We start from the raw sequence: 112786 nt of genomic DNA, 5'->3' as shown, positions 1-112786 counted from the left end.
TTGTTGCTCCTGCGCTATTTGCCTGGGTGTTTGGCGAGCAGTGGCGCGTGGCTGGTGAATATGCACAAATCCTGACGCCCATGGCATTTTTGCAGTTCATAACCAGCCCCTTGAGTGCGATGTTTATGATTGCAGAAAAGCAAAAATTGGATTTACTCTGGCAAATATTTCTCCTGTCTTTAGTCATTGTTTCTTTTGTGCTTGGAAAGTTCCTCTCGGGCGCGGCAGATGCGTTGAAAATTTTCTCCTTTGCTTACTGTGTTGCCTACGGTGTCAATGGGGCAATGACTTACCATTTTGCAAAAAATAACGTCAGAACATGAAAGCAGTAAAAATACTGATGATAACTCAGGGCGTTTCCAGATTGGTGAGGCCATTATTCGAATCCAATCACCAAGTGGTTGGGGTGCTCGAATCCATGCCGCGAGATTATGATGGCTCAAGAAACAAATCCCTGTTGATTGAGTTTCTGAAAAAAACTTATAGTCTTGTAAAAAGACAAGATGTTTTTCTGCCGAATTTTTGTAAAAAAAGAAGTATTCCCTATAATTTCATATGGAAAAAAAATTCAAAAGAAATTGCCAATTGGATTCGGGAACTAAATCCGGAATTGATCGTTATTTTCAGCATGTCTCAACTCTTGAAGGATGACATTCTGAAAATACCGCGTCTTGGCGTAATTAATCTGCATCCTTCGTTTTTGCCAAGCTATCGCGGTGCCAATCCTGATTTTTGGCAATACCATGATATGGAAATGAATCCTGGGGTCACGGTGCACTATGTCAATGCAGGAGAGGATACGGGAGACATCATTTTTCAAGATCGGGTGCACATTCCTCTTGGGACGAAGTCGCCCGAGCGTCTGGATAAATTGATTGGTGAACTGGGAGTGTCTTTGATGCTCAAGGCCATCGATGCCATCGCCCAGAGCAATGCGCCACGCACACCGCAGCCTGCACAAAGTCCCACACCACGCGCCCGCATTCTGAAGCCTGAAGAACATGCAGAGATCATTGATTGGGAGCATTGGCCGATTGAGCGCGTATGGCATGTTTTGCGCGGGACGGAGTTGTGGCTGAATGCGATTGCCCAGCCTGCTGGCTTGCTGGCAGGGCAGCGCTGGTCAATCCGCGAATATGAAAAAATAGACATTGCACAAGGCACGCCCGGTAAAATTGGCAAGTACAAGAATAAAAAATGCGTATTTGCCAAGGATGGGGTGATTTATATTGATATTGATTTTGATATTAAAAATTCCATTTTGAAAATTCTCCAAAAATAAATGGCTGTGTCCTCTCGTTTGTCTCATCGCATGGATCAATACCACGTCCTCTGCGTCACAGAACCATCCATCCCCTTATTCAGCCAAGCCTGGTGGCTCGATGCCACGGTGGGTGAGGGAGGCTGGGATGTAGCCTTGGTAGAAAAAGGCGGCGCCATTGTCGCGGCCATGCCCTATGTGCCGCGCAAGCGCCACGGCTTTACCCTGCTCGGCCAGCCTGCGCTCACGCAAACCTTGGGGCCTTGGCTGCGCGAGGCAGCGGGTAAATCCTCCACGCGGCTGGCGCAGCAAAAAGATCTGTTGCAAGCGCTGATCGAGCAACTCCCGCCTTTTGACCATTTCACCCAGAACTGGCATTGGAGCCTGGGCAATTGGCTGCCGTTTTATTGGGCAGGCTTCCAGCAGACCACGCGCTATACCTACATCCTGAATGAACTCGGGGATGAGCAGATATTGTGGAAAGGGTTGCGAGAAAATATTCGCACAGACATAAAAAAAGCCAGCAATCGTTTCAAGTTGCGCGTCCGCACGGATTTGTCGGTAGGCGATTTTCTTCACCTCAACCGTATGACATTTGCCCGACAGGGCATGGCCTTGCCCTACACGGAAGCCTTTGTGCACACGCTCGACCAGGCCTGCGCCGCACGGCAGGCACGTAAAATCTTCATTGCCGAAGATGAACAAGGCCGTCGCCACGCCGGGGTTTACATCGTCTGGGATCAAAACAGCGCCTATTACCTGATGGGCGGCGGCAACCCTGAACTGCGCAACAGCGGCGCCACCAGTCTGTGCATGTGGGAGGCGATCAAGTTTTCCGCAACGGTTACCCGGCGCTTTGACTTTGAGGGTTCTATGATCGAACCGGTAGAGAAATTCTTTCGCGCATTCGGTGCCCAGCAAACACCGTATTTCACGGTCAGTAAAACCCCTTCCCGCATCCTTAAAACGGCCTTGTTCCTGCGTAGTTTGAAAGGGGGTCAGTAATGCCCGGCACGCTATGGCACAGTCCTGCCGCTCTGGCCTGGCTGCAAACCATCCTGCGAGAACGCTTTGGCCACGCCTTTGTCTTGCAAGCCCAGCCAGACGGCTCCGGCATGGCCTTGCGCCTGCCCGGCGATGCACGCTGCATCAGCCTGGCGCTCAATGGCGCCACCTTCGCCCGTGCCGATTCTGACCTGCCTTGCACCCTATGGAATGCCGCCGCCGAGGGCTGGCAACCCGCCTTGCCGGGCGCACTGCCCGCGCCCGGCGCGGCGCAATTGCCCGCGCCGCTGATCACCCCAGCCGACAATGGCTGGCATATCGGCTACGACATCCTCGGCCTGACTTACTGGATGCTCACCCGTCAGGAAGAAGTCGGCCGCACCGACCTGGACAATCATGGGCGCTTTCCGGCAGTTCATTCGCATGCCTACAAACATGGCTATCTGGAGCGCCCCGTCGTTGACGAATGGCTGCATGTGCTGGGGCAGGTCATCGCCCGCACCTGGCCGGGCATCGCGCTCAAGCAGCACCAGTTCAGCATGAAGGTCAGCCACGATGTGGACGCACCCAGTCGCTACGGCTTTGCCAGCGCCAAGGGCCTGCTGCGCGCCATGGCGGGCGACGTGCTCAAGCGTGGCGACATCAAGAATGCCCTGCGTGCGCCTTGGATCAGGCTGAACACCCGTGATGCGCTGCACCCCAGCGACCCATTCAATACCTTTGAATGGATCATGGATCTGTCTGACCAGCACGGCCTGACCAGCGCCTTCTATTTCATTTGCGGGCGCACCAGCGCCATGGACGCCGACTACGAGCCCGAGCATCCTGCCATCCGCGCGCTGATGCGCCGCATCCATGAACGCGGCCATGAAATTGGCCTGCACCCCAGCTACGGCACCTATCAAAAACCAGAGCTGATTGCGCAAGAGGCACAACGGTTAAGGACGGTTTTGGCTGAAGAAAACATACGGCAAGCCGAAATGGGCGGGCGTATGCACCTTTTACGCTGGGAACAGCCTACTACTTTGCGCGCTTGGGCTGATGCCGGTATGAATTATGACAGTACCTTGAGCTATGCCGATAGACCTGGATTCAGATGTGGTACCTGCTTTGAATATCCAGCGTTTGACTCTGTTTTGGGCCAAGCATTGAAACTGCGTGTGCGGCCACTCGTTGTTATGGAGTGCTCTGTTATCGCCACTCGATATCTTGGACTTGGTCTTGGCGAAGAGGCAAAGAGGAAAATTAATTTACTGAAAAATGCATGTATATGCGTAGGTGGGTGTTTTACATCATTGTGGCATAACTCCGAGTTGAAAATGATGGAGGAGCAAGAGCTCTATATGAATATGCTTCATAAACAATTCAAATGAAGATCAATGTCTTCAATTTAACTGCGAATATTAACTTTTTTTTAATATTCCCATTCTATATGATTGGGCAGATGCTTGTTCAGATGGGGTACTCTGCGCCATTTCTGGGGTCGGCTTTTGGTTTCTTTCTTTTGATATCGTTGCCTATTGCTGTTTTGGGATTATTTCGGGCGAGGAATTTTCGATCAATAATGAAGCTTTTTATAACAAAAGCTTTTTTCTTTTTCTTGATAATTTATACTTTGTTTGTGGTCATTCAATATATAAATGGGACTGAGTTTGAATTTATCTCCTATCATTTAAAATCAGTATTTCGCTTGGCTGCTTTCTATTTTGTAACATTGAATTTATATTTCGGAGGTGTTTTTAAGGATGTGCGATATTCTATCGTCGTCCTGTGTCTTGCGGCGTTTTTTGTATTATCTTCGATTTTCAATATTATAAAAATATTCCCTGCTGAGTTTGGCGGTGAATATTTTGAGCTTGATTATCAAATGTTGGCGTTTTTGGTCTTATTTTTCTTTATTGGGAATCTTGCAAATTCGCGTACTAAGAGTAATATCGTAATTATATGCGCCATGGTAGTTTTCCTATTTCATCTGGGCGCCAGAACTGAGTTCTATATTGCACTGGCACTCTTGGGCGCGGTTGAATTTTTGAAGGCGAAAAGAAGAATTGGTGTACTAATTCTCTTCTTCTTCGGCTCTGTTTTTTTTGCATTGATTGCACATATTTATTTGGATGTTAATTGGTTACGCGACGTTAGAATTTTTTCTGTGATTTTTTCTGATGCGGATCCATCAAAAATATCAAGATCCGAGCTTACATTTAATGCGCTTAAAACTATTGCAGAGCACCCATTTCTTGGTAATTTTGCAAGCCATGAATTAGGCGCCTATTCTCACAATTTACTTTCGGCATGGGTTGACTTCGGAGTTTTTGGATTCTTTTACGTTCTATTTCTCGTTGCAATTCCATTATTTATAATTTTGCTAAATATAAGAAATAACCTAAATCAGATTTATATCTTGGCTGTTTCTTCGTTGATGGCTTTGGTGATTGCGTATGCATTGGCGAAGACTTATAATTATTCCATGTTGGCGGTGGCGCTGGCGTATTATGGAATATGGGTATCTACGGAGAAAGGTAGATTAAATAATGAGAAAAAATAATACAATTAATGTTTTGTATATTGATGGGGATGGGCCGCTTGGCGGCGCTTCGCGCAGCTTGTATGAGCTTATTGGAGGGTTTGATCCTAATGCGGTGCATCCCTATTTTTTTACATCTAAGGGCACCGCTTCTATTTTTTATGAAAAAATTGCCGTTGATAATATTTCTGTGCGCGGAATGTCAAAATTTGATCATACGAGGTATGGGTATTACAGAGGGTGGCGTTGGCTAATTTTGCTCAGGGAGTTTTTTTATTTCCCATTTATGATTTTTGGTCTAATTAAGGCGGCGCATCAATGGAAACAAATAGATGTGATTCATCTCAATGAATTTGTTTATATATTACCCGCGATAATCGCAAAAAAAATATTTTCCGTGCCCCTGGTGGTGCACGTGCGAGCGTTGGCAAAGGGGAGGGAGGGAGGCATCAGGTCTTTTATTTTTAATTGGATATTGAAGCACTTTGCTGATGTTGTGGTGGCAATTGATGGGAATGTTAGAAAAACCTTGCCTGAGAATTTAAATGTGCTTGTTGTAAATAATTCCTTCTCTCCTGGGCAAGAGCGGGGTGATCGGCGAATAATTGACATCTTTCATGCAATACCTCAAGAAAAATTCAAAGCTGGATTTGTTGGTAATCTTCATAAATCAAAGGGTATACTGGAGATAGTTGAAGCTGCAAAAATAATACATCAGAAAAATTCCAATGTGCATTTTGTTATTGCTGGCGGAGAAACTGCAAGGGTGGAAAATTTAAAAGGATGGTTTCTGAAAAAATTTGGATTTTCTCAAAATTCGCAAAATGAAATGATCAATTTCATTGAGAAAAATAATTTGCAGAATTGTGTAAGTTTGACGGGATTTACTATGGCTATAGGCGATGTTTATAAAAATATTGACGTTCTATTGTTTCCATCTCATTTTGATGCGCCCGGAAGGCCTGTTTTTGAGGCTGGTTTTTATTCAAAACCAAGCATAATTGCCGCTAATAATCCAACATCAGATACATTTAGAGATGGTGTTACTGGTATTTTGGTGCCTGAAAAATCTCCCAACGTTTTGGCCGAGGCTGTGTTGTATTTGGCGAATAATCCAAAAATTTGTGCTGCTATGGGGGCTGAGGCAAAAAAATTAGCAGAAGAGAATTTCTGCCCCCAAAGGAATGCAAGGAAAATCCTTAATATTTATAGGCGATTGAAATCCGGTTCTGGGGAGATTTATGACTTATAAAATTTGCACTCATTGCATCATGGATACCTCTGATCCTCGAATCCAATTCGACGATCAAGGTGTCTGTGAATATTGCAACAACTTCAAAACCACCATTGCACCCAGTTGGGATACCGGTGTGCAGGGTGCGGCTGCTTTGGCGCGCATGGCCGAACAAATCAAGGCGGATACCCAAGGCAAGGATTTTGATGCCATCATCGGACTGAGTGGTGGGCTGGATAGCTCTTATGCGGCTTATGTGGCGGTGAAGAAAATGGGCTTGCGCCCCTTGCTGTTTCATGTGGATGCGGGATGGAATACCGATCAGGCGGTAGGCAATATAGAGAAACTGGTGGACGGCCTAGGGGTGGACTTGTACACCGAGGTGATCAACTGGGAGGAGATGAAAGACCTGCAGGTGGCGTTTTTGAAGTCTGGAATTCCAGATCAGGATATTCCGCAGGATACGGCTTTCTTCTCAGCGCTGTACCAGTTCGCGCGCAAGAACAAGATCAAGCATGTAATCACTGGTTCCAACTACTCCACGGAATGCTGCCGTGAGCCGGAAGAGTGGGGGGGCTACCCGGGCATTGATAAGATTTTGATTGATGACATTCATGGTCGTTTTGGAAATCGCCGGCTAACTACCTTTCCGATTAAGGATATTCTGGTATATAAAATTTACTATCAGAAAATCCTCGGAATGAAGGTTCACTACCCGCTGAACCATGTGCCTTATGTAAAGAAGGATGCCGAGGATGAGCTGGAGCGCCTGTTTGGTTGGCAGCGTTTTCAGCACAAGCACCATGAATCACGGTTTACCCGGTTTTATGAAGACTACTGGATGCCGCGCAAGTTTGGCTACCACAAGCGGCGTGCGCATTTTTCCAGTTTGATTATGACGGGGCAGATGACGCGGGAGGCGGCGCTGGAGCGGATCAGCCGTCCAGAGATGGATGAGCACTTTTTACAGCAGGAATTTGAATATGTGGCGCACAAACTGGATTTGACAATGCCCGAGCTGCAAGCCATTTTTGATGCACCCAACAAGACCTTCCACGACTACAAGAACAAGCGCTGGGTGATTGGCCTGGGGGCCAAGGTGTTGAGTGTGCTGGGCCTGGAGAAACGGCTCTTTCGATGATCGCCCTGATTGATTATGGCGTGGGCAACGTGCAGGCGTTTTTGAACATGTTCAAACGTCTGGGAATTGATGCCTGCCGCGCCAGCACGTCCGAGGCTTTGCAGCAGGCCAGCCATCTCATCCTGCCCGGTGTGGGGGCGTTTGACCATGCGATGACGCAGCTGCAGCAGTCTGGCCTGCGCCCTGCGCTGGATACCTTGGTGCTGGAACAAAAAATACCCGTGTTGGGTATTTGCGTGGGAATGCAGATGCTGGCCAGCGGTAGCGATGAGGGGCAGTTGCCGGGGCTGGGCTGGATACCGGGGCGCGTCAAGGCTTTTGCACAGCAACCTGATTCACACAAGTTGCCCATGCCACATATGGGGTGGAATGATGTGAAATTTCGTGCCGAGCACCCACTGTTTCGTGATTTTGAAGCCGAATCACGTTTTTATTTTCTGCACTCTTATTATTTTGATGCGGTGGACGAAGCCGATGTAGTGGCTACGGCAGAGTACGGCGTTGACTTTGACTGCGTCGTGTCACGGGGCAATGTGTATGGAATTCAATGCCATCCCGAGAAGAGCCATCGTTTCGGTGCGCAGTTTTTGAAAAACTTTGCGGAGCTTTGATCCATGCTGCGCCCTCGTATAATCCCCTGCCTGTTGATTCAACAAGGCGGGCTGGTAAAAACCAGAAAATTCAAAGAACCTAAATATGTGGGTGATCCGATCAACGCCGTCAAGATTTTCAACGAGAAAGAATCTGACGAGTTGATGGTGCTGGATATTGACGCCACAGTAGACCAAGCTGAACCCAACTACGCTCTCATTGCCAAGCTGGCGGCCGAGTGCCGGATGCCACTGTGCTATGGCGGTGGCATCACCACGCCCGAGCAGGCGGCGCACATCATTGGCCTGGGAGTGGAGAAGGTGTCAGTCAGCGCTGCGGCGCTGGCCAGGCCGGCTCTGCTCACAGAGATGGCAGCCGCCATCGGTCGGCAAAGTGTGGTTGCGGTGCTGGATGTGCGTAAAAAGACCGGACTTTTCAGCAAGGGCTATGAGGTGTGTACACACAATGCCAAGCAGGCGCACAAGATAGACCTTATTGAGTTGGTGCAACAGTTGCAAGCGGCAGGCGCGGGTGAGATTGTCATTAATTCGATTGACCGCGATGGCGAGATGCAGGGCTACGACCTTGATTTGGCCCGGCAGGTGCGAAGTGTGGTCAAGGTGCCGCTCACTGTCTTGGGTGGGGCGGGTTCCTTGGCACATATCGGTGAATTGTTGAAAACCTGCGGTGTGGTGGGGACGGCAGCGGGCAGCTTGTTTGTTTTCAAGGGCCCTTACCGCGCGGTGTTGATCAATTACCCCACTGCTGTACAAAAAGATGAACTGTGCCGTGCCGTTTTGGCGGGCACGTAAGCGATTGAAGAAAAATCATGTTCAAGAATAAAACTCTGCTTATTACCGGCGGCACCGGCTCCTTCGGCAACGCCGTCCTGAAACGTTTCCTCGATACCGATATTGCCGAGATCCGCATCTTCAGCCGCGACGAAAAAAAACAGGACGACATGCGCAAGCGCTACCACAGCGCCAAGCTCAAGTTCTACATTGGCGACGTGCGCGATGCGCGCAGCATCGAGCAGGCCATGCGCGGAGTGGATTACGTGTTTCACGCAGCGGCGCTCAAGCAGGTGCCGTCGTGTGAGTTTTATCCCATGCAGGCGGTGCGCACCAATGTGATGGGTACCGAGAACGTGCTGGAGGCGGCGATTGCCGCGGGCGTCAAGCGCGTGGTGTGCCTGAGCACCGACAAGGCGGTCTATCCCATCAATGCCATGGGCATCAGCAAGGCGATGATGGAAAAGGTGATGGTGGCCACCAGCCGCAACCTGGAGGGCACGAGTACGGTGATCTGCGGCACACGCTACGGCAACGTGATGGCCTCGCGCGGCTCGGTGATTCCGCTGTTTGTGCAGCAGGTGTATGCGAACCAGCCCATCACGATTACCGACCCGGCGATGACGCGCTTCATGATGACATTGGGCGATGCGGTGGACTTGGTGTTGTATGCGTTCGAACACGGCCGCAATGGCGATATTTTTGTGCAAAAGGCGCCAGCAGCCACGATTGAAACCCTAGCCCATGCGGTGACGGGGCTGATGGGCAAGCCCGATCATCCCGTGCAGGTGATCGGAACGCGCCATGGCGAGAAGCTGTACGAGGCACTGCTCAGCCGCGAAGAGATGGCCTGCGCCGAGGACATGGGCGATTATTTTCGCGTGCCGGCCGATGGCCGGGATTTGAACTACGGCAAGTTTGTCGACCAGGGTGCGCAGCGCCTGACGCAGTCAGCCCATGGCGAGGATTACAACAGCCACAACACCGATCGGTTGGACGAGACCGGGATGCGGCAGCTGCTGCTCAAGCTCGATGGGATGCAGCGCATTGCCAGGGGCGAGATGGTGGGGGATGTGGAGGAGCATTGAGGGAGCCGTAGGTCGGATAAGCGCAGCACATCCGGCAAGCGTCGCTAGCAGTGTCTATCAAATACAATAGATGATTCTAGTATTTTGTTGTATGAGCCATTCCTTCCAGCGCCCATTCGTCGAAAAGCTGTCTCAGCGTCTGCACGGCACATCGCCCCTGATTCAGGTGTTAGTGGGGCCGCGTCAGGTGGGCAAGACCACGGGGGTGCGGCAGTTGATGACGCAGGTTCATTGGCCCACGCATTACGCCAATGCCGACGATGTGCTGGTCAGCGACCGCAATTGGCTGCTGGAGCAGTGGCAGCAGGCCTTGCTGCTGGGCGATGACGCGCTGCTGGTGGTCGATGAGATCCAAAAAATCCCCAACTGGCCCGAGACAATCAAGGCGCTATGGGATGCACGGCCGGGGCGCTTGCGGGTGCTGCTGCTGGGCTCCAGCGCTTTGCAGATTCAAGCAGGGGTGACTGAAAGCCTGGCCGGGCGCTTTGAGCTGCTACGTGTGCACCACTGGCGTTTTGTCGAGCTGCATGCAGCCTTTGGCTACGACCTGGATCGCTACCTGGCCTTTGGCGGCTACCCCGGCGCCGTGGCGCTGGAGGGCGATGCTGACCGCTGGTATGCGTATATGAAGGACGCGATTGTCGAGGCGGTGATTGGCAAAGACATTTTGCAAAGCCGCAAGGTGGCCAATCCGGCGCTGTTTCGCCAGGCGTTTGAGATTTTGTGTGCCTACCCGGCGCAGGAGATCAGCTATACCAAGCTGCTGGGGCAGTTGCAGGGCAAGGGCAACACCGATTTGGTCAAGTACTACATTGAGCTGTATGGCGGCGCTTTTTTGCTGCACGCGCTGCAAAAGTATTCGCCCAAGGCGTGGCTGTCGCGCAACTCCAGCCCCAAGATGCTGCCCGCTTGCCCGGCTCTGTACAGCATGGCGACAGGTGTGGCTGTGGCGCGCAATGCCGAGCAGCGCGGGCGCGCGTTTGAGCTGGCTGTGGGCTGCGAGCTGTTGCAGCAGCCGGGCCAGGTGACTTACTGGCGCGAGCGCAATGATGAGGTGGATTTTGTCTATCAGTACCGTGATCGGCTTTATGCCATCGAGGTGAAATCGGGCCGCAAAAAATCAGCCAAGGGTTTGGAGGTGTTTTGTGCCAAGGCGCCCGGTGCATTGCGGGTCATCGTCACGCCGGAAAATTTTGCGCAGTTTTCCGCCAATCCCAGGGGGTTTTTGGAAGCGGTGGCGCTGTGATGGCGTGCATCCCATCGCATGTGATCAGTGCCGTAGGCCGGATAAGCGCAGCGCATCCGGCATGCACCTATTGCTCCGGCCTTGTGATGTTTGAACTCGTCATCCCGGCGAAGGCCGGGATCCAGTGCCTTTGAGAGGAAGTCATGGATTGCGGCCTTCGCCGCAATGACGAAAAATTGCTACTTCAAAGGGCCGAATCAACAGTGCAGCTATCCATGTCCTTGGGGTCTGGTCGATAGCCAGGTTTTAAATTGCCTATTTATCCGTTTTAAATGGATAAATAGGCATAGAATAGTCTGGTATGAACGATTTATTTCGCCCTGTCATCCGCCAAAAAATCCTGGACATGCAGGCTGCGCCTTTGCCTGTGCTGACGCCGCGTGATGTGTGGCTGCCGGCGGTGCCGGGCAAGGCGCTGGCCGTGATTGGCATGCGGCGTGCGGGCAAGACGAGTTTTTTGTGGCAGCAGCTGGCCCAGCGCCATGCCCAAGGTACGGCGCGCGAGGGGCTGCTGTACTTCAGCTTCGAGGACGAGCGCCTGGCCGGCTTGCAGGGCGGTGATCTGGATGTGCTGGTGGAAGAGTTCTATCGCTTGCACCCGGATTGGCGCGATCAGCGGCGCTGCACCTTTTTTCTGGATGAAATTCAGGTGGTGCCCGGCTGGGAGTTGTTTGCGCGTCGGCTGCTGGATACTGAAAACGTCGAGCTTTTCTTGTCTGGCTCATCGGCCAAGCTGCTCTCGCGCGAGGTGGCGACCAGCATGCGCGGAAGGGCGCTGGAGGCGGTGGTGGCTCCCTTCAGTTTGCGCGAGGCGCTGCGCCATGTGGGGCAGGAGCCGCAGCAAAGCCCTGACCGTCTGCCTAAAGCGGGGCAGTCGCAATTGGATGCCGCGCTGGAGCGTTATTTGGCCGAGGGCGGCTTTCCTGAGGCTCAGGGGCTGGATGCGCGCAGCCGCACGGAGTTGCTGCGCAGCTATGTGGATGTGGTGCTGCTGCGCGATGTACTGGAGCGCCACAACCTGAGCCAGCCCCAGGTGTTGCGTTGGCTGGTGCAGCAGTTGCTGGGCAATGCGGCCGGAGGCTTCAGCATCAACAAGTTCCATGCCGACCTGCGCTCGCGTGGCGTGCCCGTGGCCAAGGAGACCTTGCACCAGATGCTGGCGCATCTGGAGGATGCATTCTTGCTGCACAGCGTGGCGCTGGCCACCGACTCCATCCGTCGCCAGCAAGTCAACCCGCGCAAGGTGTACCCGGTGGATACAGGGCTGATGGCGCTGTTCGACAAATCGGGCAAGCCCAATAGTGGGCACGCGCTGGAGACAACGGTGCTGCACGCGCTGCTACGCCTTGGCGCGCAGGTGGGCTATGTGCTGACGCCAGGCGGTTTTGAGGTGGATTTTCACGCTGCGCTGCCTGATGGCGAGCAATGGCTGGTGCAGGTATGTCTGGACATTGGCGACACCGCCACCTTGCAGCGCGAGGTGCGCGCCTTGCAGGACGCGCAAGCCTTGTGGCCTGGCGTACGCTGCCTGCTGGTGGCGCAGTTCATGCCGCCGTTGGTTGATTTGCCGCCGGGCATTGAGCTGCACCGTGCCAGCCATTGGTTGCTGGGCACGGCAAACGAATGATGGATAAAAAACCGACGATGAAAAAAATCTTGATCACTGGCGCCAACGGTTTCGTTGGGCAAAACCTACAACTGCACCTGTCCGAGCGCAAGGATGTGCAGGTGCGCTGTTTTACTCGTGCGAATGCGCTGGCAGATTTGCCCGCGCTGCTCGATGGCGTGGACTTTGTCTTTCATCTGGCGGGGGTGAATCGCCCGCAAGACCCGGCGGAATTCAACACGGGCAACGCCGGGCTGACGCAGGTGCTGTGCGATGCGCTGGTACAGACGGCTTCCAGCACTGGGCGCAAAGTCCCGGTGGTTTTTGCCTCGTCCACCCAGGCGGCACAAGACAACCCCTATGGCCGCAGCAAGCGTGCAGCGGAGGAAGCATTGTTCGATTTGCAGCGTCAGCACGGCGTGCCGGTGCATGTGTTTCGCCTGCCCAATGTGTTTGGCAAGTGGGCGCGGCCCAACTACAACTCGGCCGTCGCCACGTTCTGCCACAACACGGCGCGCGGGCTGCCTATCACCGTCAACGACCCGGCAGCGCCTTTGACGCTGGTGTATGTGGATGACGTAATTGCGCGCTTTGTGCAGTTGCTCGATGGCGCCGATGCCGCCGTGGATGGCAGCGGTTTTGCCAGCGTGGCGCCGCAATACAGCACCACGGTGGGTACGCTGGCAGCGCAGATTCAGGCGTTTGCCGATAGCCGATCCAGCCTGATGACCGAACGCGTGGGCGCCGGGCTGGTGCGGGCGTTGTATTCCACTTACGTGAGCTACCTGCCGGTGGATGCTTTTGCCTACACCGTGCCCCAGCATGGCGATGCGCGCGGGGTGTTCGTCGAGATGCTGAAAACGCCTGATTGCGGTCAATTCAGCTACTTCACCGCGCACCCGGGCATCACGCGCGGTGGGCACTACCACCACAGCAAGACCGAGAAGTTCCTGGTCATCAAGGGCCAAGCGCGCTTCAAGTTCCGCCATATGCACACTGGCCAGGCCTATGAGCTGCTGACCAGCGGCGACAAGGCCGAGGTCGTCGAAACCGTGCCCGGCTGGACACACGACATCACCAATATCGGCAGTGACGAACTGGTGGTGATGCTGTGGGCCAATGAGATATTTGACCGGGACAAGCCGGATACTTTTGCCTGCCCGTTGTGAATGAGACTGACGATGAAAAAACTAAAAATCATGACCGTCGTGGGCACACGACCCGAAATCATTCGACTCTCACGCGTGCTGGCTCGGCTCGATGAGCATTGCGACCATGTGCTGGTACATACCGGGCAAAACTACGATTACGAGTTGAACCAGATTTTTTTTGACGATCTGGGTATTCGCAAGCCTGATTATTTCTTGAATGCTGCTGGCGGCAATGCTGCCGAAACCATAGGCAACATCATTGGCAAGATGGACGGCGTGTTGCTAGCCGAGCAGCCCGAGGCGCTGCTGGTGCTGGGCGACACAAATAGCTGCTTGTCGGTCATTCCGGCCAAGCGGCGCAAGATTCCTATCTTCCACATGGAGGCGGGCAACCGTTGCTTTGACCAGCGTGTGCCCGAGGAGACCAACCGCCGCATCGTTGACCACACGGCAGACATCAATCTGACTTACAGCAGCATCGCGCGCGAATATTTGCTGCGCGAGGGCCTGCCGCCCGACCAGGTCATTAAAACCGGCAGTCCCATGTGCGAGGTGCTGGCGCATTACCGCCCGAAGATCGACGCATCCGACGTATTGCGGCGCCTGGGCCTGGAGCCGGGGCAGTTCTTCGTCGTCAGTGCGCACCGCGAGGAAAACATCGACTCCGACAAAAGCTTTGCCAAGCTGGTGCAAGTGCTCAACGCCGTGGCCGAGGGTTATGGCCTGCCGGTCATCGTCAGCACCCATCCGCGTACGCAAAAGCGCGTGGATGCGCTGGGGGTGCAGTTTCATCCGCTGGTGCAGTTGCTCAAGCCGCTGGGGTTTTCTGATTACAACCGGCTGCAACTGGAAAGCCGTGCGGTGCTGTCGGACAGTGGCACGATCAATGAGGAGTCGTCCATCCTCAACTTTCCGGCACTGAACCTGCGCGAAGCGCACGAACGTCCTGAAGGTATGGAAGAAGCTGCCGTGATGATGGTCGGGCTGGAGGTGGGGCGCGTTCTGCAAGGCTTGGCCATTTTGCAAACCCAGCCACGCGGGTCAGAGCGCCTGCTGCGCCAGGTGGCGGATTACTCCATGTCCAATGTGTCGGACAAGGTGCTGCGCATTGTTCATAGCTATACCGATTATGTGAATCGGGTGGTGTGGAAGAAATATTGACGCATGGCCATACGTGTTTTGTTGCTCACGCAGTGGTTTGATCCGGAACCTACGTTCAAAGGTTTGCTTTTTGCACGTGAATTGGTGCAGCAGGGTTTTGAAGTGGAAGTTCTCACTGGATTTCCCAATTACCCTGGGGGTAAGATTTATCCAGGTTACAAAATAAAGTGGCTGCAACGGGAGGTGGTTGACGGCGTACACATAACTCGTGTGCCGCTTTATCCAAATCATGACCAGTCTGCAATCAAGCGGGTGATTAATTACGCTAGTTTTGCAGCGTCATCCTTGTTTTATGGGCTGTTCATGGCTAAGCGGGCGAACGTGATTTATGCCTATCACCCGCCGTTGACTGTGGGGGTTACGGCGGGCCTGATCCGGCTGCTGCGGCGTATCCCGGTGGTGTATGACATTCAGGACATGTGGCCCGACACGCTGCGCGCTACTGGTATGTTGAACAACGCCAAGGCTTTGAATGTGGTGGCGATGGTGTGCCGTTGGGTATATCGGCATATGGATCACATCGTGGTGCTCTCGCCAGGCTTTAAGCGCCTGCTGCTGGAGCGCGGTGTGCCCGAGCGCAAGCTGGAGGTGATCTACAACTGGGCGGATGAAGCAGCCTTGTCGACCCCCAGCAGCCAGGGTGATTTGCCGCTAGCCCTGGCCGACGCAACGCAGTTTCGTATTCTGTTTGCCGGCAATATGGGCAAAGCTCAGGCGCTGGATACCGTACTGGACGCCGCCCGCCTGCTGCAAGAGCGCAGCGCGCCCGTGCGCTGGGTGATGCTGGGCAGCGGCGTGGAGGTGCCACGCCTGAAACAGCGCGCGGCAGACATGGGGTTGCGTAATCTGGTGTTTTTGCCTGCTGTGCCCATGGCCGAGGTAGGGCGCTACCTGGAGGCCGCTGACGCGTTGCTGGTGCATTTGCGCAAAGATCCATTGTTTGAAATCACCATTCCATCTAAGACACAGGCCTATATGGCAGTGGGTAAACCGTTGTTGATGGCGGTTGATGGTGATGCGGCTGATTTGGTTCGCCAGTCGGGCGGCGGAGTAGTGGCTGAGTCGGAAAATGCCCAGGCCTTAGCTGCGGCAGCTGAAACTTTGTCGAAGGCACCGGCCGATGTTTTGGCAAAAATGGGCGGTAACGCAAAACAGTTCTACGCAGAGCATTTGGCCATTGAGGTTGGGGTGCAGAAATTTGGCAAAATTTTTCAGCGCTTGGCGTGTTGATTGTTTATGAAACGTCTCCTCGACTTCACCGTCGCCCTGCTGGGCCTGATCGCCCTGGCCCTGCCCTTGTGCATCCTCATCCTGCTCATCCGCCGCAAGCTCGGCAGCCCAGTGTTTTTCCGCCAAACCCGCCCCGGTCTGCATGGCAAGCCGTTCCAGATGGTCAAGTTCCGCACCATGACGGACGCGCGCGATGCGCAGGGCGCGCTGCTGCCCGACGCCGACCGCCTCACGCCCTTTGGCCGTTTTCTGCGCTCCACTAGCCTGGATGAGCTGCCGGAGCTGTGGAACGTGCTCAAGGGCGACATGAGCCTGGTCGGCCCACGCCCGCTGCTGATGGAATACCTGCCGCTGTACTCGCCCGAGCAGGCGCGCCGCCACGCCGTGCGTCCGGGCGTGACCGGCTGGGCGCAGGTCAACGGCCGCAACGCCATCAGCTGGGAAGAAAAGTTTGCGCTCGACGTGTGGTACGTCGATCACCAATCGCTGGCGCTGGATCTGCGTATTCTGTGGCTGACGGTCAAGAAGGTGCTGGTGCGCGAGGGCATCAGTGCTGCGGGCGAGGCGACGATGGGCAAGTTCACCGGCAACTCACCCCCAATGTGATGGCATATACTCCGGCATATGCCATTGATAAGGAGGTCACCATGCTTGCCGAACGCCATGTCCGTTTGTTCCGCAATGGCCGCAACCAGGCGGTGCGCATTCCGCGTGAATTTGAGTTCGATGCCGATGAAGTCCTGATGCGCCGCGAAGACGGGCGCTTGATTTTGGAACCGTTGCCCCAGCCTGGCCTGCTGGCGACGCTGGCGCGCTTGCAGCCGCTCGATGATGTGGTACTGGCGGATTGGGATGCAGGCCTGGCGCCGCTGGATGACGTGGTGCTATGAGCGCGCCGCAGTTCTTGCTCGATACCAACATCCTCTCCGACCTGGTGCGCCAACCCCAGGGCGTGGTGGCGCGGCGCATTGCGCAGGTGGGCGAAGACGCGGTGTGTACCTCCATCATCGTCGCCGCCGAGTTGCGCTTTGGCGCGGCCAAACGGGGCGCGCCGCGCTTGACGCAGCAGGTGGATGCCATTTTGGCCGCCCTGCCGGTGTTGCCGCTGGAGCTGCCAGCCGACGCTGGCTATGCCCAGATCCGCTGTGCGCTGGAGCAGGCCGGGCAGCCCATTGGCCCCAATGATTTGCTGATTGCCGCCCACGCGCTGGCACTGCAATGCACGCTGGTAACGGCCAACGAGCGCGAGTTTGCGCGCGTACCGGGGTTGGTGATTGTCAATTGGCTTGGGGCTGGATGATGCTGTGGGTACCGTGCCAGCGCCCCATGAAAATCGCCTCTCTCGTAGGAGCGGCGCCCTCGCCGCGAAGCCCCCCTCGCAGCGTAACGATTCAAGCAAAAACCGCCTGTAACGCTTGCGCAGCAAGCGCGAGCAGCTCTCTTTATCATAGTAAAAAGGACGCCTCCCCATGCCCGCCTCCCAAGACCTGTACGCCGTCTATGGCGCCAGCGGCTGTGGCCGTGGGGTGATGCCGCTGGCGCGCCAGCAGCTGCGCCAGGCCGGCGTGGTGCCGGAGCGCCTGGTGTTTGTCGATGACGGCGCGGGCCTGCCGCCGCTGCTCAACGGCCAGCGCGTGCTGAGCTACGCGCAGTTTCTGGCCGAGCCGGCGCGCCAACGCCATGCTGTGCTGGCGATTGCCGCCAGCACCATCCGCGAGCAATTGGCGCAGCGCTGCGCACAAGACGGCGTGCAGCCCTGGACGGTGCAGGCGGCCAACGTCGTCACCATGGACGCGGTGGAACTGGGCGCGGGCGCCATCCTGAGCCCCTTCGTCACGCTGACCAGCAATATCCGCATCGGCCGGCATTTCCACGCCAACCTGTATAGCTACGTTGAGCACGATTGCGTGATTGGCGACTTCGTCACCTTTGCCCCGGGCGTGATGTGCAACGGCAACATCGTGGTGGAAGACCACGCCTACATCGGCACCGGCGCCGTCATCAAGCAGGGGCAACCGGGTAAGCCGCTGGTGATCGGGCGCGGCGCGGTGGTCGGCATGGGCGCGGTGGTGACCAAGAGCGTGCCGGCCGGGGCGACGGTGGTGGGCAATCCGGCGCGGGTGCTGGTGAAGGGGTAGAGGTGTTGACGCCGTTCCAACAGCGGCGCGATATCGGTTGAAACTCTTGCCAACGGCGCTCGATGAGCGGAATGTTTTTGGATGGTCGTGCTCAACTTGTACAATATTGCGGTACAAAAGGAGTGGTAATGACCGTAGAAACAACCTATAGCCAGGCTCGAGGGCAACTCAAATCCCTGATGGACAGGGCCGTGGATGACCGTGAGGTCATCGTCGTGCGCCGACGCAGTGGCGGTGACGTGGCGTTGATTGCTGCCGATGAGCTGCAAAGCTTGGTGGAAACCGCGCATTTGCTGCGCTCTGGCAAAAATGCGCAGCGCTTGCTTGCTGCGCTGGCCAGGGCACGCGCAGGCGATTTGCCGGCAACGCCGCTGGCCGATTTGCAAAAACGGGTGGGCTTTGATGCGTGATGCCGACTTGCTGGCCGTATGCCATCCGGAGTTTCTGGAGGATTTGCAGCATTGGGTGGAAACGGATCGGCGTGTCGCCAAGCGTTTGCTGGAGTTGGTGCGGGCAATTGTGCGCAGCCCGTTTGATGGGATTGGCAAGCCTGAGCCGCTCAAATACTTGGGGCCGGATGTGTGGTCGCGCCGCATCACGCAGGAACACCGCTGTGTCTATCTGGTCAAGGCCGATCGGGTGGAGTTTCTCCAGGGGCGTTATCACTATTAAGGTGGCGGCCAATAACGTCTATGCCAGTGGTGCTGTGGCCTGCATGGTGAGACAAAAATGCCATGCAACCACTGTCGTTGAATTTGATTGAAAGTTATCTGCATGTTGAACACCCCTTTTTCCCCCTGGCCCAGCTTTAGCGCGCAAGAGGCCGACGCCGTGCGCGATGTGCTGTTGTCGAACAAGGTCAATTACTGGACAGGTACCGAGTGCCGTGCGTTTGAGAAGGAGTTTGCCGCCTGGGCTGGCACGCGCCACGCCGTGGCGCTGGCCAATGGAACGCTGGCGCTGGACGTGGCTTTGAAGGCACTGGGCATTGGCCCGGGCGACGAGGTGGTGGTGGCGCCGCGCACCTTCATCGCCAGTATTTCCTGCGTGGTCAACGCCGGCGCCACGCCCGTGTTTGCCGATGTGGAGGAAGACAGCGGCAACATCAGCGCCGCCACCATTGCCAAGGTGTTGACGCCCAAGACCCGTGCGGTGATTTGCGTCCATCTGGCCGGCTGGCCCTGCGACATGGACGCCATCATGGCCCTGGCCGAGCAGCATGGTTTGAAGGTGATCGAGGACTGCGCCCAGGCGCATGGCGCCAAGTACAAGGGGCGCAGCGTCGGCAGCATTGGCCACGTGGGCGCCTGGAGTTTTTGCCAGGACAAGATCATGACCACCGGCGGCGAGGGCGGCATGGTAACCACCAACGACGAGGCGCTGTGGCGCGCCATGTGGAGTTTCAAGGATCACGGCAAGAGCTATGCGGCGGTCTATGAGCGCGAGCACGCGCCGGGTTTCAGGTGGCTGCACGAGAGTTTTGGCACCAACTGGCGCATGCTGGAGATGCAGGCCGTGATTGGCCGCATTCAGTTGCAGCGCATGGCCGGTTGGACGGCCACGCGCACGCGCTATGCAGAGCAAATTTGGGCGGCTTGCCGTGCGTTGCCTGTGCTGCGTGTACCCAATCTGCCCACTGATTTAAAGCACGCCCATTACAAGTGCTATGTCTATGTGCGTCCCGAAAAGCTGGCGCCAGGCTGGAGTCGCGACCGCATCGTCGCCGAGATCAACGCTGCCGGTGTGCCCTGCTACCAGGGCAGCTGCTCCGAGGTGTATCTGGAAAAGGCGTTTGATGGCACCGGCTGGCGGCCTGCCCAGCCCTTGCCGGTTGCGCAGGCCCTGGGCCAGACGAGCGTGATGTTCCTGGTGCATCCGACGCTGACCCAGGCGGAGATCGACAAGACCTGCGCGGTGATTGCCCAAGTGGTGGGGCAGGCCTCTGGTCGGTAGATGGTGCGGCAATGACCCGGGGTGTAGGAGGCCAGCCCTCTGGCCGATGGTTTGGGTGTGCCAGCCATCGCGGCGAGGGCGCCGCTCCCACGGGGAACCGAAGCGAATTCAAGGGTTTTCATGCACGAACAGGGCAATAGCGCCATGACCGGCGCCTATCTGGTCACCGGCGGCGCCGGCTACATCGGCTCGCACACCACGCTGGCGCTGCTGCAGGCGGGGCACGAGGTGGTGGTGCTCGACAACCTGAGCAACAGCGCGCCCGAGGCGCTGGCGCGCGTGGCCCGCATTGCCGGGCGCGCGCTGCGCTTCGTGCAGGGCGACGTGCGCGATGCGGCGCTGCTGCGGCAGGTGTTTGAGCAGCACGACATTGCCGCGGTGCTGCATTTTGCCGGGCTCAAGGCCGTGGGCGAGAGCGTGCGCGAGCCGCTGCGCTATTACGACAACAACGTCGCCGGCAGCGTGGCGCTGTGCCAGGAGATGCAGGCGGCGGGGGTGTTCACGCTGGTGTTCAGTTCGTCGGCCACGGTGTATGGCGACGTGGCGCAGATGCCGATCAGCGAGGCGACGCCGACAGGGCGGCCGACCAACCCCTACGGCCGCTCCAAGCTCATGGTCGAAGAGCTGCTGGCCGACCTGGCCGAGTCCGACCCGCGCTGGCGCATTGGCGTGCTGCGCTATTTCAACCCGGTGGGCGCGCACGACAGCGGCCTGATTGGCGAGGATCCGAACGGCATTCCCAACAACCTGCTGCCCTACATCACCCAGGTGGCGGTGGGCCGGCTCAAGGAACTGGCGGTGTTTGGCGACGACTACCCCACACCCGACGGCACGGGCGTGCGCGACTACATCCACGTCGTTGACTTGGCCGATGGGCACTTGAAGGCGCTGCAGGCGCTGGAGCGGCGCAGCGGCTGGCAGGTGTGGAACCTGGGCACTGGCCAGGGCTACAGCGTGCTGCAGATGGTGAGGGCCTTCGAGGCGGCCGCCGGCACCCCGGTGGCCTACCGCATCGCCCCGCGCCGGGAGGGCGACATTGCCCAGTGCTGGGCCGACCCGGCCAAGGCGCAGCGGGAACTGGGCTGGTGCGCCCAACGTGGCCTGGCGCAGATGATGCAGGATGCCTGGCGCTGGCAGTCGGGCAACCCGGCGGGGTATGGGGCGGGATGAGCGGGGCAGGCCATCGCGGCGAGGGCGCCGCTCCTACGGGGGTGTGAGATTGTTGTAGGAGCCCAGCCCTCTGGCCGATGAACGTCTGGAAGGGACCGACGATGACACCAGAGCGCCCGCATGCCGCAGCGTTGCGGCGCGGCCGGGTTTCGCTGGCCGGGGCTGTGTATCTGATCACCACGGTGACCCGGCAGCGCCAGCCGCTGTTTGCCGATTGGCGGTGCGCGCGCGAGGTCGTTCGGGCCCTGATGGGCGAAGCCGCGCTGGGACGGGCCGATACGCTGGCCTATGTGGTGATGCCCGACCACGTGCATTGGCTGATGCAGCTGCGCGGTGAGGCGGCGCTGTCTGCCGTGGTGCGCAGCGTCAAGTCGGTGTCGGCGCACCGCTTGGGCGCGGCGGTGTGGCAGCCGGGGTTTCATGACCATGCGCTGCGCGCCGACGAGGACGTGGTGGCCGCAGCGCGCTATGTGGTGGCCAATCCGCTGCGCGCGGGGCTGGTGCACAGGCTGGCCGATTACCCGCATTGGGATGCGGTGTGGCTGGGGGAGGACGAGCGGGAGTTGTGGTGACGTGGGGCGATCGCGGCGAGGGCGCAGGGTTGTTTGTAGGAGGCCAGCCCTCTGGCCGATGGGGCCATCGCGGCGAGGGCGCCGCTCCTGCGAGGCAGGGTGATTTGGCCCGGATAATCCGGGGCGCCTGGCGTGGGCCGGGCGGGTTGAATTCCTAGGAGAAGCGATGTTGTTGAGCAAGGCCCTGGCGCCGCTCTTGGTGTGGCCGCGCCGGGCCAAGCAGCTGGTGGTGCTGCTGGTCGATGTGCTGGCGGCGCTGCTGGCGGTGTGGCTGGCGTTTTATCTGCGCATCGAGCAGTGGGGTGCGCCGGTGGCGCAACAGGCGTGGGTGTACGCGGCGGCGCTGCTGTTCGTGCCGATGTTCGTCCGCATGGGGCTGTACCGGGCGGTGTTTCGCTATGCGGGCATGGCCGCTCTGCTGACGACGGCGCTGGCCACGCTGGTCTATGGCGTGGTGTTTTTTGCCGTGCTGCTGTGGGCACGGTGGCAGGGCGTGCCGCGCAGTGTGGGGCTGATCCAGCCCATCTTGTTCTTGCTGCTGGCCGGCGGCTGGCGCGTGCTGGCGCGGTTTGCGCTGCTCAGCGCGTCGGCCGCGGGCAAGCAGGTAGCGCTCAAGGGGCGGCTGCTGATTTATGGCGCGGGCGAGGCGGGCGCGCAGACGGCGCTGGCGCTGGGCGTGGCGCGCGAGTACAAGGTTTGCGGCTTCGTCGACGACGACCCGGCCAAGGTGGGGCGCAGCATCAATGGCGCGCCCATCATTGCACCGGCGGACGTCGGCGCGTTCGTGCAGCGCCATGAGGTTGGCGACGTGCTGCTGGCCATTCCGTCGCTGTCGCGCGAGCGCCGGCGCGCCATCATCGCCTCGCTGCAGCAGCTGCAGGTGCACGTGCGCTCGCTGCCGGGGCTCAAGGATCTGGCCGAGGGCAAGGTGTCGGTATCGGACTTCCAGGAGCTCGACATCGAGGACTTGCTCGGCCGCGCGCCGGTGCCGCCCGACGAGGAGCTGCTGGCGCGCAACCTGCACGGCCGCGTGGTGCTGGTGACGGGCGCGGGCGGCAGCATCGGCAGTGAGCTGTGCCGCCAGATCGTGCTGCAGCACCCGCTGCAGCTGGTGCTGTTCGAGCACAACGAGTTCGGCCTGTACGCCATCCATCAAGAGCTGCAGGCGCTGTGCCGCAAGCACGGCCTGGACGTGGTGCTGGTGCCGCAGCTGGGCAGCATCCGCCATCTGCGCCGCGTGCGCGAGGTGTTTGCGCGCTTCAGCCCGCAGGTGGTCTACCACGCGGCGGCGTACAAGCACGTGCCCATGGTGCAGGCCAACCCGTCCGAGGGCATTTTGAACAACGTCTTCGGCACGCTGAACGTGGCGCGCACGGCGCTGGAGGCGGGCGTGGCGCACTGCGTGCTCATTTCCACCGACAAGGCGGTGCGCCCGACCAATGTGATGGGCGCGAGCAAGCGCGTGGCCGAGCTGGTGCTGCAGGCGCTGGCGGCGGCCCCGGCGGTCGACTTCAGCGCCATCGACGAAACCACGGGCCTGGCGCCCGTGGCCAACCGCACGCAGCTGGCCATGGTGCGTTTTGGCAACGTGCTGGGCAGCAGCGGCTCGGTGGTGCCGCTGTTTCGCCGCCAGCTGCGCGCCGGCGGGCCGCTGACGGTGACGCACGCCGAGGTGACGCGGTATTTCATGACGATTCCCGAGGCCGCGCAGCTGGTGCTGCAGGCCGGCGCGATGGGGCAGGGCGGCGAGGTGTTCGTGCTCGACATGGGCGAGCCGGTCAAGATCATCGACCTGGCGCGGCGCATGGTGGCGCTGTCGGGGCTGACGGTGCGCGACGACGCCCATCCCGACGGCGACGTAGCCATCCAGGTCGTCGGCCTGCGCCCGGGCGAGAAGCTGTACGAGGAGCTCTTGATCGGCGACAACCCCGAGCCCACCAGCCACCCGCGCATCCTGCAGGCGCGCGAGGCCTTCGTGCCATGGCCGCAGCTGTTGCCGGCGCTGGTGGCGTTGCGCGCCGCCGCCAAGGCGGGCGATGCGCGGGCCATCCATGCGCTGCTGGCGCGGCTGGTCAGCGGCTATCGCAAGGATGTGGTGTAGGGGCCATCGCGGCGAGGGCGCCGCTCCTACGGTGCGCATGGCCTGACTGGGGGTGTAGGAGGCCAGCCCTCTGGCCGATGGATCCATCGCGGCGAGGGCGCCGCTCCCAGGGGGATCGAGCGTTGCGGCACAATTTACGCCGTTTGTCTTCACTCACACCCCACCGACCATGACCGATCCGTCCTCCATCACCCCGCGCGACAAGGCCGAAATCCTGGCCCAGGCGCTGCCCTACATCCGCAAGTTCCACGGCAAGACCATGGTCATCAAGTACGGCGGCAACGCCATGACCGACCCGGCGCTGCAGCAGGACTTTGCCGAGGACGTGGTGCTTTTGAAGCTGGTCGGCATGAACCCGGTGGTGGTGCACGGCGGCGGGCCGCAGATCGAGGCGGCGCTCAAGCGCCTGGGCAAGCAGGGCCATTTCGTCCAGGGCATGCGCGTGACCGACGCCGAGACCATGGAGGTGGTCGAGTGGGTGCTGGCCGGCGAGGTGCAGCAGGACATCGTGGGTCTTATCAACCAGGCGGGCGGCAAGGCCGTGGGCCTGACCGGGCGCGACGGCGGCATGATCCGCGCCAGGAAGCTCAAGATGCTCGACCACAAGGATGCCAGCGTGGAGCACGACGTGGGCCAGGTGGGCGACATCGTCGCGATCGACCCGAGCGTGGTCAAGGCGCTGCAGGACGACGCCTTCATCCCAGTGGTCAGCCCCATCGGCTTTGGCGAGGACAACGAGAGCTACAACATCAACGCCGACGTGGTCGCCAGCCGGCTGGCCTCGGTGCTCCAGGCCGAGAAGCTGGTGATGCTGACCAACATCCCCGGTGTGCTCGACAAGCAGGGCCAGCTGATCACCGAGCTGACGCCGGCGCAGATCGACGCGCTGATTGCCGACGGGACGATCAGCGGCGGCATGCTGCCCAAGCTGGCCGGCGCCATCGACGCGGCCAAGGCGGGGGTGAATGCGGTGCACGTGGTCGACGGCCGCGTGCCGCATTCGATGCTGCTGGAGATACTGACCGACCAGGCCTATGGGACGATGATTCGCAGCGAGTGAATGCGGTGGCGATTGGCGTGTGCCGCTGCACAGCGGATACGATATGTGACAACTTCCGCTGCACACGCCATACGACATGTCGCATACCACGTCCGCTTCCGAGACAAACGCTGCTGCCGAACCGGTAACCTCTTCGCCGCGTCGCCGCCCCGCCCCTGGCCAGCGCCGCCTGCAGATATTGCAGACGCTGGCCCAGCTGCTGCAGGAGCCCGGCGCCGAGCGCGTGACGACGGCGGCGCTGGCGCGCCAGCTGCAGGTGAGCGAGGCGGCGCTGTACCGGCATTTCGCCAGCAAGGCGCAGATGTTCGAGGGGCTGATCGACTTCATCGAATTGAGCGTCTTCACACTGGTGCAGCAAATCCAGCAACAGCAGGGCGACGGCGAGCATGAGGGCGCGCGCAGCGCGGCGCGCATCGTGGCGGTGGTGGCGCAGTTTGCCGAGGCCAACCCGGGCCTGGCGCGCGTGATGGTGGGCGACGCACTGGTGCTGGAACACGTGCGCCTGAACGAGCGCATGGAGCGCTTCTTTGGCAAGGTCGAGGCGCAGCTGCGCCAGTGCCTGCGCCCCCAGGCGGACACGACCAGCGTGGTCGCTCCGGCGGCTGAGGCGCAGTTGCGCGCGGCGCTGCTGGTCGACCTGCTGCGCGGGCGATTGCAGCGCTGGGTGCGCAGCGGCCTGCATGAGCGGCCGACCCGGCAGTTGATGGAGGCGTTGGCGCTGGTGCTGTGATGCGCCGACGGGCGGCGGCGCTTGCTGCTGCCAATCCGGGGCGGGTGGGTTTGTGCCTCGGCTTTCTTTGCGGAGGTGGGGACTGGATTCCGGCCTGCGCCGGAATGACGACCTCCATTCCGTCATTCCGGCGCAGGCCGGAATCCAGTCCGCCCACGCCGCAGCTGTGCCAGTTGGGAACCACCGACCGGTCGTCATTCCGGCGAAAGCCGGAATCCAGTACCCTGCGCCCCATGAAGCAGCCCTGCGTCTACATCCTGGCAAGCGCCCGCAATGGAACGCTTTATACGGGTGTGACGTCCAGCCTGATCCAGCGGGTATGGCAGCACAAGAATGACTTGGTTGAAGGATTCACCCGCAAATACCGGATTCATACCCTGGTGTGGTTTGAGATGCATGAAACCATGGAGTCGGCGATCCGGCGCGAGAAGGCGATCAAGGAGTGGCGGAGGGCGTGGAAGATGGCGCTGATTGAAAAGGGTAATCCGGGTTGGGTTGATTTGTACCCGGGTCTTCTTGATTGAGGTGGGGACTGGATTGCGGCCTGCGCCGCAATGACGACCTCTACTCCGTTGGTCCAGCGCCTCTACCGTGCAGTCCGTCATTCCGGCGCAGGCCGCAATCCAGTCCCGCCCTTTGCCAATATGCCGCCCCGGACATGGTGTGGCGAACCGGTTGGGCGTTAGGTGTTTACCCTTGAATTCCCGCCCGTCCCTACGCGCGCACTGGCGTCGTGCGCAGGAGTGATGCAAAATAGCACGATCGTTCGTTTTATCGTCTGCTTCCCATGCCCCTCACCCGTCCCGCAGCCAAGTCCGCCCATGCCAGCACCCGCGAAAGCCGGGCGTTGCACAAGGGGCAGCAGACCAAGGCCGCCATCGTCGATGCAGCCTTGGGGCTGGCCGCGCATGCCGGGCTGGAGGGGCTGTCCATTGGCGCGCTGGCCGACGCGACGGGCATGAGCAAGTCGGGTGTGTTCGCCCACTTCGGCTCGCGCGAGGAGCTGCAGATCTCCGTGGTGCGTGAGTACCACCACCGTTTCGAGCAAGAGGTGTTCTACCCCGCCATGCAGCAGGAGCGCGGCCTGGCGCGCCTGCGGGCGTTGTTCGACAACTGGATGCAGCGCACCTCGACCGAACTGGACTCGGGCTGCATCTACATCGGCGGTGCGGTCGAGTTCGACGACCGCCCCGGCCCGGTGCGCGACGCGCTGGTCGATTCGGTGCGCATCTGGCTGGCGGCGGTGCGTCGCGCCATCGTGCAGTGTTGCGAAAGCGGGCAGCTGCGCGCGGGTACCAATGCCGACCAGATGCTGTTCGAGATCCACGGCTTGATCCTGGCGCTGCACTACGAGGCGCGGTTTCTGCGCACGCCCGGCTCGATCGCGCGTGCGCATACCGGTTTCGACAACATCCTGGCGCGCTACGGCGCGTAGTTTTCTTTTTTTCCATCGATCCCCCCCTCTCAATCCAAGGAGTCCGCACATGCCTACCTACACGCCGCCGCTGCGCGACATGCAATTCGTGCTGCACGAGGTCTTTCAGGTCACCGAGGCCTTCAAGGCCATGCCGCGCCACGCCGACGTGGACGCCGACACGATCAACGCCGTCCTCGAAGAAGCGGGCAAGTTCGCCGCCGAGGTGACGTTCCCGCTCAACATCAGCGGCGACACCGAGGGCTGCCAGCTCGACAACCAGACGCATGAGGTGACTACGCCCAAGGGCTTCAAGGAGGCCTATCAGCAATACGTGGAAGGCGGCTGGCCCGCGCTGTCGTGCGAGCCCGAGTACGGCGGCCAGGGCCTGCCCTTCGTCGTCAACCAGTGCCTGTACGAGATGCTCAACAGCGCCAACCAGGCGTGGACCATGTACCCCGGCCTGTCGCACGGCGCCTACGAGGCGCTGCACGCCCACGGCACCGACGAGCAGAAAAAGCTCTACCTGCCCAAACTGACCAGCGGCGAGTGGACCGGCACCATGTGCCTGACCGAGCCGCATTGCGGCACCGACCTGGGCCTGCTGCGCACCAAGGCCGAGCCCGTGGGCGATGGCACCTACAGGATCACCGGCAACAAGATCTTCATCAGCGCCGGCGAGCATGGCTTTACCAGCAACATCGTGCACCTGGTGCTGGCGCGCCTGCCGGACGCGCCCAAGGGCAGCAAGGGCATCAGCCTGTTCGTCGTGCCCAAGTTCAAGGTGGGCGCCGACGGCAGCATTGGCGAGCGCAACCCCATCTACTGCACCGCGCTGGAGCACAAGATGGGCATCCACGGCAACGCCACCTGCGCGCTCAGCCTGGACGGCGCCATTGGCACGCTGGTGGGCCAGCCCAACAAGGGCCTGGCCGCGATGTTCGTGATGATGAACGCCGCCCGCCTGGGCGTGGGCAACCAGTCGCTGGGACTGACCGAGGTTGCCTTCCAGAACGCGCTGGTCTACGCCAAGGACAGGTTGCAGATGCGCTCGCTGTCGGGCACCAAGGCCAAGGACAAGGAGGCCGACCCCATCATCGTCCACCCCGACGTGCGCAAGATGCTGATGACTGCCCGCGCCTACGCCGACGGTGCGCGCGCGCTGCAGGTGTACTGCTCGCTGCTGGTCGACCAGGAGCAGCACCACACCGATGAAAAAGTGCGCAAGGACAGCGCAGAGCTGGTCGCGCTGCTGACCCCCATCGTCAAGGCCTTCGTGACCGACAACGGCCACATCAGCACCAACGCCTGCATGCAGGTCTTCGGCGGCCATGGCTTCATCAAGGAATGGGGCATGGAGCAGTACGTGCGCGACAACCGCATCAACATGATCTACGAGGGCACGAACACCGTGCAGTCGCTGGATCTGCTGGGGCGCAAGGTGCTGGGCAACCAGGGCGCGACGCTCAAGAAATTCGGCAAGCTCATCGGGCAGCTGGTGGCCGAGGAGGGCGTGAACGAGGCGATGTCCGAGTTCATCACCCCGGTGGCATGGCTGGGCGAGCAGATGACGAAGTTCACCACCGAGATCGGTTTCAAGGGCTTCCAGAACCCCGACGAGGTGGGCGCAGCCGCCGTGGACTACCTGCGCGTGGCCGGCCACCTGGCGTTTGGCTACATGTTTGCGCGCATGGCGCAGGTGGCGCTGCGCAAGATCGCCGAGGGCAGCGAGGATCCGTTCTACACCGCCAAGCTGCAGACCGCGCGCTTCTACTTCGCCAAGCTGTTCCCCGAGGTGCATTCGCTGATGCGCACCGCGCGCGCGGGCAGCAAGGTGCTGATGGAGACCGACGCGGCGCTGGCCTGAGCGACTTTCTCCCTCCCCCTTTGGGGGAGGGCCGGGGTGGGGGCTGGCGACATCCACGCCCCGATATCGGCACACTGCCGGTGCTCTGGCCCCCATCCCCGCCTTCCCCCAAAGGGGGAAGGAGTAAATCCCTGCTATTTTTGCCCCCGGAGCCCTTATGAAACACCTGTTTGCAGCCCTTGCGCTGGCCACCCTGGCCGCACCCGCGCTGGCACAGATGACGCCCGTTGGCGTGTGGAACAGCATCGACGACAACACGGGCGAGGCCAAGGCCGAGATCCGCATCGTGGACAACGGCGGCGCGCTCAGCGGCCGCATCGAGAAGACGCTGCGCCCCGGCGCCAAGACCGAATGCACCGAGTGCACGGACGACCGCAAGGGCCAGCCCATCGCCGGGCTTGAGATCATCCGCGGCGGCAGGCAGGCCGACGGCAAGGAGGTCTGGGAGGGCGGCAAGATCCTCGACCCCGAGAACGGCAAGGAATACCGCGCCACCTTCACCCCCATCGAGGGCGGCAAGGAGCTGCAGGTGCGCGGCTTCATTGGCCCGTTCTTTCGCACGCAGGTGTGGAAGCGCGTGCAGTGAAGAGTGAATCTCCCTCCCCCTCTGGGGGAGGGCAGGGGTGGGGGTCAGCCACGCTGGCCGAGCGCGCAAGCCCCCATCCCAACCCTCCCCCAGAGGGGGAAGGGGTTTGAAAACCGAAAAAGGAACATCCATGTCCCGATTCAACGTAAAGAAAGTCGCCGTGCTCGGCGCGGGCGTGATGGGCGCGCAGATCGCGGCCCACCTCGTCAATGTGAAGGTGCCGGTCGTCCTGTTTGACCTGCCGGCCAAGGATGAACCCAAGAGCGCCATCGCGCTCAAGGCGATTGCCAACCTGAAGAAGCTCAAGCCCTCGCCCATTGGCGTCGCGGCAGATGCCGACCTGATCCAGCCCGCCAACTACGAAGAGCACATGGGCCTGCTGGCCGACTGCGACCTGGTGATCGAGGCGATTGCCGAGCGCATGGACTGGAAGCAGGATCTGTACCACAAGATCGCGCCGCACGTTCCCGCGCACGCGCTGCTGGCCAGCAACACCTCGGGGTTGTCGATCACCAGGCTGTCCGAGGCGCTGCCCGAGCAGCTGCGCCACCGCTTTTGCGGCATCCACTTCTTCAATCCGCCGCGCTACATGCCGCTGGTGGAGTTGATCGCCACGCCGACGACCGAGCCGCAGGTGCTCGACCACCTGGAGGCCTTCGTCACGAGCGGCCTGGGCAAGGGCGTGGTGCGTGCCAAGGACACGCCCAACTTCATCGCCAACCGCATCGGCATTGCCGGCATGCTCTCGACGATGCAGGAGGCCGACAAATACGGCCTGAGCTTCGACGTGGTCGACGACCTCACCGGCAAGAAGCTGGGCCGCGCCAGCAGCGGCACCTTCCGCACTGCCGACGTCGTGGGCCTGGACACCATGGCCCACGTCATCAAGACGCTGCAGGACAACCTGAGCCTGGACGCTGCCAAGGGGGCTGCGCAGTTCGACCCGTTCTATGGCAGCTTTGGCACGCCGGCGGTGCTGGCCAAGCTGATCGCGCTGGGCAACCTGGGCCAGAAGACCAAGGCGGGCTTCTACAAGAAGGCCGGGCGCGACATCCTGCGCTTCGAGCTCGACAGCGAAGACTACGTGCCCGCCGGCGCCAAGGCCGACGAGGTCTACGCCCGCATGCTGAAAAAGCCTGCGGCAGAGCGCCTCAGGCTGCTGCGCGACGCCAAGGGCGCCGAGGGCCAATTCCTGTGGGCCATTTTGCGCAACGGCTTTCACTACGCAGCGGTGCACCTGGCAACGATTGCCGAGACCGCGCGCGACGTGGACCAGGCGATGCGCTGGGGCTTCGGCATGAAGCAGGGCCCGTTCGAGCTGTGGCAGGAGGCCGGCTGGCTGGAGGTGGCGAAGATGGTTCAGGAGGACATCGACGCCGGCCGCGCGCTGTGCCGTGCGCCGCTGCCCGACTGGGTCTTCAATGGCCCGGTGGCCGAGGCCGGCGGCGTACACACCGCCCAGGGCTCGTGGAGTCCGGCGCAGGGCAGGTTTGTCGCGCGCCGCGAGCTGCCGGTCTACGCGCGCCAGCATTTCCCTGAAAAGCTGCTGGGAGAGGACAACCTGCCCGACTGGCGCACCGCAGGTACCACGCTGGCTGAGACCGACGCGCTGCGCGCCTGGACGCTGGACGGCAAGGTCTTGATCGCCTCGATCAAGAACAAGATGCACGCCATCAGCCCCGACGTGATGGAAGGCCTGGTCGAGGCGCTGGAGCTGGCCGAGCGCGAATACGAGGGCATGGTGATCTGGTCGGGCGACGCGCCGTTCTCGGTCGGCGCCGACCTGCAGGCGACGATGCCGGCCTTCGTGGTCGCAGGCATCGACGCGATCGACGGCATCGAGCACGAACTGCAGCAGCTCATGCTGCGCATCCGCTACGCCCAGGTGCCGGTCATCTCGGCCATTCACGGCATGGCGCTGGGCGGCGGCTGCGAGCTGGCCGTCTACAGCGCGCGCCGCGTGGCGCACATGGAAAGCTATCTGGGCCTGGTCGAAGTGGGCGTGGGCCTGGTGCCCGGCGCCGGCGGCCTGACCTACGTCGCCCGCCGCGCGGCCGAGGCGGCCGAGAAATCCACCGGCAAGGACTTGCTGCCCTTTCTGACCGAGGGCTTTACCGCCGCGGCCATGGCCAAGGTCGGCATGAGCGCGATCGAGTCGCGCCAACTGGGCTATCTGCTGGAGTCCGACATCATCGTGCCGCACAAGGACGAGCTGCTGTTCGTCGCGATCAACGAAGTCCGCGCCATGTTTGCGGGCGGCTGGCGCGCGCCGCTCAAGCGCCTGTTCCCGGTGGCGGGCCGAAGCGGCATTGCCACCATCCGCGGCCAGCTGGTCAACATGCGCGGCGGCGGCTTCATCAGCGACCACGACCAGCACATCGCCACGCAGATCGCCGAGATCGTCTGCGGCGGCGACGTGGACGCCGGCACGCTGGTGAGCGAGGACTACCTGATGGGCCTGGAGCGCAAGGCCTTCTGCGCGCTGATCCAGCACCCCAAGACGCAGGAGCGCATTCTGGGCATGCTCAATACGGGCAAGCCGGTGCGTAATTGACGATGGCCGGCGCCTGTGTGGTCTTGCTCCTTCCCCCTCTGGGGGAGGGCCGGGGTAGGGGCCAGCGCCGCTGGCTGAGGCGCGCCGTTGCTGTCGTCCCGGCCGCCCCCATCCCTGCCTTCCCCCAGAGGGGGAAGGAGAGGGCACGTGGTGCGGATTGCTGCGCCGCGCCGCTCCCTCCCCCCTTGGGGGAGGGCTGGGGTGGGGGTCAGCGATGCTGGCTGAGGCGCGCCGTTGCTGTCGCACCAACCGCCCCCGCCCCTGCCTTTCCCCAAAGGGGGAAGGAGTAAGCCATGCAATACCAAGCCAACTCTCGTGCGCGCAGCAATGCGGTGGTGTTGCGCCGTGCCATGACGGACTCGGAGCGCAAGCTCTGGAGTGGTCTACGCGGCGAGCAGCTCGGTGTGAAGTTCCGCCGCCAGCACCCGTTGGGCTCTTGCATCGCAGACTTTGCCTGCCTGGAGCCCCGGCTGGTCGTTGAACTGGATGGCTCGCAACACCAGGAGCAGGCTGAATACGACGCACGCCGTGATGCTTTTTTCCATGCCCAGGGGTTTGCCGTGCTGCGCTTTCCCGCCAACGCGCCTTTGCTGGAGCTCGAAGGGGTGCTGCAGGCCATCGCGCACCAATTGGCTGCCTTGCAGCACCAGCCGTCCCCATCCCAGCCTTCCCCCAGTGGGGGAAGGTGCCAGATACCCAAGGAGTGATTCCCATGAAACAAATCCAGGACGCCTACATCGTCGCCGCCACGCGCACGCCCATCGGGCGGTCGCACAAGGGCTTTTTCCGCAATTACCGGCCTGACGACCTGCTGGCCACCATCATTCGCGCGGCGCTGGCGCAGGTGCCCGGCCTCGACCCGAAGGCGGTGGAGGACGTGATCGCCGGTTGCGCCATTCCCGAGGCGCAGCAGGGCCTGAACGTCGCGCGCATCGGTGCGGTGCTGGCCGGCCTGCCGACCAGCGTCAGTGGCATCACCGTCAACCGCTTCTGCGCCTCGGGCCTGTCGGCGGTGCAGATGGCGGCCGATCGCATCCGCGTGGGCGAGGCCGACGTGATGATTGCCGCCGGCGTCGAGAGCATGAGCATGGTGCCGATGATGGGCAACAGCCCCAGCCTCTCGCCCAACATCTTCACGCGCAGCGAAGACGTGGGCATTGCCTACGGCATGGGCCTGACGGCCGAGAAGGTGGCGCAGCAGTGGAAGGTCTCGCGCGAGGCGCAGGACGCGTTTGCGCTGCAGTCGCACCAGCGCGCCATTGCCGCGCAGCAGGCGGGCGAGTTTGCCGACGAGATCACTCCGATCGAGGTCACCGACCGCGGCGTGGATCTGCAGGCAGGCGAGGCGGTGGCCAAAACGCGCACCGTCAGCCTGGACGAAGGCGCGCGCCCGGACACCACGCTCGAAGGCCTGGCCAGGCTGCGCACCGTGTTTGCCGCGCGCGGCACGGTGACGGCCGGCAACAGCAGCCAGACCAGCGACGGCGCCGGCGCGCTGATCCTGGCCAGCGAGGCGGCCGTCAAGCGCTTTGGCCTGACGCCGCTGGCGCGCTTCGTCAGCTTTGCCAGCAAGGGCGTGCCGCCCGAGATCATGGGCATCGGCCCGATCGAGGCGATTCCGGCCGCGCTGCGCTACGCCGGCCTCAAGCACGAGGACATGGGCTGGATCGAGCTCAACGAGGCCTTTGCCGCGCAGTCGCTGGCGGTGATCCGCACGCTGGGCCTGAACCCCGACGTGGTCAACCCGATGGGCGGCGCGATTGCGCTGGGCCACCCGCTGGGCGCCACCGGCGCCATCCGCTCGGCCACCGTGGTGCACGCGCTGCGCCGCAAGAACCTGAAGTACGGCATGGTCACGATGTGCGTGGGCATGGGGCAGGGCGCGGCGGGCATCTTCGAGCGTGTCTGAAGCCAGGCAGTTGGTGCAGGCCGGCGGCACGCAACTGGCGCTGCAGGTGCACGAAAGCACGGGGGATGCCCGCGCCAGCGTGGTGCTGGGCTGCGCCATCGGCGTGCCCCAGCGCTATTACCAGGACTTTGCAGCCTGGCTGGCGCGGCAGGGCTTTCGCGTCACGACGTTTGACTACCGTGGACACGGCGCGTCGCTGCAGGGGCCGGCGCGGCGCGTGCGCGCCAACCTGCTGGACTGGGCGCGCGACTACGAGGCCGTGGTGGCGCAGGCGCGTGCCCAGCTGCCCGGTCGGCCGCTGTTTCTGCTGGGCCACAGCCTGGGTGCGCAGCTGCCGGGGCTGTTCCAGCGGCCTGGCCAGGTCGATGGGCTTCTCGCCGTGGCCGCAGGCAGCGGCTACTGGCGCGAAATCGCGCCGCAGGCGCGGCGCCGGGCGCATCTGCTGTGGTACGGGGTGCTGCCCGCGTCCACGCTGGCCTGCGGCTACTTTCCGGGCCGGCGCCTGGGCGTGATCGGCGACCTGCCCGCGGGCGTCGCCTGGCAGTGGCGCCGCTGGTGCCTGAGTCCGCGCTACAGCGTCGGCGCCGAGGGCGAGGCGGTGGCGCGCAGCTATGCGGCAGTGCGCTATCCCATCCACGCGCTCAGCTTTGCCGACGACGAGATGATGACGCTGCGCGGCACGCAGTCGCTGCTGGCGCTGTACGCCGGCGCGCCGCGGCAGATCGAGCGCATCGACGCCCAGGCCGTGCAGGGCGCGCGCATTGGCCACATGGGATTTTTCCGCAGTGCGTTCGAGGCCAGCCTGTGGCCGCGTGCGGCGGCCGTGCTGCAACGCTGGTGCGCCGATGCATGACACGGCCGCGTGCATTCGGCGCGTTGCTGGCGCTCAGCCTAAAATGGCGGGTTTGCCGTTGTGCAATGACGATCGACAGGGGAAGAATATGTTGAAAAAAATGTGGGTTTCGGTGGCGCTGGCGTGCGCAGCAGTGGGGGCTTCTGCGGAAACCCTGGATTTCAATGACCTGGGAACGACGGGCTTCGTCACGGTGCCGCAGGACTACGCCGGCCTGACCTGGGACAACTTTTTTGCCGTCGGCAAGGACTCCTACTATGGCCCTTACGGCGATGGCGTGGTCTCGGGCTCGCATGCGATCAGCAATTCCAGCGGGGGCAGCGCCAGCTTTTCCAGCGCCACGGCCTTCACGCTCGACAGCCTGTACCTGACCAAGGTGTATTTCAGTGGCACGACGACCATCCAGGCGTACGACGGCGGCGTGCTGGTCGCAACCAAGGAGGTTGCCTTGAACGCCGGCACGCCCACGCTGGTGCAGTTCGACGACTGGGGGCCGCTGTTGGTGAACAAAATCGTGATCTCCGGCGGTGACAGCAGCGCGCAGGTCGTCATTGACGACATCAGCTTCGGCTCCGCCGCCGTCAGCCCCGTTCCGCTGCCGGCCTCGGGCCTGTTGCTGGGCGCCGGCCTGCTGGGCATGCTGGGCGTGCAGCGCCGCAAGCGGCGCGCCGCCTGATACGCCGGAACCTCGTCGTTGATTGCACGGGGAGCGAAGCGGCCGCGAGGCCGCTTTTTTTCGCCATGACCGTCTTGGCGGGCCTCAGTCACGAACACGACGCCCGCTGTCGACACGACGCGGCACACTTGCACGACCATGAACACGACCACCTTGACCCCCGAGCAGGCCGGCCAGGCCCTTCATCCGCTGGACGATGCGCTGGTGCTGGCGCCCACCGGCCGCGCCCACGAATTTTCCGGCCGCACCACGCCAGCCTACTGGAACATGGTGGGGCCGTATGGCGGCATCACCGCCGCCACGCTCTTGCAAGCCGTGCTGCAGCACCCGGACCGCATTGGCGAGCCGCTGTCGCTGACCGTCAACTTTGCCGCGGCCGTCGGTGAGGGTGCGTTCACAGTGCAGGCCACGCCGGTGCGCACCAACCGCTCCAGCCAGCACTGGAGCATCGTGCAGCTGCAGGCAGGCAGCGACGGCGTGGCGCAGGTGGTCAGCACGGCCACGGCCATTACCGCGGCGCGCCGCACCACCTGGGGCGTGGCCGACACGCCGGCGCCGGCCGTGCCCACGCCGCAGCAATGCACGGTGCTGGCGCGCGACCATTTCCCCGTCCAGTGGCTGCGCCAGTACGAGATGCGCCCGATCACCGGCAGCATCCCGACGCAATGGGACGGCTGCGGCGAGACCAGCCTGTCGCAGCTGTGGGTGCGCGACGCCCAGCCGCGCGCGCTGGACTTTGCCAGCCTGGCCGCGCTGGCCGACGTGTTCTTCCCGCGCGTATGGCTGCGCCGCGCGCGCCACGTGCCTGCGGGCACGGTGTCGATGACGGTGTACTTTCACGCGGGCGGCGCCGAGCTGGCCGCGACCGGAGCCGGCCATCTGCTGGCCCAGGCGCGCGCGCAGGACTTTCGCAATGGCTACTTCGACCAGAGCGCGCAGCTGTGGAACGAGGCCGGCCTGCTGCTGGCGACCAGCCACCAGATCGTCTACTACAAGGAATGAAAACCATGGACACGCAAGACATCCTGGTGCACACCGAGGCCGGTGTCACCACCCTCACCTTCAACCGCGCGGACAAGAAGAACTCGATCACCGAGGCCATGTATGCGGCCATGGCCGACGCGCTGCAGGCGGCGCGCGCGGATGGCGCGGTGCGCTGCGTCGTCTTCCAGGGCGACATGGCGGTCTTCAGCGCCGGCAACGACATTGCCGACTTCCTGCAGCAGGCGCAGGGCGCTGGCCGGGCACCGGCGGGCGAACGCCCGGTGTGGCGCTTTCTGCGTGAAATCTCCACCTTCCCCAAGCCGCTGCTCGCGGCGGTCTGCGGGCCGGCCGTGGGCATTGGCACCACGCTGCTGCTGCACTGCGACCTGGTCTACGCCGGCGACAACGCCGCGTTCGCGCTGCCCTTCGTCAACCTGGGCCTGTGCCCCGAGGCCGCCAGCAGCCTGCTGCTGCCGCAAATGCTGGGCTACCACCGCGCGGCCGAGGCGCTGCTGCTGGGCGAGCCCTTCCTGGCCGAGGCGGCGCTGGAGGTGGGCCTGGTCAACCGCGTGGTGCCGCCGGCCGAGTGCAACGCGCTGGCCCAGGCCCAGGCGCGCAAGCTCGCCGCCAAGCCGCTGGCCGCGCTGGTCGAGACCAAGCGCCTGATGAAGGCCGGCCAGGCCAGCCAGGTGGCCGCGCGCATGCAAGAGGAGGGCGAGAGCTTCGGCCGCCTGATGGCCGGCGCGGCAGCCAAGGAGGCCTTCACCGCCTTCATGGCCAAGAGAAAGCCGGACTTCAGCAACTGCTGAGCCAACTCCGCACGCGGCCCCGTCCCCGTCATTCCGGCGAAGGCCGGAATCCAGGACGTCCCGCCTGGCAGCCACGCCGCGCTGCGGCCCCGCGTCAATTCGCTCCGCTTGTCAGCGCCGTCCGCAGCTGCTCCCGTGCAATACCGCTACCGGGGTTGCAATCCGGTACCGGCGTCAGTGGGCGAACCTCTGGATTCCGGCCTTCGCCGGAATGACGATGGGAGGATGAGGCCGGCTGCTTCGTCCCCGCCCAACCCTGCAGGAGCGCGGCCCCGCAGCTTTGCCCCCGTCATTGCGGCGAAGGCCGGAATCCAGGACGTCCCGCCTGGCAGCCACGCCGCGCTGCGGCCCCGCGTCAATTCGTCCCGCTTGTCAGCGCCGCCCGCAGCTGCTCCCGTGCAATACCGCTACCGGGGTTGCAATCCGGTACCGGCGTCAGTGGGCGAACCTCTGGATTCCGGCCTTCGCCGGAATGACGATGGGAGCATGAGGCCGGCTGCTTCGCCCCCGCCCAACCCTGCAGGAGCGCGGCCCCGCAGCTTTGCCCCCGTCATTCCGGCGAAGGCCGGAATCCAGAAGCCTCACGGCCCAGTCCGACTATCAGGGCGCAATCCCCAACCGCGCCCGTCATTCCATTTCTATATCGATCGAGTACGCGAAGGTGAAGCGCAGACAGTGCTGTAGCACGACAAGCGAAGCCGACAAAGTAATCGGTTGATATGGAAATGGAATCACCCGTGCGCCGTCAACCCATTCGCCAGCAGGGCCTGTAGCTGCCCCCGCGCAATGCCGTGGCCCTGGGCTGCGGCCTGGGCCACCAAGGCCAGGGCTCTTGCCTGGGTTTGCTGCGGGTTGCCGCCAGCCTCGTCCAGGCCGGCGGCGGACAGCAGGCCCATCCAGTGCATGGCGTCGGCCTCGCCCTGGTCGGCGGCGCGGGCCAGAAAGTACAGCGCCACGCGGGCGTTGCGGGCGGCGTCCGCGCCGTTGTCCGCCACCAGCGCCGCGGTGGCAAAGCGCGCGCCCATGTCGGCCTGGGCCGCGGCGCCGCCCTGGTCGGCGTCCAGCAGGGTCTGCGTGTCCTCATCGCCCCATGCGGGCGGCAGCGCGTCCATCAGCGCCTGCAGCGGCACCAGGCCGCGGCCGCTCGCGTCGTCCAGGCGGGGCACCTGCCCGCCCTCGGCGCGCCGCTGCCAGGTGCGCAGGCTAAGCCCGGTCAGCGCGGCGGCGCAGGCCAGCGTGATGTGCGGGGAGGAAGGCGACGCGGTCATGGCGGGATTCTATTGAATCGCACCGGCAAGCCGTGGGCGCCATTCGGCGTAATGAAATGGTAGGCGGCCCGGCTGCTTGGCCGTTGTCGCCCCGACCGGGCGACGCGGCGCGCCGGTGTCGCGCCAAAACGGCGACAAGCCCCGCGCTGTCACCTTCGGGAGCGGCCAAGCCTTGTATTAAGGCGTGAAAACCTGTGACAAAAAGTTGGCACGCTGCTTGCGTGGAGGAAAGCGACTGGCCTTACTTGTTGGCCGGCGTTTTCAACCAAGGAGGTTTTTCATGAAACACCAGCTTCGCAAGACGGCCCAGCAGGGCTTTACCTTGATCGAACTGATGATCGTCGTGGCGATCATTGGTATTTTGGCGGCGGTGGCGCTGCCGCAGTATCGCACTTACACGGAAAAATCCGGTGAGGCGGCGTGCTTGGCCGAGGCCAAGAGTGCGATGGGAGGCTTGGTTGCAGCTCTTGCAAATGATGAAAAAGAATTGGTGCCATCGATTGCTTGGAGCCAGTGCGATGACACCACTGGTGCTGCAAATACTTGGAGTACATATCAGGGTGATCTGGCTGAGGTTCCCAGCGCAGTTGATGATAATTTGACATTTACTCCTAAAAAACGTCGCGGTACTAATGTTGTTGTATGTGAGGTCGGTAGCGGTAATTGCGAGGTTTCTGGTACGCCTTAATATGGTTCTATAAATAATAAGCAAAAGCGCCTATAGGCGCTTTTGCTTTATCAACTTTCGAGGCTCACGATGCAAAAAGAAAACCCCAATTACTATCTGCTCCTGGGCCTGTTTTCTTTTGTCCTGTCCATTGCCTGGCTGATTCCCAACCACAACCAACCCTGGACAACGTTTCATTCCGACTTCTGGGCGGCGCTGGTTCTGGGCTGTTGCGCCCTGATCTATGTGCTCATTGGCCGCAGCGCCACGCCGGTTCGGCTGGACGCACTGTCGCTGGCCACGTTGGGCTTGCTGGCCGTCTGCGTGCTGCAGTTTGCCGCGGGCAAGATCGGCAGTTTCGGCGTTTTCTGGGTCAGTGCGCTGTATCTGCTGGGGCTGTTGCTTGCCATCGTCGTTGGCCGGTGGTGGGGTGAGGCGCACCCGCGGCAGGTGCTGGGTTTTCTTTTTGGTGCTGCGGCGGTGGGCGCGCTGCTGTCGCTGCCGCTGCAGATTTACCAGCTGCTGGACCAGGAGTTTTTGACCATCTGGGCCAGGAGCGGCATGCAGTCGCGCTATCAGGCCAACCTGGGCCAGCCCAACCAGCTGGGCAGTCTGCTGCTGCTGGGCGTGGTGGGCCTGGGCTGGGCCTGGAGCCGCAAGCTGCTGCCGGCGGCCCTGGCCCTGCTGCTTGCCGCCGGCCTGTTGTTTGGGCTGGCGCTGACCGAGTCGCGCACCGGCTGGCTCAACGTGCTGCTCATCGGCTGTGCGGTGCTGTATTGGCGGCGAATTCCTGCAATCAAGAAGCTTGCGCTGGCTTTTGCGCTGCTGGTGGTTTTTTATGTGCTGTGCGTGCTGGCCGTTCCCCAGCTGAATGCCTGGGCGCATGGCGCCGACGGCGTGCGCGAAGTGCGCAGCCTGGCCGACAGCGGGCGGCTCAACATCTGGCATGTGCTCCTCAAGGCCTGCACGCTGCAGCCCTGGACGGGCTATGGCTGGGGGCAGCTGCGCCACGCCCAGTTTTCGTGGGACTTGATTCCCATCGACCTGGTCAAGGGGACGATAGGCCATGCGCACAATCTGGTGCTGGACTTGATGCTGTGGAACGGCATCCCCATCGGCCTGGCGTTCACCGCCGTTCTGGCCTGGTGGTGGTGGAAGGTGGCGGCCCGCGTCAAGACGGCCGACCAGTGGTTCATGCTGGCGTTTCTGGTGGTTTTGTTCACCCACGGCATGCTGGAGTTTCCGCTGCAATATGCGTATTTCTTATTGCCCGCCGGCATGATGATGGGGGCACTTTCGGCAAGCGTGGAGCTGCCGTTTCAAATCAAGCTGCCGAAATGGTCGATTTTCCCGGCGCTGCTGCTGGCCCTGGCCGCCGTCATGGTGACTGCGCGCGATTTCTTGATCATTGAAAATTCGCCCGTGCTGCTGATGGAGTTCAAGGAGCTGGAGGGCGACAAGCCCGATGTTTATGTGCCGGATATGTGGGTCTTGACCCATTTGCGCGACAACATCGTTCTGGCGCAGAAAAACCCCGTGAAATTCAATTCGCCCGCCGATATCGAGTGGGCCGAATATGTCGTGAGAACCACGTTTGGCGCCAACAGCATGTTTCAGCTGGCCGTCATGCATGCCTATGCGGGCGATGCCGATGCCGCGCATTTCTGGCAACACTTCGCCTGCCGCGCCACAGGAGATTCGGGGTGTGAAAAGTACCGCGAAAAGTGGGAAAAACTGGCGCCCAAATACCCGCCCATGGCCAAGGCCGGGTGGAAGCTGGCCGGGTAAGCGCCGCACGGGGCGCCGCGCCATGGCGCGTGCCCGCTTTTTGTCAGATCAATAGCGCTGGCCGCGGTAGCCGCCACGGTCGCCGCCGCCAAAGCTCTGGCGCGGCTCCATGGGGCGGGCAATGTTGACCGTCAGGTTGCGGCCTTCGACAGGCCTGCCGTTGGTGCCGTCAATGACTGCCTGGGCCTGGGCTGCGTTGTCCATCTCGACGAAGCCGAAGCCCTTGGAGCGGCCGGTGTCGCGGTCGGTCATGACCTTGGCGCTGGCGACGGTGCCGAATTGGGAGAAGAGCTCGTTCAGGGTGTCGCTGGTGACGGAGTAGGCCAGGTTGCCGACGTAGAGTTTGTTGTTCATGGTGTGCTTTCGGTGGTTTGGTGCCCGCGGGCAGGATGCGCGCGGGTGGGATGAGGAAAAAATGGGTGGTGTTCAGCGCCGGCGCGGTTGGCCGGGGCGGGGTGTACCCGAGCGCTGCTCGATGTGGCGGAAGGTGATACGCCCCTTGTTCAGGTCGTAGGGCGACATTTCCAGGGTCACGCGGTCGCCGGCCAGCACCTTGATGCGGTGCTTGCGCATTTTTCCGCCGGTGTAGGCAATGAGTTCATGGCCGTTTTCCAGCGTTACGCGGTAACGGGCGTCGGGCAGGATTTCGTTGACCTTCCCTTGCATTTCAATCAGTTCTTCCTTGGCCACGGTTCTCCTTTGTCGACGATGGTGGTGGGTAAATGGCTCATCCCAGCTGGTTGCACAGCACCAGGCTGCGGCCCTCGGCCATGGCGTATTGCACGGCCTGGCCGGCGCTGGCAAAGCGCGGGATGAAGCGAAAAATGCGGTCGTACATGCCGCGGCGGATGGAGACCGAGGCGATGAACAGGCCTTGTTCGGCGGATTGGGCCAGCGGCGTGACGGTGTAACCGCCCACGTGTTCGGCGTTTTGTTTCAAAAACATGGGTGCGGATGGTGCGCAAAGTGGCGCGGACCATCGGGAAAAAGGGGCAAAAACTCCAGCGGGTCAGACCGGTGGAGAGAGGGAGGAGTCCGGGGTTTGGGGTGCGGATCTCGGGAGGCGCGCCGGTATGCGGGCCGATGCACATGCGTGGTGTGCGGCGGCGTGCGTCAATGCGCAGGATGTACCGGTGATTGACGCGCAGGCACTGCAGTGGCAGGCAAAAAGCAGTGAACCGGCGGATTCTGCACTACTTTTGGTGAAATGCCAAGCGTTTTCGATCCGGCCCGGGGATGATGAATGCAAGCGCTGCAGGGCCGTATCGATCACGGATTACCCCCCATCCCGGTCGAAGCAGTCTTGCCCTCGCATCCCGCCGCAGGGCGGGCCTATACTCGCCGCTGCTCCGGGGTGCACGAAGGAAGTTTTTCCAGGCGTGCTGAGAAGAAAGGCCTTTTTCTTTCTACCCGCGAACTTGAACTGGCTAGTACCAGCGTAAGAAGAGCTGCAGCGGGATGCGTGCACCATGGGTGCGCGCCTGCATCCCGCCGATTGCGGAGCATTCCCTTTGTCTGTTTGAGGAATGCCCGCCATGAACGCTCCCGATTCGTTTTCCACCCTGCTGGCCCGCACGCGCGAGCCGTTTCCCGCTTCCACCAAGTCCTACATCATGGGCAGCCGCGCCGATGTGCGCGTGCCGGTGCGCGACATTGCGCTGACCAACGGCGAGGTGGTGAGCGTCTACGACACCTCCGGCCCCTATACCGACCAGGCGGTGCAAATTGACGTGCGCCGGGGTCTGCCCAGCGTGCGCGGCGCCTGGATCGAGGAGCGCGGCGACACCGAGGGCTATGCCGGACGCAAGCCGGTGGCGCTCGACGATGGGCAAAAGAGTGAGGACGCAGCGCGCCTGGCCGCCCTGCGCCAGCAGGCCGCCGCGCTGCAGCGCCAGCCGTTGCGCGCCAAGGCGGGCGCCAACGTCACGCAGATGCACTACGCAAGGCAGGGCATCGTCACGCCCGAGATGGAGTACGTGGCGCTGCGCGAGAACGGCCGTCGTGAATGGATGGCGCAGTACGTGGCGGACGCGGCGCGCGAAAAACGCCTGGCCGGCAATCCGATGGGCGCGATGATCCCCAAGATCATCACCCCCGAGTTCGTGCGCGATGAAGTCGCACGCGGACGGGCCATCATCCCGGCCAACATCAACCACCCCGAGGTGGAGCCGATGGCCATTGGCCGCAACTTCCTGGTCAAGATCAACGCCAACATCGGCAACTCGGCCGTCACGTCGAGCATCGACGAGGAGGTGGAAAAGCTGGTCTGGGCCATCCGCTGGGGCGCGGACAACGTGATGGACCTGTCCACGGGCAAGAACATCCACACCACGCGCGACTGGATCGTGCGCAACTCGCCCGTGCCGATTGGCACCGTGCCGATCTACCAGGCGCTGGAGAAGGTGGGCGGTATTGCCGAGGACCTGAGTTGGGAGATCTTCCGCGACACGCTGATCGAGCAGGCCGAGCAGGGCGTGGACTACTTCACCATCCACGCCGGGGTGCGGCTGGCCTTCATTCACCTGACTGCGGCGCGGCGCACCGGCATCGTCTCGCGCGGCGGCTCGATCATGGCCAAGTGGTGCATGGCGCATCACCGCGAGAGCTTTCTGTACGAGCACTTCGAGGACATCTGCGACATCATGAAGTCGTATGACGTCGCCTTCAGCCTGGGTGACGGCCTGCGCCCCGGCTGCGCCAGCGACGCCAACGATGAGGCGCAGTTTGCCGAACTGCACACGCTGGGCGAGCTGACCCAGGTCGCCTGGAAGCACGACGTGCAGACCATGATCGAAGGCCCGGGCCACGTGCCCATGCACATGATTGCCGCCAACATGACCGAGCAGCTCAAGACCTGCCACGAGGCGCCGTTCTACACGCTGGGGCCTTTGACCATCGACATCGCTCCGGGCTACGACCACATCGCCTCGGCAATAGGCGCCGCGATGATCGGCTGGATGGGCACGGCCATGCTGTGCTACGTGACGCCCAAGGAGCACCTGGGCCTGCCCGACCGCGACGACGTCAAGCAGGGAATCATCGCGTACAAGATCGCCGCGCATGCGGCCGACGTCGCCAAGGGCCACCCGGGCGCGCGGGCGCGTGACGACGCGCTGAGCCAGGCGCGCTTCGACTTTCGCTGGCAGGACCAGTTCAACCTGGGCCTGGACCCCGAGACCGCGCAGGAGTACCACGACGAGACGCTCCCGAAGGACGCGGCCAAGGTGGCGCATTTCTGCTCCATGTGCGGGCCGAAGTTCTGCTCGATGAAGATCACGCAGGAGGTGCGCGAATACGCCGCCGCCAAGGGCATGAGCGGCAGCGCGGCACTGGCCGACGGCATGGCGCGCAAGGCCGACGAGTTCAACCGCCAGGGCGGGTCGCTGTACGTGCCCATCAAGGTGGAGCCACGAGTCGGGTAAACACCTGATCAGCGACATGTCTCGGACACCTTCCCCCTTTGGGGGAAAGGCAGGGATGATGGCTGCTGGAGCGGCAGCAACGGCGTGCCTCGGCCAGCGTCGCCGGCCCCCACCCCAGCCCTCCCCCAGAGGGGGAGGGAGTAAGGCGCAGACGCTGGAAGCGTTGCCGCTGTTACGGCGAAAAACGCCTGATCAGCGGCGTGCCTCGGACTCCTTCCCCCTTTGGGGGAGGGCAGGGATGGGGGCTGCTGGAGCGGCAGCAACGGTGTGTCTCGGCCAGCGTCGCCGGCCCCCACCCCAGCCCTCCCCCAGAGGGGGAGGGAGTGAGGTGCAGACACGTCAGCGGCATGTCTTGGACTCCTTCCTCCTCTGGGGGAGGGCAGGGATGGGGGCTGCTGGAGCGGCAGCAACGGCGTGCCTCGGTCTGCGTCGCCGGCCCCCACCCCAGCCCTCCCCCAGAGGGGGAGGGAGTAAGGCGCAGACACACTGAGGCGCGCTGCATCGCCCCATTTTTCCAATGGATGAGCCGGAAAAGGCTTGGCCGCGACGCTCAATGCGCGCGCATCTTGGTGCGCAGCCGCGCGATGGCCTGGCTGTGCAGCTGGCACACGCGTGATTCGGTCACGCCGAGCACGGCGGCGATTTCCTTGAGGTTCATGTCCTGCTCGTAGTACATGCCCATGATGTACTGCTCGCGCTCGGGCAGCGACTCGATGGCTTGGACCAGCGAGCTGCGGATGCGCTGGTCGCGCAACAGCGCCACCGGGTCGGCGTCTTCGTCGGCCATGTGACGGTCGAGAAAGCTGCCCTCGTCGTCCTCGCCCGGGCGTATGTCCTCCAGGTAGACCAGCTGCGTGCCGCGCACCTTGCCCAGCAGCGACTGGTAATCCTGCAGGCTCATGTCCATCTCGGCGGCGATCTCCGACTCCAGCGGGCTGCGCCCGAGCTTTTGCTCGACGCGGCGCAGCGCCTGCTCGATGTCCTTCTGGCTCTTGCGCGAGCTGCGGCTCATCCAGTCGCCGCCGCGCAATTCGTCGAGCATGGCGCCGCGGATGCGCTGACTGGCAAAGGTCTCGAACTGCACGCCCTGCGAGGCCTCGAAGCGCGACAGCGCCTCGTTCAGCCCGATCATGCCGACCTGGATCAGGTCGTCGACCTCGACGTTGGGAGGCAGCTTGGCGATCATGTGGTGGGCGATGCGGCGCACCAGCGGCGCGTGCTGTTGCAGCAGCGCGTTGCGGTCAAGCTGTCCTTTGGCGGTATACATGGGTCAACCTGGATTCAATGGCTGTGGTCGATGCAGGGGTGATCGTAGTCGTTGTGGTGAGCGGTGGTGGTGTTCGCGCAGCCGCCTTCCAGCAGCTGCAGCGCCAGGCGACGCAGCTCGCGCGGCTGGTCGGCGCGGATCTGCGTGGTGTGCGGCGCCAGGCCCAGCATCTGGCTTGCGCTGCGCGCGAGCGCCTGCAGCGCCTCGCGGGTCTGCGCCGTCCTGCGGGCGTCTTCGGCGCCGGTCATGGCCGCGACGGTGCAGCGCAGGCCGGCGTGCAGCGCCATGTGCTTGAGCTGCAGATAGCAGGCCACCATGCCCTGGGCGCCCGCGCCGGTCAGCGCCAGCGGCGTGCAGGCGCTGCCTTGCAGCAGCGGCGCGGCCAGCGCCGGCGGCGCATACAGCAGCAGTGCGCCATAGGCGCGAAACGGGGTGACCAGCCGCCGCAGCGCCGCAGCGCCGCCGCCCTGCTGCGCCAGGCGGCGCAGGCCCAGCGCCGCGGGCAGCACCGGCAGCAGCGCGGCATCTGCGGCGCTGGCGTCCAGCGTGGCCTGCAGCGGCAGGCTGTGCGTCTGCAGCACCTGGGCCAGGCCGGGCGCGTGCGCGCCCTCGCGCGCGCTGGCGTCGAGCACCATGACTGCGTAGCCCAGCTGCTGCAGCTGGGCGCACAGCTGCCACAGTGTCTCCAGTTCCAGGTGCGAGTCGGGCGTGGCCAGCACGGGCAGCAGGCGCGGGCCCGCGCCGGTCTGCGCATTCAGGCGCTGCAGCCCTGCGCCCTGGTGGGTGGTGCCGGCGCGCTCAAGCCACATGGTCCATCTCCGTGGGCTGCAACGCCTCGGGCGCCTGCGAGAAGAAGAAGTTCAGCTCCAGCGCCTTGGGGTCGAAGGCCGAGCGCGCGTTGGCGCGCATCGACTGCGCGACCAGCGCCGGTGCGTTGGCCGCTTCCCAGTCCTCGGGCACGCGCTGGCCGCAGGTCACGCCGCGCAGCAGCGCCTGGTGGCGGATCAGCGCGTCGATGGCCGGCCCCAGCTTCACGGCCTCGTCCACCTTGGAGAGGATGGCCTGCTGCACGCCCGCGCTCTTGAAGCCGGTGAGCACCTCGTCGAAGGTGTCGCCATGGCTGCTGGCGTTGAGCACCTGCAGGCGCTCGATGCCGGGCAGCGCCAGCAGATCGAGCAGCTCGCGCTTGCGCGGGTCGCGCGGGGCGACGCCGGTGGTGTCGATCAGCACCATCTTCTTGGACGACAGCAGGCCCAGCAGATCCTGCAGCGCGGCCTGGTCGTGCGCCAGGTGGGCGACCACGCCCAACATGCGGCCGTAGGAGCGCAGCTGCTCGTGCGCGCCCATGCGGTAGGTGTCCAGCGTGATCAGCCCCACGCTGGCCGGCCCGTGCGCCTGGGCGCACAGCGCGGCCAGCTTGGCGGCCGTCGTGGTCTTGCCCACGCCGGTGGCGCCCACCAGCGCGAAGACGCCGCCCTGCTGGATCAGCGGCAGGTCGGCCGCGTCGGTGCGCAGATTGCGTTCGAGCACGCGCATCAGCCAGCGCACCGCGTCCTGCGCGCCCAGGTGCTCGGGCAGGTGTTCGAGCATGGCGCGCGAGAGCGCGGGCGAGTAGCCGGCGCGGATCAGCTTGAGCATCAGGTTGGACTGGATCGGGTCCTGGCGCGCCTGGCCCAGCCATGACAGCGTGTTGAAGCGCTCCTCGATCAGGTCTTTCATCGACTGCAGCTCCTTCATCAGGTCCTGCTGGCCGGCGGCTGCGGCCAGCGTGGGCGCTGTGGCGCCGGAACGCGCCGCGGTGTTGACCTGCGGGGCGTTGAGCGCCGCGTGCATGGTGCGCAGCGGATTGCGCGGCTGGGGCTGGGCCGGCGGGCTTTGCGGCGTGGCGGGCACCGGGGCCGCGGCGCGCACTGGCGCCTGCTCGAAGGCGCGCTCGCGCTCGCGCCCCTGCAGCACGGCCGGCGCCAGCGTGCCGTCCATGGCCTCCTGGCGGCGGCGCAGCATGCGCTCGCGCACATAGTCCTGGAACGACAGCGTGCTCATCGCCAGCTGTTCGGTGTCGCTGGCCACGGTCGATTGCGTCATCTCGCCCTGCAGCGCGGCGCGGCTCTTCTGCGTGCGCACCGGGCTGGCGGCCAGGTCGTCGGCGCGCTCCTGCAGGCGGGCCGGGGCGGGCTGGGGCGCGGGGCGCGGGGCCGCCGGGGCCTGCGCATGCAGCGCGGCGCGCGGCGAGGCGTCGTGCAGCGCGGCCAGCGCGTCCTCGGCCGTGGCCACCACCTCGACGCCGCCGTCCACCGGGCGGTTGGACAGGATCAGCGTGCCTTCACCAAAGGCCATGCGGGCCTTGGCCAGGGCTTCGCGGGCCGTGGGGGCGTGAAAGCGTTTGATGTTCATGGCGTAGCACCTTTAAGAATGGGGCCGATGCGGATGGTGTGCGTCTCGGGAATTTCGCTGTGCGCCAGCACCTGCAGGCGCGGGGCGACGCGGCGCACCAGGCGCGCAATCGCGCCGCGGATGGCGTCGGGCACCAGCAGGCAGGCGGGCAGGCCCATCTCCTCCTGCTGGTTGGCCACCTCGGCGGCGCGGTGGGTGAGCAGGTCGGCCACGCCCGGGTCCAGCGCAGGCCCGCCGCTGCCGGCGAGGGCCTGCACCAGCAGGCGCTCCAGGCCGGGCTCGATGGCGATCACGTCCAGTTCGCGCGTGGGGCCGTAGATCTGCTGCACGATGGCCGGCGCCAGCGCGATGCGCACGCGCCGCGCCAGCTCCTGCGGGTCTTGCGTGCTGGCGGCGTGCTCGGCCAGCGTCTCGACGATGGTGCGGATGTCGCGGATGTGCACCGACTCCTCCAGCAACAGCTGCAGCACCTTCTGGAACGTGGTGATGGACACCATCTTGGGCACGACTTCCTCGATCAGTTTGGGGGCCAGGCGGGTCACGTGTTCGACCAGCTGCTGGGTCTCGGTGCGGCTGAGCAGCTTGGCCGCCTGCACCTGCATCAAGTGTGACAAATGGGTGGCCATCACGGTTTCCGAATCAACCACGGTAAAGCCCGCCATTTGCGCCGCTTCGCGCTGGCCGGCGTCGATCCAGTGCGCCGGCAGGCCGAACGCGGGGTCGGTCGTGGGCGTTCCGATCAGCGGCGTGGAGATGCCGCCGGGGTTGATCGCCAGGAACATGCCGGGGTGGGCCTCGCCCTCGCCGACGACCACGCCGCGCAGTGCAATGCGGTAGCTGCTGGGCTTGAGCTCCAGGTTGTCGCGCACGTGCACCGCGGGCGGCAGAAAACCCACCTCCTGCGCAAACTTGCGGCGCACGCCCTTGATGCGCGTGAGCAGGTCGCCCTGGCGGTTTTTGTCGACCAGAGCGATCAGGCGGTAGCCCAGCTCCAGGCCGAGCAGGTCGACGGGCTGCAGGTCGTCCCAGCTGGCCTCGCCGTCGCTGACCGGCGCGGGCGCGGCCTCCTGCACGTTTGCCTGCTCCTGGCGCTGCTGCTCTTTTTGCTGGATCAGCCAGGCGGCCCAGCCCAGTGCCCCGCCCATGATGAGAAACACCGCGTGCGGCATGCCGGGAATGATGCCCAGCAGGATGAGAATGGCCGACGCCATGCCCAGCACGCGCGGCGACATGAACAGCTGCTGCACGATCTGGCGGCCCATGTCGGTGTCCTTGCCCACGCGCGAGACCACCATGGCCGCGGCCACCGAGATGAGCAGGCCCGGAATCTGCGCGACCAGCGCGTCGCCGACGGCCAGCAGGATGTAGCTGTTGGCCGCCTCATTGGCCGACAGCCCGTGCGAGAGCATGCCGATGGCAAAGCCGCCGACGATGTTGATGACCAGGATCAGGATGCCGGCGATGGCGTCGCCACGCACGAACTTGCTCGCGCCGTCCATCGAGCCGAAGAAGTTGGCTTCCTCCTGCACCTCGGCGCGGCGGCGCTTGGCCTCGTCCTCGTTGATCAGGCCGGCGTTCAGGTCGGCGTCCACGGCCATCTGCTTGCCGGGCATGGCGTCCAGCGTGAAGCGCGCCGACACCTCGGCAATGCGCTCGGCGCCCTTGGTGATGACGACGAAGTTGATGACGACCAGGATGGCGAACACGATCAGGCCGACCGCGAAGTTGCCGCCGATCAAGAAGTGTCCGAAGGCCTCGATCACCGCGCCGGCCGCGCCCGGCCCCGTGTGGCCGTCGAGCAGCACCACGCGGGTCGACGCGACGTTGAGCGACAGCCGCATCAGCGTGGTGAGCAGCAGCACCGACGGGAAGGCCGCGAAATCGAGCGGCCGGATCATGTAGGCGGCCACCATCATCACCATCAGCGCGACCGCGATGTTGAGCGTGAAGAAGGTGTCGAGCAGCCAGGCGGGAATGGGCAGCACCATCAGCGCCAGCACCGCGACGACCAGCACCGGCGCGGCCAGCCCCTGCAGCGCTGCGGCGTTGTTGCCGGCCCAGGCGCGGGCCGAGGAGATCGAGGGCGTCATGGCGGCTTACCTGCGGCGGCGTGGGCGCGGCTGCGCCTGGGGCGAATGCGGGTCGAGCTCGGGCGGGACGAGCGCGTCGGGCAGCGGCAGATCGCCCGGCTGCGGGCCGGTGCCGGCCAGCGCCGCCTTGAGCCGGTAGACATAGGCCAGCACCTGGGCGACGGCGGTGTACAGCTGCGCGGGGATGGGCTGCTCCAGCTCGGCGTGGGCGTACAGCGCGCGCGCCAGCATGGGCGACTGCAGCACCGGCACCTGGTGCGCCTGCGCCAGGTCGCGGATGTGCAGCGCCAGCAGGTCCGCACCCTTGGAGATGACCTGCGGCGCGCCCATGCTCGCCTCGTCGTAGCGCAGCGCCACCGCGTAGTGCGTGGGGTTCATCACGACGAAGTCGGCCTGGGGCACGTTGGCGGTGCTGGCGCGCTCGGCAATCTCGCGCTGCTTGCGCCGGATCGCGCCCTTGATCTCGGGGCTGCCCTCGGACTCCTTGTGCTCCTGCTTGACCTCCTGGTGGCTCATTTTCAGGCGCTGCTTGAACAGCACGGCCTGCAGCGGCACGTCGACCATGGCGAACAGGAACACGGCCAGCAGCAGCAGCGCCACGCCGCCCACCAGCCACTGGCCCACGTCGCGCAGCGCCAGCGTCGAGGGCTGCAGCACCAGCGGCGCCAGCCGCTCGACGCTGCCGTCCAGGTACTTCCAGGCGATGAACACCAGCACCGTGCTCATCAACAGCATCTTGGCGACGTTGACCAGCTGCTGCTTGGAGAACAGGTTGGCAAAGCCCTTGAGCGGGTTGAGCCGGTTGAACTGCGGCGTGATCGGCTTGAGGCTCAGGATCCAGCCGCCCGCGCCCAGCGCGCTGAGCACCGCCGCACCGGTAGTCAGCAGGCCGAACAGCACGCAGGCGGCCAGGCCCGGCAGCACCATGGTGCGCAGGCGCTCCAGCATGTGCGCCGGTGCCTTGACGGTGTTCGCGTCAAACACCAGCTGCTGGCCCATGGCCTGCTGCAGCAGCCCCAGGAAATGCGGCGCCAGCGTCCACAGCGCCACCGTCCCCATGCCCAGGATCGCCAGGTGCGACAGGTCGCGCGAGCGCGCGGTCTGGCCGTCGTCGCGCGCTTTTTGCAGCTTGCGTTCGGTGGCGGGCAGGTTTTTGTCTTGGCTGGAATCCATGGCTGTGTGTCGTTGTCGGGCGCCGGCATCGGCCGGCATGCGCCCGGGGGCCATTGTCGGAAAGCGCCGGCAAGGCTAAAGCCCGAATAAGCGGCTGCAAGCGGCGCTTATCCGCTGCGCACACTGCCCTACCATTGGCAACCATGCGCACGAACAACGAGGAGACAGCGATGAACATCGCCCATTTGCTTGCCCGCAGCGCCAGGCTGTACGCCGACCGCCCGGCGGTGCTCGGCGGTGTCCAAGTGCTGTACAGCTACGGCCGGCTGGGCGCGCGCGTTGCGGCGCTGGCCGGCCATCTGCGCGGCGCCTGCGGCGTGCAGCCGGGCGAGTGCGTGGCGCTTTTCAGCCCCAACCACCCGAACTACCTGGAGGCGCAGCAGGCCATCCACTGGTGCGGCGCGGTGGCCGTGCCGGTCAACTACAAGCTGCATCCGCGCGAGCTGGCGCACGTGCTGCAGGACAGCCGCGCGCGCGCCGTCTGCGTCTCACCCGACTCGCGCGCTCAGGCGCTGCAGGCCGGCGCCGATGAAAGCCGGCTGCTGGAGCTGGGCAGCGCCGCGTGGGAGCAGGCGGCCGGCGGCCCGGCGCTGGCAATGCACGACAGCGCGCCGCAGGACGTCGCCTGGTTGTTCTACACCTCGGGCACGACCGGTCGGCCCAAGGGCGTGATGCTCACCCACCGCAACCTGTTGGCCATGACCATGGCCTACTTCACCGACGTCGACGAGGTGCACCGCGAGGACGTGATCGCCTACGCCGCGCCGATGTCGCACGGTGCGGGGCTGTACCAGTACGCGTTTTTGCTGCGCGGCGCGCGCCACGTGGTGCCGGCCTCGGGCGGGTTCGACCCGGCCGAGCTGGCGCAGCTGGCCGCGCAGCTGGGCCGGTTGTGCCTGTTTGCCGCGCCGACCATGGTGCACCGGCTGGTCGCCCACCTGCAGGCCGCCGGGCGGGGCGGCGAGGGCTTCAAGACCATCGTCTACGGCGGCGGGCCGATGTACACCGACGACCTGCGCCGCGCGATTGCGGTGATGGGCCACAAATTCACGCAGATCTACGGCCAGGGCGAGTCGCCGATGACGATCACGGCGCTGTCTCGCGAGCAGTTGATGGACGAGCAGCACCCGCGCTGGGCCGAGCGCATGGCGTCGGTGGGCGTGGCGCACAGCTGCGTGCAGGTGCGCGTGGCCGGCGCCGATGACCGCGACCTGCCCGCCGGCGAGCTGGGCGAGGTGCTGGTGCGCGGCGAGACCGTGATGGCCGGCTACTGGAACAACCCCGAAGCGAGCAGCCAGACGCTGCGCGGCGGCTGGCTGCACACCGGCGACATGGGCAGCCTGGACGCCGACGGTTTTCTGACGCTGCAGGGCCGCAGCAAGGACGTGATCATCTCCGGCGGCTCCAACATCTACCCGCGCGAGGTCGAGGAGGTACTGCTGCTGCACCCAGGAATCAGCGAGGTGGCCGTGGTTGGCCAGCGCGACGCCGACTGGGGCGAGGTCGTCGTCGCCTTTCTCGTCGCAGGTGGCGCGCCGGTGGCCGACGCCGAGCTGGACGCGCTGTGCCTGCAGCACATCGCCCGCTTCAAGCGCCCCAAGCACTACCGCTGGGTGGATCAGCTGCCCAAGAACAGCTACGGCAAGGTGCTCAAGACCGCGCTGCGCGAGGTGCTGCAGGCGCCGCCAAAACCGTGACGATCCTGGCGCACTACCATCGCCCGTAACCACCACCCGCACCAGGACGAGCCATGACTGCCCCCGCCACGCTGCAAATCGATTTTGTCTCCGACGTCGTCTGCCCCTGGTGCGCCATCGGCCTGCACGCGCTGGAGCAGGCGGCGGCGCGCCTTGAGGGCCAGGTGGCGCTGCAGTGGCGCTTTCATCCCTTCGAGCTGAACCCGGCGATGGGCCAGGACGGCGAGGACTTGCTGCAGCACCTGGCCGGCAAATACGGCTCCAGCGCCGCGCAGATGCAGCAGATGCACGAGGCAATCGCCGCGCGCGGCGCGCAGCTGGGCTTTGTCTTCGACCAGCAGCGGCGCACGCGCATCGTCAACACCTTTGACGCCCACCGCCTGCTGCACTGGCAAAAGGAGCAGGGCGCCGAAGGCGGCCAGCGCGCGCTGGAGCATGCGCTGTTTACCGCCTACTTCACTCGCGGAGAAGACGTCAGCGACCACGCGGTGCTGCTGGCGCTGGTCGCGTCACTCGGGCTGGACGAGCAGCGCGCCGCGGCCATCCTGGCCGGCGACGAGTACGCTGGAGCGGTGCGCCAGCAAGAGGCGCAGTGGCAGGCGCGCGGCATCCATTCGGTGCCGGCCATCGTCATCAACGGCCGGCACCTGATCCAGGGCGGCCAGCCGGTCGAGGTGTTCGAGCAGGCGCTGCGCCGCATTGCGGCGCTGTAGCGGCCACTGCGCGGCCACGCGCTACGGGCCGACGGTATAGCTGATGCAGGCGTAGAACTTGCGCGCGTACACGGCGATCATCTCGGCGCAGTCCAGCCCGTTGACGATGCGCCGCGCGCTCTTCCAGTCTTCCTTGTTGCCGTCGAAGTAGTCGCTCAGCTTCTTGCCGGTGAACAGCCCCTGCTCCATGCCCTTGAGCAAAATGGTGGCCGCTACCTGCGGCTGCATCGCGCGGTCGGCTGCGGCCGGGCTGCTCGTCAGGTCCAGCCCCAGCAGCCGGCCGATGCGGTCGTAGTTGGTGCGCCAGGTCAGCTGCACATAGCCGCGCCCGTAGAACACCACGCCGTCGCCCGGGTGCGCGCCCATGCGCCGCGCCATGGCGGCGCGGTTGGGCTGCGGGCTTTGCGGGTCGTACATGCGGAAGAAGTAGTCACGCCCGCCGCGCTCGCGGATCGGCTGCATCGTGAACGCCGTCTCATGGAAGGCCGTACCCAGCGCGTAGGCCAGCCAGCGGTCGTCGGCCATGGCCCAGGACTGCTCCCAGGCGTCGAGCAGCGTATCCAGCCCGTCGACCTGCGCCTGGCGCAGCCGGCCGGTGAACAGCGTCTCGCGGCAGTGGTCAAAGAAGAACTTGCGGTTGATCATGGCCTGTCTCCTCATCGTCCGGATTGGCACCTGTGCAACGGCCGATGGACACCCCCGCGTGGCGCGCGACCCTGGCGCAAACACCGTTGCGGCGCAGACGCACAAATACCACGGCGCGGCTGGTTTGAGATATCCATGCGGCCGGGTGTGTTTCTGTTTGTTCTCCGGGCAAACCTGCTATCCCTGCAACACCACCACCGTCGGGAGTTGTCGCCATGGCCAGCCGCATCGTTGCTCCGTACTACCCCATCATCTATGTGCGCGGCTTTGCCGCGACGATGAGCGAGATCGAGGACACCACCGCAGACCCCTACATGGGCTTCAACCGCGGCGCCGCCGTGCTGCGCCAGGACTACGAGAAAAAGCCGATCCGCTTCATCTTCGAGTCGCCGCTGCTGCGCCTGATGAAGGATCACCAGTACTCCGACGCTTTCCACGACGGCGGCGACCACTACGACGCCGGCACCGCGCCGGTGCGCTCGATCTGGGTGTTTCGCTACTACGAGAGCGTCTCGCAGTCGCTGGGAACCGGCCAGCGCGTGTCCATCGAACAGTTTGCCGCCGACCTGCGCCGCTTCATCCTGCAGGTGCGCCAGGCCGTCTGCGGCGACGACGCGCAGCAGCGCGACGCCTTCAAGGTCTACCTGGTCGCGCACTCGATGGGCGGGCTGGTCTGCCGCACCTATCTGCAGAACACCTGCCGCTACGGCGCGCCCGACGCGGCGGACAACGCCGCGCTGGAGCTGACCGCCAAGGGCGCGAAGGCGCACTACGTCGACAAGGTCTACACCTACGGCACGCCGCACGGCGGCATCGACCTGATGGGCGTCAACACGCCCAACCTGGGATCGCTGGACGTGTTGCAGCTGGGCAACTTCAACCGCGACCGCATGCGCGAATACCTGCGCCTGTCCAAGGACGCGGCCGTGAACCAGCTCGACGGCGCGTTTGCGCCCGAGCGGCTGTTTTGCTTCGTCGGCTCCAACTACAAGGACTACGACGCCTTCGGCGGCCTGTCCAAATACGCCGCCGGCCCGATGAGCGACGGCCTGGTGCTGATGAGCAACGCCGTCGTGCAGGACGCGCCGCGCGCCGTCGGCTGGCGCAGCCACTCGGGCCCGCAGGGCATGGTCAACTCCGAGGCGGGCTACCAGAACCTGCGCCGCTTCCTGTTCGGCCAGTGGCGCGTCACCGCCACGCTGGAGGTAGACAGCCTGCCGCTGGCGCGCAACGTGCAGGACAAAAAGGACGCGGGCGCGGACGTCAAGGGCTCGTACTACTTCGACGTGTCCACCCAGGTGCGTGCCGGCGCCAACTACCGGCTCAACGAACGGCGCGTAAGCCAGGAGTCGGCGCTGCTGGAGACCTACGACGAACTGACCAAGCAGAACAAGCCGGTCTATCTGTTCACCGGCTACTTGCTGGAGCAGGCGCGCCTGGCCAACGACCAGGCGCTGATGTTCCAGATCGACCTGGGCATCCACGTGCCGGCCTTCCAGGTCGACCGCAAGTTCTGGTTCGACGAGTATTTCGACGGTTTTCTCTACCGCGAAACCATCACCTTCGCGGTGCGCGCCGGCACCATCCGCTACGGCCTGGCGTCGAAGAACGGCCTGGGCGAGGCGCCGGCCAAGGCCGACCTGGATCTGGGCAAGGACGGCGGCCGCAGCCTGCGCATACCGCTTGCCACGGCTGCGGGCGTGCTGCCGGGCTTTGCGGGTGCGCTGGTGCTGAGCGTCGACCCCTGGAACACCTGAGAACACGCTCCGAGCCCCACACCACAAGCCAGCCGGCCGCAGGGCGGGAATGGGACAATCGCGCCCATGACCACCCAGCCCAGCACCCTGACCCTGACCCGCCCCGACGACTGGCACCTGCACGTGCGCGACGGCGCGGCCCTGGCCACCGTCGTGCCGCACACCGCGGCGCAGTTTGCGCGCGCCATCATCATGCCCAACCTGCGTCCGCCGGTGACCACCACCGCGCAGGCGCTTGCATACAAGCAGCGCATCCTGGCCGCCGTGCCCGCCGGCATTCAGTTCGAGCCCCTGATGACGCTGTACCTGACCGACAACCTGGCGCCCGAGGAAATCGCCGCTGCCCGTGCTGCCGGCGTGGTGGCCGCCAAGCTCTACCCGGCCGGCGCCACCACCAACAGCGACGCCGGCGTCACCGACCTGCGCAAGATTTATCCGGTGCTCGAAGCGATGCAGCAAGCCGGCATGCTGCTGCTGGTGCATGGCGAGGTGACCAGCCCTGACATCGACCTGTTCGACCGCGAGGCGGTGTTCATCGAGCAGCAGCTCATCCCGCTGCGCCGCGACTTCCCTGCGCTCAAGATCGTGATGGAGCACATCACCACGCGCGAGGCGGCGCAGTACGTCGCCGAGGCCGACGCCCACCTGGCTGCGACGATCACCGCCCATCACCTGCTGTACAACCGCAACGCCATCTTCCTGGGCGGCATCCGCCCGCACTACTACTGCCTGCCCGTGCTCAAGCGCGAGGAGCACCGCCGGGCGCTGGTGCAGGCCGCAACCAGCGGCAGCCCCAAGTTCTTCCTGGGCACCGACAGCGCGCCACACCCCGCCCATCTGAAAGAGCACGCCACCGGCTGCGCCGGCTGCTACACCGCACACGCCGCGCTGGAGCTGTACGCCGAGGCCTTCGACGCCGCCGGTGCGCTGGACAAGCTGGAAGGCTTTGCCAGCTTTCACGGCGCCGACTTCTATGGCCTGCCACGCAACCGCGGCAGCGTCATGCTGCGCCGCGAAAGCTGGACGCCGCCCGGGAGCTACCCGTTTGGCGATGCCCAGCTCAAGCCCCTGGCAGGTGGCGAGGCGCTGGCGTGGAAGCTGGTGGGGTGAGCGAGGTGGCGACCGTTCTCGCTCGCGCCGGGTAGTGAAGGTGATAGCCATTCCCCCGTCATTCCGGCGAATGCCGGAATCCAGAGGCGAGGTCCCTGGAACACGGCGTTTTCCGGGGTGACGAGCCTTGAACACGTTCTTATTGATTCGGCCCTTTGAAGTAGCAATTTTTCGTCATTCCGGCGAAGGCCGGAATCCATGACTTCCTCCCAAAAGCACTGGATCCCGGCCTTCGCCGGGATGACGAGTTCAAACATCACAAGGCCGGAGCAATAGCTGGGCGCGCATGATGCACACCATCGACTGGCAAATGCCCTGGCTCGCACCCATTGCCGGGCTGGGGAAGGAAGTCGCGCACCAGGTGCAATCCGGCACCAGCGTGGCCGATGCACTCAACGCGCTGGTCGACACGGGCCAGGCTCCCGACCCCGGCGTGCGCTTCGTGCCGCAGGCCGGCCTGCCGCCGGGCATGGCCTATGAGCAGTTCATTTTCGAGCGCGCCCAGGTGCCCACGCGCGACAACCTGCACGACTTCTTCAACGGCCTGGTCTGGCTGCACCATCCGCAGGCCAAGCGGCGCATGAGCCAGATCCACGGCAGCGCGGTGGCTGCGCAGGGGGTGGGCGCCACGCGCGGGCCGCTGCGCGACGCGCTGACGCTGCTCGACGAGAACGGTGCGCTGCTGCTGGCGCCCGATGCGTTGTGGCAGGCGCTTGCCGCGCGCCAGTGGCAGCGGCTGTTTATCGACCTGCGCCCGCTGTGGCGCCAGGCGCGGCTGGTGCTGGTCGGCCATGCGCTGATGGAAAAGCTCGTCATGCCGCGCAAGCCCATGGTGACCCATGTCTACCGGCCGCCGCCGGCGCTGGCCGTACCACCCGATGCGCCGCTGGACGCCTGGCTGGCCGCCGCGCTGGATGCGGGCCACCTGCGCACCAAGCCTTTCGCGCCGCTGCCGGTTCTGGGCGTGCCCGGGTGGTGGCCCGACAACGAGAACTTTTTGTTCTATGCCGACTCTGCGGTGTTCCGGCCCGCGCGCCAGTACACCGGCACAAAGGTTTGAAAATACCGGGTCTGGCACCATTTGTGCCTTTCCAATCACAGCCTCCTTACCGAGACTCTCCATGAAACGCATTGCGCTTTTTGTCCTCACCAACATCGCCGTCGTCGCCGTGCTCGGCGTCGTCGCCAGCCTGCTGGGCGTCAACCGCTATCTGACGGCCAACGGGCTGGACCTGGGCAATCTGCTCGGCTTTGCCCTGGTGATCGGCTTTGGCGGTGCGCTCATCTCGCTGTTCATGAGCAAGACCATGGCCAAGATGAGCATGGGCGTCAAAGTCATCAACCAGCCGCAGAACCAGGACGAGGCCTGGATCGTGCAGACCGTGCAGCGCTTTGCGCAGCAGGCGGGCATCGGCATGCCCGAGGTCGGCATCTACGAGGGCGCGCCCAACGCCTTTGCCACCGGCGCGTTCAAGAATTCGGCGCTGGTCGCGGTCTCCACCGGCCTGCTGCAGGGCATGACGCGCGAGGAGGTCGAGGCCGTCATCGGCCACGAGATCGCGCACGTCGCCAACGGCGACATGGTGACGATGACGCTGATTCAGGGCGTGATGAACACCTTCGTCGTGTTCCTGTCGCGCGTCATCGGCTACGCGATCGACAGCTTCTTGCGCCGCAACGACGACCGCGACACCGGGCCGGGCATCGGCTATATGGTCACCACGCTGGTGCTCGATGTGCTGCTGGGCTTTGTCGCCGCCATCATCGTCGCCTGGTTCTCGCGCCAGCGCGAGTTCCGCGCCGACGCCGGCGCCGCGCGGCTGATGGGCGCGCGCCAACCGATGATCAACGCACTGCACCGCCTGGGCGGCATGCAGCCGGGCGCCATGCCGCAAAGCCTGCAGGCCATGGGCATTGCCGGCGGCATCGGCAAGCTGTTCTCCTCGCACCCGCCGATCGAGGAGCGCGTGGCGGCGTTGCAGAATATGCAGTCTCTGTAACCAACACGTCGCATCACCATGATCCAACGCCTGCTTGCCATCTTCGCCTTGGCCCTGCTGCTGACCGGCTGCGGCTACAACGACTTTCAAAAGCTCGACGAGCAGACCCAGTCGGCCTGGAGCGAGGTGCTCAACCAGTACCAGCGCCGCGCCGACCTGGTGCCCAACATCGTCGCCAGCGTCAAGGGCGAGGCCAACTTCGAGCAGGAAACACTGACCAAGGTTATCGAGGCGCGCGCCAAGGCCACGTCGATTCAGGTGACGCCCGAGACGCTCAACAACCCCCAGGCCTTCGAGCAGTTCCAGCAGGCGCAGGACGGGCTGACCGGCGCGCTGTCGCGCCTGATGGTGGTCTCCGAGCGCTACCCGCAGCTGCAGGCCAACCAGGCGTTTCGCGATCTGCGCGTGACGCTGGAGGGCACCGAGAACCGCATCACCGTGGCGCGGGGGCGCTACATCGAGGCGGTGCAGCAGTACAACGTGCTGGCGCGCAGCTTTCCCACCAACCTGACGGCCAAGGTTTTCGGCTACGCGGCCAAGCCCAATTTCTCGGTGGCCAACGAGGCGCAGATCAGCACGCCGCCGCAGGTGGACTTCTCCAAGTGAGCCAACTGCGCAGCGCTGGAGCCGAGCCATGAACACCCGCGCAGCCTGCATCGCCACTACGCCCGCCAGCGCACGGGCGCTGTTGGCCGCCGTGCTGATGGCCGCCACACTGCTGCTGGCCTGGGTGCTGCCCGCCAGCGCGCAGGCGCTGCGGCCGGTGCCGGTGCTCACCGGCCACGTCATCGACCAGACCGGCACGCTCAGCAACGACCAGCAGCAGGCGCTGGAGCGGCAGCTCGCCGCGCTGGAAGAAAAACTGGGCTCGCAGGTCGTCGTGCTGATGGTGCCGGTGACCGCGCCCGAGGACATTGCCGCCTACGCCAACCGCGTGGCCAACACCTGGAAGATCGGGCGGCGCGACGTGGGCGACGGCGTGCTGGTCATCGTCGCCAAGGACGAGCGCAGCATGCGCATCGAGGTAGCCAAGGCGCTCGAAGGCGCGATTCCCGACCTGGCAGCGGCGCGCATCATCGACGGCGCGATGGCGCCGCGCTTTCGCGAGGGCGACTTTGCCGGCGGCCTGCAGGCGGCGGTGCAGCAGATCCAGGCGCGCATTGCTGGCGAGGAACTGCCCGCGCCCGTGGCCGGCCAGCGCGGCCAGGGCAGCGGTGCGCCCGACATCGAGTCGCTGCTGGGCCTGCTGTTCATCGGCGCGGTGTTCGGCGGCGCCGTGCTGCGCGCGTTGCTGGGCCCGCGCCTGGGCAGCGTGGCCACCGGCGGGGCGCTGGGTGCCGTTGCCTGGCTGCTGACGGCCAGCGTGGCCACGGCGCTGGTGATCGCGGTGGTCGGCGCTCTGTTCGCCGCACTGTTCGTCGGCCGCAGCGGCCCCATCGTGACCGGTGGCGGACGCGGAGGGCGCGGCGGCTGGGGTGGTGGCGGTTTTGGCGGAGGAGGGGGCTTTGGAGGCGGCGGTTTCGGCAGCGGCGGTGGCGGCAACTTTGGCGGCGGCGGCGCCTCGGGGCGCTGGTAGATGAGCGGCACCGAACACCTTGCGCCGCGCCCAGGCATCGCCGCCCGCCTGCTGCGGCTGCTGCGCCACCGCTGGCTGGACGGCAGCGCCGCGCGGCGGCTGCCGGCCGATGCGCAAGAGCGCCTGGCCGAGCGCGTGGCAGCCAGCGAGCGGCTTCACAGCGGGCAGATCCGCATCTGCGTCGAGGCCGGGCTGCCGCTGTCCTACCTGTGGCGCGGGCTGGATGCCCGCGCGCGGGCGCTGGCGCTGTTCGGCCGGCTGCGCGTGTGGGACACCGAGCACAACAACGGCGTGCTCATCTACCTGCTGCTGGCCGACCACGCCATCGAGATCGTCGCCGACCGCGCGCTGGCGCGCGCTTGTCCCGCTGGCACCTGGCAGCAGCTGGCGCTCACGCTGGAGCAGCATCTGCGTGGCGAGTCGCTGGAAGATGGCCTGACCCAGGCGCTGGCCGAGGTGTCTGCGCTGCTGCAGGCGCACTTTGCCGCGCCGCCGGGTGCGGCGCCCGCGCCGGGGCTGCCCGACGCGCCGGTGCTGCTGTAGCACGACAAGGAGTCCTATGGCTGCGGCTGCGTTGCCGGCCGGCCGCTACCATCGCCCCATGGATGGCCCCGCACCCGCTTCTCCCTCTTTCCTCGCCCGCATTCCCGCCAATCCGCACGGGCGTGACTTTGCCGTGGGCGACATCCACGGCTGCTTCACCGCGCTGTGGCAGGCGCTGGAGCACATCGGCTTCGACCCGGCGCGAGACCGGCTGTTCTCCGTCGGCGACCTGGTCAATCGCGGGCCGGAATCGGCCCAGGTGCTGCACTGGCTGGCGCAGCCGTGGTTTCACGCCATCAGCGGCAACCACGACCTCATGGCCTGGCGCCATGCCCTGGGCCGGCCGCACCCGCAGGTTGACGTGCTGGCGCACGGCGGCGACTGGCTCACCAGCACCGCGCCGCAGCTGCTGGCCCGCATCGCCCGGCAATTGCAGGCCTTGCCCCTGGCCATGGAGGTGGCCACGCCCGGCGGCCCGGTCGGCCTGGTTCATGCCGACTGCCCCAGCGACGATTGGCAAGATCTGCGCGAGCACGCGCTCTCGCCCAGCGACCAGGACTGCTGTCTGTGGTCGCGCCAGCGTTACCAGCGCCGCTACGCCGCCCCGGTGCGCAACGTGCGCGCCGTCGTCCATGGGCACACCACCGTGCCCACCATGCAGACGCTGGGCAATGTGTTCTTCATCGACACCGGCGGCTGGCGCGGCGGCCAGGGCCATTTCACGCTGCTGGATCTGCACACGCTGATGCCGCTGCGCGGCCCCGGCCCGGCGGCAGCCGAGGCCGTTCGGCGCCGTTACCGGTAAGGACCTTGCCAAACTCCGGTGTTGCGGGGCGAGATCAATCGAACCAATCGTCCAGATCTTCCAGATCGTCTTGCAGCTCTTTTTGCCGGCGCCGTTCTGTCTTGATCCAGTACTTGAGGCCGTGCACGCTGGAGCGCAGCCCGGCGAGCTCCTGGCGCAGCATCGTGTTTTGGTATTGCGCCAGCTGCACCTGCCTGCCTAACTCGCGCAGCACCGTCGAGGGCTTGAAGCGTTGGTTGGGGTCGAGGTCGAACTCCATGCAAAACTGGCCTTGGACGGCGCTCACCTCCTGCTGCAGCTCGGCAAGCTGCTCGGCCAGTACGCGGTTGTAGTGCTTGAGACGGTCTTCGCTCAGGCCGGCGATGTGGGCCGGGTCGATCTGCTCGACTTCAAGCTGCAGCTGCAGCAGGTCGAGCAGCTTGTTGTCGTTGTAGGCCTGGTTGACGCGCTGCATCAGCGCTGTCTTGCGCGCCTGCTCGGCCGGGTCGGCCTCGCGGTCGGGGTGCAGGGCGCTGGCAAGCTTGCGGTAAATCTCGCGCACCGACTGCGTTGCCTGCGCCGCCTCCTCTTGCGCCTTGCGCTCGCGCGCATTGGGCTTGCGCGCCCGGGCCGCGTGGTGGGCCTGGCGCTGGGCTGCTCTTTCTTCCTGCTGGGCCTGCATCTGCTCGGCCAGGCGGCGCAGCAAGTCCTCGGGTGCGTCCATGTCGGCGTCCTGCAGGTCGAGGTCGACGCCGAACAGGTCATGCGCCATGGCCTCGGCCATCTCTCTGGCCATCTCGTTGCCCTCGGCTTCCTCGGCGTCGTAGTCGCTGCCGCTGTGGCGGTTGTAAACCTCCTTCAAGCTGGTGCGCAGCGCCTCGTCGGCGACGGCGTCGACGACGAACGCCAGCCGGTCGGTGATGGCCTCGCTGACGGTGTGGCGCTCGGACTTGGTCAGTTTTCTGTTGCTGCTCTCGGCGTCCAGGTGCTGCACCTGCTCGACGAGCAGCGCGATTTGCTCGCGCGCGAGCGGCTGGAGCTCGCGCGCATGGCGCTCGCGCCAGGCGGTGATGGCCTTCTCCCAGTCGGCGAGCAGCGCACGCTGCTGGTCGATGCGCTCGATGTGCCGGTTGAATTTTTTTTGCTGTGCGCTCAGCGGGGCGTCGCGCTGCGCGCTGGGAATGCGGACGGGGGTGTGATGTGTGGTCATGCTGGGGCAATTGTGCTGCCGGCGCGCAGCCCATCCAAAAAAAGCGGCCGCGCAAGGCGGCCGCTTTTGCCAGCGAGAGGGCTGCGTCGATCAGGCGGCGGGCAGAAAGCCCTCGACCGACAGGTAGCGCTCGCCCGTGTCGTAGTTCACGCCCAGCACGCGGCTGCCGGCGGGCAGACTGGGCAGCTTGTGGGCGATGGCGGCAAGCGCGGCGCCGGTGGAGATGCCCACCAGAATGCCTTCCTTGCTGGCGCACTGGCGCGCCCATTCGCGCGCGTCCTCGTCGTCGATGGTGATGACGCCGTCGATCACGCTGGTGTCCAGGTTCTTCGGGATGAAGCCCGCTCCCAGGCCCTGAATGCCGTGCGGGCCGGGCTGGCCGCCGCTGATCACGGCCGACTTGCTCGGCTCGACCGCGTAGACCTTGAGCTGCGGCCACTTGGGCTTGAGCACGCGCGCCAGCGCCGTGATGTGCCCGCCCGTGCCCACGCCCGAGATGATGGCGTCCAGCCCCTCGGGAAAGTCGGCCAGCACCTCCTGCGCCGTGGTGCGCGCGTGCGCATCGATGTTGGCGGGGTTCTCGAACTGGTTGAGCATGATCGCGCCGGGCGTCTGCTCGGTCAGCTCCTGCGCGCGGGCGACGGCGCCGCTCGTGCCCTTCTCCTTGGGCGTGAGCTCCAGGCGCGCGCCGTAGGACAGCATCAGGCGGCGGCGCTCCACGCTCATGCTCTCGGGCATCACGACGATCAGCTGGTAGCCCTTGACCGCTGCGACCATGGCCAGGCCGATGCCGGTGTTGCCGCTGGTCGGCTCGATGATGATGCCGCCGGGCTTGAGCTGGCCCGCCCGCTCTGCCGCCTCGACCATGCCCAGCGCAATGCGATCCTTGAGCGAGCCGCCCGGGTTGTTGCGCTCGCATTTGAGCCAGACGTTGGCGCCGCTGCCAAACAGGCGGTTGATGCGCACGTGCGGGGTGTTGCCAATGGTCTGCAGGATGTTGTCGGCTTTCATCGAAGACTCCGGAAAATTTCAAGGGAAATGAACGCGGCCATTGTGGCAAAGGCTTTGGACAGTTGCGCTATATCGATATGGCGTCCCGCCGGCCGACGCGGGCATCGGGTGTTGGCGCGCGTCAGCCGAGCGCCGCCTGCACCGCCAGCGCGGCAGACAGCAGCAGCGCGTCCTGGCCGCCCAGGCCCGCCAGACTCAGGCCCACCGGCGCGTCGCCCGGTTGGTGGATGGGCAGCGAGACGGCGCAGCCGTCCAGAAAATTGACCATCGACGGGTTGCGCAGAATCGCTGCGTTGGCGGCAAAGAAGGCCTCGTCGCTGGCCTCCAGGTCGGCAATGCGCGGTGCGACCACGGGCACCGTCGGCATTACCAGCAGGTCGTGCCCCTGCAACTGCCCGGCCATGGCCTGCTGCCACTGGCGGCGCAGGCGCAGCAGGTCGACATAGTCGGCCGCACCCATGCTGCGCCCGCGCAGAATGCGCGAGAGCACGCGCGGGTCGTAGTCGCGCTCGTGCTGCTGCAGGTGGGGGCGGTGCCAGGCCCAGGCCTCGGCGTTGGAAAAACTCCCCAGCGCGTTGATCTGCGCCAGGTCCTGCAGTGGCGCGACGCGCGCCTGGTGGATGCGCACGCCCGCCTGTGACAGCCGCGACAGCGCGCGCTCCCAGGCCACGGCCACCGCATCGTCCATGCCGTCGAGCACCACGTTGGTCGGCGCCAGCAGGCGCAGGCCGGCCAGCGGCGCGGCGGTCAGCGGCGTCAGCGGCGCGTCGGCCAGCACCGCGTCCAGCAGCGCGCAGCAGGCGACGCTTGCGGCCAGCGGGCCGACGCTGTCGAGCGTCGTCGACAGCGGCAGCGCGCCAGCCGTGGGCACGCGCCGCTGCGTGGGCTTGAAGCCGGTCAGCCCGCACAGCGCCGCCGGGATGCGCACCGAGCCGCCGGTGTCCGAGCCGATCGCCGCCAGCGCCATGGCGTCGGTCACGCTGACTGCCGCGCCCGAGGACGAGCCGCCCGGAATGCGCCCGCCGCCGCCTGCCTCGCGCCCCCAGGGGTTGCGCGGCGTGCCGTAGTGCGGATTGAGGCCGATGCCCGAGAACGCGAACTCGGTCATGTTGGTCGTGCCGACGATCACCGCGCCTGCGCGGCGCAGACGCTGCACGATGTGTGCGTCCTGGCGCGCGGGGGCGCTGCCCTGCAGCAGGCGCGAGCCCGCCAGCGTGGCGTGGCCGGCCACGTCGAACAAATCCTTGACCGAGATTGGCAGTCCCTCCAGCGGCGAGCGCGCCAGGCCGGCGGCGCGCAGCAGGTCGCTGGCGCGCGCCTCGGCCAGCGCGGTGGCGGCCAGCGTGCGGGTGAAGGTGCGCGGGCCTTCGCCTTGGGCGCAGCGTTCGAGTGCCTGCTCGGTCAGGGCGAGCGACGTGGCGGCGCCGCTATCGAGCCGCGCGGCGGTATCGGCAAGCGTGGGATAGGTGGACATGGCGTGGGTCAAACAGGGGACAGAAAAGCATGCGATGCGCCCGGGCCGGGTGCCGGCATGCACAACAATGGCAAGCATGGTAACGACCGCAGGGAGATGTGCATGAGCTTGTTCCAATCGACCATGCTGCTGCTGGCCGTCAGCTGCGCGCTGCTGCTGGTGGGCTTTTCGGCGCGCGACTACCGCTGGGGGCCGTGGCTGATGATGCTGGGCATCGTCGGTGCGATGGCGCTGATCGGCTGGAGCATCTACCAGATGCTGCCGCGCTGAGCGCCATTTCACGGCGATAATCGCCCCCGTGAAGCCCGCCAGACCGCCGCTGGTGCAAGCTGGGAAACCAGGCACTGGAGGAACGTCCGGACTGCACAGGGCAGCGTAGCAGCTAACGGCTGTCCACCGTGAGGTGAGGATCAGAGCAACAGAGACGAGTTCGAGCGTAGAAGTGCCCACCAGGGGTGTTCTGCGGTTCGCCGGCGCAAACCGGCGCGGCTGGCGCAAGCCAGACGGTGACGGGCGATGAGCCCGGCACGACGCAGCCACTTCGGGCGCTTCGCGCCCGAAGTGAAACGGGCAATCTCTACGCGCAGCAACACCAAGTAGGCCAGCGTTGACGTGGCTCCGCGGAGCTGGCGGGTAGGTGGCATCGAGCCGGCGGGGCGACCCCCGGCCCAGAGTAATGGCGGTCACATGCGGCTTGCCGCATGCACAGAATCCGGCTTATCGGCGGGCTTCACACTTTCTTCAAAACCGCTCCCACGGCTGCAAATAGCGCCACTGCCCTTCGGGCAGCCTGGCGAGCGGCACGCGGCCGATGCGGATGCGCCTGATGTCCACGACGGACAGGCCCACGGCCTCGCACATCGACGGGATCTGCCCCGGGCGTATGCCTTTGAGTGCAAAGCGCAGGTGGGTCTCGTTCTGCCAGCTGACCTTGATGGGCGGCAGCGGCCGGTCGTTGAACGTAAGGCCGTGGCACAGCCGCTGCAGGCCGTCCTCCTGAATCTGCCCAGCGACTTCGACGATGCATTCCTGCTCCAGCACCTCGATGTCTTCGCGCAGCTTGCGTGCTACGCGCCTGTCCTGGGTGTAGACGACCAGTCCGCTGGCCTCGGTGGGCAGCGGCGTGAAACACTCGAGCGCGCGAAAGTGGCGCAGCAGCACGCGCTGGCCGGCGGGGTCGTCCGCCAGGTGGGTGGCTGCGCTCAAGAGATCCAGCGCCTGCGGCGCGCCCTGGCTGCGGCTGGTGTGGGAGGTGTGGCCGGCCTCCAGGCCAAGCCCGGCCTCGTAACCCGCAGGCTTGTTCAGCACCAGGGTGACGGGGGTGAGTTCCATCGGGTTGGCGTCCTGCGCCAGCGCCACGGCTTGCTGCGGCGCCACCCGCGCGCCGGGCAGCTCGATGACCTGACCGTCGACCGACACCCAGCCGCCTTCGATGTACTGCTCTGCCATGGTGCGCGAGCAGGCGAACTGCCGCGCCACGCGCTTGGCCAGGCGGATCGCATCATCCATGCCGGTGCTCCAGAACGCCGGGCATCGCGCGCGCCCCAGGCCAGGGCGGCCGCGCAAGGGCCGCCCCGCCGCGCTGGCTGCGTCCCCCCTCCCGTGGCGCGTAGCGCGCAGAGAGAGGAGGGAAGATGCGAAGCGGCTCAGGGGGGTGCTCAATCATTCCCAGGTTCCAGCATGCGGATGCGCTCGACGTGGGCGATCAGCGAGCGCTGTGCCACCGGCCACAGGCGCGGGGGCACGTCGTCATAGGCCAGCTCCACCCATTGCTCCAGCGTGCCGTCGGGGCGTTTTTGCATGGCGGCGATGACCTTGGCCTCGCGTGCCAGGCGGTGGGCCTTCAGGTGTGCGATGGCGCCGCGCGCGTCGCCCAGCACGTGGCCGTGGGCGGGCAGGATGAACTCCACGCCCCACTGCTGGCACAGCGCGTCCAGGCGGTCGAGCGAGTCCAGGTAGTCGGCCATGTTGCCGTCGGGCGGGTCGATCACCGTGGTGCTGCCGTTCAGGATGTGGTCGCCGGAAAACAGCAGGCCGTCTTCCTGCAGCAGCAGGCACAGGTGGTTGGCCGCGTGGCCGGGGGTGTAGACGACTTGCAGCGTGTGGGTGACGCTGCCCCCCAGCCCCTGGCCGGTGAGTGTGAGCAGCTCGCCGTCGGCGACGGCCCGGTCGGGCGTGAACTGGCTGTGCGCGCGCGCCGTGGGAAGCGAGGGCAGGCCCAGGATGGGCGGCGCGGCGCGCCCGGCCTGCACGCACAGCTGCTGCAGCGGGGCGGCTCCGGGCGAATGGTCGGGGTGCGAGTGGGTGCAGACGATCGTGCGGATGTCGCCGCCGGCGGCGCGCCACAGGCGCTGCAGGTGCTCCATGTCGGCAGGGCCGGGGTCGATGGCGATGTAGCCGGTGGCTGGATCGCCCACCAGGTAGCTGTTGGTGCCGGGGCCGGTCATCACGCCGGGGTTGGGTGCGGTGAGGCGCTGCAGGTTGCGCCGCAGCTCCACCGGACGATCGCTTTGCCAGTCCAGCGGGTGCACCAGCTGGCCGTCGGGGCTGACCAGAGCCAATTCGCCGTAGGGCGGGTCGCTTTCCATGTAGCGCACCTCGCGCCCGGCCAGCAGGCCGGCGCGCGGGCAGCTGGTCCACAGCGGCGCCTCGCCGGCGCAGGCGGCCAGCACCGCGTCGACGCTGGCATGGCGCTGCAGGTACTCCAGAGTGCGGATGGTCGGGAAAATGATGAAGAAGTCACCGCCGGCGTGGCGCTGCAGCGCGTCCTGCGGGCGTATCCACAGCGGCTCGAACTGCTCGGCCTCGTCGGCCACCGGAGTCTGGCCCGGCGGCATGCGGGCGACGAGGAACGGCACGTCGAAGCGCCGCGGCAGGTCGCGGTCGGTGATCCAGCGCGCCAGCGTGAACACGCCGTCGGCGGCAAGCGTCAGGCCGCGCGCCTGGCACTGCGCGGCAAGCGGGGCGTGGCGGTCGATCTGCGCAATGTCGTGCTGCGTGGCCCAGCGCCCGTCGCCGTGGCGCGCAAGCAGCACGCCCAGCTCCTCGAAGCTCTCGCGGATGGCGGCGATCGCATCGGTCAGTTGCGCGTCGGCCTGCGTGGGGCGGCGCGCGGCCAGCGCGTGCGCCTGGGCGTCCTGCGCGTCGATGGCGCCGCCGGGAAAGACGAAGGCACCGGGCACGAAGCTGGCCTGCTGCGAGCGGCGCGTCATCAAGACCTCCAGGCCCGCCGCGCCGTCGCGCAGCAGCAGCACGGTGGCCGCAGCGCGCGGCGCCACGGGCATGTGCTGCGCGTGCAGGTATTGGCTGGTGCGCGGCGTCATTTGCCGGGCCTCGCCGTCATGGCCACGACGAGCGCGCCGACCAGGAACATGGCCTGCAGCTCCAGCTCCCAGCCGCCGCTCTTGTTGATCGAGAAAAAATGCCCCTGGTGCACCAGGAACAGCGCCACCAGCATGTTGATGGCGACGACCAGCGCGGCCGGCGCGACCCACACGCCCACCAGCATCAGCAGCGGCGCGACGACCTCGCCCAGGTAGACCGCGTAGGCCAGGTAGCCGGGCAGGCCGTGGCCTTGCAGCATGCCGGCAATCCAGCCGACGCCGCCGGTGATCTTGGCCCAGCCGTGCAGCAGGATGAGCAGCGCCAGCACGGTGCGCAGCAGCACGGCGCCGGCGTGGGGGTGGTGCAGGGCGTTGAAGAGTCGCATGGGAATTCCCTCGAAGGCAGCAATGTGCCGGTTGGCAGGGCCGCACGATAAACGATCTGTACCTTCCACGTTGCCCCAAGCGCCGATAATCCGGGCGCATTGTTTTTGTATTGACCGGCCTCCCGCCTTCTTTTGCCCGCCCTGCCATGACCGCTTCCGCCCTGCCCCCGATCACCGAAGACGACATTGCCGAATACCTGGCCAACAGCCCCGGCTTCTTCGAGCGCCACGCCGAGTTGCTGGCCAGCGTGGTCATCAACAGCCCGCATGGCCAGCGCGCGGTCAGCCTGCACGAGCGCCAGGCCGAGCTGCTGCGCGAGAAGATCAAGGTGCTGGAGCACCGCGTGATGGACATGGTGCGCTACGGCGGCGAGAACGCGGCGATCGCGCGCAAGATCCACGACTGGTCGCGCCAGCTGGCCGCGGCGCGCAACGCCGGCGAGCTGCCCGCCATGGTGCAGGCCAGCATTGCGCAGGACTTCGACGTGCCGCAGGTGGCGCTGCGCCTGTGGGGCGTGGCCGACGCCTACACGGGCGCGGCCTTCACCCAGGGCGTGAGCGAAGACCTGCGCAGCTTTGCCGCGTCGCTGACCATGCCGTTTTGCGGCCCCAACCTGGGCTTCGAGGCGACGGGCTGGCTGGCACAGGCGGCGCAGGCCCAGTCTCTGGCGCTGCTGCCGCTGCGCCGCGGCGCGATCGAGGACACCGACAGCCCCGCCTTCGGCCTGCTGGTGCTGGCCTCGCACGACGCCAAGCGCTTCGACGCGACCATGGGAACCGACTTTCTGACGCACATGGCCGAGCTGGCGGGCTCGGCGCTGTCGCGCTTGCTGTAAGAGCGTAAACACGCTCTAAGCTTGCCATGACGGAACAGGCGCCCAGCGCTGCGGCGCTCTCCGAGCCGGCGCAGAACTACCTGCAGGACCTGCGCGTGCACCGGCGCCTGGCCGCGCGCACGCTGGCGCTGTACACGCAGGATTTGCTGCGCCTGGAGGCGCTGGCGCGCGAGGCGGGCACGCCGCTGTTGCAGCTCACCAGCGCGCACATCCGCCGCGGCGTGGTGCAAATGCACGCCGGCGGGCGCAGCCCGCGCGGCATTGCGCTCATCCTGTCGGGCTGGCGCGGGTTCTTCCGCTGGGCGGTCAACCAGGGCCTGGCCGCGCACAACCCGGTGCTGGACGTGCGCGCGCCCAAGGCGCCCAAGCCGCTGCCCAAGGCCTTGCCGGTGGATCAGGCGGTGCGCCTGGCCGACTTTGCCGAGGCCGGGCAGGATCCCTGGATCGAGGCGCGTGACGCGGCCATCGTCGAGCTGCTGTACGGCTGCGGCCTGCGCGTGGGCGAGCTCGTCGGCCTGGACGTTGCCGCCAGCATGGCCGCACAGCAGCAGGGGCGCGGCTGGGTCGACCTGCAGGCGGGCGAGGCCCATGTGCTGGGCAAGGGCAGCAAGCGGCGCAGCGTGCCGGTGGGACGCGCCGCGCTGCAGGCGCTGCAGCAGTGGCTGGCGCTGCGCGCGCAGCCCTTTGGCGGGCGGCTGGAGGGCAGCGCGCTGTTCATCGGGCGGCGCGGCGCACGGTTGTCGGCGCAGTCGGTCTGGGCGCGGCTGCGCCAGCGCGGGCAACTGGCGGGGCTGGCGCAGCCGGTGCACCCGCACATGCTGCGCCACTCGTTTGCCAGCCACCTGCTGCAATCGAGCGGCGACCTGCGCGCGGTGCAGGAGCTGCTGGGCCACGCCAGCATCACGTCCACCCAGGTCTATACGCGGCTCGACTTCCAGCACCTGGCGCAGGTGTACGACAGGGCCCACCCGCGGGCGCACAAAAAACCTGGCGAATCCTGAATGCGGGTGCGGCTAGTACAGCAACCTGGAAGTAGAGGAACACAATGAAAGCAATGGATTGGCGCCCAGGGCAAGGCGCAAACCGCAGCGATAGCCGTAGCTATCGCGAGGATTTGCAACGCCGCCATGGGTGCGAAGACACGCTTTCATGTTTCGATATTTCCAGGTTGCTGTACTAGGAGCCGCCGCGCCATTGCCGGCACTGCCACTGCGGCCTTGGGCCTTGCTGCACAATCAGCGGCGTCTACAACAAACCCCACAGGAGCACCCCATGGCAGATACCTGGCTGACCTCGCTGATCACCGAAACGCCCCAGCAGGGCTTCGAGCTGGCCATCACGCTGAGCCGCCGCGGCGTCAGGTACACCCAGCCCGACACCGAGGTGCTGCACAAGCTGCGCCCCGAATATGCCAACAGCTCGCACGAGCTGACGGCCGCTTCGCAGGTCATTGCGCTGAACTTCCAGACCGTGGCCGCTGCCAACAACTACTGGCGCAAGTAAGCGCAGCCCTCACCAAGAAAGCCGCCCCTGCAGAAGACCTGCCAGGGCGGCTTTTTCGTGGGTGCGTGTCAGAGCTGGCGCAGGATCAATGCGCCAGTGCGGCGTCGGCGCTGGCCGGCATCTGGCCGAACTTGCCGGCGTTGAAGTCCTCGAACGCCTGCGTCAACTCGGCGCGCGTGTTCATCACGAACGGGCCGTAGCCGGCTACCGGCTCGGCGATGGGCTCGCCGCCCATCAACAGCAGCTCGGCATCGGTCAGCGCCTGCAGCGCCAGGCCGGTGCCGCTGCGCGAGAGTTGCAGCAGCTGGCCGGCGTGGGCCCGCTCGCCCTCCACGCGCACGCTGCCCTTGCGCATCAGCAGCATCAGCGTGTGGCCTTCGGGCAGGGTCAGATCGACCTTGCCGCCGCGCCGCAGACGCATGTCCCACAGGTTGATGGGCGTGTAGGTTTGGGCCGCACCCGCATGGCCGGCGTAGTCGCCGGCGATCACGCGCAGCACGCCGGCGCCGCCGGGCAGTGCCACCTCGGGAATGTCGGCGCGGGTCAGCGCCTGGTAGTGCGGCGCGTCCATCTTGTGGCGCGCGGGCAGGTTGACCCACAGTTGCACCATCTCCAGCGGCCCGCCACGGCGGGTGAAGGCCTCGGTGTGGAACTCGTCGTGCAGCAGGCCGCCCGCGGCGGTCATCCACTGCACCTCGTCCGGGCCGATGGTGCCGCCCGCGCCGCAGCTGTCGCGGTGCGCCACCTCGCCGGCGTAGACGATGGTCACGGTCTCGAAGCCGCGGTGCGGGTGCGCGCCGACGCCGCGGCGCTCGTTGCCGGGCGCAAACTCGGTCGGGCCAGCGTGGTCGAGCAGCAGAAATGGGCTGATGCGCGCGCCATGCTCCGCGTAGTTGAACAGGCTGCGCACCGGAAAGCCGTTGCCGACCCAGTGCGGCTCGGGCGGAGTGAAAAGGCTTTCAATGGTTTTGCGCATGGTGGAACTCCGGTCAATGCGATGCACGGCCCGATTGCCGTGCATTTGACTGTCTCACGTTGCGCCGGTGCGCGGTAGCCGGCAATCGAGGGTTTTAGTGTTCCATGGCGTGAACGATGGCACCGTTGACCCTGCGCGGCACGCTGGTGTGGCAGCTGGCGCGTGCCTTTCCAGGCGGTTTCGCTACAGTCGCTGCCTTGTACTTTGTGCGTCAGCCCCCATCTGACAGGTTTGCGTGCACGCCTGCCGCGGTTTTTCAAGGCTTTTCCCATGTCACTGATTCCCGTCACCATCCTCACCGGCTTTCTCGGCGCGGGCAAGACCACTTTGCTCAAGCGCGTGCTGACCGAGGCGCATGGCCAGAAGATCGCAGTGATCGAGAACGAGTTCGGCGAGGAGAACATCGACAGCGACATTCTGATCACCGACAGCGAGGAGCAGATCCTGCAGATGAGCAATGGCTGCATCTGCTGCACCATCCGCGAGGACTTGCGCGAGACGCTGCAGCTGCTGGCGGCCAAGCGGCGCAAGAAGCTGCTCGATTTCGAGCGCGTGGTCATCGAGACCACCGGCCTGGCCGACCCCGGCCCGGTGGTGCAGACCTTCTTCATGGACGACGAGATCGCCGAGAGCTACCTGGTCGACTCCATCATCACGCTGGTCGACGCCAAGCACGCCCAGCAGCAGCTCGACGACCGCCAGGAGGCGCGCCGCCAGGTGGGTTTTGCCGATCAGATCTTTCTGTCCAAGACCGACCTGATCAGCGAGGACGAGAAGAACGCGCTGATCCACCGCTTGAAGCACATGAACCCGCGCGCGCCCATCGAGGCGGTGCACTTCGGCGAGGTGGCGCTGGCGCAGGTGCTCGACCTGCGTGGTTTCAACCTGAACGCCAAGCTGGACGTCGACCCCGACTTCCTCAAGGAAGACGATGGGCACGAACATGGGCATGACCATGTGCACGACGAGCATTGCGGCCACGACCACGACGACCATGCGCATGGCGAGCACTGCCACCACCCGCACCACCATCACCATGACGACGACGTGAAAAGCTTCGTCTACCGTGCCGAACGCGCGTTCGACCCGGCCAAGCTGGAGGACTTCCTGGGCGCCATCGTCAACGTCTACGGCCCGCGCATGCTGCGCTACAAGGGCGTGCTGGACATGCAGGGCACCAACCGCAAGGTGATCTTCCAGGGCGTGCACCAGCTGATGGGCAGCGACCTGGGGCCGGAATGGGGTGCGCAGGAAAAGCGCCAGAGCAAGATGGTGTTCATCGGCATCGACTTGCCGCAGGACATCCTGCGCCAGGGGCTGGAGCAGTGCCTGGTACAGCAACCTTGAAATATCGAAACATGAAAGCGTGTCTTCGCACCCATGGCGGCGTTGCAAATCCTCGCGATAGCTACGGCTATCGCTGTGGTTTGCGCCTTGTCCTGGGCGCGAATCCATCGCTTTCATTGTGTTCCTCTACTTCCAGGTTGCCGTACGAGTCGCCTGAACAGGCATTGCGGGCCGATGCCCGTACAATCGCCGCCCGACCGCGCTGCCCTTGGGTGCGGCGACGGTGTAGAAGTGGTTTTTTCGCGCGGCGCCAGGCAATGGCGTCGCATTCCGATACCTGGGATATGCTTTGAACGATGCAGCGATGAACGTACCATCGGCGTTTCATTCAAAGCCTTTTGTTTCCCCCTAGCCAGCGTAAAGTCCTGATATGAACACGACCCTGCAAAAAACTGTGGCGGCCGCCAAAAAAGATCCGAAGCTGGCCGGCCAATGGAAGACCAAGACGGCCGAGGAATTGACCGACGCCGAAGTGCTGGCCATGCCTGACGGCGAATACATGAACGAGAAGCAGCTGGCGTTCTTTCGCCACAAGCTGATGCAGCTCAAGCAGGACATGCACGACAACGCAGGCGAGACCACCGAGCACCTGCGCGAGGACACCGTCGTCGTGCCCGATCCGGCCGATCGGGCCACCATCGAGGAAGAGCACGCGCTGGAGCTGCGCACGCGCGACCGCGAGCGCAAGCTGCTCAAGAAGATCGAGCAGTCGATCGCGCGCATCGACGCGGGTGACTACGGCTATTGCGACGAGACTGGCGAACCCATCGGCGTGGGTCGCCTGCTGGCGCGCCCGACGGCAACGCTGTCGCTGGAGGCGCAGCAGCGCCGCGAGCTCAAGCAGAAGATGTTTGGCGACTGAAACCATCCCGCCCGCCGCATCGCGCCCCTGACGTGCCCACGGATTTTTTTTCGCGATGAACAAGCCCGAACCTCAGGCCGGCGGCGGTTTGCTGTCGCGCGTGGTGCGCCTGATGCGCAGCCCGCGCGCGGGCGACGCGGCGGCAGGCGAGGGCGACTCCGAAAGCCGCTACAGCAAGCAGATGCTCAAGGAGATGATCGAGCGCAAGCGGCGCAACGACTTCGTGCGCCGCCGCGAGTTCGACCAGCTGCGCCGCCTGCGCCGGCGCGAGATCTCACCCGGGCAGGTGATCGAGGGAGTCGACCCGATGGGGCATTCCTCCTTCTTCCAGAGCAGCCTGGCGTCGGCCGACGACCGCGCCGACACGCTGCGCAAGATCGACGAGATCGAGGCGCAGATGTCGCAGCAGTGGTGGAAGAGCAAGAAAGGCGAACGCGCCGCGCCCGTGGCGGCGCCGGCCGCGCACGGCACGCCGCAGCAGGACGCAGCGCGGCAGCCGCCACAGCCCCCCGCCCAGGCGGCTGCACCGCAGCCGGAGCGCAGCGCAGATGCGGCCTCGTCGCTGCAACCGTCGTCGCTGCCGCCGCCGGGGCAGGCGCCCCAGCCGCTGGAGCAGCCCTTGGCAGCGGCGCGCGTGCAAAGCCTCCAGGGCGCGCCGGCGAGTTCGCCCACGGCACCGGAGCGCGGCGCGCCGCTGGACATGGCGCTCGACCTCGGTTTTGGCGCCGATACGCAACCAGTGGCCGCGCCGCCGTCCGCTGCGCCGCGCGCGCGGTTCGTGCACGATACCGACCTGGAAGAGGCAGCCATCCTGTTTGCCAATGCCGACTACGACGGCGCCGAGGCCGCGCTGCTGGATCTGCTGGCGCAGCGCAAGCAGGCCGACCCGCAGGCGCAGTACGGCGTCTGGATGGCGTTGTTCGACCTGCTGCGCGCCACCGGCCGGCAGGAGCGCTTCGAGGCACTGGCCATCGACTTCGCGAAGCGCTTTGGCCGCACCTCGCCGCTGTGGTTCTCTCTGCCCGAGCAACTGGGATTGCCGAGCGCATCGGCGCAGGACGGCGCGGCGGCGCAGCGCGAGCTCAACTGGAGCGCGCCCGCGCAGCTGGGCCAGCAGTCGGTCGCCGCGCTGCTGGCGGCGCTGGAGCGCGCCGCCCAGCCCTGGGCCATGAACTGGGCGCGGCTGACCAGCATCGAGCCGCCTGCCGTGGCCGCGCTTGCAGGCGTTTTTGAGCGCTGGGCCGGCCAGCCGGTTGAGTTGCATTTTTCCGGTGTGCAGGCACTGCACGACCTGCTTACGGCGCACACGCCGTCGGGCGAGCGCGCCAGCGACCCTGCCTGGTGGCGGCTGCGCATGTCCACGCTGCGCCTGACCGGGCAGATGGACGAGTTCGAGCTGGTGGCGCTCGACTACTGCGTGACCTACGAGGTCTCGCCGCCGTCGTGGGAGGCGCCGCGCTGCCTGTATGGCGACGACGATCCGGCGCGGCGCGCCGCGCCCGTGCCCGACAGCGAGACGCTGCTGAGCGACTTCGGCCTGTCGTCCATCCTGAGCACGCAGATGCCCGCCTACCAGGCGCAGCTGAGCGGCCACATCGAGGGCGACGCCACGCCGCTGCTCGAACCGATGCAGGAGTGGATGCAGCCGGGCCAGGTGTTCACCATCGCTTGCGACCGGCTGATCCGCATCGACTTTGCCGCGATCGGCTCGGTGCTGAACTGGGCCGCGGCGCGCGAGGCCGAGGGCCACCGGGTCGAGTTCACCGAACTGCACCGGCTGGTGGCGGTGTTCTTCAACATCATCGGCGTTGACCAGCACGCGGCCATCGTGGCGCGCGAGCGCTGATTCCATTTCTATATCAACCGATTACTTTGTCGGCTTTGTTTGCCGTGCTACAGCACTGTCTGCGCTTCACCTTCGCGTACTCGATCGATATAGAAATGGAATGAGTCGCAGGCGCTGTACCACTGGTGCAGCCGCGTATCCCCCTCTTTTTGTTCCCGCGCGCTCTTGCGTTCGCGCGGTGCGCCCCCATCTGGCACGCCCATGGAACAGTACCACGGCACCACCATCCTCAGCGTCCGGCGCCAGCGCGCGGACGGCAGTCATGAAGTTGCATTGGGCGGCGACGGCCAGGTCACGCTGGGCAACATCGTCGTCAAGGGCACGGCGCGCAAGGTGCGCCGCCTCTACCACGGCAAGGTGCTTGCCGGCTTTGCCGGCGCCACGGCCGACGCGTTCACGCTGTTCGAGCGCTTCGAGGCCAAGCTGGAGAAGCATCAGGGCCATCTGACGCGCGCCGCCATCGAGCTGACCAAAGACTGGCGCACCGACCGCGTGCTGCGCCGGTTGGAGGCCATGCTGGCCGTGGCCGACGCCAGCGCCTCGCTCATCATCACCGGCAACGGCGACGTGCTCGAGCCCGAGCAGGGCATCGTCGCCATCGGCTCGGGCGGCGCCTATGCGCACTCGGCGGCCAAGGCGCTGCTGACCAATACCGAGCTGCCCGCGCATGACATCGTCAAGAAGTCGCTGGAGATTGCCGGCGAGCTGTGCATCTACACCAACATGCACCACACCATCGAAACGCTGTAAGAACACGTTCTAAGCGTTTCACCATTGTCTTTGCCGCTGCTGGTGCGCGCGCGGCGCGCGCCAGAGGCTGAATTGGGCCAAAAATGTCCTCCATGACCCCCCAGGAAATCGTCTCCGAGCTCGACAACCACATCGTCGGCCAGCAGGCTGCCAAGCGCGCCGTGGCCATTGCGCTGCGCAACCGCTGGCGCCGCCAGCAGGTCGACCCCGGCCTGCGCCAGGAAATCACGCCCAAGAACATCCTGATGATCGGCCCCACCGGCGTGGGCAAGACCGAGATCGCGCGGCGCCTGGCGCGTCTGGCCGATGCGCCCTTCATCAAGGTCGAGGCGACCAAGTTCACCGAGGTCGGCTACGTCGGCAAGGACGTGGACGCCATCATCCGCGACCTGGTCGAGGTGGCGGTCAAGCAGACGCGCGAGCAGGACATGAAGAAGCTGCGCGCGCGCGCCGAGGACGCGGCCGAGGATCGCATCCTGGACGTGCTGGTTCCGCCGGCGCGCAGTGCCGGCTCCGATGCCTCGCGTACCGGCGAGGCGCCCGCCGACAACACGGCGCGCCAGGTGTTTCGCAAGAAGCTGCGCGAGGGGCAGCTGGACGACAAGGAGATCGAGATCGAGGTGGCCGACGCCCGCCCGCAGGTCGAGATCATGGGCCCGCAGGGCATGGAGGAGATGGCCGAGCAGTTGCGCGGCATGTTCAGCCAGATGGGTCAGGAGCGCCGGCGCACGCGCAAGCTCAAGATTGCCGAGGCCATGAAGCTCTTGACCGACGAGGAGGCCGGCAAGCTGGTCAACGAGGAAGAGGTCAAGACCCGGGCGCTCACCAACGCCGAGCAGAACGGCATCGTCTTCATCGACGAGATAGACAAGGTGGCCGCGCGCCAGGAGACGAGCGGCGCCGACGTTTCGCGCCAGGGCGTGCAGCGCGACTTGCTGCCGCTGGTCGAGGGCACGACGGTGTCGACCAAGTACGGCATGGTCAAGACCGACCACATCCTGTTCATCGCCTCGGGGGCGTTCCACCTGTCCAAGCCCAGCGACCTGATCCCCGAGCTGCAGGGGCGCTTTCCGATCCGCGTGGAGCTCGGATCGCTGTCGGTGCAGGACTTCGAGGCCATCCTGACGCAGACGCATGCGTCGCTGGTCAAGCAGTACCAGGCACTGCTGGCCACCGAGGGCGTGGCGCTGGAGTTCACGCCCGAGGGCATCACCCGCCTGGCGCACATCGCCTATGACGTGAACGAGAGCACCGAAAACATCGGCGCGCGCCGCCTGTCCACGGTGATGGAGCGCCTGCTCGACGAGGTGAGCTTCGACGCCGCCAAACTTGAAGGCCAGACCGTCGTGATCGACGCCGGCTACGTGAACCAGCGCCTGCAAAGCCTGAGCCAGGACGAGGACTTGTCGCGCTTCATTCTTTGACGGCGGGCGCACCTGCGGTGCAACGGGCCATCGGCATGCGCGAGCGCGGCCGGTGGCCCGTTGTTTTTGCCGTGGCGCTGCCATGGGTCTGTGGCCTGTCGTAACCCGCCGTCATGTGACAAAGCACTTTCATATTGGTTGTTAAGTGCTTAATTGGTAATGGTATTTTTATTTTTTCACTTTGCATTTGCTTTCTAAGTCTTTGATTCCATTGTGAAAAAAGATCAACCCGGCCCTTGCGCCCGAAGGGTTTCCTGCTACAGTGCAAAAAAGTGCAATGAAGTGGTGAAAAGTGCCATTTGTCCCCTGCCCAGGGCGACAATAGCGCTCTACAGGGGTCGAATACGTGTTTCAAGGGGCGTCATCGCTGAGTCTGGATGTCAAGGGGCGGCTGTCCGTGCCGACCCGGCACCGTGACGCCCTGGCGCAGCACGGCGGGCAGCTGACGATCACCAAGCACCCGGACGGTTGCCTGATGGTGTTTCCGCGCCCGGCCTGGGAGGCGTTTCGCGAACGCATTGCCGAGCTGCCGATGAAGGCGCAGTGGTGGAAGCGCATCTTTCTTGGCAGCGCCATGGACGTGGAGATGGACGGCACCGGCCGCGTGCTGGTGTCGCCCGAGCTGCGCGAGGCCGCAGGCCTCTCCAAGGAGGCGGTGCTGCTGGGCATGGGCGCGCACTTCGAGCTGTGGGACAAGGCCACCTACGAGGCCAAGGAAGCCGAGGCGATGCAGGCGCCGATGCCCGACGTGTTCAAGGACTTCTCTTTCTAAGGGCTGCGGATGGACGAGACACTGCAGCACATCACGGTACTTGCCCCCGAGGCGGTCGACGCCCTGCTCGGCGGCGCCCACCCGCCGACGGCCACCTTCGTCGACGGCACGTTTGGCAGGGGGGGGCACGCGCGGCGGATCCTGGAGCGGCTCGGGCCTGGGCAACGCCTGCTGGCCTTCGACAAGGACCCGCAGGCCATCGCCGCCGCAGCGCGCATCACGGATGCGCGCTTTTCAATTCGACACGAGGGCTTTTCGCACCTGGGCGATCTGCCGCAGGCCAGCGTCGCCGGCGTGCTGCTGGATCTGGGCGTGAGCTCGCCGCAGATCGACGCGCCCGAGCGCGGTTTCAGTTTCCGGTTCGACGGTCCGCTGGACATGCGCATGGACACCACGCGCGGCCAGAGCGTGGCCGATTGGTTGGCACATGCCGAGGTTCCACGGATAGCGGAGGTGATACGTGACTACGGTGAAGAACGGTTTGCTGGGCCCATTGCAAAGGCGATTGTTGCTTGGCGCAAGGAACGGGGCCCTGTTGCAAGCACCGCCGAGCTGGCCGGCATCGTGGCTGGCGCGGTCAAGACCCGCGAGCCGGGCCAGAACCCTGCAACGCGCACATTTCAGGCTTTACGGATTTTCATCAATGCCGAGCTTGAAGAGCTGCAGCGCGCGTTAGAGGCCAGCCTCTCGGTGCTGGCGCCGGGCGGGCGGCTGGTGGTGATCAGCTTTCACTCGCTGGAAGACCGCATCGTCAAGCAGTTCATCGCGCTGCATTCCAGGGAGGTGTTCGACCGCCGCGCGCCGTTTGCCGCGCCGGCGCCGATGCGCCTGAAGGCCCTGGGCCGCGTCAAACCCTCTGCCGCCGAGGTGGCGGCCAACCCTCGCGCGCGCAGCGCGGTGATGCGCGTGGCCGAGCGCACCGAGGTGCGGCCATGACGCGCGTGTCGATTGCGCTGCTGCTGGTGGTGATGGCCAGCGCCATGGTGCTGGTGCACACACAGTACGAATCGCGCCTGCTGTACACCGCGCTCGACCGCGCCGACATCGAGGCGCGGCGCCTGCGCTCGGAATTCCAGCGCCTTCAGGTGCAAAAGAGCGCCCAGTCCACGCCGCTGCGCATCGAGCGCCTGGCGCGCGACCGTCTGCAGATGCGCCCGGCCTCGCCGGCCATCACGCAGTACGTGACCGACCCCGGCGCCAATGCACCGGTGCCGGCGCCGGACGCGGGAGGCGGGCAATGAGCAGCCGCAGCGTCAACTACACGCTCAGCCCGCTGCTGGCGAGCAAGACGCCGGTGTGGCGCAGCAAGTTCATCGTTGCCGCGGTGGCGCTGGGCTTTCTGACGCTGGCCGGGCGTGCCGCCTATGTGCAGATCTTTGACAACGCCTTCTACAAGCGCCAGGGCGAGGTGCGCTTTGCCCGCACGCTGGAGCTGCCGGCCAACCGCGGGCGCATCGTGGACCGCAACGGCCTGATCCTGGCCTCCAGCGTGCCAGCGGCCAGCATCTGGGCCATTCCCGAGGACGTGCAAAGCGACAAGCCCGAGGTGCGCGCCCAGCTCAAGCAGCTGGCCAGGCTGATGGACATGCCGCAGGCGCAGCTGATGGCCAAGCTGGCCGACGAGGACAAGAGCTTCGTCTGGATCAAGCGCCAGCTGGACTGGGACGTGGGCCAGAAGATCGCGGCGCTGGGCATCAAGGGCATTTACCAGCGCAAGGAATACAAGCGCCAGTACCCCGAGGGCGAGTCGGCCGCGCACATCGTCGGCTTCACCAACGTCGAGGATCTTGGCCAGGAGGGCATGGAGCTGGCGTTCAACGGCCAGCTGGCGGGCAAGGCCGGCTCGCGGCGCGTCATCAAGGATCGCATGGGCCGCGTCGTCGAGGAGATTGGCGCCGAGGTGCCGCCGGTCGACGGCCGCGACCTGCAGCTGTCGATCGATTCGAAGGTGCAGTTCTTCGCCTACCAGAAGCTGCGCGACGCCGTCATCCAGCACAAGGCGGTCGGCGGCAGCGTCGTGGTGCTGGACGCGCACACCGGCGAGCTGCTGGCGCTGGCCAACTACCCCAGCTTCAACCCCGGCGACCGGCGCCGCCTGACCGGCGAGCAACTGCGCAACCGCGCGCTCACCGACGTGTTCGAGCCCGGCTCGACGATCAAGCCCATCACCATCGGGCTGGCGCTGGACTCGGGGCGCATGCGCCCGGACACCATCATCGACACCACGCCCGGGCGCATCAACGTCACCGGCTCGACCATCTCGGACACACGCAACTACGGCGTGCTCACCGTCGAGGGCGTGATCCAGAAATCGAGCAACGTCGGCACGACCAAGATCGCGCTGCAGCTGCCGGCGCAGGACATGTGGCAGACCTTCTCGGCGCTGGGCTTCGGCCACAAGCCCGATCTGGCCTTTCCCGGCGCGGCCAGCGGCCGCCTGCGCCCCTACAAGAGCTGGCGCACCGTCGAGCAGGCGACCATGGGCTATGGCTACGGCCTGTCGGCCAGCCTGCTGCAGATCACGCGCGCCTACACCGTGTTCGCCAACGACGGCCGCGTGATTCCGGCCACGCTGCTCAAGACCGACCAGCGCCCCGAGGGCGTGCAGGTGTTCTCCGCGCGCACCGCGGCCCAGGTGCGCAAGATGCTGCAGATGGCCGCCGGCCCCGGCGGCACCGGCCAGCGCGCGCAGACCGTCGGCTACTCGGTCGGAGGCAAGTCGGGCACGGCGCGCAAGCAGGTCGGCAAAAGCTATGCCAAGGGCAAATACCGCGCCTGGTTCACCGGGCTGGCGCCGGTCAACGACCCGCGTGTCATCGTCGCCGTCATGGTCGACGAGCCGAGCAACGGCACGATCTACGGCGGCGCGGTCGCAGCGCCCGTGTTCAGCGAGGTGGTGCAGCAGACGCTGCGCGTCATGGGCGTGACGCCCGACGTGGAGGTGCAGCCGCAAATCGTCGCCGAAGCGGTGCAGGAGCCCCTATGAGCCAGATCCAGTTTCTTGCCACCGCCGGCCAGGCCGCGGCCTTCGTGCGCCAGCATTGCCATGGGCAGTTGCGCACCGACAGCCGCCAGGTGGGCGCGGGCGACGTCTTCATCGCCTGGCCCGGCGCTGCCACCGACGGGCGCGCCCACGTGGGCGACGCACTGGCGCGCGGCGCCGCCGCCTGTCTGGTCGAGGCCGAGGGCGTGCAGCATTTCAGCTTCTCCAGCGGCGCCATTGCCGCGCTGCCCGGCTTGAAGGCCGCCACCGGACTGATCGCCGCCGACTGGCATGGCAATCCCAGCGCGCGCCTGCGCGTGCTGGCCGTCACCGGCACCAACGGCAAGACCAGCACCGCATGGTGGCTGGCGCATGCGCTCAACGCGCTGGTGGCCCAAGGGCAGATCGCGGGCACGGGCTGCGGCCTGGTCGGCACGCTGGGCGTGGGCGTGCCGCCGCGCGTGCAGTCCACCGGCATGACCACGCCCGACCCGGTGCGGCTGCAGCAGGCGTTTGCCGACTTCGCGCACGGCGGCGCGGGCGAGTGCGCGATCGAGGCCTCGTCCATCGGCCTGGCCGAGCAGCGCCTGGCGGGCACGCACATCCACACCGCGCTGTTCACCAATTTCACCCAGGATCATCTGGACTGGCACGCCGACATGCAGGATTACTGGCGCGCCAAGCGCGTGCTGTTCGATTGGCCCGGCCTGGCGGCGGCCGTCGTCAACCTGGACGACGCCAGGGGCCGCGAGCTGCACGCCGAGCTGCAGACCCGCGACCTGGATCTGTGGGGCGTGGCCATCGAGCGCCCGGCGCGCCTGCGCGCGCAGGACGTGGCGCACACCGAGACGGGCCTGGCGTTCACCGTCGTCGAGGACGGGCAGCGCGTGGCGCTGCAGACCCGGCTGATCGGCCAGTTCAACATCTCCAACCTGCTGGGCGTGATTGCCGGCCTGCGTACGCTGGGCGTGCCGCTGGCGCAGGCGGTGCACGCCTGTGCGCAGCTGGCGCCGGTGCCCGGGCGCATGCAGCAAATCGCGCTGCCCGGCCAGCCGTTGGTGGCTGTCGACTATGCGCACACGCCCGACGCGCTCATTCAGGCGCTGGCCGCGCTCAAGCCGGTGGCGGCAGCGCGGGGAGGCCGGCTGCACTGTGTGTTCGGCTGCGGCGGAGACCGCGACGCGACCAAGCGCCCGCTGATGGGTGCGGCCGCCCAGCACGGCGCCGACCGCGTCTGGGTGACCAGCGACAACCCGCGCAGCGAGGAGCCGCAGGCCATCGTGCACCAGATTCTGCAGGGCATGATTGCCAGCAGCCATGTGCGGGCCGACCCCGACCGAGCCACCGCGATTGCGCTGGCGATCGCCGAGGCCGCGCCCGAGGACGTGGTGCTGATTGCCGGCAAGGGCCACGAGGATTACCAGGAAGTGCGTGGCGAGCGCCGGCCGTTCTCCGACATGGAGCAGGCGCAAGCCGCGCTGGCGCGCCGGGAGGGCGGGGCATGAGCGCGCCGATGATGACCCTGGCCCAGGCGCATGCGCTGCTGGCCGAGCATGCGCCCGAGGCGCGCCTGGTTGGCGACGGCGCGCTGCCGCTCATGCGCGTGCACAGCGATACGCGCACGCTGGCTGCAGGCGACCTGTTCGTCGCGCTGCGCGGCGAGCGCTTCGACGCGCACGATTTCCTGCCGCAGGCCCGCGCCGCCGGTGCCGCGGCCGCGCTGGCGCAGCATGGCCTGGGCGAGGGCGGCCTGCCCGGCATCGAGGTGCCGGACACGCTGGCGGCGCTGGCGGCGCTGGCCACCGGCTGGCGCGCGCAATGGGTGTTGCCGCTGATCGCGGTGACCGGCAGCAACGGCAAGACCACGGTCACGCAGATGCTGGCCAGCGTGCTGCGCGCCTGGCTGGGCGACGCGGCGCTGGCCACCGCGGGCAATTTCAACAACGCCATCGGCGTGCCGCTGACGCTCTTGCGCCTGCGCGCGCAGCACCGCGCGGCCGTCGTCGAGCTGGGCATGAACCACCCGGGCGAGATCGCCCAGCTGGCCGCGATGGCCCGGCCGACGGTGGCGCTGGTCAACAACGCGCAGCGCGAGCACCTGGAATTCATGCACACCATCGATGCCGTGGCGCGCGAGAACGCCAGCGTGTTCGCTGCGCTGCCCGTGGACGGCGTGGCGGTGTTTCCGGCGGACGACGCCTATACCGCGCTGTGGACGCAGCTGGCCGATGGGCGCCGCTGCCTGACGTTTGCCGATGCGAGCCGCCCCTCACCCCCACCCTCTCCCCAGAGGGGCGAGGGAGTGGACGCGCGCCCTGACTTGCCCCCTCTCCCTCTGGGAGAGGGCAGGGGTGAGGGCAGCGACGCTGGCGAGGTGCGCTGCACCGCAGCCGTGTGGCAGGACGGCGCCTGGCAGCTGCGCATCGCCACGCCCGCCGGCAGCTTGGATACGCGGCTGCACATCGCCGGCCGGCACAACGTCGCCAATGCGTTGGCGGCCGCTGCCTGCGCTATCGCTGCAGGAGCGCCCATCGCAGCGGTGGCGCGCGGTTTGGCCGATTTCGTGCCGGTTTCCGGGCGCTCGCGTGCGCTCGTCGTGCGCCTGGCCGGCCGCGTGTTGACGCTGGTCGACGACAGCTACAACGCCAACCCCGATTCGGTGCATGCGGCCATCGACGTACTGGCCGAGCTGCCCGGCCCGCGCCTGCTGGTGCTGGGCGACATGGGCGAGGTGGGCGCGCAGGGGCCGCAGCTGCACGCCGAGGCCGGCGCTCAGGCGCGCGGCCGCGGCATCGAGCAGGTGTTCACGCTGGGCGCCTTGAGCGCCCACGCGGCAGGCACGCGGCATTTCGACGACATGGCAGCGCTGATCGCGGCGGTGCGCGCGCAGCTGCCCACGGTGGGCAGCGTGCTGGTGAAGGGATCACGATTCATGAGGATGGAACAGGTGGTGCGGGCGATCGAGGAGGCGGCATGCTCCTGATGCTGTCGCAATGGCTGCAGAGCCTGGGGCCGGAGTGGGGCTTTCTGCGCGTCTTCCAGTACCTGACGCTGCGCGCGGTGATGGCGGCGATGACGGCGCTCTTGATCGGCGTTGGCCTGGGCCCGCGCGTGATCCGCATGCTCACCGCGCTCAAGATCGGCCAGCCGGTGCGCGGCTACGCCATGGAGACGCACCTGGTCAAGAGCGGCACGCCGACCATGGGCGGCGTGCTGATCCTGCTGTCGATCGCGCTCTCCACGCTGCTGTGGTTCGACCTGTCCAACCGCTTCGTCTGGATCGTGCTGCTGGTCACGCTGGGTTTTGGCGCCATCGGCTGGGTCGACGACTGGCGCAAGGTAGTCAACAAGGACCCCGAGGGCATGCGCTCGCGCGAGAAGTATTTCTGGCAGTCGGTGATCGGGCTGGTCGCGGCGCTGTACCTGGTGTTCGCCATCTCGGGCGACTCCAACGCGCGCGTTTTCGACCTGTTCGTGCACTGGGTCGGCTCGGGCTTCACGCTCGACCTGCCGCCCAAGGCCGGGCTGCTGGTGCCGTTCTTCAAGGAGGTCAGCTACCCGCTGGGCGTACTCGGCTTCGTCATCCTGACCTACCTGGTGATCGTCGGCAGCAGCAACGCGGTCAACCTGACCGACGGGCTGGACGGCCTGGCCATCATGCCGGTGATCATGGTCGGCTCGGCGCTGGGCATCTTCGCCTACGTCAGCGGCAACGCGGTGTATGCCAAATACCTGCTGTTCCCGCACATCCCGGGCGCGGGCGAGCTGCTGATCTTTTGCGCCGCCATGGCCGGCGCGGGGCTGGCCTTCCTGTGGTTCAACGCCCACCCGGCGCAGGTCTTCATGGGCGACGTCGGCGCGCTGGCGCTGGGCGGCGCGCTCGGCACCATCGCCGTCATCGTGCGCCAGGAGATCGTGCTCGCCATCATGGGCGGCATCTTCGTCGTCGAGGCCGTCTCGGTGATGCTGCAGGTGACCTGGTTCAAGTACACCAAGCGCCGCTACGGCGAGGGCCGGCGCCTCTTAAAGATGGCGCCGCTGCACCACCATTTCGAGAAAAGCGGCTGGAAGGAGACGCAGGTCGTCATCCGCTTCTGGATCATCACCATGCTGCTGTGCCTGGTCGGCCTGTCCACGCTGAAACTGCGATGAACGAGCTGCCCCACATCCCCCAGCCCACCGAGCCGCCTGCCGCGCCCGCGCCGCAGGCGGGCGGCGTTGCGCCGGATGCAGCCGTGCCAGCCCAGTTGCCCGATGTGCCAACGCAGCTGGGCGCCGCAGCCGAGGCGGCGGCCTTCGTCGCGCGCATCTTTGCCGAGGTCGGAGAGCCCGAACCGGATGCTGGCGCAGCCGTTGCCGCCCCCGAAGCGCCGCCCAGCGAGCAAGCGCCGCTGGACGTGCAAGCGCTGGCGCAATCGCTGTCCCAGTCGATGGCCGGCCAGCGCGTGCTGGTGCTGGGCCTGGGCGCGTCCGGCCTGTCGATGGCGCGCTGGTGCGCGCGCTGCGGTGCCGAGGTCGCGGTGGCCGACACGCGCGAGAACCCGCCGCAGCTGGCCGCGCTGCGCGCCGAACTGCCGCAGGCGCGCTTCATCACCGGGCAGTTGACGGCCGATCTGCTGGCAGACGGTGCGCCGCACCGCGTGCTGCGCTCGCCGGGTCTGGCGCCGGCCGGCATTGCCGCGCTGGCGCAGGCCGCGCACGCGCAGGGCATTGCGGTGCAAGGTGAGCTCGACCTGTACGCCCAGGCTCTGGCGCTGCTGCAGGCGCAGGGCTATCGCCCGGCCGTGCTGGCCGTGACCGGCACCAACGGCAAGACCACGGTGACCGCGCTGACCGGCCACCTGCTCACGCACGCCGGGCGCAACGTGGCGCTGGCCGGCAACATCGGCCCGGCGCTGCTCGACACGCTGGCCGCGCGCCTGGACGCGCACGACCTGCCCGATGCCTGGGTGCTGGAGCTGTCGAGCTTTCAGCTCGACGGCGTGCGGGGTTTCGAGCCGACGGCCGCCGTGGTGCTCAACCTGACGCAGGACCACCTGGATTGGCACGGCTCGATGGCCGCCTACGGCGCCGCCAAGGCGCGCATTTTTGGCGAGCAGGCGCTGATGGTGCTCAACCGCGAGGACGACGCGGTGATGGCCATGCTGCCGCCGCCCGTTCCGGTCAAGCTGCAAAAGCCGCGCCAGCGCGCCCACGTCACCTTTGGCGGCGACATGCCGCGCCAGCCGGGCGACTTCGGCATCGAGGTGGTCAACGGCATGGCCTGGCTGGTACGCGCGCAGGAGGCCGACGAGACGCAAAAGCGCGGCCGCAACGCGGTTCAGCAGGAGCTGTTCATCCAGCGGCTGATGCCCGAGGGCGCCCTGCGCATTCGCGGACGGCACAACGCCACCAACGCGCTGGCCGCGCTGGCGTTGGCCCAGGCCGCGGGCAGCCCGCTGGCGGCGCTTTTGTACGGCCTGCGCGAATACCGCGGCGAGCCGCACCGGGTCGAATCCATCGGCATGGTCGGCGCGGTCGAATATTTCGACGACAGCAAGGGCACCAACGTCGGCGCCACCGTCGCCGCGCTGGCCGGCCTGGGCGCAGAGCGGCGGCTGGTCGTCATCCTGGGCGGCGACGGCAAGGGCCAGGATTTTTCGCCACTGGCCGCGCCCGTGGCGCGCCATGCGCGCGCCGTCGTGCTGATCGGGCGCGACGCGCCGCAGATCGCCGTGGCGCTTGCCACCAGCCAGGTACCGCTGCTGCAGGCCGCGACGCTGCCCGAGGCGGTGCAGTTGGCCGCGGCCCAGGCCAAGGCGGGCGACGCGGTGCTGCTGTCGCCGGCCTGTGCCAGCCTGGACATGTTCGACAACTACGCCCACCGCGCCCAGGTGTTTTGCGACGCGGTGGCGCAGCTGGCCGAGGACGCCGGCCAGAGCCTGCACGGAGGCGTGGCATGAACACGGCCGCCGCACCCCAGAACAGCCGCGCAGCCGGCCTGTGGCAGCGCCTGCGCGCGCTGGTGGGCATGGCGCCGGCTGACGCGGCCGACGTGCTGCCGGTGCGCCTGGGCGGCGCGCAATACCGCCCGACCACGGCGACGGCGGCGCGCCAGCTCGGCTTCGACCAGGCGCTGCTGTGGGTCGTCGTGCTGCTGCTGGCCTTCAGCGTGGTGATGGTGTATTCGGCGTCGATCGCGATGCAGGACAACCCGCGTTTCGGCCGCATGATGCCGATGCACTTCCTCGTGCGCCACCTGATGGCGCTGGCCGTCGGCTTCGTCGCCGCGCTGCTGGCCTTCCAGGTGCCGATGAACACCTGGGAGCGCAACGCGCGCTGGCTGTTCCTGCTGTCGCTGGCGTTGCTGGTGGCGGTGCTGATCCCGCACGTGGGCACCATGGTCAACGGCGCGCGGCGCTGGCTCAGCCTGGGGGTGATGCAGTTCCAGCCGTCCGAGCTGGCCAAGTTCGCGGTGCTGATCTACGCGGCTGACTACATGGTGCGCAAGATGGAGGTCAAGGAGCGGTTCTTCCGCGCGGTGCTGCCGATGGCGGTTGCCGTGGCCATCGTCGGCGCGCTGCTGCTGGCCGAGCCCGACATGGGCGCCTTCATGGTCATCGCGGTGATCGCGATGGGCATCCTGTTCCTGGGCGGCGTGAACGCGCGCATGTTCTTCGTGATCGCGTTCATCCTGGTGCTGGCGTTTGCCGCCATGGTCTGGCTGTCGCCGTGGCGGCGCGAGCGCATCTTCGCCTACCTCGACCCGTTCAGCGAGGCGCACGCGCTGGGCAAGGGCTACCAGCTGTCGCACGCGCTGATCGCGATCGGCCGCGGCGAGATCTTCGGCGCCGGCCTGGGCGCCAGCGTCGAGAAGCTGCACTGGCTGCCCGAGGCGCACACCGACTTCCTGCTGGCCGTCATCGGCGAGGAGACCGGGCTGATCGGCGTGCTCGCGCTCATCCTGGCATTCCTGTGGCTCACGCGCCGCATCATGCTGATCGGCCGCCAGGCGATCGCGCTCGACCGCGTCTTCTCCGGCCTGGTGGCCGAGGGGATCGCGCTGTGGATCGGCTTCCAGGCCTTCATCAACATGGGCGTCAACCTGGGCGCGCTGCCTACCAAGGGGCTGACGCTGCCGCTGATGAGCTATGGCGGATCGGCCATCTTGATGAACCTGGTCGCCATCGCAGTCGTGCTGCGTGTCGACTATGAAAACAAACTGCTCATGCGCGGAGGCCGCGTATGAGGAGTTTGTTTCACCAAAACAAACTGCTCCAGTGCGCAAGCACTGGCGGCTGCGCAGCAGCCGATGCGCGGAGGCCGCGTATGAGCAACTTGTTTCACCAAAACAAACTGTGCATTGCGCCAGCAATGCCAGGCGCGCAGCGCCTGATGCGTGGAGGGCGGGTATGAGCACGCAAAAAACCGCCCTCATCATGGCCGGCGGCACCGGTGGCCACATCTTCCCCGGCCTGGCGCTGGCCGAGGAACTGCGCGCGCGCGGCTGGCAGGTGCACTGGCTGGGCACGCCCGGTTCGATGGAGTCGCGCCTGGTGCCGCCTGCGGGCTTTGCGCTGGAGACCATCGACTTTTCCGGCGTGCGCGGCAAGGGGCTGGTCACGCTGGCGCTGCTGCCGCTCAGGCTGCTGATCGCCTTCTGGCAGGCGCTGGCCGTGGTGCGCCGCGTGCGGCCCGACGTGGTCGTCGGACTGGGTGGCTATGTGACCTTCCCGGGTGGCATGATGGCCGTGCTGGCCGGCAAGCCCCTGGTGCTGCACGAGCAGAACTCGGTCGCCGGCCTGGCCAACAAGGTGCTGGCGGGCGTGGCCGACCGCATCTTCACCGCCTTCCCCGGCGTGTTCAAGAAGGGCCAGTGGGTGGGCAATCCGCTGCGCAGCGCCTTTTTGCAGCAGAGCGCGCCCGAGCAGCGCTTTGTCGGCCGCAGCGGGCCGCTCAGGCTGCTGGTCGTCGGCGGCAGCCTGGGCGCGCGTGCGCTCAACGACATCGTGCCGCAGGCGCTGGCCTTGATTCCCGCAGACCGGCGCCCCGTCGTCACCCACCAAAGCGGCGCCAAGCAGATCGAGCAATTGCGCGCCAACTACGCGCAGGCCGGCGTCCAGGCCGAGCTGACGCCCTTCATTGACGACACCGCCAGCGCCTACGCCGCAGCCGACCTGGTGGTCTGCCGCGCAGGCGCCAGCACCGTGACCGAGATCGCCGCCGTCGGCGCGGCCGCGCTGTTCGTGCCCTTCCCGTTCGCGGTGGACGACCACCAGACGGCGAACGCGCGGTTCCTGGTCGACGCTGGCGGCGGCTGGCTGGTACAGCAGGCCGACCTGACGGCCCAGGGCCTGGCCGACCGATTGATGCAACTGGACCGCACTGCGCTGCTGCAGTGCGCCATGGAAGCGAAAAAAATGCAGAAAACCCAGGCCACCCGCGAGGTGGCGAACGCCTGTGAGGAGCTGGTATGAGCCTGTCCCAAGCCTTTACGTGGCATCCGTTGTCCCGCAAAGGCGGCAGGTGCAAGGCGCCCGCCGCAAGCCGCACTGATGTGCGGCGAGGACGGGCAACGCAGCAAATGCCGCCTTTGCGGGACAACCCTTTGGGCAAGGCAGCAAAAGATCGCACTCGTTGTTGCGTGTCTTGCCCAGGCGGCCGGCATGGGCCGCGACACGCGCCTAGATTGCGCCCTTTTGCTGTCTTGCGGACGTCACGTAAAGGCTTGGGACAGGCTCTATGAAACAGGCCATCCGTCACATCCATTTCATCGGCCTGGGCGGCTCGGGCATGTGCGGCATCGCCGAGGTGCTGCACAACCTGGGCTACCAGGTCTCGGGTTCGGATCAGAGCGACAGCGCCACGCTGCGCCGCCTGGCCGGGCTGGGCATTGCCACCCATGTGGGGCACGACGCGGCGCACATCGCCGGCGCCGACGCGGTCGTCACCTCGACCGCGGTGCAGGGCGACAACCCCGAGGTGCTGGCCGCACGCGAGAAGAAGATTCCGGTCGTGCCGCGCGCGGTGATGCTGGCCGAGCTGATGCGCCTGCGCAAGGGCATTGCGATTGCCGGCGCGCACGGCAAGACGACGACGACCAGCCTGGTCGCCAGCGTGCTGGCCGAGGCGGGGCTGGACCCCACCTTCGTGATCGGCGGGCGCCTGAACAGCGCCGGCACCAACGCCAAGCTGGGCCGGGGCGAGTACATCGTCGTCGAGGCCGACGAGTCCGATGCGTCGTTTTTGAACCTGCTGCCGGTGATGGCCGTCGTGACCAACATCGACGCCGACCACATGGAGACCTATGGCCACGACTTCGGCCGGCTCAAGCAGGCTTTCGTCGACTTCCTGCACCGCATGCCGTTCTACGGCACGGCCATTCTGTGCATCGACAACCCGGCGGTGCGCGAGATTGCCGGGCGCATCGCCTGCCCTGTGACCAGCTACGGCCTGGCCGAGGACGCGCAGGTGCGCGCGGTCGAGGTGCGCGCCGTCGGCACGCAAATGCATTTCACGGTGCAGCGGCGCAACGGCGTGACGCTGCCCGACCTGCAGGTGCGGCTCAACCTGCCGGGCGTGCACAACGTGCTCAACGCGCTGGCGACGATTGCGGTGGCCACCGAGCTGGGCGTCGACGACGACGCCATCGTGCGCGCGCTTGCCGCGTTCACCGGTGTGGGCCGGCGCTTCCAGAGCCACGGCGAGCTGCCGGCGCAGGGCGGCGGCAGCTTCACGCTGATCGAGGACTACGGCCACCACCCGGTGGAGATGGCCGCCACCATTGCCGCCGCGCGCGGCGCCTGGCCGGGCCGGCGCCTGATGCTGGTGTTCCAGCCGCACCGCTACACGCGCACGCGCGACTGCTTCGAGGACTTCGTCCAGGTGCTGGGCAGCGCCGATGCGCTCTTGCTCACCGAGGTCTACAGCGCGGGGGAGGCGCCCATCGTCGCCGCCGACGGCCGCGCGCTGGCGCGCGCGGTGCGCGTGGCCGGCCATGTCGAGCCGGTGTTCGTCGACGCCGTGGGCGAGTTGCCCGAGCGCATCGCCCAGCTGGCGCAGGACGGCGACGTGGTGCTGTGTATGGGCGCGGGCTCGATTGGCGCCGTGGCCGGCAACTTGGCGCAGGAGCTCAAGCAATGACACAGCAAACAACGCAAAACCCCACGCCCGCGCAGATCGCCGCCTGGGGCAAGGTGGCCGTGCTGATGGGCGGCAGCTCCGCCGAGCGCGAGGTCTCGCTGATGTCCGGCGGCGGCGTGCTGCAGGCGCTGCGCTCGCGCGGCGTCGACGCGCACGCGTTCGACCCGGCGCAGGCTGACCTGTGCGAGCTCAAAAGCCACGGCTACCGCCGCGCCTTCATTGCGCTGCACGGGCGCCACGGCGAGGATGGCACGGTGCAGGGCGCTCTGGAGCTGCTGGGCATTGCCTACACCGGCCCGGGCGTGATGGCGTCGAGCATTGCGATGGACAAGGTCATGACCAAGCGCATCTGGCGCTTCGAAGGCCTGCCCACGCCTGACTGGCGCCTGGTGGCCAGCAGCGCCGAGACGGCCCGGGCCTTCCAGGAGCTGGGCGCGCCGATGATCGTCAAGCCCGCGCGCGAGGGCTCGACGCTGGGGCTGACCAAGGTCACCTCGCTGGGCCAGTGCGAGCAGGCCTACCTGCTGGCCGCGCGCTATGACCCCGAGGTGCTGTGCGAGCAGTTCATCGACGGCGAGGAGACCACCTGCCCGGTGCTGGGCCAGGGGGGCGGCGCCCGCGCACTGCCGGTGATCCGCATCGTGGCTCCGCAAGGCAACTACGACTACCAGAACAAATACTTCACCGACGCCACGCAATACCACTGCCCCAGCGGCCTGCCCGCGGCCGAGGAGCGCGCGATCCGCGAGCTGTCGGTGCGCGCCTTCCAGACGCTTGGCTGCCGCGGCTGGGCGCGCGTGGACATCATGCTGCGCAAGAGCGACCGCAAGCCGTTTCTGCTGGAGATCAATACCTCGCCCGGCATGACCGGGCATTCGCTGGTGCCGATGGCCGCGCGCGCCGAGGGCACCAGCTATGAAGACCTGTGCCTGCACATTCTGGCCGGCGCGTCGCTGGACGCGCTGCAAGGGCGCGAGCACGCGGGAGAGGGCCCATGAACGCCGCGCTGCAGGTGCCGCTGGACGTGCGGCTGATGAACTGGACCGCCACCATGCTGTTGCTGCTGGCCTGCGCCGGCGCGCTGGTGCTGGCCGGCACCTGGGCGCTGCGCCTGCCGGTGTTCTCGGTGGTGCGCGTGTCGGTTACCGGCGACCTGGCGCACACGCAGGCGGCGGTCGTGCGCGAGCGCGTCGCCGGGCAGCTGCAGGGCAATTTCTTCACGATGGATCTGGCGCAGGTGCGCGCCGCCTTCGAGCACCTGCCCTGGGTGCGCCGCGCCCAGGTGCGCCGCGACTTTCCCAACGGCCTTGAGGTGCAGCTGCAGGAGCACGACGTGGCCGCCTACTGGGGCGAGCCCGGCAGCGGCATGCTGGTCAACCGCCACGGCGAGGTGTTCGAGGCCGACGGCGACGGCCTGGAGAGCGACAACCTGCCGCGTCTGCTGGGCACCACGCCCGACGCCGCCTCCGACATGCTGCAGATGGTCGGCCAGCTCGCGCCGGTGCTCGCGCCGCTGGGCTCGGCCATCGACACGCTGCAGCGCACCGCCCACGACGGCTGGCGCGTGACGCTGGACAGCGGCGCCGTGCTGCAGCTGGGCGCAAGCGACTCGCAGCCGCTGCTGGCGCGCGCCGCGCGCATGGTGCGCACGCTGGCGCCGGTGGCGCAGCAGCAGGGGCGCGGCGTGCAGGACCTGGAATACGCGGATCTGCGCTACGCCGACGGCTATGCGCTGCGCCTGCGGGGCGTGACGACGATTGACGTGGAGGGCGGCGGCGCGCGCAATCGCACGCCGGGCCGCAGAGGGTAGGAAAGCAACGATATGGCAAGAGAATACAAAGATGTCGTGGTGGGCCTGGACATTGGCACGGCCAAGGTCATGGCCGTCGTGGCCGAGGTGCTGCCCGGCGGCGAGCTCAAGCTCGCCGGCCTTGGCATGGCCGCGGGCAACGGGCTCAAGCGCGGCGTGGTGGTCAACATCGATGCGACGGTGCACAGCATCCAGCAGGCGCTCAAGGAGGCCGAGCTGATGGCCGACTGCAAGATCCAGCGCGTGTACACCGGCATTACCGGCAGCCACATCCGCGGGCAGAACTCGCACGGCATGGTGGCCATCAAGGACAAGGAGGTGTCGGCCGCGGACGTCGCGCGCGTGGTCGAGACCGCCAAGGCGATCTCGATCTCCAGCGACCAGCGCCTGCTGCTCGTCGAGCCCCAGGAGTTCGTGATCGACGGCCAGGACGTCAAAGAGCCGATCGGCATGAGCGGCATCCGCCTGGAGGCCAACATCCACATCGTCACCGGCGCGCAAAGCGCGGCCGAGAACATCATCAAGTGCGTGCGCCGCTGCGGCCTGGAGGTCGAGCAGCTGATGCTCAACCCCTTGGCCAGCAGCCAGGCGGTGCTGACCGACGACGAGCGTGAGCTGGGCGTGGCGCTGGTGGACATCGGCGCGGGCACGACCGACGTGGCCATCTTCACCGGCGGCGCGATCCGCCACACCGCGGTGATCCCGATCGCGGGCGACCTGATCACCAGCGACATTGCCATGGCGCTGAGAACGCCGACCAAGGACGCCGAGGACATCAAGGTCGAGAGCGGCCACGCCAAGCAGCTGCTGGCCGACCCCGACGTGCAGGTCGAGGTGCCGGGCCTGGGCGACCGCAGTCCGCGCATGCTCACGCGCCAGGTGCTGGCCGGCGTGATCGAGCCGCGCGTCGAGGAGATCTTCCAGCTGGTGCAGCAGGCGATCCGCGACTCGGGCTACGAGGAGGTGCTGTCGTCGGGCATCGTGCTCACCGGCGGCAGCGCGGTGATGCCCGGCATGGTCGAGCTGGGCGAGGACATCTTCCTGAAGCCCGTGCGCCGCGGCCTGCCGCTGTACTCAAGCGCGCTGGCCGACATGGTCGCCCAGCCGCGCGCGGCCACCGTCATGGGCCTCTTGGAGGAGGCGCGCATGGCGCGGCTGCGCGGTTTCAAGGTGGCGGCCAAGAGCGGCTCGGTCAAGACCGCGTTCGGGCGCTTCAAAGACTTCATCGTCGGGAACTTCTGACATGGCCGCGCAGCACACCCTGCTTTGCTCCACCGGGCCGCCGCAGCGCAAGCGCGGCCGCTGGCGACCGACCGGGCCGCCGGCGCGCGCGCCCACCGAGTTTCGTTTTTCATCCGTTTTTTCAACTCCATCCATCACAACACTGTTACAGGAGCATCCTCATGGCCATCGAAATGATTGAGACCGAAGCGTTCAACCAGGGGACGCAGATCAAGGTGATCGGTGTCGGCGGCGGCGGCGGCAACGCCGTCGAGCACATGATTGCGCGCGCCGTCCAGGGCGTCGAATTCGTCAGCGCCAACACCGACGCGCAAGCGCTGTTGCGCTGCTCGGCACACCGCACCATCCAGCTGGGCAACAACGGCCTGGGCGCGGGCAGCAAACCCGAGAAGGCGCGCGAGGCCGCGCAGCTGGCAGAAGAAGACATCCGCCAGGCCATCGAGGGCGCACACATGCTGTTCATCACCGCCGGCATGGGCGGCGGCACCGGCACGGGCGCCGCGCCCGTGATCGCTCGCATCGCCAAGGAGATGGGCATTCTCACCGTCGGCGTGGTCACCAAGCCGTTCGAGTGGGAGGGCAAGCGCCGCATGCAGAACGCCGACGACGGCCTGGCCGAGCTCGAAGCCAACGTCGACTCGCTGATCGTCGTGCTCAACGAAAAGCTGCTCGAAGTGCTGGGCGACGACATCACCCAGGAAGAGGCTTTTGCCCACGCCAACGACGTGCTCAAGAACGCCGTCGGCGGCATTGCCGAGATCATCAACGAGTACGGCCAGGTCAACGTCGACTTCGAAGACGTGCGCACCGTCATGGGCGAGCCCGGCAAGGCCATGATGGGCACGGCCACCGCCGCCGGCCCGGATCGCGCGCGCATCGCCGCCGAGCAGGCGATTGCCTGCCCGCTGCTGGAGGGCATCGACCTGTCGGGCGCCAAGGGCGTGCTGGTGCTGGTCACGGCCAGCAAGGGCAGCCTGAAGCTGTCGGAGTCGCGCCTGGCGATGAACACCATCAACGCCTACGCCTCGCCCGATGCGCACGTCATCTTCGGAGCCGCCTATGACGACACGCTGGGCGACGAAATCCGCGTCACTGTCGTCGCCACCGGCCTGTCGCGCGTGCAGGCCCGCCGCCAGCCCATGCAGGTCGTGCAGGGCAGCCTGCGCACCGGTACCGACAACGTCGAATACGCCATGCCGATCGGAGCCACCGGCACCGACTACGGCAACATGACCGTGCCCAGCGTCTGGCGCAACAACCGCACCCAGGCCGCGGCGCGCGTCGATGCGCTGTCCTCGGGCGGCATGGACGACCTGGAGATCCCGGCGTTTCTGCGCCGCCAGGCGGACTGATCCGCGCCAACGGGTCACGCGCCGCCGGCGCGCCCGCCCCCAGGCGGTGCGCCGGCTTTTTTCTGCCTGCAAGCACCCTGCGCAATGACGTTGTTTGACTGCAGGGCTTGGGGCCGCCGGCGGGGCGCGCCGGGCCGGGCCGACTAAAATCGACCGCCTATGCTTCAGCAACGCACGATCAAGACCCTGACCCGCGCCGTCGGCGTGGGCCTGCACAGCGGCCAGCGGGTCGAGCTGACGCTGCGCCCCGCGCAGCCCGATACCGGCATCGTGTTTCGCCGCACCGACCTGCCCGAGCCGGTCGATATCCCGATCTCGGCCGAATCGGTCGTCGACACGCGCATGGCATCGACCATTGGCGTCGGCGACGCCAAGGTGCACACCGTCGAGCACCTGATGTCGGCCTGCGCCGGCCTGGGGCTGGACAACCTCTACATCGACATCACCGCCGAGGAAGTGCCGATTCTCGACGGCTCGTCGGCTTCGTTCGTCTTCTTGCTGCAAAGTGCGGGCGTCGAGCTGCAGAACGCCCCCAAGCGCTTCATCCGCGTCATCCGCCCGGTGGAGGTACGCGAGGGCGAGGGCCACAACCTGAAGTGGGCGCGGCTCGACCCGTACCACGGCTTCAAGCTGCGCTTCGAGATCGACTTCGCCCACCCGGCGGTCGACTCAACCGGCCAGAGCGTCGAGTTCGACCTGGGGCAGGGCAACTACGCGCGCGACATTGCGCGGGCGCGCACCTTCGGCTTCACCAAGGACGTGGAAATGCTGCGTGCCAGCGGCCTGGCGCTGGGCGGCGGGCTGGACAACGCCATCGTCATGGACGACTACAAGGTGCTCAACTCCGACGGCCTGCGCTACGACGACGAGTTCGCCAAGCACAAGATCCTGGACGCAATGGGCGACCTGTACCTGGTCGGCCGCCCGCTGCTGGCCGCCTACAGCGCCTTTCGCAGCGGCCACGCGATGAACAACCAGCTGCTGCGCGCACTGCTGGCCCAGCCCGACGCCTGGGAGGAGGCCACCTTCGCCTCCGAGCGCCAGGCGCCCGCGGGTTTTGCCCGGCCGATCCAGGCCTGGTAAGCGCCCCCGCCGTCCCATGGTCATCGTCCGCACCCTGGTCATGCTGCTGCTCGTCGTGGCGGCGGTGTTCTTCGCTCTGTTTGCCGCCACCGGCCGCCAGCACTACAAACGCTGGGGCCTGGTCATCCTCAAGTGGACGCTGATCGCCGCCGCGGTGTTCTTCGGCGTGCTGATCGCGCAGCGCATCGGCTAGTACAGCAACCTGGAAGTAGAGGAACACAATGAAAGCGATGGATTCGCGCCCAGGGCAAGGCGCAAACCGCAGCGATAGCCGTAGCTATCGCGAGGATTTGCAACGCCGCCATGGGTGCGAAGACGCGCTTTCATGTTTCGATACTTCCAGGTTGCTGTACTAGGATTTTTGGGGTTGGTGCTGGTGCCTGCCTCGGCGCCTGGGCCTGCCCGCCTGTGTGCTTGCGCAAGCGCTGCAAGTGCATGCAACGAGCGACGGGTTTGGTTACCGCTCTTGCGTCCTGAGCCCCGGTGTATCGGCTGCGCCTGCCTACGATGTCCTTTGTGTTTTGAAAGGAGTACCGATGGCTGTGCAAACCCCGTTCTTTGGCAAGCGTGACGGCAATGCTTTTTCTTCTCGCGGCGTGGCCGCGCCCACGGCGCCAGAGCCCGCATCGGTGCGCCCCGCCGTGACCGGAACGCCGCTGGCAAGTCCCGCGCCTGCAGCGGCTGCGGCCAGGGCCAGCGGGCCGGCCGAAGGGGGCAGCAAGCTCACCGTCGGCCCCAACATCAAGCTCAAGGGCGTGGAGATCACCGACTGCGACACGCTGGTCGTCGAGGGTACGGTCGAGGCGACGATGGACTCGCGCGTGATCCAGATCGCCGAGCAGGGCGCGTTCAAGGGCAGCGCCGAGATCGATTTCGCCGAGATCCACGGCGCGTTCGACGGCTCGCTGACCGTGCGCCAGAAGCTGGTCATCCACGGTACGGGCCGCGTCAGCGGCAAGATCCGCTACGGCAAGCTCGTGGTCGAGGAGGGCGGCCAATTGTGCGGAGAGGTGCAGGTGGGCGTGGGCAGCGGCGCGGGCCGGCCGACCAGCGCCGCCGACGCACAGGACAGCGCGGCAGTGGCCGTCGCCTGATTGCGGTCACTCGAACATCTGGAGTGCCAGCCGGCCCGTGGGTCGGCTGTTTCGTTTCAGCTGGAGGCCTGCACCTGCGGCGGCAGCGGGCGCGGCCGGCCCTGGGCGTCGATGGCCACATAGGTCAGGCGCGCCTCGGTCACCTTGATGTATTCGCCCTGCTGGGCCACGCATTCGGCGAACACCTCGACCTCGACGGTCACCGAGGTTCGCCCGCGCCGCGTGATGGCCGCGTAGAACGACAGGATGTCGCCCACGCGCACCGGGTTCTTGAAGATGAACTCGTTGACCGCCACCGTGGCCATGCGCCCCTGGCCCACGCGCGCGGGCAGCACCGATCCGGCCAGATCCACCTGCGCCATCACCCAGCCGCCAAAAATGTCGCCGTTGCTGTTGGTGTCGGCCGGCATCGGGATGACTTTCAGAACCAGCTCCTTGCCCGAGGGCAGGTTGCAGGTGGGGCGCAGCGCGGGGGTGTTGGTCATGGGCACAATCGGGTGATCTGAAGAACACCGTTGATTGTCCCCTATGCGCCGCCACGGCGAACCCTCCCCCCCGCTACCCGACGCCCCCGACCGCCCGCGCACCGACGCCCAGACCCTGGCCCGCCTGCTGCCCTACCTGTGGCAGTACCGCTGGCGCGTGGCCGCGGCGATTGCCTTCATGGTGGTGGCCAAGGTCTCCAACGTAGGCGTGCCGCTGCTGCTCAAGCAGTTGATCGACGCGATGACCATCCCGCCCGGCAGCACGACGGCGCTGCTCGTCGTTCCCGTCGGCCTGCTGCTGGCCTATGGGCTGCTGCGCTTTGGCAACACGCTGTTCAACGAGTTGCGCGAGCTGGTGTTTGCCAAGGCCACGCACGGCGCGGCGCGCGCGATTGCGCTCACCACCTTTGAACACCTGCACCGCCTCAGCCTGCGCTTTCACCTGGAGCGCCAGACCGGCGGCATGACACGCGACATCGAGCGCGGCGTGCGCGGCATCGAGTCGCTGGTGTCGTTCGCATTGTTCAACATCGCCGCGACCCTGGTCGAGGTGGTACTGGTGCTGTCCATCCTGGGCAGCCGCTTCGACATGGGCTTCGTGTTCATCACGCTGGTGGCGCTGGTGCTGTACGTCGGCTGGACGGTGAGCGTGACCGAGTGGCGCATCCAGTACCGCCGCCAGGCAAACCAGTTCGACTCGGCCGCGCACACCAAGGCGGTCGACTCGCTGCTCAACTACGAGACCGTCAAATACTTCAACAACGAGCACTTCGAGGCCCAGCGCTACGACGTCAGCCTGGAGCAGCTGCGCCGCGCGCAGCTCAAGAGCCGCAGCACGCTGGGCGTGCTCAACCTGGGCCAGCAACTCATCATCGCGGTGGCGCTGGTGGCCATGCTGTGGCGCGCCACCGAGGGCGTGGCCGCCGGGCGGCTGACGCTGGGCGACCTGGCCATGGTCAACGCCTTCATGATCCAGATCTACATACCGCTGAACTTCCTGGGCGTGATCTACCGCGAGATCAAGCAGAACCTGACCGACCTGGACCGCATGTTTGTGCTGATGGATCGCCCGCAGGAGGTGGCCGACGCGCCCGGCGCGCTGGCGCTGGCGCTGCCGGCGGCGGGCAGCGCGCCCACGGTGCGTTTGGACGACGTGCACTTTGCCTATGAGGCGAGCCGCCCCATCCTGCGCGGCGTGAGTTTCGAGATTCCGGCGGGCCGAACCGTGGCCGTCGTCGGCCCGTCCGGCGCGGGCAAGAGCACGCTGGCGCGGCTCTTGTTTCGCTTCTATGACATCCAGGGCGGGGCAATCACCATCGACGGCCAGGACATTCGCCAGGTGGTGCAGGAGAGTCTGCGCCGCGCCATCGGCATCGTGCCGCAGGACACGGTGCTGTTCAACGACACCGTGGCCTACAACATTGGCTACGGCCGCCCGGGCGCCAGCCAGCGCGAGATCGAGCAGGCGGCGCGCGCCGCGCGCATCCACGACTTCATCGCCGCCACGCCTCAGGGCTACCAGACCATGGTCGGCGAGCGTGGGCTCAAGCTCTCGGGCGGTGAGAAGCAGCGCGTGGCCATTGCCCGCACGCTCCTCAAGAACCCGCCCATCCTGGTTTTCGACGAGGCCACCAGCGCGCTGGATTCGGCCAACGAGCGCGCCATCCAGGCCGAGCTGCGCGAAGTGGCGCGCGGCAAGACCACGCTGGTCATCGCCCACCGCCTGTCCACCGTGGTCGATGCGCACGAGATCCTGGTGATGGAGCACGGCCGCATCGCCGAGCGCGGCACCCACGCCGCGCTGCTGGCCGCGGGCGGCGCGTATGCGCGCATGTGGGCGTTGCAACAAAATGTGGGCGAAGACCGCCCCTGACAGCTCAAAGAAGACCGCGTATGTGGTGCGGTGCAACCATGCGCAGGCTCGATTTATCGAGCACTTTGAGGTCTTCAGCAGATGCAGGCGCAGGTGTCCAGCGCTGGGCTGCCGTTCGCCAGCCCGGCTCTGGAGGGTGGCTCGGCAAGCACGCTGCCCCAGGCAGGTTTCTGCGCCTCGCTCAAAAAAATTCAAACGCTCCCGTGCGATGGACACCTGACGCTGGCGGCCTTGCGCGTTGGCGTTGGTGCTCAATCAACAGGCGATAGGCGCGCCGTCAGTGCGTAGCGCGTCACCTCCGGCTGGCCGCCGCTGGCGCAACCTGGGCGCATCTGGCACCGCATCAGTGCCTTCCGTCGCAAAGCGCTCGCACGTGACGACCACCCCGCGCACCATGCGCCCATCGCCATTTTTTCCCCTTTTCGGAGAATCCCCATGTTGCTTGCCCAACTGCTCGCCCAGCACCCCGAAGCCATCGTCGACATCGTGCGCCAGACACCTTCCTGGGTTGGCGCACTCCTGGCTTTTCTGCTCGTCCTTGGTCTGTCGGCCACCCGCACCCGCAAGGTTTCCCTCACCCGCCTCGTGCTGCTGCCGGTGGCCATGGGCGGCCTGGCACTTTGGGGCGTGCAAGCAGCCTTCGGCGCCACTGCGCATCTGGCAGCGCTGTTGGCGCTGTGGGCCGTCTGCGCCGCTGCCGTGTTGGCGGCCTGCAGCCGTCTGACGCCACCTGCGGGCGCGCACTGGAACACCTCCACGCGCAGCATTCACCTGCCCGGCAGCTGGGTGCCGATGGGACTGATCCTGGCCGTGTTCCTGATGAAATACGGCATCGGCGTGCAGCTGGCAATGGAGCCGTCACTGGCGCACGACACGGGTTTTGCCGGCACGGTGACGGCGCTGTATGGCCTGCTGTCCGGCTACTTCGCGGCGCGTGCACTGTGCGTGCTGCGGCTGGCCCGCGGCGCCGTCCCAACCCTGCGCTCTCGCCAGGCCTGAAAGGAGCGCCACGTGCCGCGAACACACGCTTTCGACGAGGAGCGCATCGAACGCCTGGCGCGCCGCCGCGCCGGCGCCAAAATGGGCTGGTTCATTCACGCGCTGGTCTACGTCTGCGTCAACGCCGGCCTGGCGCTGATCACCTGGCAGACCGGCTGGACGTGGCACCTGTATCCGCTCGCCGGATGGGGCCTGGGGCTGGCAATCCACGGGCTCGCCGTCTGGCTGGGCGGGGGCGGGATAGGCTTGTATGAGCACCTGCTGCAGGCCGAGCGCAATAAGCTCTCGCGCACACGCCGGAGTTGAACGCATGGTCGTCGTCCACCACCTTTCACCCACGCGCGAGGCGGCGTGAAGCGGGTAGTGCGGGTTTTCATGCTCAAATCGATCACTGGCACCTGATGGGCGAGCGCAGGCAGCCATTTGCGGCACGACACACTCCATGAAAATCGACGGGTACGACATCCTGCGCCACGGCCTGCAAGTGCTGGCCTTTTGCTGCGTGGTCGCGGTCTTCACCACGATGATCTGGTCGACTGGAGGGTACTGGCGCCAGCTGCTGTATTCGGTGTGCATCGGCGGCTTGACCTGGCTGACCATCGAGTTCGGTCGCCTGCTGGTGCCGTCCGAGCACTGCCATCGCGACCCGACGCGTGACGGCCACGGCTGGCCCAAGGGCTGGCGTGGGCTGCTGCTGACGGCCATCGGCATCGCCGTGGGCTTTCTCGGCGGTTCGTGGCTCGCGGCACGGCTGCTGGGCGAGACGACGCGGATGCCGACGCACGACTTGCGGCTGGCGCTGCTGGTCACCATCGCCGCGGGTGTCACGGCGAGCTTCTACTTTCATGCGCGCGGCCGGCAGGCGGCGCTGCAGGCGCACATCGCTGCCGCTGAGCGCGACGCCGCGCAGGCGCGGCTGATGCTGCTGCAAAGCCAATTGAAGCCGCACATGCTGTTCAACACGCTGGCCAACCTGCGCGCGCTGATCAGTGTGGATCCGGCTGCGGCGCAGCAGATGCTCGATTGTCTGGTCGACTACCTGCGCGCCACACTTGGCGGCTCGCGCGCCACGCTGCATCCGCTGGCGGATGAGTTCGCGCGCCTGGCGGACTACCTGGAGCTGATCGCGGTGCGCATGGGGCCGCGCCTGACCTACCGGCTTGACCTGCCCGACGCGCTGCGTGCCGCGCAGGTGCCGACCCTGCTGCTGCAGCCGCTGGTGGAAAACGCCATCCGCCACGGGCTGGAGCCGCAGGTGGCCGGCGGCAACGTGCAGGTGAGCGCGCAGGCCACGGCGGACGGCACGCGGCTGGCGCTGCAGGTGCGCAACAGCGGCGCGCCGCTCGCTGCCCTCCTGCCCCACGCAGATACTGCGCCGGGCCGCTCCTTCGGCCTCACGCAGGTGCGCGAGCGCCTGCGCACGCTGTACGGCGACGAGGCCAGCTTTGAATTGACCTCCGACGACGCAGGCCACACCTGCGCCAACATCACACTCCCCTTGCAATGACCGCAACCGCCCCACGCGCCCTGATCGCCGAAGACGAGCCGCTGCTGGCGCGCGCGCTGCAGCAGGAGCTGGCCCGCGTCTGGCCCGAACTGGTGATAGCCGCCACCGTGGGCGACGGCCTGGCCGCCGTGCGTGAGGCGCTGGCGCTGCGCCCCGAGGTGCTGTTCTTCGACATCCGCATGCCCGGCCAGAACGGGTTGGAGGCGGCGGCAGAAATCTTCGACGACTGGCCTGCCGACCAGCCGCTGCCGCTACTGGTCTTCACCACCGCGTACGACCAGTACGCGGTGCAGGCCTTCGACGCGCAGGCAGTCGACTACCTGCTCAAACCCATCCAGCATGAGCGGTTGGAAAAAACCGTGGAAAAACTGGCTCAGACGCTTGCCGGGCAAGAGCGAGCAGCTGTGCGGGATGAAGCAGCGCTGCGCCAGCTGCGCGAGCTGCTGGCTGCGCCCGGCCTGCACGCAGGCAGCGCCCAGGCTCCACGCCTTACGGTGCTGCAGGCGGGCCTGGGCAGCGCGATCCACCTCGTGCCAGTGGCCGAGGTGTTGTACTTCGAGGCGGCGGACAAATACGTGCGCGTACTGACGGCGCAGCGCGAATACCTGATCCGTACGCCGCTCAAGGAGCTGACGGCACGGCTCGACCCTGTCGAGTTCTGGCAGGTGCACCGCGGCACGCTGGTGCGTGCAAGCGCGATTGCCACTGCCGAGCGCGACGAAGCCGGGCGCGTGTGGCTGCGCCTGCGCTGGCGCGACGAGCGGCTGGCGGTAAGCAGACTTTACGCGCCGCTGTTCAAGGCGATGTAGCTCCCGATGCCGGATGCGACAGGCGCGGCGCGCGACACGGCGAATGGAGTGGGCATGAAAAAGCCGCTGGCGCTTGAGAGCCAAGCGTCAGCGGCTGTTTTTGCAACGTTTACTTGCTGCGTTCAGCGATCGACTTTTCCGCCGCAGCGATCAGGTCGGCGCCGACCTGGCCCTTCCACTTGGCGACCACGGGGCGGGTGGCGTCGACGAAGGCCTGGCGCTCGGCAGGGGTGAGCTCGGTGACCGTCACGCCCTCGGCGGCAATCGCCTTGAGCAGGGGCTTGCCCGCTTCGACCATGCCCTTGCGCGCAATCGCGATCTCTTCCTGACCGGCCTCGATGGCAGCCTGCTTGACGGCCTCGCGGTCGGCGGGCGTCCAGCTGTTCCATACGTCCTTGTTGACCACGAAGATCAGCGGGTCGTTCATGTAGCCCCACATCGTGATGTATTTCTGCGCCACGGTGTTGAGCTTGGCGGCCTGGTAGACCGACAGCGGGTTCTCCTGGCCGTCCACCGCGCCGCTGGCCATGGCGGGCTGGGCGTCGGCCCAGCTCATCTGCGTGGGGTTGGCGCCCAGCGCGGTAAAGGTGTCGATGAACAGCGGCGAGCCGACGACGCGGATCTTCAGGCCCTTGAGGTCTGCCGGGCTCTTGATGGCGTGCTTGGAGTTGCTGATCTCGCGGTAGCCGTTCTCGCCCCAGGCCAGCGGCACCACGCCGGCTTTCTCCAGCGTCTTGAAGATCATCTGGCCGGCCGGCCCGTGGGTGACCGCGTCGACGGCGGCGTAGTCGGGCATCAGGAACGGCAGCGAGAACAGGTTGAGCTGCTTGACCTGGGGCGACCAGTTGATGGTCGAGCCGATGGCCATGTCGATCACGCCCTGGCGCAGCGCGCTGAACTCGCGCGTCTGGTCGCCCTGGATCAGCGATACGCCCGGGTAGAGCTTGATGTTGATGCGCCCGTCGGTCTTCTCGCGCACCTTGTTGGCCCAGATCTCTCCGCCCTTGCCCCAGGGGAAGGCTGTGCCCAGCACCAGCGACATGCGGTATTCGCTCTTGTAGTTGCTTTGCGCGTGCGCCGCGGGCAGGCCCAGCGTGAGCAAGGCGGCAGCGGCGGCGGTGGCCGTCAAAAAGGTGCGCAGTTTCATGGCGAAGGTCTCCTTGGGGTGAAAAATCTGATTCAGTAACCGAGTTTGGCCGGCAGCCACAGCGCGATTTGCGGAAAGGCGACGAGCGCCACCATGGCGATGCACATGGCGCCGACCAGCCACAGCACCCAGCGCGTCGTCGACTCCATGCGCACATGGGCGATTTTGGCCGCCACCATCAGGTTGACGGCCATGGGCGGGGTGAACTGGCCAATCGCCACGGTGAACACCAGCACGGCGCCAAACCACACCACGTTCCACTCATAGTGCGTCATCAGCGGCTGCACCAGCGGCACGAAAATCAGCATGATGGAGATGCCGTCGAGGAACATGCCCATGATGAGCAGCAGCACGATGAGCAGCGCCAGCACGCCGGTGCTGCCCAGGCCGGAGTTCACGATGGCGTTGGTGATCGGGTCGATCACACCCAGCGTGGACAGCGAGAACGCGAAGATGCCTGCCAGCGAGACGACGATGAGGATGACGGCCGACAGCTCGCCGGCCTCGCGCAGGATGGCGTACAGGTCGCGCAGCCCGATGGTGCGGTGCACCACCATGCCGACGAACAGGCCGTAGAAGACGGCGACGACCGCTGCCTCGGTGGGCGTGAACCAGCCCAGGCGCATGCCGCCGAGGATGACGACCGGCGCGGCCAGCCCCCACGAGGCCTCGCGCAGCGAGCGCCAGAAGCGCGGGCGCGGCAACTGCGCCTCCAGGCTGCCCATGCCGTGGCGGCGCGCCAGCCACACGGCCGGGATGATCAGCGCCAGGCCGGCGAGCACGCCCGGAAACATGCCGGCGGCAAACAGCGCCGGCACCGACGCGCCGGCCACCAGCACCGAGTAGACGATGAAGGCGACCGACGGCGGGATCAGGATGTCGGTAGCGGCCGCAGCGGCCACCACGCTGGCCGAGTACGACGCCGGGTAGCCGGCGCGCGCCATCGCGGCAATCATCACGCTGCCCACGGCGGCGGCCGTGGCTGGGCCCGAGCCCGAGATGCCGCCCATGAACATGGCCACGGCAATCGCGATCAGCGGCAGCATGCCCGGGCCGCGCCCGACGATGGCAGTGGCAAAGTCGACCAGCCGCTGCGCCACGCCCGAGCGGTCGAAGATCGAGCCCACGAGCACGAACATCGGAATTGCCAGCAGCGGGTATTTGCCCAGGCCGGCGTAGAAGTTCTGCGGCACGGCCAGCAGGCCGAACCACTGCGTCTCGGCGTTGGCCAGCGCAATCGCCACGGCGCCGGCCAGCCCCAGCGCCGCGCCGATGGGCACGCCGAGGAACATCAGCACGATGAAGGCGGTGAACAGCAGCGTGGCGATCATGGCATCGGCTCCACGTCGTGCGGATCGCTCAGGTACTGTGCGTCGCTCTGGCGCGTGCGCCGGCGCAGCAGGCCGAGCGCGCGCACCGCGATGAGCAGCGAGAACAGCGGCAGCCAGATCGAATACCACCACTGCGGCACGCCGATGCCGGGCGAGGTTTCCTCGTAGCGCCAGTCGTCCCAGACCACGCGCACGCTGAGCACCGCGATCACCGCAAACAGCAGCGCAAAGAGCAGCGCGCCCAGTTGCGCCAGGCGCCGGCGGCGCGCGGCGCTGCCGCTTTCGGCAAAAAACTCGATGCGGATGTGGTGGTCGCGCGCGATCGCCGACGCGCCGCCCACCATGGCCAGCACGATCATCAGGAAGATCGAGATCTCCTCGGTCCAGGCGAACGAGGAATTGGTGAAGTAGCGCACGATCACGTTGGCGAAGGTGATCAGCGCGAGCAGGGCCATGGTCAGCACCATCAGGGTGTCTTCCAGGCGCAGGCCGCGGGGCTGCTCGGGCGGCGGATTGTCGCGCGCCGCGTCGGCGGCGCGCTGCGTGGGCTGTGCCCCGGGTTCAGCGGTGGGTGGCATGGGTGCGCAAGGCGGGAGAAAAAATCAGGGTGTGGCCCGGGAGCGTAGCGGGATCTGGCAGCGGCAGTCGTGTCGTTTGCCAGCGAGATCGATCCACAGGAGCCGCAGCCAGCGCGCGGGCCGATCCCGGGTGGCGCAAAGCGCTTTTGATTGTGCCTTCAAAAACGGCGCGCTCCGGGCAAGGGTGTTCCCGGGGAATGTTGCGCGGCCAATCGCCCTGCCGGCCCATCGGGGCGTCGCACCGGCGGACGGCGGCGCAGGATAATGCATTCCCATGGAAACCAAATGGCTTGAAGATTTCGTCAGCCTGGCCGAGACGCGCAGCTTCAGCCGCTCGGCGCAGCTGCGCCATGTCACGCAGCCGGCGTTCTCGCGCCGCATCCAGGCGCTGGAGGCCTGGGCCGGCACCGACCTGGTCGACCGCAGCTCCTACCCCACGCGGCTGACCGCGGCCGGCCACACGCTGTACGACCAGGCCATGGAGGTGCTGCAGTCGCTGCACAACACGCGTGCGGTGCTGCGCGCGCACACCGGCGCGGGCGACGACATGCTGGAGTTTGCGGTGCCGCACACGCTGGCGTTCACCTTCTTTCCGACCTGGGTGTCCAACCTGCACCAGGGTTTTGGCCCGTTCAAGAGCCGGTTGATTGCGCTCAACGTGCATGACGCGGTGATGCGCCTGGTCGAGGGCGGCTGCGACCTGCTGGTGGCCTACCACCACGAATCGCAGCCCATTCAGCTCGACGCCTCGCGCTACGACATGGTGAGCCTGGGCGAGGAGTCGCTGGCGCCGTACTCGGTGCCGGCGGGCGAGGGGCGACCGCGCTTCGTGCTGCCCGGGCGCGCCGACGCGCTGCTGCCCTACCTGGGCTATGCGCCGGGCGCCTACCTGGGGCGGCTGACCGACCTGATCCTGCAGCAGGCCAGCGCGCCGGTGCACCTGGACCGGGTGTATGAGACCGACATGGCCGAGGGCCTGAAGGCCATGGCGCTGCAGGGCCACGGCGTGGCGTTCTTGCCGCACAGCGCTGTGCGCCAGGAACTGGAGCAGGGCCTGCTGGTCAACGCCGTGCCCGCTGGCGCGCCGCCGCTGCAGCTGGTGATGGATGTGCGCCTGTACCGCGAGAAGCCCTCGCGCAAGGAGATCGAGGACAAGGGGCTGGCGCAGTCGCTGTGGGCGTATTTGCAGACCCACGAACAGCAAGGCCCGCTTTAGCGCGCGAAATGCGTTGGGCGCGGCGCCGCAGCAGTTGCGCCTGCGCTCGGCGCATCCCCTGCACTCGACTCCACGAATGACTCCAAACGGACTATTTCTGGGGATTGTGGGGGTGGCTTGACGGGGCGCGCGCCGCCAGCAGGTGCTCGGCCAACTCGATGAAGCCGGCTCCGCGCTCGCTGGGCGTGACGTAGCGCGGCAGGTGGTCCAGTTGCGGTACGAAGCGTGCGATGTTGGCCACGCCGATGCTGTGCGGGAAGTGCTCGAACATCAGCTGGTCGTTGGTCGAGTCGCCAATGTAGGCCCAGCGGCCGCGCTCGGCGTCCACGTCGCGCTGCAAGAGCGTGCGCACGATCCAGCGCGCGCCCTCCCATTTGTTGTGCTCGCCATACCAGCCGTTGATGTGGATCGAGCTGACGCTGGCGTGCATGCCGGCTTCGCGCATGCGCTGAACGCACTGGTCGATGGCGGCCTGCGGCAGCTGGGTGAACTCGCTGTGATCGATGGCGATGTCGCATTCGCGCCCGCTCGAATCCTGCGCGCGCCGCGCGCCCGGCACCTGCGCCTCGATCTGCGCCAGCACCTGCTGCATGCGTGCGTAATTGGCAGCGCGCGTGGCCGCGTCCTGCTGGTACAGCGTGCGCAGCTGGCCGCCGGCGGCGTCGTGCACCAGCGCGGCAGCGCCGTTCTCGGCCACGATGGCGTCGATCGGCCAGTCGGCTGCAAACGGGCGGCTCCAGCCCAGCGGGCGGCCGGTGATGGCGATCAGGTGCAGGCCCGCCCGGCGCAGCCGCGCCATGGCGCTGACTACGTCGTCGGGCACGGCGCCCTCGGTGGTCAGCGTGTCGTCGATGTCGGTCAGCACGCCCAGCAGGTCGGCGGGAACGCTCCAGGTGGACAGAGGCGAGAGGGGGCGAAAAAGCGTGGGGGTCACAGGCAATCCAAAAGAAAAGCCGGGCAGTGCCGGCAGCGGGCAGTTTAGGTCTTATGGTCGCGCCAGCGCCTGGCCGGCGAGCCAGTCCAGCAGTCCGGGCCAGCGCGAGAGCACGGGCCAGACCTGCACCTGCAACCCTGGATGCTGCTGCTGCGCCTGGGCGACGAGGGCAGGCAGGTCGCGGCGCACATGGCTGCCCTCGGCCCAGAAGACGGGCAGCAGGCCGACGTGGCGGTGGCCCTGCTGGGCCAGCGCGTGCAGCGCCTGGGGCAGCGGCGGCTGCATCAGCTCCAGAAAGGCCTGGACGACGGCAAGCGGGCGGCCCTGGGCGGCGGCCTGCTGCTGCAGCGCCGCCTGCAGGTCGTCCAGCGTGCGCGCCCAGAGCGGGTCGCGCGAGCCGTGGGCGAACAGGACGATGGCGGTGGGTTGCTGCGGCGCGGGTTGTTCCATGGCCGCGAGTGTAGGGCGGCGGCCACCGCCGCCTATGAAAGAACCACCTTCGGGCTCAGTCGATCAGCACGGCGCCGGCGGTGGCGTGGCTGGCGGTGTCGACCAGAATCATCGCGCCGAGCCGGCGCGCCTGCGCGAAGGGCGCGGCCGGGATGGGCTCTTGCAGCAGCAGCTGCACCCGGCCGATGGCGCCCGCTGCCAGCGTGTCGGCCTCGCGCTGCTCAAGCGTGTGCACGTCCAGCTGGTGCGCGACAGTCTGCACCTTGGCCTTGACCCAGCGGTGGCCGTGCAGCGCCCAGTAGGCGCGGCCGACGACCAGCGGCTGGTCGTCCATCCACGCGACGGTGGCGTGCAGTTGGCGCTGGGCGGGCCAGGCACTGGTGGGCTCTGGCGTGTCCCAGTCGTCAGCCGTGGCGGATGCGGCTTCACCGACGGCCAGCAGCCAGTCGCCGCGCGAGACGTCGACCTCGCGATCCAGCACCACGCCAGCGCTCAGGCCGGCCGTGGCGTCCTGGCCGTCCTGGCTCTGGCGCGTGGCACTGAGCACGCGCGCGGCGGTGGCGCGCTGGCCGCCGGGAAAGACCTGCACGGCCGTGCCCGGTGCGATACGGCCGGCAGCCACGCGGCCCCAGAACACGCGCCGGCCCTGCGAGGTGTCGCTGGAGTCGGAGAATTTCTCGACCCACTGCACCGGAAACGCCAGCGGCAGATGGGCGTCTGCCGCGGTCGCGGGAAGGCCTTCGAGCAGCTGCAGCAGGCTGGGGCCGGTGTAGCCGCACCATGGGGCGTGCGGCGCCACCACGTTCCAGCCCTTGAGCGCCGAGATGGGCACGGTGGCCGCGACGGCCAGGCCCGCGTCCTGCGCGAACTGCGTCAGCGCGGCGCGGATGTGCGCAAACGCCAGCGCCGGGTCGTCCACCGCGTCGAGCTTGTTGACGGCGAACACCAGCGCGGGCACGCGCAGCAGCTGCACCAGCAGGCTGTGGCGGCGCGTTTGCGCCAGCAGTTGCAGGCCGGGGTTGGCCCAGTCGAGCTTGGTGGCGTCGACCAGCACGATGGCGGCGTCCGCCTGCGAGGCGGCGGTGACCATGTTGCGCGTGTACTGCTCGTGGCCGGGCGCGTCGCCGATGATGAATTTGCGCGCCTCGGTGGCGAAGTAGCGCCAGGCGACGTCGATGGTGATGCCCTGCTCGCGCTCGGCGGCCAGGCCGTCGGTGAGCTGGGCCAGGTCGACCTCGCCGGACTTGCTGGCGCCGGCGATCTGGTCTTGCAGCGCGCTGCGGCTGTCCACCAGCAGGCGCCCGATCAGCGTGCTCTTGCCGTCGTCGACGCTGCCGCAGGTGATGAAGCGCAGCGCGGGTGCGGCCGCGTCGTCGGCAGCGCCGAGGCTGGCCTGCGCGGCTGCGGCAGAGGTGGGGGGCAGGATGGTCGTCATGGTGTGTGCCGTCTCAAAAATAACCGTCGCGCTTGCGTTTTTCCATCGAGGCTTCGCTCGTCTTGTCGTCCATGCGCGTGGCGCCGCGCTCGCTCACCGCGGTGGCCAGCGTCTCCTGCACGATGGCCGCCGGCGTGTCCGCCAGGCTTGCGACCGGGCAGGTGCAGGTGATGTCGCCCAGGGTGCGAAAGCGCACGCTCAGTTGCTGCACCTGCTCGCCGTCCCGCGCCGGGGTCAGCGGCGTGACCGGCACCAGCAGGCCGCGGCGCTCGACGACCTCGCGCTGGTGTGCGTAGTACAGCGAGGGCAGGGCGATG

General features: G+C 66.1%; 109 protein-coding genes and 1 other RNA gene (2 of these 110 running past the window's edge). 85 read left to right on the top strand and 25 right to left on the bottom strand.

What is annotated here, in order from left to right:
• The 38 genes from ABD767_RS02225 to ABD767_RS02040 form a co-directional block, all read left to right on the top strand.
• Positions 1-323 carry the final stretch of a lipopolysaccharide biosynthesis protein gene (locus ABD767_RS02225; RefSeq protein WP_344867976.1) on the top strand. Its footprint begins 946 nt before the window's first position, so the window shows 323 of its 1269 coding nt (coding positions 947-1269); its start codon lies beyond the left edge, outside the window; it ends in the stop codon at positions 321-323.
• Positions 320-1282 carry a formyltransferase family protein gene (locus tag ABD767_RS02220; RefSeq protein WP_103045360.1) on the top strand — a complete coding sequence of 321 codons (963 nt, stop codon included), beginning with the start codon at positions 320-322 and terminating at the stop codon, positions 1280-1282. The genes ABD767_RS02225 and ABD767_RS02220 overlap by 4 nt, the downstream gene beginning before the upstream one ends.
• Positions 1283-1312: 30 nt before the next feature.
• Positions 1313-2266, top strand: coding sequence for a GNAT family N-acetyltransferase (locus tag ABD767_RS02215; RefSeq protein ID WP_103045374.1), 954 nt, complete (start codon positions 1313-1315; stop codon positions 2264-2266).
• Positions 2266-3639, top strand: coding sequence for a DUF7033 domain-containing protein (locus ABD767_RS02210; protein ID WP_103045359.1), 1374 nt, complete (start codon positions 2266-2268; stop codon positions 3637-3639). The genes ABD767_RS02215 and ABD767_RS02210 overlap by 1 nt, the downstream gene beginning before the upstream one ends.
• Positions 3640-3710: 71 nt before the next feature.
• Positions 3711-4811, top strand: a complete 1101-nt coding sequence (locus ABD767_RS02205; protein ID WP_146031464.1) for a hypothetical protein — start codon at positions 3711-3713, stop codon at positions 4809-4811.
• Positions 4798-6042: a glycosyltransferase gene (locus ABD767_RS02200; RefSeq protein ID WP_103045358.1), complete on the top strand. Its 1245-nt coding sequence runs from the start codon at positions 4798-4800 to the stop codon at positions 6040-6042. The genes ABD767_RS02205 and ABD767_RS02200 overlap by 14 nt, the downstream gene beginning before the upstream one ends.
• The gene (locus ABD767_RS02195) at positions 6032-7165 is read left to right on the top strand and encodes an N-acetyl sugar amidotransferase (RefSeq protein ID WP_103045357.1); all 1134 of its coding nucleotides are present in this window, start codon (positions 6032-6034) and stop codon (positions 7163-7165) included. Before ABD767_RS02200 ends, ABD767_RS02195 begins: the two co-directional genes overlap by 11 nt.
• Positions 7162-7776 (top strand): imidazole glycerol phosphate synthase subunit HisH, encoded by a 615-nt coding sequence (hisH, locus tag ABD767_RS02190; protein WP_103045356.1) that lies wholly within the window; start codon positions 7162-7164, stop codon positions 7774-7776. Before ABD767_RS02195 ends, hisH begins: the two co-directional genes overlap by 4 nt.
• Before the next feature lie 3 nt (positions 7777-7779).
• Positions 7780-8568, top strand: coding sequence for an AglZ/HisF2 family acetamidino modification protein (locus ABD767_RS02185; protein ID WP_103045355.1), 789 nt, complete (start codon positions 7780-7782; stop codon positions 8566-8568).
• Positions 8569-8585: 17 nt separating this feature from the next.
• Positions 8586-9635: a polysaccharide biosynthesis protein gene (locus ABD767_RS02180; protein ID WP_103045354.1), complete on the top strand. Its 1050-nt coding sequence runs from the start codon at positions 8586-8588 to the stop codon at positions 9633-9635.
• Between the two features lie 70 nt (positions 9636-9705).
• Positions 9706-10881, top strand: coding sequence for an AAA family ATPase (locus tag ABD767_RS02175; RefSeq protein ID WP_103045353.1), 1176 nt, complete (start codon positions 9706-9708; stop codon positions 10879-10881).
• Between the two features lie 301 nt (positions 10882-11182).
• Positions 11183-12508: an AAA family ATPase gene (locus ABD767_RS02170; RefSeq protein WP_103045279.1), complete on the top strand. Its 1326-nt coding sequence runs from the start codon at positions 11183-11185 to the stop codon at positions 12506-12508.
• Positions 12509-12525: 17 nt separating this feature from the next.
• Entirely contained in the window at positions 12526-13656 is a 1131-nt protein-coding gene (gene wbjC, locus ABD767_RS02165) for a UDP-2-acetamido-2,6-beta-L-arabino-hexul-4-ose reductase (RefSeq protein ID WP_103045280.1), read from the top strand.
• 12 nt (positions 13657-13668) lie between these two features.
• Complete coding sequence (gene wecB / locus ABD767_RS02160; RefSeq protein ID WP_103045281.1) at positions 13669-14799, top strand: non-hydrolyzing UDP-N-acetylglucosamine 2-epimerase; 1131 nt, start codon at positions 13669-13671, stop codon at positions 14797-14799.
• Between the two features lie 3 nt (positions 14800-14802).
• A complete protein-coding gene (locus ABD767_RS02155; protein ID WP_103045282.1) occupies positions 14803-16029 on the top strand; it encodes a glycosyltransferase in 1227 nt (408 codons plus the stop codon).
• Between the two features lie 6 nt (positions 16030-16035).
• Positions 16036-16635, top strand: coding sequence for a sugar transferase (locus ABD767_RS02150; RefSeq protein WP_103045283.1), 600 nt, complete (start codon positions 16036-16038; stop codon positions 16633-16635).
• 41 nt (positions 16636-16676) lie between these two features.
• Complete coding sequence (locus ABD767_RS02145) at positions 16677-16919, top strand: AbrB/MazE/SpoVT family DNA-binding domain-containing protein (protein WP_103045284.1); 243 nt, start codon at positions 16677-16679, stop codon at positions 16917-16919.
• Complete coding sequence (locus ABD767_RS02140; protein ID WP_103045285.1) at positions 16916-17329, top strand: PIN domain-containing protein; 414 nt, start codon at positions 16916-16918, stop codon at positions 17327-17329. The genes ABD767_RS02145 and ABD767_RS02140 overlap by 4 nt, the downstream gene beginning before the upstream one ends.
• A gap of 169 nt (positions 17330-17498) precedes the next feature.
• A complete protein-coding gene (locus tag ABD767_RS02135; RefSeq protein WP_103045286.1) occupies positions 17499-18167 on the top strand; it encodes a NeuD/PglB/VioB family sugar acetyltransferase in 669 nt (222 codons plus the stop codon).
• Positions 18168-18295: 128 nt separating this feature from the next.
• Entirely contained in the window at positions 18296-18577 is a 282-nt protein-coding gene (locus ABD767_RS02130) for a type II toxin-antitoxin system prevent-host-death family antitoxin (protein ID WP_103045287.1), read from the top strand.
• The gene (locus ABD767_RS02125; RefSeq protein ID WP_103045288.1) at positions 18570-18839 is read left to right on the top strand and encodes a Txe/YoeB family addiction module toxin; all 270 of its coding nucleotides are present in this window, start codon (positions 18570-18572) and stop codon (positions 18837-18839) included. Before ABD767_RS02130 ends, ABD767_RS02125 begins: the two co-directional genes overlap by 8 nt.
• Positions 18840-18941: 102 nt before the next feature.
• A complete protein-coding gene (locus ABD767_RS02120; protein ID WP_103045289.1) occupies positions 18942-20120 on the top strand; it encodes a DegT/DnrJ/EryC1/StrS family aminotransferase in 1179 nt (392 codons plus the stop codon).
• Positions 20121-20264: 144 nt separating this feature from the next.
• Positions 20265-21290, top strand: a complete 1026-nt coding sequence (gene galE / locus ABD767_RS02115; RefSeq protein WP_103045304.1) for a UDP-glucose 4-epimerase GalE — start codon at positions 20265-20267, stop codon at positions 21288-21290.
• 77 nt (positions 21291-21367) lie between these two features.
• Positions 21368-21862: an REP-associated tyrosine transposase gene (locus ABD767_RS02110; RefSeq protein WP_344867951.1), complete on the top strand. Its 495-nt coding sequence runs from the start codon at positions 21368-21370 to the stop codon at positions 21860-21862.
• Between the two features lie 166 nt (positions 21863-22028).
• Complete coding sequence (locus ABD767_RS02105) at positions 22029-23963, top strand: polysaccharide biosynthesis protein (RefSeq protein WP_344867949.1); 1935 nt, start codon at positions 22029-22031, stop codon at positions 23961-23963.
• Between the two features lie 169 nt (positions 23964-24132).
• The gene (gene argB / locus ABD767_RS02100; protein WP_344867947.1) at positions 24133-25023 is read left to right on the top strand and encodes an acetylglutamate kinase; all 891 of its coding nucleotides are present in this window, start codon (positions 24133-24135) and stop codon (positions 25021-25023) included.
• A 76-nt stretch (positions 25024-25099) separates the two neighbouring features.
• Positions 25100-25753 carry a nucleoid occlusion factor SlmA gene (gene slmA, locus ABD767_RS02095; protein WP_344867946.1) on the top strand — a complete coding sequence of 218 codons (654 nt, stop codon included), beginning with the start codon at positions 25100-25102 and terminating at the stop codon, positions 25751-25753.
• Between the two features lie 233 nt (positions 25754-25986).
• Positions 25987-26277 (top strand): GIY-YIG nuclease family protein, encoded by a 291-nt coding sequence (locus ABD767_RS02090; protein WP_344867945.1) that lies wholly within the window; start codon positions 25987-25989, stop codon positions 26275-26277.
• A gap of 263 nt (positions 26278-26540) precedes the next feature.
• The gene (locus ABD767_RS02085; protein WP_103045294.1) at positions 26541-27188 is read left to right on the top strand and encodes a TetR family transcriptional regulator C-terminal domain-containing protein; all 648 of its coding nucleotides are present in this window, start codon (positions 26541-26543) and stop codon (positions 27186-27188) included.
• A 49-nt stretch (positions 27189-27237) separates the two neighbouring features.
• A complete protein-coding gene (locus ABD767_RS02080) occupies positions 27238-29034 on the top strand; it encodes an acyl-CoA dehydrogenase C-terminal domain-containing protein (protein WP_103045295.1) in 1797 nt (598 codons plus the stop codon).
• 157 nt (positions 29035-29191) lie between these two features.
• On the top strand, positions 29192-29620 hold the full coding sequence (locus ABD767_RS02075) for a DUF2147 domain-containing protein (protein WP_103045296.1): 429 nt from the start codon (positions 29192-29194) through the stop codon (positions 29618-29620).
• A gap of 130 nt (positions 29621-29750) precedes the next feature.
• Positions 29751-32174, top strand: a complete 2424-nt coding sequence (locus ABD767_RS02070; RefSeq protein ID WP_103045297.1) for a 3-hydroxyacyl-CoA dehydrogenase NAD-binding domain-containing protein — start codon at positions 29751-29753, stop codon at positions 32172-32174.
• A gap of 293 nt (positions 32175-32467) precedes the next feature.
• Positions 32468-32881 carry a DUF559 domain-containing protein gene (locus ABD767_RS02065; RefSeq protein WP_103045298.1) on the top strand — a complete coding sequence of 138 codons (414 nt, stop codon included), beginning with the start codon at positions 32468-32470 and terminating at the stop codon, positions 32879-32881.
• Positions 32882-32886: 5 nt separating this feature from the next.
• Positions 32887-34083: an acetyl-CoA C-acyltransferase gene (locus ABD767_RS02060; protein ID WP_103045299.1), complete on the top strand. Its 1197-nt coding sequence runs from the start codon at positions 32887-32889 to the stop codon at positions 34081-34083.
• Positions 34076-34936 carry an alpha/beta hydrolase family protein gene (locus tag ABD767_RS02055; RefSeq protein ID WP_344867942.1) on the top strand — a complete coding sequence of 287 codons (861 nt, stop codon included), beginning with the start codon at positions 34076-34078 and terminating at the stop codon, positions 34934-34936. Before ABD767_RS02060 ends, ABD767_RS02055 begins: the two co-directional genes overlap by 8 nt.
• An 88-nt stretch (positions 34937-35024) precedes the next feature.
• Positions 35025-35612 (top strand): PEP-CTERM sorting domain-containing protein, encoded by a 588-nt coding sequence (locus tag ABD767_RS02050; RefSeq protein ID WP_103045301.1) that lies wholly within the window; start codon positions 35025-35027, stop codon positions 35610-35612.
• A gap of 138 nt (positions 35613-35750) precedes the next feature.
• Positions 35751-36614: an acyl-CoA thioesterase gene (locus ABD767_RS02045; RefSeq protein WP_344867940.1), complete on the top strand. Its 864-nt coding sequence runs from the start codon at positions 35751-35753 to the stop codon at positions 36612-36614.
• Between the two features lie 5 nt (positions 36615-36619).
• The gene (locus tag ABD767_RS02040; protein WP_425549882.1) at positions 36620-37405 is read left to right on the top strand and encodes an enoyl-CoA hydratase; all 786 of its coding nucleotides are present in this window, start codon (positions 36620-36622) and stop codon (positions 37403-37405) included.
• A 731-nt stretch (positions 37406-38136) separates the two neighbouring features.
• Here ABD767_RS02040 and ABD767_RS02035 read toward each other — a convergent pair.
• Positions 38137-38673: a hypothetical protein gene (locus ABD767_RS02035; RefSeq protein ID WP_344867936.1), complete on the bottom strand. Its 537-nt coding sequence runs from the start codon at positions 38671-38673 to the stop codon at positions 38137-38139.
• Positions 38674-38953: 280 nt separating this feature from the next.
• On the opposite strand from ABD767_RS02035, the gene ABD767_RS02030 reads away from it, so the two are divergent.
• Positions 38954-39361: a type IV pilin protein gene (locus ABD767_RS02030; RefSeq protein WP_344867934.1), complete on the top strand. Its 408-nt coding sequence runs from the start codon at positions 38954-38956 to the stop codon at positions 39359-39361.
• A 69-nt stretch (positions 39362-39430) separates the two neighbouring features.
• Entirely contained in the window at positions 39431-41128 is a 1698-nt protein-coding gene (locus ABD767_RS02025) for an O-antigen ligase family protein (protein WP_344867932.1), read from the top strand.
• 48 nt (positions 41129-41176) lie between these two features.
• Here ABD767_RS02025 and ABD767_RS02020 read toward each other — a convergent pair whose 3' ends face one another.
• From ABD767_RS02020 to ABD767_RS02010, 3 genes are read right to left on the bottom strand one after another with little or no spacing between them, the layout of a single operon-like run.
• The gene (locus ABD767_RS02020; RefSeq protein WP_344867999.1) at positions 41177-41545 is read right to left on the bottom strand and encodes an RNA-binding regulator; all 369 of its coding nucleotides are present in this window, start codon (positions 41543-41545) and stop codon (positions 41177-41179) included.
• A gap of 9 nt (positions 41546-41554) precedes the next feature.
• The gene (gene infA, locus ABD767_RS02015) at positions 41555-41818 is read right to left on the bottom strand and encodes a translation initiation factor IF-1 (RefSeq protein WP_103046591.1); all 264 of its coding nucleotides are present in this window, start codon (positions 41816-41818) and stop codon (positions 41555-41557) included.
• A gap of 37 nt (positions 41819-41855) precedes the next feature.
• Positions 41856-42074 (bottom strand): hypothetical protein, encoded by a 219-nt coding sequence (locus tag ABD767_RS02010; RefSeq protein ID WP_103046592.1) that lies wholly within the window; start codon positions 42072-42074, stop codon positions 41856-41858.
• Positions 42075-42663: 589 nt separating this feature from the next.
• Here ABD767_RS02010 and thiC point away from each other — a divergent pair.
• Positions 42664-44550 carry a phosphomethylpyrimidine synthase ThiC gene (thiC, locus tag ABD767_RS02005; RefSeq protein ID WP_103046593.1) on the top strand — a complete coding sequence of 629 codons (1887 nt, stop codon included), beginning with the start codon at positions 42664-42666 and terminating at the stop codon, positions 44548-44550.
• Positions 44551-45100: 550 nt separating this feature from the next.
• Here the strand turns inward: thiC and ABD767_RS02000 are convergent.
• From ABD767_RS02000 to ABD767_RS01980, 5 genes are read right to left on the bottom strand one after another with little or no spacing between them, the layout of a single operon-like run.
• Positions 45101-45817 (bottom strand): RNA polymerase sigma factor FliA, encoded by a 717-nt coding sequence (locus ABD767_RS02000; protein WP_103046120.1) that lies wholly within the window; start codon positions 45815-45817, stop codon positions 45101-45103.
• A gap of 14 nt (positions 45818-45831) precedes the next feature.
• On the bottom strand, positions 45832-46626 hold the full coding sequence (locus ABD767_RS01995) for a hypothetical protein (protein WP_103046121.1): 795 nt from the start codon (positions 46624-46626) through the stop codon (positions 45832-45834).
• Positions 46616-48211, bottom strand: a complete 1596-nt coding sequence (gene flhF / locus ABD767_RS01990; RefSeq protein WP_103046122.1) for a flagellar biosynthesis GTPase FlhF — start codon at positions 48209-48211, stop codon at positions 46616-46618. The genes ABD767_RS01995 and flhF overlap by 11 nt, the downstream gene beginning before the upstream one ends.
• Positions 48208-50301 (bottom strand): flagellar biosynthesis protein FlhA, encoded by a 2094-nt coding sequence (gene flhA / locus ABD767_RS01985; protein WP_103046123.1) that lies wholly within the window; start codon positions 50299-50301, stop codon positions 48208-48210. The genes flhF and flhA overlap by 4 nt, the downstream gene beginning before the upstream one ends.
• 6 nt (positions 50302-50307) lie before the next feature.
• A complete protein-coding gene (locus tag ABD767_RS01980) occupies positions 50308-51474 on the bottom strand; it encodes an EscU/YscU/HrcU family type III secretion system export apparatus switch protein (protein WP_344867925.1) in 1167 nt (388 codons plus the stop codon).
• Positions 51475-51644: 170 nt separating this feature from the next.
• On the opposite strand from ABD767_RS01980, the gene ABD767_RS01975 reads away from it, so the two are divergent.
• The gene (locus ABD767_RS01975) at positions 51645-53171 is read left to right on the top strand and encodes an AMP-binding protein (protein WP_103046125.1); all 1527 of its coding nucleotides are present in this window, start codon (positions 51645-51647) and stop codon (positions 53169-53171) included.
• 53 nt (positions 53172-53224) lie between these two features.
• Positions 53225-53884: a DsbA family protein gene (locus ABD767_RS01970; RefSeq protein WP_103046126.1), complete on the top strand. Its 660-nt coding sequence runs from the start codon at positions 53225-53227 to the stop codon at positions 53882-53884.
• Between the two features lie 21 nt (positions 53885-53905).
• Here ABD767_RS01970 and ABD767_RS01965 read toward each other — a convergent pair whose 3' ends face one another.
• Positions 53906-54529 (bottom strand): glycoside hydrolase family 19 protein, encoded by a 624-nt coding sequence (locus tag ABD767_RS01965; protein ID WP_103046127.1) that lies wholly within the window; start codon positions 54527-54529, stop codon positions 53906-53908.
• A gap of 215 nt (positions 54530-54744) precedes the next feature.
• Between ABD767_RS01965 and ABD767_RS01960 the strand changes: the two genes are divergently transcribed.
• The 8 genes from ABD767_RS01960 (at position 54745) to ABD767_RS01925 (ending at position 62320) form a co-directional block, all read left to right on the top strand.
• On the top strand, positions 54745-56286 hold the full coding sequence (locus tag ABD767_RS01960; RefSeq protein WP_103046128.1) for a lipase family protein: 1542 nt from the start codon (positions 54745-54747) through the stop codon (positions 56284-56286).
• A 66-nt stretch (positions 56287-56352) separates the two neighbouring features.
• Positions 56353-57396 carry a dihydroorotase gene (gene pyrC, locus ABD767_RS01955; protein ID WP_103046129.1) on the top strand — a complete coding sequence of 348 codons (1044 nt, stop codon included), beginning with the start codon at positions 56353-56355 and terminating at the stop codon, positions 57394-57396.
• A 289-nt stretch (positions 57397-57685) separates the two neighbouring features.
• Positions 57686-58456 carry a DUF3025 domain-containing protein gene (locus tag ABD767_RS01950; protein WP_103046064.1) on the top strand — a complete coding sequence of 257 codons (771 nt, stop codon included), beginning with the start codon at positions 57686-57688 and terminating at the stop codon, positions 58454-58456.
• Between the two features lie 61 nt (positions 58457-58517).
• Positions 58518-59396: a protease HtpX gene (gene htpX / locus ABD767_RS01945; protein ID WP_103046053.1), complete on the top strand. Its 879-nt coding sequence runs from the start codon at positions 58518-58520 to the stop codon at positions 59394-59396.
• An 18-nt stretch (positions 59397-59414) separates the two neighbouring features.
• Positions 59415-60002: a LemA family protein gene (locus ABD767_RS01940; RefSeq protein ID WP_344867918.1), complete on the top strand. Its 588-nt coding sequence runs from the start codon at positions 59415-59417 to the stop codon at positions 60000-60002.
• 28 nt (positions 60003-60030) lie between these two features.
• Positions 60031-60972: a TPM domain-containing protein gene (locus tag ABD767_RS01935; protein WP_425549881.1), complete on the top strand. Its 942-nt coding sequence runs from the start codon at positions 60031-60033 to the stop codon at positions 60970-60972.
• Positions 60973-61515, top strand: coding sequence for a TPM domain-containing protein (locus ABD767_RS01930; protein WP_103046054.1), 543 nt, complete (start codon positions 60973-60975; stop codon positions 61513-61515).
• A gap of 58 nt (positions 61516-61573) precedes the next feature.
• Complete coding sequence (locus ABD767_RS01925; protein ID WP_103046067.1) at positions 61574-62320, top strand: metallophosphoesterase; 747 nt, start codon at positions 61574-61576, stop codon at positions 62318-62320.
• Positions 62321-62354: 34 nt separating this feature from the next.
• Here ABD767_RS01925 and ABD767_RS01920 read toward each other — a convergent pair whose 3' ends face one another.
• The 3 genes from ABD767_RS01920 to ABD767_RS01910 form a co-directional block, all read right to left on the bottom strand.
• Complete coding sequence (locus ABD767_RS01920; protein ID WP_103046055.1) at positions 62355-63509, bottom strand: J domain-containing protein; 1155 nt, start codon at positions 63507-63509, stop codon at positions 62355-62357.
• A 90-nt stretch (positions 63510-63599) separates the two neighbouring features.
• Positions 63600-64520, bottom strand: a complete 921-nt coding sequence (cysK, locus tag ABD767_RS01915) for a cysteine synthase A (RefSeq protein WP_103046056.1) — start codon at positions 64518-64520, stop codon at positions 63600-63602.
• A 121-nt stretch (positions 64521-64641) separates the two neighbouring features.
• Positions 64642-65994, bottom strand: coding sequence for an amidase (locus ABD767_RS01910; protein ID WP_103046057.1), 1353 nt, complete (start codon positions 65992-65994; stop codon positions 64642-64644).
• A gap of 102 nt (positions 65995-66096) precedes the next feature.
• On the opposite strand from ABD767_RS01910, the gene ABD767_RS01905 reads away from it, so the two are divergent.
• Entirely contained in the window at positions 66097-66264 is a 168-nt protein-coding gene (locus ABD767_RS01905; RefSeq protein WP_344867912.1) for a hypothetical protein, read from the top strand.
• A gap of 30 nt (positions 66265-66294) precedes the next feature.
• Positions 66295-66730, top strand: an RNA gene (gene rnpB / locus ABD767_RS01900) — RNase P RNA component class A.
• A gap of 5 nt (positions 66731-66735) precedes the next feature.
• Here the strand turns inward: rnpB and ABD767_RS01895 are convergent.
• From ABD767_RS01895 to ABD767_RS01885, 3 genes are all read right to left on the bottom strand, one after another.
• The gene (locus ABD767_RS01895) at positions 66736-67503 is read right to left on the bottom strand and encodes a S4 domain-containing protein (protein WP_103046059.1); all 768 of its coding nucleotides are present in this window, start codon (positions 67501-67503) and stop codon (positions 66736-66738) included.
• Between the two features lie 149 nt (positions 67504-67652).
• Complete coding sequence (locus ABD767_RS01890) at positions 67653-69317, bottom strand: MBL fold metallo-hydrolase (RefSeq protein ID WP_103046060.1); 1665 nt, start codon at positions 69315-69317, stop codon at positions 67653-67655.
• Positions 69314-69703, bottom strand: coding sequence for a DoxX family membrane protein (locus tag ABD767_RS01885; RefSeq protein ID WP_103046061.1), 390 nt, complete (start codon positions 69701-69703; stop codon positions 69314-69316). The genes ABD767_RS01890 and ABD767_RS01885 overlap by 4 nt, the downstream gene beginning before the upstream one ends.
• A 146-nt stretch (positions 69704-69849) precedes the next feature.
• Between ABD767_RS01885 and ABD767_RS01880 the strand changes: the two genes are divergently transcribed.
• The 3 genes from ABD767_RS01880 (at position 69850) to ABD767_RS01870 (ending at position 72042) form a co-directional block, all read left to right on the top strand.
• Entirely contained in the window at positions 69850-70539 is a 690-nt protein-coding gene (locus tag ABD767_RS01880; RefSeq protein ID WP_103046062.1) for a DUF484 family protein, read from the top strand.
• A gap of 26 nt (positions 70540-70565) precedes the next feature.
• Positions 70566-71540 carry a tyrosine-type recombinase/integrase gene (locus tag ABD767_RS01875; protein WP_103046063.1) on the top strand — a complete coding sequence of 325 codons (975 nt, stop codon included), beginning with the start codon at positions 70566-70568 and terminating at the stop codon, positions 71538-71540.
• A 271-nt stretch (positions 71541-71811) separates the two neighbouring features.
• Complete coding sequence (locus tag ABD767_RS01870; protein WP_344867906.1) at positions 71812-72042, top strand: hexameric tyrosine-coordinated heme protein; 231 nt, start codon at positions 71812-71814, stop codon at positions 72040-72042.
• Between the two features lie 85 nt (positions 72043-72127).
• Here ABD767_RS01870 and ABD767_RS01865 read toward each other — a convergent pair whose 3' ends face one another.
• Positions 72128-73018, bottom strand: a complete 891-nt coding sequence (locus ABD767_RS01865) for a pirin family protein (RefSeq protein WP_344867904.1) — start codon at positions 73016-73018, stop codon at positions 72128-72130.
• 270 nt (positions 73019-73288) lie between these two features.
• On the opposite strand from ABD767_RS01865, the gene ABD767_RS01860 reads away from it, so the two are divergent.
• The 23 genes from ABD767_RS01860 to ABD767_RS01750 all read left to right on the top strand — a co-directional run bounded on the left by ABD767_RS01860 (position 73289) and on the right by ABD767_RS01750 (position 99705).
• Entirely contained in the window at positions 73289-74365 is a 1077-nt protein-coding gene (locus ABD767_RS01860) for a CobW family GTP-binding protein (RefSeq protein WP_344867902.1), read from the top strand.
• A 370-nt stretch (positions 74366-74735) separates the two neighbouring features.
• On the top strand, positions 74736-75227 hold the full coding sequence (dksA, locus tag ABD767_RS01855) for an RNA polymerase-binding protein DksA (RefSeq protein ID WP_344867900.1): 492 nt from the start codon (positions 74736-74738) through the stop codon (positions 75225-75227).
• A gap of 55 nt (positions 75228-75282) precedes the next feature.
• Positions 75283-77073, top strand: a complete 1791-nt coding sequence (locus ABD767_RS01850; protein WP_344867898.1) for an STAS domain-containing protein — start codon at positions 75283-75285, stop codon at positions 77071-77073.
• 201 nt (positions 77074-77274) lie between these two features.
• A complete protein-coding gene (gene hslV / locus ABD767_RS01845) occupies positions 77275-77823 on the top strand; it encodes an ATP-dependent protease subunit HslV (RefSeq protein ID WP_103045528.1) in 549 nt (182 codons plus the stop codon).
• An 83-nt stretch (positions 77824-77906) separates the two neighbouring features.
• Entirely contained in the window at positions 77907-79247 is a 1341-nt protein-coding gene (gene hslU / locus ABD767_RS01840) for an ATP-dependent protease ATPase subunit HslU (protein ID WP_103045527.1), read from the top strand.
• Positions 79248-79593: 346 nt separating this feature from the next.
• Positions 79594-80019: a division/cell wall cluster transcriptional repressor MraZ gene (mraZ, locus tag ABD767_RS01835; protein ID WP_103045526.1), complete on the top strand. Its 426-nt coding sequence runs from the start codon at positions 79594-79596 to the stop codon at positions 80017-80019.
• Positions 80020-80028: 9 nt separating this feature from the next.
• Positions 80029-80955 (top strand): 16S rRNA (cytosine(1402)-N(4))-methyltransferase RsmH, encoded by a 927-nt coding sequence (gene rsmH / locus ABD767_RS01830; protein WP_103045525.1) that lies wholly within the window; start codon positions 80029-80031, stop codon positions 80953-80955.
• On the top strand, positions 80952-81260 hold the full coding sequence (ftsL, locus tag ABD767_RS01825; protein WP_103045524.1) for a cell division protein FtsL: 309 nt from the start codon (positions 80952-80954) through the stop codon (positions 81258-81260). Before rsmH ends, ftsL begins: the two co-directional genes overlap by 4 nt.
• A complete protein-coding gene (locus ABD767_RS01820; RefSeq protein WP_103045523.1) occupies positions 81257-83005 on the top strand; it encodes a penicillin-binding transpeptidase domain-containing protein in 1749 nt (582 codons plus the stop codon). The genes ftsL and ABD767_RS01820 overlap by 4 nt, the downstream gene beginning before the upstream one ends.
• Entirely contained in the window at positions 83002-84507 is a 1506-nt protein-coding gene (locus ABD767_RS01815) for a UDP-N-acetylmuramoyl-L-alanyl-D-glutamate--2,6-diaminopimelate ligase (RefSeq protein WP_103045522.1), read from the top strand. Before ABD767_RS01820 ends, ABD767_RS01815 begins: the two co-directional genes overlap by 4 nt.
• Positions 84504-85985 (top strand): UDP-N-acetylmuramoyl-tripeptide--D-alanyl-D-alanine ligase, encoded by a 1482-nt coding sequence (locus tag ABD767_RS01810; protein WP_344867892.1) that lies wholly within the window; start codon positions 84504-84506, stop codon positions 85983-85985. The genes ABD767_RS01815 and ABD767_RS01810 overlap by 4 nt, the downstream gene beginning before the upstream one ends.
• Entirely contained in the window at positions 85976-87154 is a 1179-nt protein-coding gene (gene mraY, locus ABD767_RS01805; protein WP_103045520.1) for a phospho-N-acetylmuramoyl-pentapeptide-transferase, read from the top strand. The genes ABD767_RS01810 and mraY overlap by 10 nt, the downstream gene beginning before the upstream one ends.
• Positions 87151-88944: a UDP-N-acetylmuramoyl-L-alanine--D-glutamate ligase gene (gene murD / locus ABD767_RS01800; protein ID WP_344867889.1), complete on the top strand. Its 1794-nt coding sequence runs from the start codon at positions 87151-87153 to the stop codon at positions 88942-88944. The genes mraY and murD overlap by 4 nt, the downstream gene beginning before the upstream one ends.
• A complete protein-coding gene (gene ftsW, locus ABD767_RS01795; protein WP_103045518.1) occupies positions 88941-90230 on the top strand; it encodes a putative lipid II flippase FtsW in 1290 nt (429 codons plus the stop codon). Before murD ends, ftsW begins: the two co-directional genes overlap by 4 nt.
• A gap of 163 nt (positions 90231-90393) precedes the next feature.
• Positions 90394-91458, top strand: a complete 1065-nt coding sequence (gene murG / locus ABD767_RS01790) for an undecaprenyldiphospho-muramoylpentapeptide beta-N-acetylglucosaminyltransferase (RefSeq protein ID WP_103045517.1) — start codon at positions 90394-90396, stop codon at positions 91456-91458.
• A 265-nt stretch (positions 91459-91723) separates the two neighbouring features.
• The gene (gene murC, locus ABD767_RS01785; RefSeq protein WP_103045516.1) at positions 91724-93124 is read left to right on the top strand and encodes a UDP-N-acetylmuramate--L-alanine ligase; all 1401 of its coding nucleotides are present in this window, start codon (positions 91724-91726) and stop codon (positions 93122-93124) included.
• Positions 93121-94122: a D-alanine--D-alanine ligase gene (locus ABD767_RS01780; protein ID WP_103045515.1), complete on the top strand. Its 1002-nt coding sequence runs from the start codon at positions 93121-93123 to the stop codon at positions 94120-94122. The genes murC and ABD767_RS01780 overlap by 4 nt, the downstream gene beginning before the upstream one ends.
• Positions 94119-94934 carry a cell division protein FtsQ/DivIB gene (locus ABD767_RS01775; protein ID WP_103045514.1) on the top strand — a complete coding sequence of 272 codons (816 nt, stop codon included), beginning with the start codon at positions 94119-94121 and terminating at the stop codon, positions 94932-94934. The genes ABD767_RS01780 and ABD767_RS01775 overlap by 4 nt, the downstream gene beginning before the upstream one ends.
• 12 nt (positions 94935-94946) lie before the next feature.
• Positions 94947-96176, top strand: coding sequence for a cell division protein FtsA (gene ftsA, locus ABD767_RS01770; RefSeq protein ID WP_103045513.1), 1230 nt, complete (start codon positions 94947-94949; stop codon positions 96174-96176).
• A gap of 161 nt (positions 96177-96337) precedes the next feature.
• Positions 96338-97528: a cell division protein FtsZ gene (ftsZ, locus tag ABD767_RS01765; protein WP_103045512.1), complete on the top strand. Its 1191-nt coding sequence runs from the start codon at positions 96338-96340 to the stop codon at positions 97526-97528.
• A gap of 159 nt (positions 97529-97687) precedes the next feature.
• Positions 97688-98611, top strand: a complete 924-nt coding sequence (gene lpxC / locus ABD767_RS01760; protein WP_103045511.1) for a UDP-3-O-acyl-N-acetylglucosamine deacetylase — start codon at positions 97688-97690, stop codon at positions 98609-98611.
• A 16-nt stretch (positions 98612-98627) separates the two neighbouring features.
• Positions 98628-98804, top strand: a complete 177-nt coding sequence (locus ABD767_RS01755) for a hypothetical protein (RefSeq protein ID WP_344867879.1) — start codon at positions 98628-98630, stop codon at positions 98802-98804.
• Positions 98805-99147: 343 nt separating this feature from the next.
• A complete protein-coding gene (locus ABD767_RS01750) occupies positions 99148-99705 on the top strand; it encodes a polymer-forming cytoskeletal protein (protein WP_103043623.1) in 558 nt (185 codons plus the stop codon).
• A gap of 56 nt (positions 99706-99761) precedes the next feature.
• Here the strand turns inward: ABD767_RS01750 and ABD767_RS01745 are convergent, their stop codons facing one another.
• Positions 99762-100190 carry a hotdog domain-containing protein gene (locus tag ABD767_RS01745; protein ID WP_103043624.1) on the bottom strand — a complete coding sequence of 143 codons (429 nt, stop codon included), beginning with the start codon at positions 100188-100190 and terminating at the stop codon, positions 99762-99764.
• 43 nt (positions 100191-100233) lie between these two features.
• Between ABD767_RS01745 and ABD767_RS01740 the strand changes: the two genes are divergently transcribed.
• The 5 genes from ABD767_RS01740 to ABD767_RS01720 all read left to right on the top strand — a co-directional run bounded on the left by ABD767_RS01740 (position 100234) and on the right by ABD767_RS01720 (position 105378).
• Entirely contained in the window at positions 100234-102063 is a 1830-nt protein-coding gene (locus tag ABD767_RS01740; RefSeq protein WP_103043625.1) for an ABC transporter transmembrane domain-containing protein, read from the top strand.
• A 435-nt stretch (positions 102064-102498) separates the two neighbouring features.
• Positions 102499-103062, top strand: a complete 564-nt coding sequence (locus tag ABD767_RS01735; RefSeq protein WP_103043626.1) for a DUF6622 family protein — start codon at positions 102499-102501, stop codon at positions 103060-103062.
• 12 nt (positions 103063-103074) lie between these two features.
• Positions 103075-103368, top strand: coding sequence for a 2TM domain-containing protein (locus tag ABD767_RS01730; protein WP_344867875.1), 294 nt, complete (start codon positions 103075-103077; stop codon positions 103366-103368).
• Positions 103369-103504: 136 nt separating this feature from the next.
• Positions 103505-104569, top strand: coding sequence for a histidine kinase (locus ABD767_RS01725; protein WP_103043627.1), 1065 nt, complete (start codon positions 103505-103507; stop codon positions 104567-104569).
• Positions 104566-105378 (top strand): LytR/AlgR family response regulator transcription factor, encoded by an 813-nt coding sequence (locus ABD767_RS01720; protein WP_344867872.1) that lies wholly within the window; start codon positions 104566-104568, stop codon positions 105376-105378. Before ABD767_RS01725 ends, ABD767_RS01720 begins: the two co-directional genes overlap by 4 nt.
• A 109-nt stretch (positions 105379-105487) precedes the next feature.
• On the opposite strand, the gene ABD767_RS01715 is transcribed toward ABD767_RS01720, so the two are convergent.
• From ABD767_RS01715 to ABD767_RS01705, 3 genes are read right to left on the bottom strand one after another with little or no spacing between them, the layout of a single operon-like run.
• Positions 105488-106525 carry a DctP family TRAP transporter solute-binding subunit gene (locus ABD767_RS01715; protein WP_103043629.1) on the bottom strand — a complete coding sequence of 346 codons (1038 nt, stop codon included), beginning with the start codon at positions 106523-106525 and terminating at the stop codon, positions 105488-105490.
• A 32-nt stretch (positions 106526-106557) separates the two neighbouring features.
• The gene (locus tag ABD767_RS01710) at positions 106558-107856 is read right to left on the bottom strand and encodes a TRAP transporter large permease subunit (protein WP_103043630.1); all 1299 of its coding nucleotides are present in this window, start codon (positions 107854-107856) and stop codon (positions 106558-106560) included.
• Positions 107853-108434, bottom strand: a complete 582-nt coding sequence (locus ABD767_RS01705; RefSeq protein ID WP_103043631.1) for a TRAP transporter small permease subunit — start codon at positions 108432-108434, stop codon at positions 107853-107855. Before ABD767_RS01705 ends, ABD767_RS01710 begins: the two co-directional genes overlap by 4 nt.
• A 274-nt stretch (positions 108435-108708) precedes the next feature.
• Here ABD767_RS01705 and ABD767_RS01700 point away from each other — a divergent pair, with 274 nt between their 5' ends.
• Positions 108709-109650 carry a LysR family transcriptional regulator gene (locus tag ABD767_RS01700; protein ID WP_103043632.1) on the top strand — a complete coding sequence of 314 codons (942 nt, stop codon included), beginning with the start codon at positions 108709-108711 and terminating at the stop codon, positions 109648-109650.
• Between the two features lie 91 nt (positions 109651-109741).
• Here the strand turns inward: ABD767_RS01700 and ABD767_RS01695 are convergent, their stop codons facing one another.
• The 4 genes in view from ABD767_RS01695 to cysD are tightly spaced (at most 55 nt apart) and all read right to left on the bottom strand, a layout consistent with a single transcriptional unit that may run on beyond the window.
• Positions 109742-110584 (bottom strand): HAD family hydrolase, encoded by an 843-nt coding sequence (locus ABD767_RS01695; RefSeq protein ID WP_344867867.1) that lies wholly within the window; start codon positions 110582-110584, stop codon positions 109742-109744.
• Between the two features lie 51 nt (positions 110585-110635).
• Positions 110636-111034, bottom strand: coding sequence for a CbiX/SirB N-terminal domain-containing protein (locus ABD767_RS01690; RefSeq protein WP_103043633.1), 399 nt, complete (start codon positions 111032-111034; stop codon positions 110636-110638).
• Positions 111035-111089: 55 nt separating this feature from the next.
• Complete coding sequence (locus ABD767_RS01685) at positions 111090-112469, bottom strand: GTP-binding protein (RefSeq protein WP_103043634.1); 1380 nt, start codon at positions 112467-112469, stop codon at positions 111090-111092.
• Between the two features lie 13 nt (positions 112470-112482).
• A protein-coding gene (gene cysD / locus ABD767_RS01680; protein ID WP_103043635.1) for a sulfate adenylyltransferase subunit CysD crosses the window boundary here: on the bottom strand, positions 112483-112786 show its 3' portion. The gene runs 629 nt beyond the window's last position; the window shows 304 of its 933 coding nt (coding positions 630-933); its start codon lies off the right edge, out of view; it ends in the stop codon at positions 112483-112485.

The sequence above is a fragment of the Comamonas faecalis genome, from assembly GCF_039538025.1.
Taxonomy (GTDB): Bacteria; Pseudomonadota; Gammaproteobacteria; order Burkholderiales; family Burkholderiaceae_C; genus Comamonas_C; species Comamonas_C faecalis.
Note: the sequence above shows the minus strand (reverse complement) of the source record. Positions and strands in the feature narration are given on the sequence as shown.

Coding starts and splice junctions, on each gene's coding strand:
- ABD767_RS02220 (WP_103045360.1), top strand. CDS start 320: ATGAAAGCAGTAAAAATACTGATGATAACTCAGGGCGTTTCCAGATTG.
- ABD767_RS02215 (WP_103045374.1), top strand. CDS start 1,313: ATGGATCAATACCACGTCCTCTGCGTCACAGAACCATCCATCCCCTTA.
- ABD767_RS02210 (WP_103045359.1), top strand. CDS start 2,266: ATGCCCGGCACGCTATGGCACAGTCCTGCCGCTCTGGCCTGGCTGCAA.
- ABD767_RS02205 (WP_146031464.1), top strand. CDS start 3,711: ATGCTTGTTCAGATGGGGTACTCTGCGCCATTTCTGGGGTCGGCTTTT.
- ABD767_RS02200 (WP_103045358.1), top strand. CDS start 4,798: ATGAGAAAAAATAATACAATTAATGTTTTGTATATTGATGGGGATGGG.
- ABD767_RS02195 (WP_103045357.1), top strand. CDS start 6,032: ATGACTTATAAAATTTGCACTCATTGCATCATGGATACCTCTGATCCT.
- hisH (WP_103045356.1), top strand. CDS start 7,162: ATGATCGCCCTGATTGATTATGGCGTGGGCAACGTGCAGGCGTTTTTG.
- ABD767_RS02185 (WP_103045355.1), top strand. CDS start 7,780: ATGCTGCGCCCTCGTATAATCCCCTGCCTGTTGATTCAACAAGGCGGG.
- ABD767_RS02180 (WP_103045354.1), top strand. CDS start 8,586: ATGTTCAAGAATAAAACTCTGCTTATTACCGGCGGCACCGGCTCCTTC.
- ABD767_RS02175 (WP_103045353.1), top strand. CDS start 9,706: ATGATTCTAGTATTTTGTTGTATGAGCCATTCCTTCCAGCGCCCATTC.
- ABD767_RS02170 (WP_103045279.1), top strand. CDS start 11,183: ATGAACGATTTATTTCGCCCTGTCATCCGCCAAAAAATCCTGGACATG.
- wbjC (WP_103045280.1), top strand. CDS start 12,526: ATGAAAAAAATCTTGATCACTGGCGCCAACGGTTTCGTTGGGCAAAAC.
- wecB (WP_103045281.1), top strand. CDS start 13,669: ATGAAAAAACTAAAAATCATGACCGTCGTGGGCACACGACCCGAAATC.
- ABD767_RS02155 (WP_103045282.1), top strand. CDS start 14,803: ATGGCCATACGTGTTTTGTTGCTCACGCAGTGGTTTGATCCGGAACCT.
- ABD767_RS02150 (WP_103045283.1), top strand. CDS start 16,036: ATGAAACGTCTCCTCGACTTCACCGTCGCCCTGCTGGGCCTGATCGCC.
- ABD767_RS02145 (WP_103045284.1), top strand. CDS start 16,677: ATGCTTGCCGAACGCCATGTCCGTTTGTTCCGCAATGGCCGCAACCAG.
- ABD767_RS02140 (WP_103045285.1), top strand. CDS start 16,916: ATGAGCGCGCCGCAGTTCTTGCTCGATACCAACATCCTCTCCGACCTG.
- ABD767_RS02135 (WP_103045286.1), top strand. CDS start 17,499: ATGCCCGCCTCCCAAGACCTGTACGCCGTCTATGGCGCCAGCGGCTGT.
- ABD767_RS02130 (WP_103045287.1), top strand. CDS start 18,296: ATGACCGTAGAAACAACCTATAGCCAGGCTCGAGGGCAACTCAAATCC.
- ABD767_RS02125 (WP_103045288.1), top strand. CDS start 18,570: ATGCGTGATGCCGACTTGCTGGCCGTATGCCATCCGGAGTTTCTGGAG.
- ABD767_RS02120 (WP_103045289.1), top strand. CDS start 18,942: ATGTTGAACACCCCTTTTTCCCCCTGGCCCAGCTTTAGCGCGCAAGAG.
- galE (WP_103045304.1), top strand. CDS start 20,265: ATGACCGGCGCCTATCTGGTCACCGGCGGCGCCGGCTACATCGGCTCG.
- ABD767_RS02110 (WP_344867951.1), top strand. CDS start 21,368: ATGAACGTCTGGAAGGGACCGACGATGACACCAGAGCGCCCGCATGCC.
- ABD767_RS02105 (WP_344867949.1), top strand. CDS start 22,029: ATGTTGTTGAGCAAGGCCCTGGCGCCGCTCTTGGTGTGGCCGCGCCGG.
- argB (WP_344867947.1), top strand. CDS start 24,133: ATGACCGATCCGTCCTCCATCACCCCGCGCGACAAGGCCGAAATCCTG.
- slmA (WP_344867946.1), top strand. CDS start 25,100: ATGTCGCATACCACGTCCGCTTCCGAGACAAACGCTGCTGCCGAACCG.
- ABD767_RS02090 (WP_344867945.1), top strand. CDS start 25,987: ATGAAGCAGCCCTGCGTCTACATCCTGGCAAGCGCCCGCAATGGAACG.
- ABD767_RS02085 (WP_103045294.1), top strand. CDS start 26,541: ATGCCCCTCACCCGTCCCGCAGCCAAGTCCGCCCATGCCAGCACCCGC.
- ABD767_RS02080 (WP_103045295.1), top strand. CDS start 27,238: ATGCCTACCTACACGCCGCCGCTGCGCGACATGCAATTCGTGCTGCAC.
- ABD767_RS02075 (WP_103045296.1), top strand. CDS start 29,192: ATGAAACACCTGTTTGCAGCCCTTGCGCTGGCCACCCTGGCCGCACCC.
- ABD767_RS02070 (WP_103045297.1), top strand. CDS start 29,751: ATGTCCCGATTCAACGTAAAGAAAGTCGCCGTGCTCGGCGCGGGCGTG.
- ABD767_RS02065 (WP_103045298.1), top strand. CDS start 32,468: ATGCAATACCAAGCCAACTCTCGTGCGCGCAGCAATGCGGTGGTGTTG.
- ABD767_RS02060 (WP_103045299.1), top strand. CDS start 32,887: ATGAAACAAATCCAGGACGCCTACATCGTCGCCGCCACGCGCACGCCC.
- ABD767_RS02050 (WP_103045301.1), top strand. CDS start 35,025: ATGTTGAAAAAAATGTGGGTTTCGGTGGCGCTGGCGTGCGCAGCAGTG.
- ABD767_RS02045 (WP_344867940.1), top strand. CDS start 35,751: ATGAACACGACCACCTTGACCCCCGAGCAGGCCGGCCAGGCCCTTCAT.
- ABD767_RS02040 (WP_425549882.1), top strand. CDS start 36,620: ATGGACACGCAAGACATCCTGGTGCACACCGAGGCCGGTGTCACCACC.
- ABD767_RS02035 (WP_344867936.1), bottom strand. CDS start 38,673: ATGACCGCGTCGCCTTCCTCCCCGCACATCACGCTGGCCTGCGCCGCC.
- ABD767_RS02030 (WP_344867934.1), top strand. CDS start 38,954: ATGAAACACCAGCTTCGCAAGACGGCCCAGCAGGGCTTTACCTTGATC.
- ABD767_RS02025 (WP_344867932.1), top strand. CDS start 39,431: ATGCAAAAAGAAAACCCCAATTACTATCTGCTCCTGGGCCTGTTTTCT.
- ABD767_RS02010 (WP_103046592.1), bottom strand. CDS start 42,074: ATGTTTTTGAAACAAAACGCCGAACACGTGGGCGGTTACACCGTCACG.
- thiC (WP_103046593.1), top strand. CDS start 42,664: ATGAACGCTCCCGATTCGTTTTCCACCCTGCTGGCCCGCACGCGCGAG.
- ABD767_RS02000 (WP_103046120.1), bottom strand. CDS start 45,817: ATGTATACCGCCAAAGGACAGCTTGACCGCAACGCGCTGCTGCAACAG.
- ABD767_RS01995 (WP_103046121.1), bottom strand. CDS start 46,626: ATGTGGCTTGAGCGCGCCGGCACCACCCACCAGGGCGCAGGGCTGCAG.
- flhF (WP_103046122.1), bottom strand. CDS start 48,211: ATGAACATCAAACGCTTTCACGCCCCCACGGCCCGCGAAGCCCTGGCC.
- flhA (WP_103046123.1), bottom strand. CDS start 50,301: ATGACGCCCTCGATCTCCTCGGCCCGCGCCTGGGCCGGCAACAACGCC.
- ABD767_RS01980 (WP_344867925.1), bottom strand. CDS start 51,474: ATGGATTCCAGCCAAGACAAAAACCTGCCCGCCACCGAACGCAAGCTG.
- ABD767_RS01975 (WP_103046125.1), top strand. CDS start 51,645: ATGAACATCGCCCATTTGCTTGCCCGCAGCGCCAGGCTGTACGCCGAC.
- ABD767_RS01970 (WP_103046126.1), top strand. CDS start 53,225: ATGACTGCCCCCGCCACGCTGCAAATCGATTTTGTCTCCGACGTCGTC.
- ABD767_RS01965 (WP_103046127.1), bottom strand. CDS start 54,529: ATGATCAACCGCAAGTTCTTCTTTGACCACTGCCGCGAGACGCTGTTC.
- ABD767_RS01960 (WP_103046128.1), top strand. CDS start 54,745: ATGGCCAGCCGCATCGTTGCTCCGTACTACCCCATCATCTATGTGCGC.
- pyrC (WP_103046129.1), top strand. CDS start 56,353: ATGACCACCCAGCCCAGCACCCTGACCCTGACCCGCCCCGACGACTGG.
- ABD767_RS01950 (WP_103046064.1), top strand. CDS start 57,686: ATGCACACCATCGACTGGCAAATGCCCTGGCTCGCACCCATTGCCGGG.
- htpX (WP_103046053.1), top strand. CDS start 58,518: ATGAAACGCATTGCGCTTTTTGTCCTCACCAACATCGCCGTCGTCGCC.
- ABD767_RS01940 (WP_344867918.1), top strand. CDS start 59,415: ATGATCCAACGCCTGCTTGCCATCTTCGCCTTGGCCCTGCTGCTGACC.
- ABD767_RS01935 (WP_425549881.1), top strand. CDS start 60,031: ATGAACACCCGCGCAGCCTGCATCGCCACTACGCCCGCCAGCGCACGG.
- ABD767_RS01930 (WP_103046054.1), top strand. CDS start 60,973: ATGAGCGGCACCGAACACCTTGCGCCGCGCCCAGGCATCGCCGCCCGC.
- ABD767_RS01925 (WP_103046067.1), top strand. CDS start 61,574: ATGGATGGCCCCGCACCCGCTTCTCCCTCTTTCCTCGCCCGCATTCCC.
- ABD767_RS01920 (WP_103046055.1), bottom strand. CDS start 63,509: ATGACCACACATCACACCCCCGTCCGCATTCCCAGCGCGCAGCGCGAC.
- cysK (WP_103046056.1), bottom strand. CDS start 64,520: ATGAAAGCCGACAACATCCTGCAGACCATTGGCAACACCCCGCACGTG.
- ABD767_RS01910 (WP_103046057.1), bottom strand. CDS start 65,994: ATGTCCACCTATCCCACGCTTGCCGATACCGCCGCGCGGCTCGATAGC.
- ABD767_RS01905 (WP_344867912.1), top strand. CDS start 66,097: ATGAGCTTGTTCCAATCGACCATGCTGCTGCTGGCCGTCAGCTGCGCG.
- ABD767_RS01895 (WP_103046059.1), bottom strand. CDS start 67,503: ATGGATGATGCGATCCGCCTGGCCAAGCGCGTGGCGCGGCAGTTCGCC.
- ABD767_RS01890 (WP_103046060.1), bottom strand. CDS start 69,317: ATGACGCCGCGCACCAGCCAATACCTGCACGCGCAGCACATGCCCGTG.
- ABD767_RS01885 (WP_103046061.1), bottom strand. CDS start 69,703: ATGCGACTCTTCAACGCCCTGCACCACCCCCACGCCGGCGCCGTGCTG.
- ABD767_RS01880 (WP_103046062.1), top strand. CDS start 69,850: ATGACCGCTTCCGCCCTGCCCCCGATCACCGAAGACGACATTGCCGAA.
- ABD767_RS01875 (WP_103046063.1), top strand. CDS start 70,566: ATGACGGAACAGGCGCCCAGCGCTGCGGCGCTCTCCGAGCCGGCGCAG.
- ABD767_RS01870 (WP_344867906.1), top strand. CDS start 71,812: ATGGCAGATACCTGGCTGACCTCGCTGATCACCGAAACGCCCCAGCAG.
- ABD767_RS01865 (WP_344867904.1), bottom strand. CDS start 73,018: ATGCGCAAAACCATTGAAAGCCTTTTCACTCCGCCCGAGCCGCACTGG.
- ABD767_RS01860 (WP_344867902.1), top strand. CDS start 73,289: ATGTCACTGATTCCCGTCACCATCCTCACCGGCTTTCTCGGCGCGGGC.
- dksA (WP_344867900.1), top strand. CDS start 74,736: ATGAACACGACCCTGCAAAAAACTGTGGCGGCCGCCAAAAAAGATCCG.
- ABD767_RS01850 (WP_344867898.1), top strand. CDS start 75,283: ATGAACAAGCCCGAACCTCAGGCCGGCGGCGGTTTGCTGTCGCGCGTG.
- hslV (WP_103045528.1), top strand. CDS start 77,275: ATGGAACAGTACCACGGCACCACCATCCTCAGCGTCCGGCGCCAGCGC.
- hslU (WP_103045527.1), top strand. CDS start 77,907: ATGTCCTCCATGACCCCCCAGGAAATCGTCTCCGAGCTCGACAACCAC.
- rsmH (WP_103045525.1), top strand. CDS start 80,029: ATGGACGAGACACTGCAGCACATCACGGTACTTGCCCCCGAGGCGGTC.
- ftsL (WP_103045524.1), top strand. CDS start 80,952: ATGACGCGCGTGTCGATTGCGCTGCTGCTGGTGGTGATGGCCAGCGCC.
- ABD767_RS01820 (WP_103045523.1), top strand. CDS start 81,257: ATGAGCAGCCGCAGCGTCAACTACACGCTCAGCCCGCTGCTGGCGAGC.
- ABD767_RS01815 (WP_103045522.1), top strand. CDS start 83,002: ATGAGCCAGATCCAGTTTCTTGCCACCGCCGGCCAGGCCGCGGCCTTC.
- ABD767_RS01810 (WP_344867892.1), top strand. CDS start 84,504: ATGAGCGCGCCGATGATGACCCTGGCCCAGGCGCATGCGCTGCTGGCC.
- mraY (WP_103045520.1), top strand. CDS start 85,976: ATGCTCCTGATGCTGTCGCAATGGCTGCAGAGCCTGGGGCCGGAGTGG.
- murD (WP_344867889.1), top strand. CDS start 87,151: ATGAACGAGCTGCCCCACATCCCCCAGCCCACCGAGCCGCCTGCCGCG.
- ftsW (WP_103045518.1), top strand. CDS start 88,941: ATGAACACGGCCGCCGCACCCCAGAACAGCCGCGCAGCCGGCCTGTGG.
- murG (WP_103045517.1), top strand. CDS start 90,394: ATGAGCACGCAAAAAACCGCCCTCATCATGGCCGGCGGCACCGGTGGC.
- murC (WP_103045516.1), top strand. CDS start 91,724: ATGAAACAGGCCATCCGTCACATCCATTTCATCGGCCTGGGCGGCTCG.
- ABD767_RS01780 (WP_103045515.1), top strand. CDS start 93,121: ATGACACAGCAAACAACGCAAAACCCCACGCCCGCGCAGATCGCCGCC.
- ABD767_RS01775 (WP_103045514.1), top strand. CDS start 94,119: ATGAACGCCGCGCTGCAGGTGCCGCTGGACGTGCGGCTGATGAACTGG.
- ftsA (WP_103045513.1), top strand. CDS start 94,947: ATGGCAAGAGAATACAAAGATGTCGTGGTGGGCCTGGACATTGGCACG.
- ftsZ (WP_103045512.1), top strand. CDS start 96,338: ATGGCCATCGAAATGATTGAGACCGAAGCGTTCAACCAGGGGACGCAG.
- lpxC (WP_103045511.1), top strand. CDS start 97,688: ATGCTTCAGCAACGCACGATCAAGACCCTGACCCGCGCCGTCGGCGTG.
- ABD767_RS01755 (WP_344867879.1), top strand. CDS start 98,628: ATGGTCATCGTCCGCACCCTGGTCATGCTGCTGCTCGTCGTGGCGGCG.
- ABD767_RS01750 (WP_103043623.1), top strand. CDS start 99,148: ATGGCTGTGCAAACCCCGTTCTTTGGCAAGCGTGACGGCAATGCTTTT.
- ABD767_RS01745 (WP_103043624.1), bottom strand. CDS start 100,190: ATGACCAACACCCCCGCGCTGCGCCCCACCTGCAACCTGCCCTCGGGC.
- ABD767_RS01740 (WP_103043625.1), top strand. CDS start 100,234: ATGCGCCGCCACGGCGAACCCTCCCCCCCGCTACCCGACGCCCCCGAC.
- ABD767_RS01735 (WP_103043626.1), top strand. CDS start 102,499: ATGTTGCTTGCCCAACTGCTCGCCCAGCACCCCGAAGCCATCGTCGAC.
- ABD767_RS01725 (WP_103043627.1), top strand. CDS start 103,505: ATGAAAATCGACGGGTACGACATCCTGCGCCACGGCCTGCAAGTGCTG.
- ABD767_RS01720 (WP_344867872.1), top strand. CDS start 104,566: ATGACCGCAACCGCCCCACGCGCCCTGATCGCCGAAGACGAGCCGCTG.
- ABD767_RS01715 (WP_103043629.1), bottom strand. CDS start 106,525: ATGAAACTGCGCACCTTTTTGACGGCCACCGCCGCCGCTGCCGCCTTG.
- ABD767_RS01710 (WP_103043630.1), bottom strand. CDS start 107,856: ATGATCGCCACGCTGCTGTTCACCGCCTTCATCGTGCTGATGTTCCTC.
- ABD767_RS01705 (WP_103043631.1), bottom strand. CDS start 108,434: ATGCCACCCACCGCTGAACCCGGGGCACAGCCCACGCAGCGCGCCGCC.
- ABD767_RS01700 (WP_103043632.1), top strand. CDS start 108,709: ATGGAAACCAAATGGCTTGAAGATTTCGTCAGCCTGGCCGAGACGCGC.
- ABD767_RS01690 (WP_103043633.1), bottom strand. CDS start 111,034: ATGGAACAACCCGCGCCGCAGCAACCCACCGCCATCGTCCTGTTCGCC.
- ABD767_RS01685 (WP_103043634.1), bottom strand. CDS start 112,469: ATGACGACCATCCTGCCCCCCACCTCTGCCGCAGCCGCGCAGGCCAGC.